General features: G+C 42.9%; 78 protein-coding genes, 1 pseudogene and 1 CRISPR repeat array. Of the genes and pseudogenes, 31 read left to right on the top strand and 48 right to left on the bottom strand.

The features are described from left to right. Positions 1–291: 291 nt before the first annotated feature. The 12 genes from H6F77_RS11865 to H6F77_RS11810 form a co-directional block, all read right to left on the bottom strand. A complete protein-coding gene (locus H6F77_RS11865; RefSeq protein ID WP_190488689.1) occupies positions 292–639 on the bottom strand; it encodes a hypothetical protein in 348 nt (115 codons plus the stop codon). Between the two features lie 12 nt (positions 640–651). After that, positions 652–882, bottom strand: coding sequence for a hypothetical protein (locus H6F77_RS11860; protein WP_190488688.1), 231 nt, complete (start codon positions 880–882; stop codon positions 652–654). A gap of 6 nt (positions 883–888) precedes the next feature. Continuing rightward, entirely contained in the window at positions 889–1,119 is a 231-nt protein-coding gene (locus H6F77_RS11855; RefSeq protein ID WP_190488687.1) for a hypothetical protein, read from the bottom strand. Positions 1,120–1,151: 32 nt separating this feature from the next. Next, entirely contained in the window at positions 1,152–1,739 is a 588-nt protein-coding gene (locus tag H6F77_RS11850) for a hypothetical protein (RefSeq protein WP_190488686.1), read from the bottom strand. An 87-nt stretch (positions 1,740–1,826) separates the two neighbouring features. Next, positions 1,827–3,095: a hypothetical protein gene (locus tag H6F77_RS11845; RefSeq protein ID WP_190488685.1), complete on the bottom strand. Its 1,269-nt coding sequence runs from the start codon at positions 3,093–3,095 to the stop codon at positions 1,827–1,829. Positions 3,096–3,164: 69 nt separating this feature from the next. Next, positions 3,165–3,902 carry a hypothetical protein gene (locus H6F77_RS11840; protein ID WP_190488684.1) on the bottom strand — a complete coding sequence of 246 codons (738 nt, stop codon included), beginning with the start codon at positions 3,900–3,902 and terminating at the stop codon, positions 3,165–3,167. Between the two features lie 10 nt (positions 3,903–3,912). Beyond that, positions 3,913–4,284, bottom strand: coding sequence for a hypothetical protein (locus tag H6F77_RS11835; protein ID WP_190488683.1), 372 nt, complete (start codon positions 4,282–4,284; stop codon positions 3,913–3,915). A 67-nt stretch (positions 4,285–4,351) separates the two neighbouring features. After that, complete coding sequence (locus H6F77_RS11830; RefSeq protein WP_190488681.1) at positions 4,352–4,654, bottom strand: hypothetical protein; 303 nt, start codon at positions 4,652–4,654, stop codon at positions 4,352–4,354. 314 nt (positions 4,655–4,968) lie between these two features. Then, complete coding sequence (locus H6F77_RS11825) at positions 4,969–5,940, bottom strand: hypothetical protein (RefSeq protein WP_190488679.1); 972 nt, start codon at positions 5,938–5,940, stop codon at positions 4,969–4,971. A 10-nt stretch (positions 5,941–5,950) separates the two neighbouring features. After that, the gene (locus H6F77_RS11820; RefSeq protein ID WP_190488677.1) at positions 5,951–6,703 is read right to left on the bottom strand and encodes a hypothetical protein; all 753 of its coding nucleotides are present in this window, start codon (positions 6,701–6,703) and stop codon (positions 5,951–5,953) included. After that, the gene (locus H6F77_RS11815; RefSeq protein ID WP_190488676.1) at positions 6,703–6,987 is read right to left on the bottom strand and encodes a hypothetical protein; all 285 of its coding nucleotides are present in this window, start codon (positions 6,985–6,987) and stop codon (positions 6,703–6,705) included. Before H6F77_RS11815 ends, H6F77_RS11820 begins: the two co-directional genes overlap by 1 nt. A gap of 19 nt (positions 6,988–7,006) precedes the next feature. Continuing rightward, positions 7,007–7,672, bottom strand: a complete 666-nt coding sequence (locus tag H6F77_RS11810; protein ID WP_190488674.1) for a hypothetical protein — start codon at positions 7,670–7,672, stop codon at positions 7,007–7,009. 198 nt (positions 7,673–7,870) lie between these two features. Here H6F77_RS11810 and H6F77_RS11805 point away from each other — a divergent pair, with 198 nt between their 5' ends. The 6 genes from H6F77_RS11805 to H6F77_RS11780 all read left to right on the top strand — a co-directional run bounded on the left by H6F77_RS11805 (position 7,871) and on the right by H6F77_RS11780 (position 14,101). Next, a complete protein-coding gene (locus H6F77_RS11805; RefSeq protein ID WP_190488672.1) occupies positions 7,871–8,368 on the top strand; it encodes a hypothetical protein in 498 nt (165 codons plus the stop codon). Between the two features lie 117 nt (positions 8,369–8,485). Then, positions 8,486–9,709 (top strand): hypothetical protein, encoded by a 1,224-nt coding sequence (locus tag H6F77_RS11800; RefSeq protein WP_190488670.1) that lies wholly within the window; start codon positions 8,486–8,488, stop codon positions 9,707–9,709. Between the two features lie 219 nt (positions 9,710–9,928). Then, positions 9,929–10,078, top strand: a complete 150-nt coding sequence (locus tag H6F77_RS11795; protein WP_190488668.1) for a hypothetical protein — start codon at positions 9,929–9,931, stop codon at positions 10,076–10,078. A gap of 145 nt (positions 10,079–10,223) precedes the next feature. Continuing rightward, entirely contained in the window at positions 10,224–12,479 is a 2,256-nt protein-coding gene (locus tag H6F77_RS11790) for a hypothetical protein (protein ID WP_190488666.1), read from the top strand. Position 12,480: 1 nt separating this feature from the next. Further along, on the top strand, positions 12,481–13,665 hold the full coding sequence (locus H6F77_RS11785; protein ID WP_190488665.1) for a hypothetical protein: 1,185 nt from the start codon (positions 12,481–12,483) through the stop codon (positions 13,663–13,665). A 238-nt stretch (positions 13,666–13,903) separates the two neighbouring features. Continuing rightward, positions 13,904–14,101 (top strand): hypothetical protein, encoded by a 198-nt coding sequence (locus H6F77_RS11780; RefSeq protein WP_190488664.1) that lies wholly within the window; start codon positions 13,904–13,906, stop codon positions 14,099–14,101. Between the two features lie 140 nt (positions 14,102–14,241). Here the strand turns inward: H6F77_RS11780 and H6F77_RS11775 are convergent, their stop codons facing one another. Continuing rightward, positions 14,242–15,726, bottom strand: a complete 1,485-nt coding sequence (locus H6F77_RS11775) for a hypothetical protein (protein WP_190488662.1) — start codon at positions 15,724–15,726, stop codon at positions 14,242–14,244. A 149-nt stretch (positions 15,727–15,875) separates the two neighbouring features. Between H6F77_RS11775 and H6F77_RS11770 the strand changes: the two genes are divergently transcribed. Further along, positions 15,876–17,717 (top strand): ABC transporter ATP-binding protein, encoded by a 1,842-nt coding sequence (locus tag H6F77_RS11770; RefSeq protein WP_190488659.1) that lies wholly within the window; start codon positions 15,876–15,878, stop codon positions 17,715–17,717. An 86-nt stretch (positions 17,718–17,803) separates the two neighbouring features. After that, positions 17,804–18,895: an acyl-CoA dehydrogenase family protein gene (locus tag H6F77_RS11765; protein ID WP_190488657.1), complete on the top strand. Its 1,092-nt coding sequence runs from the start codon at positions 17,804–17,806 to the stop codon at positions 18,893–18,895. A 76-nt stretch (positions 18,896–18,971) separates the two neighbouring features. On the opposite strand, the gene H6F77_RS11760 is transcribed toward H6F77_RS11765, so the two are convergent. Then, positions 18,972–19,868 (bottom strand): Npun_R2479 family HD domain-containing metalloprotein, encoded by an 897-nt coding sequence (locus H6F77_RS11760; protein WP_190488655.1) that lies wholly within the window; start codon positions 19,866–19,868, stop codon positions 18,972–18,974. Between the two features lie 286 nt (positions 19,869–20,154). Here H6F77_RS11760 and H6F77_RS11755 point away from each other — a divergent pair, with 286 nt between their 5' ends. The 7 genes and pseudogenes from H6F77_RS11755 to H6F77_RS11725 all read left to right on the top strand — a co-directional run bounded on the left by H6F77_RS11755 (position 20,155) and on the right by H6F77_RS11725 (position 36,455). Beyond that, the gene (locus tag H6F77_RS11755; RefSeq protein ID WP_190488653.1) at positions 20,155–20,430 is read left to right on the top strand and encodes a hypothetical protein; all 276 of its coding nucleotides are present in this window, start codon (positions 20,155–20,157) and stop codon (positions 20,428–20,430) included. Positions 20,431–20,436: 6 nt separating this feature from the next. Next, positions 20,437–22,266, top strand: coding sequence for an AAA-like domain-containing protein (locus H6F77_RS11750; RefSeq protein ID WP_190488651.1), 1,830 nt, complete (start codon positions 20,437–20,439; stop codon positions 22,264–22,266). 49 nt (positions 22,267–22,315) lie between these two features. Beyond that, positions 22,316–22,465 (top strand): annotated as a pseudogene (locus tag H6F77_RS11745) (DUF4058 family protein); the annotation flags it as partial. A 137-nt stretch (positions 22,466–22,602) separates the two neighbouring features. Next, a complete protein-coding gene (locus H6F77_RS11740) occupies positions 22,603–26,073 on the top strand; it encodes a GAF domain-containing protein (RefSeq protein ID WP_190488646.1) in 3,471 nt (1,156 codons plus the stop codon). Positions 26,074–26,211: 138 nt separating this feature from the next. Then, on the top strand, positions 26,212–28,074 hold the full coding sequence (locus tag H6F77_RS11735) for an aminopeptidase P family protein (protein WP_190488638.1): 1,863 nt from the start codon (positions 26,212–26,214) through the stop codon (positions 28,072–28,074). A 132-nt stretch (positions 28,075–28,206) separates the two neighbouring features. Further along, entirely contained in the window at positions 28,207–34,671 is a 6,465-nt protein-coding gene (locus H6F77_RS11730; RefSeq protein WP_190488636.1) for a sensor histidine kinase, read from the top strand. Between the two features lie 44 nt (positions 34,672–34,715). After that, the gene (locus H6F77_RS11725) at positions 34,716–36,455 is read left to right on the top strand and encodes a putative bifunctional diguanylate cyclase/phosphodiesterase (RefSeq protein ID WP_190488634.1); all 1,740 of its coding nucleotides are present in this window, start codon (positions 34,716–34,718) and stop codon (positions 36,453–36,455) included. 8 nt (positions 36,456–36,463) lie between these two features. Here H6F77_RS11725 and H6F77_RS11720 read toward each other — a convergent pair whose 3' ends face one another. The 6 genes from H6F77_RS11720 to H6F77_RS11695 form a co-directional block, all read right to left on the bottom strand. After that, on the bottom strand, positions 36,464–37,324 hold the full coding sequence (locus tag H6F77_RS11720; RefSeq protein ID WP_190488632.1) for a nucleoside hydrolase: 861 nt from the start codon (positions 37,322–37,324) through the stop codon (positions 36,464–36,466). 90 nt (positions 37,325–37,414) lie between these two features. Then, positions 37,415–40,336: an ATP-dependent DNA ligase gene (locus H6F77_RS11715; protein WP_190488630.1), complete on the bottom strand. Its 2,922-nt coding sequence runs from the start codon at positions 40,334–40,336 to the stop codon at positions 37,415–37,417. Then, entirely contained in the window at positions 40,333–41,376 is a 1,044-nt protein-coding gene (locus H6F77_RS11710; protein ID WP_190488628.1) for an Fpg/Nei family DNA glycosylase, read from the bottom strand. Before H6F77_RS11710 ends, H6F77_RS11715 begins: the two co-directional genes overlap by 4 nt. A gap of 135 nt (positions 41,377–41,511) precedes the next feature. After that, positions 41,512–43,185 carry a CocE/NonD family hydrolase gene (locus H6F77_RS11705; protein WP_242022081.1) on the bottom strand — a complete coding sequence of 558 codons (1,674 nt, stop codon included), beginning with the start codon at positions 43,183–43,185 and terminating at the stop codon, positions 41,512–41,514. 57 nt (positions 43,186–43,242) lie between these two features. Continuing rightward, entirely contained in the window at positions 43,243–43,698 is a 456-nt protein-coding gene (locus tag H6F77_RS11700; protein WP_190488626.1) for a cupin domain-containing protein, read from the bottom strand. A gap of 88 nt (positions 43,699–43,786) precedes the next feature. After that, the gene (locus H6F77_RS11695) at positions 43,787–44,566 is read right to left on the bottom strand and encodes a cysteine hydrolase family protein (RefSeq protein WP_190488624.1); all 780 of its coding nucleotides are present in this window, start codon (positions 44,564–44,566) and stop codon (positions 43,787–43,789) included. Between the two features lie 103 nt (positions 44,567–44,669). On the opposite strand from H6F77_RS11695, the gene H6F77_RS11690 reads away from it, so the two are divergent. After that, complete coding sequence (locus H6F77_RS11690; RefSeq protein WP_190488622.1) at positions 44,670–46,094, top strand: amidohydrolase; 1,425 nt, start codon at positions 44,670–44,672, stop codon at positions 46,092–46,094. Positions 46,095–46,251: 157 nt separating this feature from the next. Then, on the top strand, positions 46,252–46,635 hold the full coding sequence (gene hpxZ, locus H6F77_RS11685) for an oxalurate catabolism protein HpxZ (RefSeq protein WP_190488620.1): 384 nt from the start codon (positions 46,252–46,254) through the stop codon (positions 46,633–46,635). A gap of 224 nt (positions 46,636–46,859) precedes the next feature. On the opposite strand, the gene H6F77_RS11680 is transcribed toward hpxZ, so the two are convergent. The 7 genes from H6F77_RS11680 to H6F77_RS11650 all read right to left on the bottom strand — a co-directional run bounded on the left by H6F77_RS11680 (position 46,860) and on the right by H6F77_RS11650 (position 54,818). Further along, positions 46,860–47,669 carry a creatininase family protein gene (locus H6F77_RS11680; RefSeq protein WP_190488693.1) on the bottom strand — a complete coding sequence of 270 codons (810 nt, stop codon included), beginning with the start codon at positions 47,667–47,669 and terminating at the stop codon, positions 46,860–46,862. Next, positions 47,669–49,018, bottom strand: a complete 1,350-nt coding sequence (locus H6F77_RS11675) for an FAD-binding oxidoreductase (RefSeq protein ID WP_190488618.1) — start codon at positions 49,016–49,018, stop codon at positions 47,669–47,671. The genes H6F77_RS11680 and H6F77_RS11675 overlap by 1 nt, the downstream gene beginning before the upstream one ends. Before the next feature lie 433 nt (positions 49,019–49,451). Continuing rightward, a complete protein-coding gene (locus tag H6F77_RS11670) occupies positions 49,452–50,558 on the bottom strand; it encodes an iron-containing redox enzyme family protein (protein WP_190488616.1) in 1,107 nt (368 codons plus the stop codon). 277 nt (positions 50,559–50,835) lie between these two features. After that, positions 50,836–51,570, bottom strand: a complete 735-nt coding sequence (locus H6F77_RS11665) for a methyltransferase (protein WP_309228837.1) — start codon at positions 51,568–51,570, stop codon at positions 50,836–50,838. A gap of 211 nt (positions 51,571–51,781) precedes the next feature. Further along, entirely contained in the window at positions 51,782–52,630 is an 849-nt protein-coding gene (locus H6F77_RS11660) for an ABC transporter permease (RefSeq protein WP_190488612.1), read from the bottom strand. A gap of 84 nt (positions 52,631–52,714) precedes the next feature. Next, positions 52,715–53,548 carry an ABC transporter ATP-binding protein gene (locus H6F77_RS11655; protein WP_190488610.1) on the bottom strand — a complete coding sequence of 278 codons (834 nt, stop codon included), beginning with the start codon at positions 53,546–53,548 and terminating at the stop codon, positions 52,715–52,717. Between the two features lie 202 nt (positions 53,549–53,750). After that, complete coding sequence (locus tag H6F77_RS11650) at positions 53,751–54,818, bottom strand: ABC transporter substrate-binding protein (protein WP_190488606.1); 1,068 nt, start codon at positions 54,816–54,818, stop codon at positions 53,751–53,753. 306 nt (positions 54,819–55,124) lie between these two features. Between H6F77_RS11650 and H6F77_RS11645 the strand changes: the two genes are divergently transcribed. The 3 genes from H6F77_RS11645 (at position 55,125) to upp (ending at position 58,474) form a co-directional block, all read left to right on the top strand. Further along, positions 55,125–56,387: a GTP cyclohydrolase II gene (locus H6F77_RS11645; protein ID WP_190488604.1), complete on the top strand. Its 1,263-nt coding sequence runs from the start codon at positions 55,125–55,127 to the stop codon at positions 56,385–56,387. A gap of 122 nt (positions 56,388–56,509) precedes the next feature. Further along, a complete protein-coding gene (locus H6F77_RS11640; RefSeq protein WP_190488602.1) occupies positions 56,510–57,760 on the top strand; it encodes a URC4/urg3 family protein in 1,251 nt (416 codons plus the stop codon). A 78-nt stretch (positions 57,761–57,838) separates the two neighbouring features. After that, positions 57,839–58,474: a uracil phosphoribosyltransferase gene (upp, locus tag H6F77_RS11635; protein WP_190488600.1), complete on the top strand. Its 636-nt coding sequence runs from the start codon at positions 57,839–57,841 to the stop codon at positions 58,472–58,474. A gap of 65 nt (positions 58,475–58,539) precedes the next feature. On the opposite strand, the gene H6F77_RS11630 is transcribed toward upp, so the two are convergent. The 4 genes from H6F77_RS11630 to H6F77_RS11615 all read right to left on the bottom strand — a co-directional run bounded on the left by H6F77_RS11630 (position 58,540) and on the right by H6F77_RS11615 (position 62,238). After that, complete coding sequence (locus tag H6F77_RS11630; protein ID WP_190488599.1) at positions 58,540–59,475, bottom strand: ABC transporter permease; 936 nt, start codon at positions 59,473–59,475, stop codon at positions 58,540–58,542. Between the two features lie 72 nt (positions 59,476–59,547). Next, a complete protein-coding gene (locus tag H6F77_RS11625) occupies positions 59,548–60,108 on the bottom strand; it encodes a hypothetical protein (RefSeq protein ID WP_190488597.1) in 561 nt (186 codons plus the stop codon). Between the two features lie 287 nt (positions 60,109–60,395). Continuing rightward, the gene (locus tag H6F77_RS11620) at positions 60,396–61,232 is read right to left on the bottom strand and encodes a sulfite exporter TauE/SafE family protein (protein ID WP_190488595.1); all 837 of its coding nucleotides are present in this window, start codon (positions 61,230–61,232) and stop codon (positions 60,396–60,398) included. A gap of 40 nt (positions 61,233–61,272) precedes the next feature. Then, positions 61,273–62,238, bottom strand: a complete 966-nt coding sequence (locus H6F77_RS11615) for an acetamidase/formamidase family protein (RefSeq protein WP_190488593.1) — start codon at positions 62,236–62,238, stop codon at positions 61,273–61,275. Between the two features lie 165 nt (positions 62,239–62,403). Here H6F77_RS11615 and H6F77_RS11610 point away from each other — a divergent pair, with 165 nt between their 5' ends. The 3 genes from H6F77_RS11610 to H6F77_RS28700 are packed head-to-tail and all read left to right on the top strand — an operon-like array spanning position 62,404 to position 63,172. Continuing rightward, positions 62,404–62,601 (top strand): hypothetical protein, encoded by a 198-nt coding sequence (locus H6F77_RS11610; protein ID WP_190488591.1) that lies wholly within the window; start codon positions 62,404–62,406, stop codon positions 62,599–62,601. 47 nt (positions 62,602–62,648) lie between these two features. Then, positions 62,649–62,963 (top strand): hypothetical protein, encoded by a 315-nt coding sequence (locus H6F77_RS28705; protein WP_309228836.1) that lies wholly within the window; start codon positions 62,649–62,651, stop codon positions 62,961–62,963. Next, entirely contained in the window at positions 62,942–63,172 is a 231-nt protein-coding gene (locus tag H6F77_RS28700; RefSeq protein WP_309228835.1) for a carbohydrate porin, read from the top strand. Before H6F77_RS28705 ends, H6F77_RS28700 begins: the two co-directional genes overlap by 22 nt. 54 nt (positions 63,173–63,226) lie before the next feature. Here H6F77_RS28700 and H6F77_RS11600 read toward each other — a convergent pair whose 3' ends face one another. From H6F77_RS11600 to H6F77_RS11590, 3 genes are all read right to left on the bottom strand, one after another. Next, on the bottom strand, positions 63,227–63,460 hold the full coding sequence (locus tag H6F77_RS11600; protein WP_190488589.1) for a hypothetical protein: 234 nt from the start codon (positions 63,458–63,460) through the stop codon (positions 63,227–63,229). A 156-nt stretch (positions 63,461–63,616) separates the two neighbouring features. Beyond that, positions 63,617–64,783, bottom strand: coding sequence for an NAD(P)/FAD-dependent oxidoreductase (locus tag H6F77_RS11595; RefSeq protein WP_190488587.1), 1,167 nt, complete (start codon positions 64,781–64,783; stop codon positions 63,617–63,619). 163 nt (positions 64,784–64,946) lie between these two features. After that, entirely contained in the window at positions 64,947–65,885 is a 939-nt protein-coding gene (locus tag H6F77_RS11590) for an isopenicillin N synthase family dioxygenase (RefSeq protein ID WP_190488585.1), read from the bottom strand. A gap of 334 nt (positions 65,886–66,219) precedes the next feature. On the opposite strand from H6F77_RS11590, the gene H6F77_RS11585 reads away from it, so the two are divergent. After that, positions 66,220–66,594 (top strand): hypothetical protein, encoded by a 375-nt coding sequence (locus tag H6F77_RS11585; RefSeq protein WP_190488583.1) that lies wholly within the window; start codon positions 66,220–66,222, stop codon positions 66,592–66,594. A 64-nt stretch (positions 66,595–66,658) separates the two neighbouring features. Here H6F77_RS11585 and H6F77_RS11580 read toward each other — a convergent pair whose 3' ends face one another. The 3 genes from H6F77_RS11580 to H6F77_RS11570 all read right to left on the bottom strand — a co-directional run bounded on the left by H6F77_RS11580 (position 66,659) and on the right by H6F77_RS11570 (position 68,692). Beyond that, the gene (locus H6F77_RS11580) at positions 66,659–68,089 is read right to left on the bottom strand and encodes an AtzE family amidohydrolase (protein ID WP_190488581.1); all 1,431 of its coding nucleotides are present in this window, start codon (positions 68,087–68,089) and stop codon (positions 66,659–66,661) included. Between the two features lie 3 nt (positions 68,090–68,092). Further along, positions 68,093–68,275 carry a DUF4089 domain-containing protein gene (locus H6F77_RS11575; RefSeq protein WP_190488579.1) on the bottom strand — a complete coding sequence of 61 codons (183 nt, stop codon included), beginning with the start codon at positions 68,273–68,275 and terminating at the stop codon, positions 68,093–68,095. Between the two features lie 147 nt (positions 68,276–68,422). Further along, positions 68,423–68,692 (bottom strand): DUF1816 domain-containing protein, encoded by a 270-nt coding sequence (locus H6F77_RS11570; RefSeq protein ID WP_242022079.1) that lies wholly within the window; start codon positions 68,690–68,692, stop codon positions 68,423–68,425. 499 nt (positions 68,693–69,191) lie between these two features. Between H6F77_RS11570 and H6F77_RS11565 the strand changes: the two genes are divergently transcribed. Next, a complete protein-coding gene (locus H6F77_RS11565; RefSeq protein ID WP_190488577.1) occupies positions 69,192–70,151 on the top strand; it encodes an orange carotenoid protein N-terminal domain-containing protein in 960 nt (319 codons plus the stop codon). A 171-nt stretch (positions 70,152–70,322) separates the two neighbouring features. Here H6F77_RS11565 and H6F77_RS11560 read toward each other — a convergent pair whose 3' ends face one another. Beyond that, positions 70,323–70,820: an ureidoglycolate lyase gene (locus H6F77_RS11560; RefSeq protein WP_190488575.1), complete on the bottom strand. Its 498-nt coding sequence runs from the start codon at positions 70,818–70,820 to the stop codon at positions 70,323–70,325. 190 nt (positions 70,821–71,010) lie between these two features. Between H6F77_RS11560 and H6F77_RS11555 the strand changes: the two genes are divergently transcribed. The 5 genes from H6F77_RS11555 (at position 71,011) to H6F77_RS11535 (ending at position 77,748) form a co-directional block, all read left to right on the top strand. Further along, a complete protein-coding gene (locus H6F77_RS11555) occupies positions 71,011–72,099 on the top strand; it encodes a BMP family protein (RefSeq protein ID WP_190488573.1) in 1,089 nt (362 codons plus the stop codon). A gap of 122 nt (positions 72,100–72,221) precedes the next feature. Beyond that, entirely contained in the window at positions 72,222–72,569 is a 348-nt protein-coding gene (locus H6F77_RS11550; protein ID WP_190488572.1) for a four helix bundle protein, read from the top strand. A gap of 65 nt (positions 72,570–72,634) precedes the next feature. Next, a complete protein-coding gene (locus H6F77_RS11545; RefSeq protein ID WP_190488570.1) occupies positions 72,635–74,131 on the top strand; it encodes an ABC transporter ATP-binding protein in 1,497 nt (498 codons plus the stop codon). Positions 74,132–74,447: 316 nt separating this feature from the next. Continuing rightward, complete coding sequence (locus tag H6F77_RS11540; RefSeq protein WP_190488568.1) at positions 74,448–76,646, top strand: diguanylate cyclase; 2,199 nt, start codon at positions 74,448–74,450, stop codon at positions 76,644–76,646. Positions 76,647–76,710: 64 nt separating this feature from the next. After that, on the top strand, positions 76,711–77,748 hold the full coding sequence (locus tag H6F77_RS11535) for an ABC transporter permease (RefSeq protein WP_190488560.1): 1,038 nt from the start codon (positions 76,711–76,713) through the stop codon (positions 77,746–77,748). Between the two features lie 21 nt (positions 77,749–77,769). Further along, positions 77,770–82,334: a CRISPR direct-repeat array (repeat unit 37 nt; unit sequence GTTTCAATCCCTGATAGGGATTTTGATGAATTAGCAC). 252 nt (positions 82,335–82,586) lie between these two features. Here the strand turns inward: H6F77_RS11535 and cas2 are convergent. The 9 genes from cas2 to cas3 all read right to left on the bottom strand — a co-directional run bounded on the left by cas2 (position 82,587) and on the right by cas3 (position 94,076). Then, complete coding sequence (cas2, locus tag H6F77_RS11530) at positions 82,587–82,862, bottom strand: CRISPR-associated endonuclease Cas2 (protein ID WP_190488558.1); 276 nt, start codon at positions 82,860–82,862, stop codon at positions 82,587–82,589. A 19-nt stretch (positions 82,863–82,881) separates the two neighbouring features. Beyond that, a complete protein-coding gene (cas1d, locus tag H6F77_RS11525) occupies positions 82,882–83,886 on the bottom strand; it encodes a type I-D CRISPR-associated endonuclease Cas1d (RefSeq protein WP_190488548.1) in 1,005 nt (334 codons plus the stop codon). Positions 83,887–83,987: 101 nt separating this feature from the next. Continuing rightward, complete coding sequence (gene cas4, locus H6F77_RS11520; RefSeq protein WP_190488546.1) at positions 83,988–84,581, bottom strand: CRISPR-associated protein Cas4; 594 nt, start codon at positions 84,579–84,581, stop codon at positions 83,988–83,990. Positions 84,582–84,688: 107 nt separating this feature from the next. Further along, positions 84,689–85,528, bottom strand: a complete 840-nt coding sequence (cas6, locus tag H6F77_RS11515) for a CRISPR-associated endoribonuclease Cas6 (protein WP_190488544.1) — start codon at positions 85,526–85,528, stop codon at positions 84,689–84,691. A 44-nt stretch (positions 85,529–85,572) separates the two neighbouring features. Next, complete coding sequence (gene cas5d / locus H6F77_RS11510) at positions 85,573–86,277, bottom strand: type I-D CRISPR-associated protein Cas5/Csc1 (protein ID WP_190488542.1); 705 nt, start codon at positions 86,275–86,277, stop codon at positions 85,573–85,575. 5 nt (positions 86,278–86,282) lie between these two features. Next, entirely contained in the window at positions 86,283–87,317 is a 1,035-nt protein-coding gene (cas7d, locus tag H6F77_RS11505) for a type I-D CRISPR-associated protein Cas7/Csc2 (protein WP_190488540.1), read from the bottom strand. 157 nt (positions 87,318–87,474) lie between these two features. After that, entirely contained in the window at positions 87,475–90,852 is a 3,378-nt protein-coding gene (cas10d, locus tag H6F77_RS11500; RefSeq protein WP_190488538.1) for a type I-D CRISPR-associated protein Cas10d/Csc3, read from the bottom strand. Between the two features lie 480 nt (positions 90,853–91,332). After that, entirely contained in the window at positions 91,333–91,908 is a 576-nt protein-coding gene (locus H6F77_RS11495) for a hypothetical protein (RefSeq protein ID WP_190488536.1), read from the bottom strand. Further along, a complete protein-coding gene (gene cas3 / locus H6F77_RS11490) occupies positions 91,896–94,076 on the bottom strand; it encodes a type I-D CRISPR-associated helicase Cas3' (protein WP_190488534.1) in 2,181 nt (726 codons plus the stop codon). Before cas3 ends, H6F77_RS11495 begins: the two co-directional genes overlap by 13 nt. Positions 94,077–94,201: 125 nt before the next feature. Here cas3 and H6F77_RS11485 point away from each other — a divergent pair, with 125 nt between their 5' ends. Continuing rightward, positions 94,202–95,071, top strand: a complete 870-nt coding sequence (locus tag H6F77_RS11485) for a helix-turn-helix transcriptional regulator (protein WP_190488531.1) — start codon at positions 94,202–94,204, stop codon at positions 95,069–95,071. Positions 95,072–95,160: 89 nt separating this feature from the next. Here the strand turns inward: H6F77_RS11485 and H6F77_RS11480 are convergent. After that, positions 95,161–98,337: trifunctional serine/threonine-protein kinase/ATP-binding protein/sensor histidine kinase (locus tag H6F77_RS11480; RefSeq protein ID WP_190488529.1), on the bottom strand; the 3,177-nt coding region annotated here is incomplete at its 5' end.

Below are 98,337 nucleotides of genomic sequence, written 5' to 3'. Positions count from 1 at the left end.
TTGCTAGGATATGCTGCGCGTCATTTGCTCACAAGGTGCTGATTCTTCTACAAATTTCAGCTTAAGCCTTGTGAGTTTTCTTACAACAGCCCCCCACTTTTAAAACATCCTCTAAGAGCTAGCGGCTTAGTATTAAACCAAAAATCATTAGTTGGTTCATGAAACCAATAGCGATACTGTATTGATTGATTGAAGTCTATTACACAAAAAAGTAGCCGCATAATTAACCTTCCTAAGTTGTTTGCAGTGTTTGATTAAATCCCTGTTTAGTAACCTTGCAGGGATAAAGGATTAAACTAATTGATCTGCTATCCAAGCAATAACAGGACTCCCAAGGCTCTCGCTATCTAAAGTAAATAAATCACCTGGGCTGATACCAGACCTATTGCCTTTAATAACCATATAACGCGGTTCATTAACGGTATAGTCTCGCAAAGCTATCCAGTCTTGTTGACGATAGATAGAAGCTAAAAAAGCACCCGTCGTAGCTTCTATTTGACCGTCTATAATCACGCCTAAAGTCTTTTTAAGTTTAGGGCGATAGAGAGAAACAATTTCTTCAGGTGATAAGCTAAACTCGCTCTTAATCTCAATAATGGCGAATTGCTCTGTTTGTGTTGTTGTTATTTTGGGTGACATTCTTGCTATTCCTTAATTATTCATGCAATCAACAATTTTCAGCGCCGCCTGTATTTGTGGCAGGGTGTCCTTAGCACAAGTACCAGTAATATGCCTTGTAAACTCTGGCTGGTTTAAAAACCTAAGCTCATAAACCGTGATAGCAATTGAAACATCATCATCATTAGTTGCCTGTAATTCGTAACAGCCTTCTACAGAGAGTTTGAAATCCAAGTTGTAATCAAACCGTTTATTAATAACCAAATTTAACTACTCTTGAGTTAAGTTGTGTTGTTCCCTGTAGATAACAAGCTGTATTTCAGGTTTGCTAACTTCAATCAAAGTCAAGTGAGGATAAGGCTTTGTAGGCGATATACTCGCGTTAACAATCGCTACATAAAACCATTTCTGAAATTCATCTGAAAAGTAAACGCAAGCATTACTACTAAACTCATCGACTGGTAAATTAACCAGAATGTTTTCTTGTCTCAAGCCTTCCATTATCTTTCTCTCCCTATGTTGTTCAGAACTAATTAAAATTCGTAGTCCTCACAAGATGCTAAAGATTCACTCACAGCTTGTGTAATCACCTTTGCAAACTCAGCGTAAGTATCCCGTGTAGCTGGCGCTAGTTTATAAAAGTCTTCATTAGTAATGAAGCTGTTAAAACCAGGTTTTGAAGTAAACTCAAGCATCACCTTATAAAGTACCGCTCCTAACTTTGCAGCGATGGCGTCTGTAACATCCCATGAGCTATGTGAGCGCTCTGAAGCAGTTAGGCAATAGTTTTCTTGTGCTATCGCTCCTAGCAAGTCCTGTGTTAAATCTTTAGACCAAAAGAGTCGTGGTATATGCAAGTCTAAAAGGTGCATTTTTACCAAATTAGCAATCGCCTGCAATACTACTGCATTTAATCTTTGGCGTTGGTCTAGAGGATACTGCAACGCTATTCTTAAGCGTGTGTTTTGAGTTACATCACCATTTGCACGATATGTTTCTAAGATGTGTTGTATTTCATCATGCACGTCCTCTAAGCTTACGCTCAAAGCCCCAACAGTAATTTTTTCTACTTTTGGATAACTCTCTAAAATTGGTGGTAATTCAAAGTTTTGGTCAGGCATAAATCTTTAATTCCTGTTAATTGAATGTTTGCAAAAAAGCTAGTAATAACGCCGGAATTTGTAAGTGGCTCCTAGCTGAAGATAGAATTAACCTTTATCAGGTATCCAAGCACGTAACTCTAGTTTCCAGCCAAGCTCACGCATACAGTTCCGTACATTATCAATGCTTGGGCTAAGGTCTAATTCGCCTCTCTTAAGTCCCTCATCTAAAGTATGTTTAACCTTCTTTGGATTGATACTCAACGGCATCACTTCGTAACCAGCTTGAGAATTCAAAGCGGTGATAGTTTCTATTTCTTGCTGAATTAACTCACGCAATAGTTTAAGGGTTGCACCATACTCATTCTGTTTTGTACCATTTGCCCATTCCCAATATTTACCAAGGAATTGAATAGCGTCTGGTATTGTTGACCAAATCCCCATTGTTAAGCCAGTAGAGAGCATATCTACACTGATTGTCCAATTCTCTCCACTAAGTTTTTCTGGTAGTACAAATGTACGTTTACGAGAATTAAGTTGCTTACGCCACATTACGAATAATGCACAGTTATCAGTGTTTGACCAATAATCTTTCAGAAGATTATCAAATCCACGCCAATTAATCGTGTCAAGATTAAGCCGTTCTAACACATTAAATTTGTACTCTTTCCTACCTAGTACAGCGTCGAATTGTCCACCCTCGTAAAAGTTACCAACATTAAATCGCTCAGCCTCTCCCGGTTCAAAGTCCTCAGCTTTTTTAAACTTAAGTACAAAACAGCGGCGCTGTAATTCTGGGAAGTCGGGGTCTGCGTAAAGTGGGGACACGCTGCTAATAACGCGACCACAGAAACATCTAAACTTCATATTCTGTCCACGCTCACCCGCTATCTGTATCGTGTCTGTAGCGCGGTCGTAGCCAAACTTAAACAAACGATAAACATCTATTTTGTCTTGGAAAAATCGTTTATCAATATCATCCAAGACTAAAATAGTGTTTTGCTCAAAGAATTCACCATCATGTTGGATGAATTTATGTTCTAACAAATGGTTACGAATGCTAGCGAATGTATCTGAGCTTGTACATATCGGAACTCCCCAACAATAAGAAGCAAGCTTTCCAATTGTTGACTTTCCTACACCTGGTTTACGACCATGACAAAATAGAATTGGTAAGATTTTGGACAACGCAGAAGGCGTACAAATGTATGCAATTGCAAGCGGGACTTGTAAACTTGCATGGGGGATAAGTACCGAGTCTTGAAGTAAATTAGCCAAATTCTCCCAAATTTGTAGATTGTTGTCCCAGTGTTCTTGCCAAGGATCGAGACTTTCATCGCTAAAGAGTGCGTAGTCTATTGGTGGAAGGTCGCTCATTGCTCTTATGTGTAGGTAGTGAACGTTTAACGTTTTTGTTGAACGTTTTCGTTAAACGTTCTAGCAGTATTAACTCTCAAAGATAGCGATAACAAGCTGCTCAACTATGTTGCCAACATCGGGCCAATCGTGTTTTATGTCGTACAAGTAGCACGCTAAATCTTTTAAGTTCTTTGGTGGCTCTGTACCGTCTGGATAAGGTGCAAGCTTATCAATGACAAATTTCCATTTACTCTCTAGTCGGACAGTCGCAGACTCAGAGTAACCACCTCCCCAGCTACCTTTCTTCTTAACTTCTGGCAATCCTTTAATTTTGTCCGGTTCACAATGCTCTATATAGATTGCGTTATCCCGTAAAAATTCCAACGTTTGTTCTGGTAAGGGACGCCCGTTGTTATCTATGCCAGTTAGCAAGTGCTTGCCGCCATAGCTGTCGAACTTTAAAAATCCCTTAAGATTTTTTTCTTCACTCAAATAATAAGGTTCATCCGCCGCAAATATTTTGCAAAAGTAAACTTCGTGATACTGAGGAGTTACATTTTCTTTTTTCCAAGTATCACCAAGCTTTGTACTCTTCTCATATTCTTTAGCGTGTATGGGAATCTGTATGAACGCTGGTTCCCATTTCCAAGCCCTATCGCCTTGTTTTTCAACGTCTGTAACTTCTTCAGCCCAACAGTAAAGAATGTAACCATTATCTGATTTTTGAAGCTTTCCTTCAGAAAACGTAACTTTTCCGCTAAAGTCCTCAAACTTTCCAAATAGTTGACCATAGATTTGACCGTCTTTTGGTGGATAATAAAGCATTTAAAAGCCTCTAAGAATGACTGTTGATGTACTTGATTGCGTCTGTAATTGTAACTGTTGTGAATTGATTATCAATCTTTAATGGTCTATCGCCTCCCACAATAATTAAACGGCCATAATCATTTGGATTATGGAATTCTAAAAACTGCAACTTAAGCCTGAATTCCTCTGTTAAAAAGCCCTTTGCTTCTAAATTAAAATAGAAGTAAGGTTCAGCGTAAGACCGAGGATAGATTCTAAAGTCACAACGCCAAGTAAGGGCGGAGTAACGGTTTGTAGCAGGCTTAACTAAAATCTCTACTTGTCTTTTAACATTCGCTAATTTGAATTCTCTAACTAAATCCCTCCAAATAAAAAACTCTAATTTACTAGGGAAAAACAAATCTCTATCGTTAAGCTTCTCTGAGCTTGTACCGTTAGTTAACGGGTCATACCAGATAGGAATAGCGTTACTGTAACTCGCCTTTTTCCTTAAACCGCTTGTAGGCTTCTGAGAGGAGGATTTGTAGTTCTTGATATTTAACACCTCGTAAAGGGATTACAAAATCTCGAAGTAGTTTTTCAACTACATAATCGCGGTTGTAGATTACAAAAACTTGCTCTTTTTCTTGGAATGCAAAAAAAGGGGGAAGCTTTATCTGCCGCAGTACCTTAAAATCTTTATTCAGCATTGCTGGGCAAGAATTAATCAAAAACTTGTTACCAAGCTGTTGTTCCCAGAAAATCTCTTTTATTTGTTTCTGCTCATTCATTTCGTTGAACTGTTGAACTACAAACCAGGATGCATGAGTTGAAAAAAAAACAATAAGTAATTATACTTAATACCCCCCCAAAATGACTTAGTGGAATTTTAATTTTTTTGTAGAATTCCTGACGTAGTTACTTTTTAGCTTTTTTATAAAGTTAAGTAACAAGTTTTTAATACCTAAAAAAACCTCCCTAGCAGTAAGCAAAGGAGGCGTAAGGGAAGGAAACAAGGCTTTATGTATGAGGTTTAGCGTACACCGCTCATTCATTCAACGAATCGTTCAACGATTTGTTGAATGTTTTTATATGTGTGAGTAAACTAGAAGGCGTAGGATATAGCGATAAGGCTTTCTGTGCAGGATTCCATCAAACGCTCTACAAAACCTTCCACAAACTTCTTAGTCTTTTTATCCTTTATCGTGTCTATCTTTTCTTCTACTGCTTTAGCGAAGGTAAAAGGCTTGGATTCCTTCTCCCCCCAAGACTCAATGATTTTATCGGCGTCTGGGATAATGTCGCTTATAAAATCGATAATTGTGTCGTTTGACTTAATCCAGCGACGAACGTTCATATATGTCTGCCTAAACATATTGTCTTGCTGTACCCGTTTCGATGACTGAAACAAAACATTAAAGCCCTGTAAAATCTCAGTTTTTATATCGTCATCGATAATCTGCCAAACAGACGCAACGTTTGCAAGATTCAGTCTTACACCTACGGCTCCCGGCAAAACACCACAAATAGTACTTCCCATCGCAGTGCCCAGAGCATTACCAGCAAGTCCATAAAGTGATTCAATACTTGCATCTATATTCTTTTGTATATCTTCATCAGTTGCATTCCAGTTGTAACTATAAATAAATTGAGCTTTAGTAACAAGCCATCTAATGCACTTACCTACTGGATTCTGAAGCACATTATTAATAGCTACACCAGCGGCTGTTGCTGCAATACCTGCTAACATACCAAGCCCACTTAACCCACCTGCTAAAGCTCCAAGTGCAGCGCCGCCACTAAATACCATTACACCGATAGCAACTACAGCCCCTGCACCAAGTAAAGCGCCTGTTAAATCTGTTGACCAAAAATCAGCAAAAAAATCAAAAGTAATATCTTTAATATTTTTTGGGTCTTTAACTAAGTCTTTAATTGAGTTAATTAAATTCCCTACCACCGCCAAGCCAGAATGAACCCATTTACCAGCAATACTACCAACACCACTAAAGAAATTTATATTAGCGAATCCACCGTATAAAGCACTCGCGAGTGTGTTGTCTTCTATTGCGAACATAAGATTACCTCTAGTAAGGAATTGCTACAGACCAGTATTCGCCACGCCTTCCAGCGGTTTTATTTGCTTTACCTTTCCTTTCTAACTCTAATAACGTATTAGCAATAGCATCATCTGTATACGTTGAACTAAACTGTTGAACGATAACGTTGAAGTGTACGGGGATAAGGGTAAGGAACGAATAGATATCATCCTCTATTGGTGTACTCTCAATGACTGGCAAGGTATCAGACTCAACCCAGTGGTAAACCTCAATAAGTAGCTTGTCATCATCATTCTGACGACTAGACACCGTGCCGATTACTTGACCAAACTGCCAAGGATTCCCAAAGCCTTCTATCTTTCCAAAAAAACGTTTACCTCCTTTACGCGGTAATTTTTTTACACCAATAAAACGCCCGTTTTCTTCGCCGCCAGGTTTCCTGTGATAAGGCAAGTACAGTTCTACGTCTGTAGGTTGGGAATGTTCATCACTGCCAACAGGATTATAAAACTGTGCTTTGCCTACTACTGGAGCGCTACCGCTACTCGGATAGCTATTAAATTCCGCTATTGCATAGTAAACGTTAAACCAATCGCGAGTAACTGTAAGACCGTTATCATAAGTTCTGACTGGTTCATCTAATTGATAACCTCGCATCCTAAAAAGAAAGTAATCTGACGTAGTGCGACCAAGCTGCGATGAACTCGTAATACTACCGCTATATTCCCATTCGTAAAGTTGTTGTTCTAACGGTGCTACAAAAAATGGTTCCCAAGGCATCAACTTACACCATAAATCTGTAATCGATTTTCCATGTTCTCAGACACTTCATCACAGTACTTATCAATGCTAATCACGTAAGGTTCTACAGCTTCTAAATAACTCCAGAAATCAAGCTCACCATCTAACAAGCGGTTAACTTCCTTCTCAACAGCCATAGCATTTTGAAACGCCATGTCTATTGCTTCGTCATGTTGGTCAAGGGGAATGAGCAAATATAACCCACGCCCAATATGTCGCCTGTCAAATGCATCGTCAATTTCTTTTGATTCTTTAGAAGCCATAACCTTATTACTTTTGAGATTAGAATACGCCGCGAGTAAGAACTTTAGTACGACCTCTAAATACTTCAGGGTCGTAACTTACCGAACGTGCCGCGCCAAGCGTACCTTTCTTATCATCTTTAAGGATTGCTTGAACGTGCTTTTTGACATCTTCTTCTTCAGAATTAACAAGAGAAGCTGTCGCACTACCTTTCTTAGCATCTAGTGCTGCAATAGTTCTACCGAATGGCGCTGACATAGACTTACCAGGGACTTTCATGTATTTATCCCCTGTAATATCAGACGTTTTTTCTATAGCCGCAACTGTAGCAGATTCCGCAAAAAATGCTCGTACTAAAGCAGGGTAGTAGTTTTCTTCTAATACCGTTGCATCTTTTGTTTCATCTAAACCAAGGTCAGTTTTAGCAAGCCCACCACTCTTAGCCATAGCTAAAGAACCAGCAGTAATAACACCTATATATCTATCTGCATCGGTCACTGTCTCAGGAACATGACTATTAAAAGGAAGTAAACCAAAAGTTACTCGTACTTTATCGGCTGCGGTTGGCTTTTGAGTAATTTTAATTTTTCGAGTTCCTGCTTTAAAGGCTGCAAAATTCCCAACTCTTGAACCTGCGGCAGCAATACCGCCACTCTGTCTCAACATCCTTTCTAAATCTGCAAATCTATTACGTCTACGCGGCATTATTTTTACTTCGTGAACTACTACTTATATATATATATGAATAAAAAAAAATAAGCAGGATAATATAAACAAATAAGCTTATTTTTCGCTCACTTGTTTTACCCTGTATTTTGACAACTCCTTCAGGAGTTGAAATTTCTGTATTCAGTTGTTAATACGAGTATATACTATATATGAAATCATTATCAATAAAATCACATGGTTGCTATTCCTAATAACGGAAATGACACACTCAAAAGTACAACTATCGAAGGTCAAATATGGGAGTTAACCCACTTACATACTAAATGGCAAAAAGACACAGCCAAAAATCCTAATAATCTTACATATGTTTCTTGGAGTATTACTACATCAGGTGCAAACTTATCAGCACAGTATGAATTCAAAACAACTCAAGGGTTCAGTGATACTGGAGGTATCACTCATACAGTTCAAGAATACCTAGTAAACACTGGTTTTATAAACACTCAAACAAATTTAAAATCTACAACTCCTACTGCTTACTTAGTTGAACTACTTTTCAAGCTACAACAAAAAGAAAGTTTACCAAGTTCTAATACCCAAAATTTAAATAATGTAAGCGCTGGATTCCCAGTGGATACAGACGTATTCAGCGGCTCAGTAACACTTAGTTTAAGTGATAGCGATGATGGTGAAGGGAATCCTACTTTCCCAGTTAAACCTTATTTAACTTAATGTAAAATTTAAATTGTCCCCTGTGGATTCTACGGACTCATACCACAGTAATTAACTTAGTTTATTAGGTTGCTATTATTAGTTACTGTGGATTTTTTACAATTAGGAAAGGAAGCAATGGCAGTAATTCAAGTATTCAACAATGTTAAAAACTTTCAGCAAGAAATTAAACCAAACGACGGCAGCGGAATTATAAAAATTTTTGAATCTAATCCTACACGTTCCCTGCAAAACTTAGGATTAACTGCAAAACATACAAGTATCAATACTTTTTTAAAAAACTTAGTGTGTTATTCAGAAATTAATTCTATACCTGAAAGCGGCTTTCCACGTTTTGAGTTAACCGATAGTGAAACAGAAAAGCTAACAAAAGCGTTAAAAGTCGCCTGGGATACTCCAAGAATAGAGTTACAACTTTGGGACAAACAAGCTAATGGTGCATGGCAACCTATAGCTAGAGTTAGTATTCAAAATCCAGACCAATACCCTTATAAAACATATAATTTACTTGATTTATTAACTGATTCTCTATCGTATGAAATGGGGAACGATTACACGCTAGGCGTACAAGTTGTAGATGTTGGATGGGGATTGATAAAAGCTAATGATAAATTAGTTATTCGTGGTTCTTATACACAAGAAATAATTGTTGTAGACCCTGAAGCAGAAATATTAAAGCAAATTATTGTGAATAAACCAAATAATGTAAACGATGAACATATTGGTACACGGGCTATTAATGATAGCTTTTTTATTGGTAATACTAACACTGGTAATTTAAGTCAAATTATTAATAGTTTGGCTCATCAAATTAAATTAATCACTGGTGAATCAGAATGGTGGAAAATACCGCTAACTTCACTTAAAAAATTAGAAAGCTTTGAAAATCTTACAACACAAGAAATAGAATCAATTATTAATATTGGTTCTTTGGAACAACAAGTAGATTCTAATACTGCTAGTATTCACGACTTAGAAGAGGAGGCAATACTTACTACTACTGCTTATCAACAATTAAGTGACGCTTGGCAGCCATTAGCTTTCACAACTAAATGGAAAAACTGGACAGTTTTAAATACTTTTACGCCAGCTTATAAGTTATATAAAGATGGCAGTTTAGAGATAAGAGGAGGAATACAATCTACCTCTACACCTGGGTACAATGAAACAATTGCCTTGTTACCAATAGGCTGTCGGCCTGAAAAAGTGCATTACATTCAAAGTTATGGAGTAGGAGTAAATCAAATAGAAGTTAATCCCGATGGTTGGTTAAGATATCAATCTGGCGATTCCGCCGGAGGGATATTACTCCAAAATCGTTTTGCAATAAAGGTAGTTTAAAGTGTTTCACAGGATAGGAAAACGTAAAATACTAATTAATGACCCAGCAGATTTTAAAATGCCATATCAAGTCTATGGAAGAGAAGATTTAAATAAGATGTATCAACGCTATCAAGGATTAAGGAAAGTATCCCTACCCTACAAACAAAGACTAGGTTTCTTTAGTAAGGATATAGCAAACGTTTAACGATTTTGTTAAACAAATTAGTTCAACAATTCATGCCTAGAGTAATAGAATCAGCAGAAGATGAAGACCAAGGATGGGGAGTAAGGAAATCGCCTTATGAATATGATGGAAATGTTAGAGATACGGGAAAGCCTAGCGCCGCGAGTGATGTAACCTCAAGCAAGGACGGGCGACAGCCTTGAAAGAGAAAGTAGACCAACTCAAACAAAGCGGTTATCGAGTAGAGATACTGAAGGAATCAGAAACAACCCAAGAACCCAAATCAGAAAAATAAAACGTGGTAGGGAATTTCCAGAAGTACCAAAAATACCAGAAGTATCAGAGGTAATGGATGGCTTAGTTCCACTTGGCGATAGTGGGTTCTACTCTGTCCCTGACGACGCCGCAGCGCCCAATGATTGCGAACGATGGCCGGATAGTCCCGTTTGTAGCAATCAGCCGTTTAGCGCTCTCCCTATCGGCTTTGATGACATAGAAATAATTGCTGATGAATGTAATAAAGGATTTTCTATTACACCAGTAGTAGCAGGAATAAAACTTCCTAAATATCAATTAGTTCACAGAGAAGAAAAATGTAGAGTAACTCCTCCAGATACGAGCGTTAATCGAGAATGGAACATTTACGAATTACCGCCACAATTTAAAGGTATTCCCGCACCACCTCGCCCGCGTAGCTGTATCCCTGATGGTGAAGATTTTTATTGTTATGTAGGTATTCAAACACATCAACGAGGGTTAAGAAGAAGCGTATATCTTAGAAATGAAGGTAATGAATTTTTTCAGGGAACGACAAAAATCACTCCTAAAATATTTGCGCCTATGGAAAATACCCCTATAATTACTTGGGCTAGTCGCAACAATCCTAGTAATATTTATCAAAGACAACCGCTTATAGCTTGTGAATATCAAACTTCATCTGAAAATCAAAATTATTATGCGGCTACCGGAATTTACAAAGCCTTTGTAAATAATCCAAGTGGAGAACAAACTAGCAATAATAGTAATAAAAAATATGGCGTAATTTACGCTGATTCAAGTATTGATATAGCAATAGAAGATAGTGATGGAGAAATTACCGAAGGTGAAGGAAGGATAAGTAGTTACAATTATGAATACAATGTTAGAATCTGGGGTTCCACGGGTGATACAGGTAATAACGTCGCTATTTTATATGGTTTATATAGTGATATTTCTAAATACTTAAAAGAAACTAGCAAACCTCTTATTGATATTTACGAGCAATCATTTTATTCAGGACACTTGGCAAGTGAGAGAATAAGGAATGATTACGGAGTACAAGTAATATGGATTAAAGTAGATGGGGAACCAGTAAGGTTTCCTAAATGTGAAAGTGATAAACCACCAAAAGAAAAGAAAAAAAGGTGTTGTATGGGATGCTGTCCACCGTCTCCAGGCGATGATAGTTTATTAAGAGCAATTCTTAAAAAAGTAAATGAGATTGATGAAGATGTAGAGAAATTAAAAAAACAAATAGGTGAACCAGTTGATTTTAATTATAATGTTGAGAAAAAAACAGAAGTACTTAAAGACTTCGGCTTTGACAAAAAAAAAGAAAAGCCTGCAACACTATTTGAGAGTATTAAATTTAGTGCTTCACAAGTGGATGAATTAATCATTCAAGCAAAGCGACTTAAAGAAGTTAATAGCGTTTTACAACCAAAAGAGTTTTACGACGCTAAATTACCTAAACGCATTTTGTACCCTGGTGTTACTGGCGATGAAAAAATTAAAGGATATGCAGATATACAAAAAGCACAAATCAGGCAGGCCGATAAATCAGCAGGATTATTTCCAATTGAAATAACTTTAAAAGACAGTGACCCAGCTAAGAAGGGCGACCAAAAATTAACAGTTAAAATTCAGTCAATGGCGGATGCACTTCAATTATTAATCTCCCACGCTATTGATACAGCGGGTGATACTGATGTTACTAATAACATGGCAATAAGGTTGTTATATGAAGTTGGTGCGGTTCATAAGATAGTAGCTGCTAATAATCAAATAATGGAGAACATAGAAGAATGGTGTGATTATCCAATAGAGCATAAAAAACTAGATGTACCTTTTGCCTTTAATCCTTTTGCTAGCAGCGAGAAAGGTTTTGAAAAAGGTGGTAAAGGAAACATTGATAAGAACACTGAAGCAAGTACAGAAGAGTTATTACCAGAACTGCTTAAAGAAGTGAATGTCCCGCTTAAAGTACCAATGTTTAAAGGTGGCAAAACTCTTAATGAAACGTTATTAGAATACGGGCATCATTTACTCGCTATAAGCGGTACTACTACGACACCATACAAGGGTGTAGACGCTTTAAAAACGCTTATTGATAGTGCAGTGTTAGCGCAAAAAGTACATGGGTTCTTGACGCGAGAAAACGTCAAAGCCGCATTATCCGGAGGAGAGCCAGAGAAGGTCTTTAGCGAAATTGAGCTTGGTTATGAAAATACAGCGCCTAAAAGAACAGAAAATATTAGCCCTTATAACAGACCAAAGGACAATAGACCGAGGGTAAAGAAAGTCTCAAAACGTAAAGGCGATAAGCCTACAGAGGATAGTAAATAAAATGGCTAAGTGGGATGTCATCCTAAATAAAGCTATTCAAATTAAGGAAAAATATAACGATGTAGCTGATTTAGTTACTGAAAAAGGTGCGCCTGAAAAAACAGAGAACGTACCGCTCAAATTTGATGTCCTAGAAGTATTCCCAGATAGAGATAATAAAAAAGATATTTATCTTTTATCCGGTAGTAGCGAAACACTTCAATTACAAACATCCTTGTTTTTAGCAATAGAGGAATTAGTTAGCGCTAGAACAGGTAATTTTAATCTAAAAGAATGGGCGGAAAATTGGTGTAATGAATTCCCAGACTACGAAGGTAAATATAGACCAAAAGATTTTAAAGAAAAACCTTGGGGACTTGACCCGAAGGAAAAACCAAAATTAGACATTGTTGAATCAACTGGTAAAGTCGCTGCGCCTTACTATGTTTGTCAGTACTTCCCGAACAGAAGTAATGATAATGAATGGTATTGGATGGTCGGTAACGCAGCACAAGTTATAAATCAAATAGTTGAATTTACTAATTTTAATAGAATACTTAACACTAAAGATTTTGGAGAGTTTTACGGTTATCCGGTTGACGAGTATTACCGGATGAAACCAAGTACAAATACATCTATAAAACTATTTTTTACTAATAGAAAAAAACCGCCCTATTATAAAGGGTCAAGTACTACTTTCTTTTATAAAGGGCAAGTAAATATTCCTAATGTAGATGAGAGTAAATTAACTTACGAGAATATTAGAACTGCTTGTAATGCTGACAATGGCTTAGTTTGGGGGCACTGGATAGCTAGAGCATATTTAAGCTCGCATGAAGATTATGCAGGGATTAATCAGATGGTTTGTTGGGGTGACGATGAATCAACTGCTAATGCAAACTTAGATAAGTTTTTAGCTTTTAGTAAAAGTAAAGTTACTTCTAGGACATCCAATCATATACAGAGCGGAACTAAGTTATCTAAAGGCGACCCTTGGTGGGAAGAGAAAACAAAATTTGATATCTACCCTCGCTTTATGACTGTAATTAATCCAGTTAAAAGGGCAGTAGATAAAAATAAACCTGGTAAAGCTACTTCTGGAGGAACATTCCAATATAAGCGAAAACGCTTATTCATCAACCAACAAATTGAGCCTGTAGGTTGGTCAAATACACTGAAGCAGGTTTTAAGCAACAGTGTAAAATAGAGTTAAGAGCCTTACAGAACGTCGAACGAGCTGGGTTAACTACTACTTAGCCTAGCTTTCTTTTTTTCTATCAATATTAAAGAAATGATTAGTTACGAGAAAGTTTTGGAAGTCCTACTGCTATTATTTCAAGCGGTAGCACTTTACTACATTAAATGTGCAAATACTAAAACGGATAAAAACCGCGAACGGATTTTGCAGACACAAGATAAAGTAGATGCACTCACTCAAATAACGTATGAAGCGCCACAATGTAAATTTGAATGCCCTATGGAAGCATCCCTTGTTAGTAAGCTTTATGAGCAAAATGTCTTCAACAGAAGTAACTTACTTAACAAGGATGCTGTTGATAGTAATAGCAATGATTAAAGTATTTGCTGATGTTGATACCGCTACAACGTTCAACGATTCGTTAAATAATTCGTTGAACGATTAAGAGGAGTAAGGGTAAGGATGACTATAAGGAGGGGATAGGATTATTAATGGCCATAAAAAAATCCCTCCTATCGCATAGAATAGAGGGACTTATTAAGATTGCCTGTAAACCGCTAGAACGCCATTACTAGCGGTTCTTTTTTATTCGATATCTTCTACTAAGACTGCAAGCCTTCGCTCTAGTTCTCGGTTGCGTGCTTCTAACAAATTGTTCTGAGTGCGTAGTAATTCATTCTCAAGCCTTAAGGTTTCTATCGTTTCTTTTTCTGTTTCTCGTTGTTCTAACTTTTCAAGTGCTTTTTCAATTATTTTAGCTTTTGTATTTCCTCCCATTTGGCGTTTATAAGTCGTGCTATTCATCATTTCTGAATGACCCATCGAAAGGGCAGCGGTGCTAGTATCAATCCCTCTCTCCCGCGCTCTGTGGTTCCAGCGATGACGTAAGGAATAAGACTTAAAAGTAAAGCCACGTCGCCTTAGAAACTGGCCAAAAGCTTTAGCAACGTGTAATGGGTTCCCACATTCCATTTGCCTTGGCATTGGAGTTTTAAGCTCAAATAAAGCTACCCAATCCTTGCCTTCTGGGCTAAGTGGCATTGCTGTTCGCATCCCAGTTTTACCGTCAGTGACAATAATGTTTGTGTCGTTTGTTGGGTCATTAAGAGCCTTAAAGACTTTACCCTCATATTTGTATGGTTCATACAGATTAAGTATGTTTAATGCTTCATGTGGTCGCAGGCCATAAGTCAACAACATTCCAAACGTCCAACGCCATTCGCAAATTACTTTTGTAAAGCGATTATGAATTCTTTTTGTTGGTGCTAACGACAAAATAAATTGTTCATATTCATCGTCAGAACGTATATCCAATTCTTTGTGTTTATAATCAATACTTTTTTTATAACGCTTTAGCAAGACTCTGTAAGCATCTAATAACTGATGAAAATCAAGGAATTTTTGTATTGCGTAATATGCCCAGTATCTACTGGCAGTATTAGGCTCTGTTGATTCAATAGCTTTAGTAAGTTCTTTTTCAGACAAAAACTCACTAAAGTTAAATGGTTTGTAATAGTGCAAATAAGTATTTTTCCAGTTAGACTCAGGATGCTTGTTTTTTCGCCCTTCTGAGAGATAGTGATTTTTAAATTCCTCAATCAAATCACCAATAGTTTTTGGTTTCTCTATTTGCTTAGGAGTCTCGCTAATGCCTTTAATTTCCTTATCAAACCATTCCCAAGTAAATAAACGTAGACGCATTTGTTGACTTATCTGACGACAATAAAACTCACCTTTACTAAAGCCTTCATCGTCAGCATATAAACCGCAGCCTACATTCCATTGCTTAGTATTTCCACCTTCATGAGTAGGCTTATCAGTAGCGTCTCTTAACGCTGCACTGAACCTTAAGGTTAGGCTCTCCCCCTTTATATCTAGTTTGCAACTAACCTTATCGGCTTTAAGTGTTACGTTGATTGCGTTACAGCGTTCTTTCGCTTCTACGGCGTTTAGCACCTTCCGGCGTGCTGCCTCTGCTTTCTGCCCTTTATACTTATTGAATCCATGTCCACTACCAACACTGCAAATATCTTTAGCTTTTGAGTCTGTAAGCTTTGTTATGTCTGACATTCTAGTTTCTCTACTTTTTCTCTACGTGTTTTTTCGGTGTTTTGACACACTCATTTTTGAGCTTACAAGTCATTTCGTTGAACCGTTGAACTGGTAAGCTTTTCAGAGTATAGCAAAATCCTTGTCTATTTTGACGCTATAAGTAGAACATGAGTCGTCACAAAAAATTTAACGCCCTAAAATTTATTGGGCAACGCATAAGCAAATCCCTTGCGGTCTTCCAGTACAGCGATCGCGCTGTTTCGTTGGTTTGGAATACCAACCGCACCCTGACAATTGTTTTTGCCATCCTCACCTTAGTCGGCGGGTTGCTACCTGCGGCGATCGCATATATCGGCAAATTAATTGTCGATGCAGTTGTTCTCGCTTCTCAATCTGGCTTGCAAAACCACAGATGGGCAGCTTTTGGCTATGTGGGACTAGAAGCGATCGCTGTCATGTTGCTAGCAGGAACTCAACGGGGTCTTGCAGTTTGTCAGTCGTTGCTGCGAGTCGAACTGGGTCAGAAAGTGAATGTTATGATTCTAGAAAAAGCCCTGACACTCGACATCACCCACTTCGAGGATTCAGAGTTCTACGACAAGATGAATCGGGCGCGACACGAAGCATCAATTCGCCCCCTCTCCCTCGTCAGCCGCACTTTTAACCTAATTCAAAACACCCTCTCGCTAGTAACTTATAGCGCTTTGCTGCTAAAACTTTCTGTTTGGGCGGTGGCGGTATTGGCGATCGCGGCTGTCCCTGCTTTCATCGCCGAAACTCGCTTTGCAGGCGAAGCTTTCCGCTTGTTCAAATGGCGATCGCCAGAAACCCGCCAGCAACATTATTTAGAAACTCTCATCGCACGGGAAGACTTCGCTAAAGAGGTAAAACTCTACCAGTTGGGGTCGATCTTCCTCAAGCGTTACCGCGACATCTTTCATCGACTCTACGGCGAAGACCGCAACCTAACTTTGCGGCGGGGATTTTGGGGTTATTTGCTAAGTTTGCTGAGTACAGCAGCATTCTATATTGCCTACGCCTGGATTGTAATAGAAACCATCAACGGTCGCATAACTCTTGGGGATATGACGATGTATTTGATGATATTTAGGCAAGGACAGTCTACTTTCTCGGCGACGCTAAGTTCAATCGGAGGAATGTACGAAGATAACCTCTACCTGTCTAATTTATACGAATTTTTAGAGCAACAAATTCCCAAGTCTGGGGGCAAAGCCACACATGGTTTAATACCTAACGATGGGGTGCGATTTGAGAATGTCTACTTCACCTATCCAGGAAGTTTGCAACCCGCCCTGAAGGGAATATCGCTACAACTGAAACCCGGAAAAAAGCTGGCTATTGTTGGTGAAAATGGTTCTGGTAAAACTACACTGATTAAGCTTTTAACCAGACTTTATACGCCAGATTCAGGGCGAATTTTTCTCGATGGATTAGATCTAGAAGAATGGGACATTAAAGTTTTGCACCAACGCATCGGCGTAATTTTTCAAGACTTCGTGCGCTATCAGTTCACCGTAGGAGAAAATGTCGGTGTTGGTGATGCGGAGCGTTTGGAAGATGAAAAACACTGGGAGATAGCGTCTGAAAAAGGCATGGCGAAACCTTTTATTGACTCTATGCCAGATAAGTTTCAAACACAGCTAGGGCGTTGGTTTAAGGGAGGGACAGAACTTTCTGGAGGACAGTGGCAAAAAGTAGCTTTATCCAGGGCATTTATGCGATCGCAAGCCGATATTTTAGTTTTAGACGAACCAACGGCGGCTATGGATGCTGAGGCGGAAATGCAGATTTTCGAGCGCCTGCGGACTGTTACAAAAAATCAGATGGTTATACTAATATCTCACCGCTTCTCTACTGTGCGTATGGCTGACAGTATTGTAGTTATACAAGGGGGAGTTGTCCTGGAAGAAGGAAGCCACGAGGAATTATTGCAATTGGGTGGGCGCTACGCTAGACTGTTTTCCCTGCAAGCAGCGGGATATCAGTAAACCATGTTAATTGTTCATGGTTCATTGTTGATTGTTGATTGTGCGTTGCAGGCGATCGCCTGTAAAGTAGTATCATTTTGAATTCAATGGATAATCAACAACATCTTTTAGACAAAGTTGAGTTTTATCTACAAAATTCGGTAGCGCCTCATGCTGCCGAAATTGACAATAATCCAGAAGCTTTAGGAACTGCTCTCAAAGGCCTTGGCGAGTTAAATTTACTGGCGTTGCGGGTTCCTAAAGAGTGGGGTGGTGCGGAAGTTAGCGATGAGACTTTTCAAAATTTCCAAGAGCTTGTGGCAAGATATTCTGGAGCCTTAGCTTTCTTGCAAACGCAGCATCAAAGCGCTGCTGGTATGCTCGTACAAAGTGATAATTCTTCTCTTAAACAAGAGTATCTTCCCTATCTGGGTAAGGGTGAGATTTTAGTAGGCGTTGGCTTCTCGCATTTGCGGCGCGAAGGAGAACAACCTATTTTAGCTGTTGCTGTCGATGGGGGATATCAGCTAGATGGACAAGTGCCTTGGGTGACAGGATTTGGCTTGTTTCAAGAATTTATTGTTGCTGCTGAGTTGCCAGATGGTCGAGCGATTTTTGGCCTCTTGCCGTTTGTGGAAATATATCAAGAAGCGGGGGGTGCAATTAGATTTAGCAAGCCAATGGAACTGGCAGCGATCGCATCTACCAATACTGTCACCGCCCAGCTAAGTAATTGGTTATTACCTAGCGATCGCGTAATTTCTATTAAGCCTGCGGGTTGGATTCACGAAAACGACAAAAATAATGTCTTGCGTCCAACTTCTTTAGCATTGGGATGCGCGAGGGCGGGACTTGATATCTTATCAGCAGCTTCATATAAAAAATCGCAACCTTTCCTCATATCTGCTTTTAAATTACTAGACGAGGAAGTTATTAACTGTAGCATTGCTATTAGGAAATCGCAACAACAATCTAGGGCATCTCTAGCAGAACAACTGCAACTAAGAGCCTGGGCGATTGACTTAGCGGTGCGGTGTGCCCATGCAGCAGTGACCGTTTCCAGTGGCGCTGCTAATTATAGCCACCACCCTGCACAACGAGTTTATCGAGAGGCGCTGGTGTTCACCGTTTCCGGTCAAACAGGGGCGCTTATGGAAGCCACCCTCGCCCGGCTGGTTCGCTCAAGTTTCCCCCAATAAAAATAGGACTTACGCCTTTGATGACGGTGACATAAGTCCTAATATTGCTTTAGAGTCCAGTTGGGTGGAGTTTAGCTTAAAAGCGGTGAACTAATTCCCCGGCGGGCATCGCGTTCGTTACCTTATCATTGGCATAAATTCTTGGTTCGTGTTCCACCACAAACACATTCGCATAAAGGTTAGCCAAAAATTGTTTTCCCTCTTGCGTCAATTCCAAGTAACGCAATGCATTTTGAATGTAGGGATAAATCACATTCCAGTAAAACTTCGGATAGTTCTTCCGCAAGTCTCCAGGAGTGCGGTAGCCCAACGCTTGATTAATCCCCGTTTCTTCAAATTCGTAGAACAAAGCACTAATTTTTTGTAAGTAGCGCGGATCGCTGAGTTGACCAATCAAATCGGCGGCGCGAACTAAGCCGGGATAGTTAATAGTGTCTTGGTGATCCTTATCTGCTGGCGCGGGAAAACGAGTTAGTTCAATGTTGCGCTTAATTACTTCGGCATCAATTAATTTGTGACCGCCAAAACGCTCATCGATAAACAGTTTGCCCCGATCGACATGATAAGGAGTTAAGCTGGCATCTGTACAGCCAACAGGCAGTAAAATCATCGCATTGTCTAGACCTTTAGCATACAATCCAATTGATACTTGGTCTTGCTTACAAACGCCTTTTACATACCCGATATCATGGCACAACAAAGAAATCATGCAGTGCAACCAGTCTTCGCAGGAAACACCACCCTCGCGGATGTGTTTGCCCCGTAGAATTTCCTGTCCTACTAAGGTGACAAAAATTGTATGCTCGATGTTGTGATACAAAGCATCGCTGTTGGCGATATTTTCTAGAGCCATGTTTCCTGCCCAGCCGATGATGTCTGCATAGTCTGGTCGGAGTCCGCCATAATTGCGGCGGTAGCCATTTTTTAGGCACTCAACAAAGTTATCGATCAGGACTTCTGTGGGGTTAAACATCTTTGCTCCTCTGACCAAATCTATAGATGTACGACTTGCGCTCAAAGACTGGCAAGTAAACTTGATTTATTAAGACACTAAATTAAAGCGTTGCCCGGAATATACAAATTTGCTATCAATATTTTTTTTAACATAGTTATTTGCATAAAGTCACTCCCCTGAAAATATTAGATGTTAATCAAGCGGTTACAGCTACTAAAACAGCGATCGCTTGAGAGTTATATTAGTAGTATCACTTAGGTTTTAATATATAGGAACCAGGAAAGCTCATGGATTTCACTGATACGTGAATAACTCAGAGCGATCGCGGAATTTAAAAGCTCAGGAAACCCCAGGAAAGCTCAGTAAATTTGCTTTTCAACACTGTCGGCACGTAGCGACAGAGGGTGTATGGGAGGCGGGGAGGGAACTTCCCGGCTTGCCAGTAGGGGCAGTAGCGATCGCCCTAACACTCTGGCTGGTCGCGGTCGTTGCTACTATAATAACAACTACCACGCAGCTTAATACTTCAGTAAATTTACGAATAACTGGAGTATTTAAAGAAAAATTTATCCAAATTTAGTTAGATATGGACGTAAAAGAGGCATTAGAATTGGCAGATAAATTAGCTTCTGCTAAGACAGGTAAGCATCTAAACGATCTGGAAAGAGAAGTATTTATCGGTTCTTGGCAAGGGCAGACTTACGAGGAAATTTACCCTCTTAACCCTCAGTATATAGAGAAAGATGTTGGGTATAAGTTATGGAAGAAGCTGTCAAGCGCATTAGGCGAAAAAGTTACAAAGAAAAATATTAGGGGAGCTATAGAGCGATCGCTCCTTAAGCATCCCAAAGTTTTTATCTCGTACCGCGCCCAAGAGCCAGACAAAACTATCGCCCACAAGTTTTATGAAAGCATAAATGCTTCTGGATACCACGCATTTATGTTTGAGGAAAGTATGAGCATGACAGAAGATTGGCCTGCTCACATAGATTCTCAATTAAAACAATGCGACTACTTTTTGCTATTACTTTCCCCGCAAGCTGCTGTAAGTGAATTAGTCATTGAGGAGCTAAGGCGAGCATTTGAGTTGCGCTCCACGCAGCATAAGCCCTTAGTGCTGCCTATTCGCGTTAATTGTTCCCTAAGTATGCCCCTCAACCACGACCTGCGCGGCTACCTCGATGGAATTGGGCAGCGCGAGTGGAAATCGCCAACTGACACGCCAATTTTAGTACAAGAAATTTTAAATTTGTTGGCTAGTAATGGTGAATGGGGAATTGGAAATTGGGAATTAGGAATTTGGAATATGGATCATCAACATTCCAAAACGGAAAATCCCAAATCTAAAATTCCATCCCCGTTGCCAGTGGCAGAACCAGAGTTGCCAAACGGCCAAGTCCGTCTTGCTTCTGCTTTTTATGTCGAGCGATTGCCTTACGAATCTCAATGTTACAGAGAAATTATGCAGCCTGGGGCGTTGATTCGTATCAAAGCACCCAGACAGATGGGAAAAACTTCCCTCATGGCAAGGATTCTCTATCAAGCAAGAGAACAGGGTTATCGCACCGTACCCCTGAGTTTTCAGCACGCAGATACAGCAGTTTTTACTAATCTGAATCAACTTTTACAGTGGTTTTGTGCAAAGATTAGCCGCAAGCTGCGGGTATGTCATCCAGTAGATGATTATTGGAGCGATACTTTTGGCAGCAAAGATAACTGTACTGCTTACTTTGAAGATTATTTATTATCAGGGGCAGATAGTCCTTTAGTATTGGGATTGGATGAAGTAGATCGGGTTTTCCAATATCCCAAAGTTGCTGATGATTTTTTTGGCTTGCTGCGAGCTTGGTATGAGGAAGCTGGCTATGGAGACGGCAACAGCGACCTGTGGGAAAAATTGCGATTGGTAGTAGTACATTCGACGGAAGTTTATATTCCCTTAAATGTGAATCAATCGCCATTTAATGTGGGATTGCCAATTGAATTGCCGGAGTTTAACGCGGAGCAGGTACAAGATTTAACCCAGCGACACGGACTGAATTGGAACGCATCTCAGGTTAAGCAATTGATGACGTTAGTGGGTGGGCATCCTTATTTAGTGCGGCTGGCTCTTTATCATATCGCTCAACAGGAGATGACGCTCGATCAATTGTTAGAAATTGCCCCTACAGAAGCGGGACTTTATGACGACCATCTACGAAGACACTTATGGAATTTGCAACAGAATCCAGAATTGGCGGTTGCATTTGCTAAGGTAGTTACATCGGACAAACCAGTAGAATTGGAGTCAGTGCCAGCATTTAAGTTACACAGTATGGGGCTGGTACAGATGCAGGGAAATTATGTAACGCCTAGATTTGATTTGTATCGTCAGTATTTCCGCGATCGCGTGGGTTCTCCCAAAAGCATCGCTTAGGTAAAGTTTAGCAAAAAGCCTGTGTAAAAAGTTGCGTTTAGGTGATGAAATGCCTTCTCCATTTCCAGGGTTAGACCCATACTTAGAAAATCCTGAATTGTGGCCAGAGGTGCATCATCGGTTAATTACCGCGATCGCTGATGCCATAGGGCCATCTATTCGTCCTAAATATCGATTGGCGATTGAAAAACGGATTTATTATGCAGGCTAGAGTTTTATAAACAAAAAATAAAACATCAGGCGATCGCTCTCCAATCAAAGTCGGTCAGCATCTACTAACTACTAATTAATATCTACCAATGGAAAGCGGTGTTTTCTACCAATTTAGATTCAATTATGAGTCAAGAGCTAAACCGAGCATATAACTATAAAGTGGGCGGACATTTACCACTTGATGCCCCCACCTATGTAGTCCGTCGTGCCGATAATGACCTTTATGAAGGATTAAAAGCAGGCGAATTTTGTTATGTCCTCAATTCCCGGCAGATGGGCAAAAGCAGCTTGCGGGTGCGAACGATGCACAGGTTGCAAGCTGAAGGATTCGCCTGTGCTGCAATTGATTTAACCAAGATTGGCAGTCAAGATATCACCCCAGATCAGTGGTATGCAGGGGTGATGAGACGGCTAGTAACCACTTTTCAACTGTCAGGTAAGATTAACTTACAAAGTTGGTTGCGCGATCGCGCTTTTCTTCCTCCCGTGCAGCGCTTGAACGAGTTTATCGAACAAGTGCTGCTAGAGTCAGTCAGCCAAAATATTGTGATTTTTGTAGATGAAATTGATAGCGTCCTCAGCTTAAATTTCAGAATAGACGACTTTTTCGCCTTTATCCGCGCCTGCAATGAATACGATAGGTTAACTTTTGCCTTGCTGGGAGTAGCCACACCTTCCGATTTAATTCAAGACAAAAACCGCACCCCTTTTAATATAGGTCGAGCCATAGAATTAAATGGCTTTGAGTTACACGAAGCGCAACCTTTAGCCTCTGGGTTAGCAGGTAAAGTTAGCAATCCCCAGGCTGTTTTAAAAGCAATACTAGATTGGACTGGCGGACAACCATTTCTTACACAAAAGCTTTGTAAAATTGTCCTGGAGAATGCAGATTTAATCCAAAATCCCAACTTTACAATACCCAACCCTGAAGGCTGGGTTGAACTTTTAGTGCGATCGCGCATCATTGACAATTGGGAAGCTACTGATGAACCACCGCATCTAAAGACAATACGCGATCGCATCCTTAGAGTGGGACATCGCAAGGGTTTGCTGCTAGAACTTTATCAGCAAATTTTGCAACGCAACGAAGTAGCAGCCGATGACACCCCCGAACAGATGGAATTGCGGCTGTCAGGCTTGGTAGTTAAACGCGGTGCAAAGTTAAGAATTTGCAACCATATTTACGAATCTGTATTTAACCAATTTTGGCTTAACAAAGCATTAGCAGATTTGCACGCAGATTTTAGGCAAATTGTTGCCGCGCAAGAACAAAAACTGCTGTCTATGTTAAGCGTAATGGAGGGTAAAGGTTTCGACGATATTCTTTATGAAATTCTAGGTTCTATAACCCTAAAAATGGGCGAACTCCTGAGTGTAGATCGTACCACTATTTTATTTATAGATGAAGATAAAAATGAACTATGGTCAATTATAGCCAGAAATGAAGGCGGTAGCAGCCACGCATATCCAGAAATTCAAATCCTGTCCAATCAAGAAACTGAAAGGAGGGTAATGAATTTTAAAAAATTAGTCAATGCTCCTTTTAGTTTCCGCGACGAAAGCCTCATTTTAGAAGAAGATATAGATAATAAAAACGGCTACCGCACCTACAATGAATTAGTTTTGCCCCTCTTGAACGAACAGGGAGAATTAGTAGCTATTGTCCAGCTAATTAACAAGCTAAAGGGATCTAATAATCTTACAAATTATTTTGTAGAAAGAATTGACAAAGAGGGATTCACGGAAGCAGATCAAAGACAGTTTGCTGAATACGCGCCAGTAATTCGACGAATTTTAGAAAAATGCCAGTATTGCTATAAATTAACCCAAAGACTCAAAGCATCGGAAGCGCTAACAGAAGCAACGCGATCGCTATCTCAAAGCAGTCTGGATTCTGAAGAAGTCCTCGGTCGCGTCATGGATGCAGCCAAGAAACTCATGAACGCCGACCGCAGTACCCTATGGATGTTAGACCGCGATCGCAATGACTTATGGACAAGAATCCCCCAAGCAGATGGCTCATTAAAAGAAATGCGCGTTCCTGTAGGGGTCGGCTTTGCAGGAAAAGTAGCAGCATCGCAAGAGGTTTTAAATATTCCATTTGACCTCTACGACCATCCCGATTCTGCTAATTCCAAAAAATTCGATCAAGCTACAGGTTATCGCACTTGTAGTTTACTATGCATGCCAGTTTTCAGCCCAGATGGGGAGTTGCTTGGTGTAACTCAATTAGTCAACAAAAGGAAACAAGGCGAATTTCCAGAATATAACCCCACTAATTGGCCGGAAGCGCCAGAATGTTTCAAAGCTAGCTTTGATGCTCAAAGTCAAAAATATATGCAGATATTTAACGCTCAAGCTGGCGTTGCTCTGCAAAATGCCAAGAAGTTTGCCACAGTTAAACAAGAGGCGGAAACTCAGCAAAAGAATGTTGTTAGCCAAACTCTGGCTATGCTTAATAGCGTCATGGATACTCAGGGTTTTGATGACATTCTCGATGCAACATTGCGCTCTATTACCCTAAAAATGGGTAAGTCCATGAGTGCCGATCGCACGACCATTTTTCTATTAGATGAAGAGAAAAATGAATTTTGGTCGATTATTGCTGAAAATGAAGGCGATGGGTTTCTAGAAATTCGCATCCCTGCAACTAAAGGGATCGTGGGGGAAGTAGCGGCACGCAAGCAAGCTATTAATATTCCTTTCGATTTCTACGACGATCCGCGTTCTGAGACAGCAAAAGAGCAAGACAAAAAAAACGGATACCGCACCTATACAATGTTGGCTTTGCCACTGTTGAACGAACAGGGAAATTTAATTGCTGTAGTCCAGTTGCTTAACAAGTTAAAAAGATTTGGCGATCGCACTGCTTCTTTGGCAGAAAGAATCGACCAACAAGGCTTTAACGAAACAGATCAAGAACGGTTTGCTGAAAATGCGGCTATGATTCAAATGATTTTAGAAAGCTTCCGTTCTTATCATAAAACAGCTAGAGGACAACGAGTTGCAGCCGCACTCATGGCGGCTACACGTTCCGTTAGCCAGAGCAATTTAGATCTCGAAGAAATTCTCAAGCGGGTAATGGAGGCGGCTAAAAAACTAATGAACGCCGATCGCAGTACCTTGTGGCTGTTAGATATTAAATCAGGTGAATTGTGGACGCAAATTCCTTTTGAAGACGGTTCTGTAAAAGAATTGCGCGTAAAAGTAGGGCAAGGTTACGCTGGTAAAGTCGCCGAATCCGCTAAACCTCTGAATATTCCTTTTGACTTGTACGATCACCCTGGTTCGGAAACTGCAAAAAAAACCGATGCAAAGACTGGTTATCGCACTTGTAGCCTATTATGCATGCCAGTTTTTAGCCCCGATGGGGATTTAATTGGCGTTACTCAATTAATTAATAAAAGGAAACCCGGCGAGTTTCCCGAATACAACCCCGATGATGGGGTAGAAGTGCCAGATTACTGGCAAGCTAGCTTTGACGAAAGCGATCAAAAATATATGCAGATATTTAATAATCAAGCTGGCGTTATTCTCCAAAATGCAGAACTTTTAGCAGCACTGAAACGCCAAGAGCGATCGCTGTTGGGATAATTAATAGTAGATACGTTATTTGTAACGAATCGGTTAAACCCGACTAATTTTTACGCTCCCATCTGGAAGCGTTAACCTCCTCGTGGGCTAGAAATTTAAACGCGAGTTACAATAGATCGTCAACCTCACCCCAAATTTATGGCAACCTTAAACATTTCCACTCCCCAAATTAATAAAGAATTAATCTCTGCGAAGTTGAGCAATTTGCGATCGCTCCTCATAAACAATCAGTTTGATGCCTACTTTATCCCTGCTGTAGATGAGCATTTAAACGTATCTATGCCCGCAGCCAAGCAGCGCCGCGCTTGGATAAGTGGCTTCACCGGATCTGCTGGCGATTTGCTAGTAGGTACTCAGCAAAGCTGGTTGTTTGTAGATTCCCGCTACCACGAACAAGCTGACTTACAAATCGATTCCTCACTAATTAATATATCCAAACTTGGTAAAGAAGGTAATCTTACTTTATTAGAAATACTAGAAAATTTAGCTCAAACAGCAGCAACAAATAATACTACTTTTCGTCTAGCATTTGACCCTTTTACCCTTGCATTCGACCAATTCCAGTCATGGGAAAATCGGCTCTCACCCTTGGGAGTTACTTTAGTCCCAGTAGCAGAAAATCTAGTAGATATTATCCGCTCTCAAAGTCCCTGGTCTGAATCAGATCCCATACCAGCTTATGGAGACTCGCCCCTTTTTAGCTTGCAATCTGAGCTAACTGGAGAAACCACACAGCAGAAATTAGCTAGGGTGCGTGAAGCCATGCAACAGGTTGATACCAATATCCTCCCTATCACTAACCTTAATCAAGTAGCTTGGTTGTTTAACCTGCGGGGTGCGGATATCCCCTATATTCCTTTGTTCATTTCCTATGCAGTCATCACTTTGGATCAAGCTTTCTTGTTTACCAATTTATCCCGTATAGACGCAGAGCTTAACCAAACTCTGCAACTAAACGTTACTTTAAAGACTTACGACCAATACGGAGAAGTTTTAAACGATTTGGTTAGCCAATCACCAAATCCAAAGATACTTTTAGACCCAAAACATACAACAATGGGTACTTATGGCTTGATTGTTAGCGCTGCAAAAGAAGAAATCGACCTTATGCTTATCGCCAATCCCATTGAGTTGATGAAGGCGAGAAAAAATGCGGTTGAAATTGAACAAATGAAAGCCGCTAACTTTAAAGCAAGTCGAGCTAAAACTAGAACTCTTAAGTGGTTAGCCGATGAACTTGCTAGCGGTAAAGTCGTCAGCGAATTAGACGTTAAAGAAGCAATCGAGCGGTTTTATGAACAAGAAACAGACTTTCAGAGTTTGACTTTCAGAACCATCGCCGCGACTGGTGCTAACGGTTCTATTGTCCACTACAGCACGCCCAGCCGTAGTGAAATTTTAAAGCAGGGTTCGCTACTGTTACTCGACTCTGGCGCACAGTATAAAGCTGGCACTACAGATGATACTAGAACCATGAGCGTGGGAGAACCAACTCAGAAGCAAATTGAACGTTATACCGCTGTTTTAATAGCGCATATCAATTGTGCAATGCAACAATTTCCCAAAGGAACGACGGGAATGCAAATAGATGCGATCGCTCGTTCCCCTTTATGGCTACTTAAGTTAGACTACGGGCATGGAACCGGGCACGGCGTAGGCGCTTTTTTAAGCGGTCACGAAGGGCCAAACGGCATCAGCAAACTAGCACAGCAACCTCTAGAACCAGGCATGATTACAAGTATTGAACCTGGATACTACGAACCCGGCTGGGGTGGAATTCGCATCGAAAACCTCTATGTTGTCAAAGATAACGGTGCTGCTTGGTATAGTTTTGAACCTCTCACTTATATTCCTTTTGACAAAAAATTAATTGATTTGAATCGCCTTTCGACACAACAGCGAGAGTGGTTACAAAAATATAACCAGGCTGTTGTGCAGAAACTGACTTCTACTTTGGATTCCGCCGAAGCCGAATGGTTAAAAGAAGCTTGCAGTTTTTAACAACCTGCGGCTAAAATCTCTTCAAATTTACTTAAGTAGTTTCAGTACAAAACACAACTAAGTTATATATCGTTTTAGCCTACCTGGTGGAAACGCTGATGTAGTTCAAAGTTGATTGTGAGTTCATTGTAAGTGTCAGCAAGCGGGAGAACGGGCGTGGACTTGAACGACTTGAGCAGGCAGATATGGCAGATGCAACAGCGTCTGGAAGTACTGCAATGCAGCACAAGCGAAACTGCTTCACAGCAACAACAGCCGGAAATCATAACGGCGGCGTTCCATGAAATTAGCAACGCCTTGGAAGAACTGGAAATAGCCAACGAGGAACTGCACCAGCAGAACCAGCAACTGTGTCGGCAGAATGAGGAACTGTCAGTTGCTCGCCTAGCATTGGTAGCAGAACGCCAGCGCTACCAAGAGTTGTTTGAGTTCGCGCCAGATGCTTACTTGCTAACCGATAACGATGGGGTAATTCAGGAAGCCAACTGCGCCGCAGCCACTTTGCTCAACGTCTCGCAGAAGTTTCTAGCGGGCAAACCGCTGCTGGTTTACGTTGTCGAAAAAGAGCATGAAGAATTTTATTCTAAATTAGCCCTAATGCTTCAGGCGCAAGGGGTGGAGGAGTGGGAAGGATGCTTGCAACCTCGGAACAGCGTGCCCATTAACGCTGCTCTCAAGGTGTCTGCTGTCAAAAATCAGGAAGGCAGGGCGATCGCCCTGCGCTGGCTAATCCGCGATATCACTGCTTCCAAGCAAGCACAAGAGTTAATCGATCGCGGCGCTGCCGAAATTAGTCAAATCTTCAATATGCTGCCCAGTTTTGTCTGGAAGTTCTGTCCCTCAACGGCTCAGTTTATCTATGCCAGCGAGATTATGACCGAGCTTAGCGGTATTTCCAGAGAGGAATTTCTTCACAATCATCAAATTTGGGATGAGCGCGTAGATTCCGGGCACGAGTCGCAAGAAAGTCTTAGGTTAGCAGGGGAGGCTATAACTAAAGGCGAACCTTATACAGTTGTTTATCTTTTTCACACGCTGCATAGAGGATCTCGCTGGTTTGAAGTTATAGCTCGACCTGCTATAGAGGACGGCGTACTTTATTATTACGGCTGCACCGCAGATATCACCAGTCGCAAGCAAGCTGAAGAAGAACTAAGCAAGGAGCGATCGCTTCTGCGTACCGTCGTTACCAATGCGCCTATTATTTTGTATGCCCTAGATAGCGAAGGTGTTTTTACCCTTTCAGAGGGTAAAGGACTGGAGCCTATAGGACTTAAGCCGGGTCAAGTTGTAGGGCACTCAGTCTTTGAGCTTTACTACCAAAAACCCGATATTTTAGAAAACATCCGCCGCGTCTTGGCAGGTGCAGAGTATGGATGGATTTCAACACTTGGCGACACGCTGTTTGACAATGCAGCAACGCCACTAAGAGATGAGCAAAGTAAAGTCATCGGGTTGATTGGCGTTTCCACCGACATCACCCAGCGCCAGCAAGCTTTATCAGCACTACAAGCCAGCGAAGCGAAAAATCGCGCACTTTTAGCAGCGATCCCCGATCTGATGTTTCGCCTCAACCGAGAGGGTATTTATTTAGATTACAAAGCGGCAAAAGATGAGGATTTGTTTCTTCCTACGCCTGAAATTATTGGCAGCAAAGTGAGTCAAATTTTGCCTGAAGAAGTAGCAGAGCAAGCTCTACACTACATCGAGCAAGCTCTGCGTACTAACAAAATTCAAATATTTGAGTATCAACTACAACTAAATGGCAGCGATCGCGATTTTGAAGCCCGCATTGTTAAGAGCGCAGAAGCAGAAGTTGTGGTTATAGTGCGGGATATCAGCTCGCGCAAGCAAGCAGAGAAAGAAATTCACTTTCAGGCACACCTGCTTAATTTGGTTCAACAGGCTATTATCACTACGGATATTAACGGCAATATTACTTATTGGAACCGATTTGCCTCAACACTATATGGCTGGAAGAAGGAGGAAGCACTGGGTCGCAATATTGTGGAAATCATGCTCCCAACAGAGACTTCCCGCGAACAAGGTGCTGACAAAATGGCTCGATTACAGCTTGGCCAAAGTACATCAGGCGAATATATTCTTCAGCGGCGAGATGGCACTACCTTCAACGCGATCGCGGCTGCCTCGCCTATTTTTGACGAACGAGGGGTATGGAGAGGCATAGTCGGCGTAAGTGCAGACATTACTCCACTTAAGCAGGCAGAAGCCTTACTACGAGAGGCAAATCAGGAGTTAGAAACTAGAGTTGCCGAACGTACATTTGCTTACCGCCAATTGAACTATCAGCTGGTGTTGGAGATTGCCGAACGTCAGCAGACAGAGGAAGCATTGCGACGCAGCGAAGCTAAATTCCAAAAGCTGACAGCCAACGTGCCGGGAATGATTTATCAGTTCCTGCTGCGTGGCGATCGCTCTTTTGCTTTTCCTTTTGTTAGTGCCAGTTGTCGAGAAATCTATGAATTAGAGCCAGAGGAAATCCAGCAGAATGCTGCTTTGATTATCGATTGCATACATACTTGCGATCGCCAAAGCTTTGAGGAAGCACTTGCTGTCTCCGCCACTACCTTGCAACCCTGGCAATGGGAGGGACGTGTCCTCACACCCTCTGGGAACGTCAAATGGCTTCAAGGCATTTCCCGACCTGAAAAGCAAGAAAACGGAGATATTCTCTGGGATGGCTTGTTGATAGACATCAGCGATCGCAAGCAGGCGGAAGCTGCGCTGCAAAAAAGTGAAGAACGGCTGCGTTTAGCCGTAGAAGCTGGCCCCTTTGGTACTTGGGACTGGCAGCTTCTGACGGGGGAAATTACTTGGTGTCCTACCCAAGAAAAATTCTTTGGCTTGGAAGTGGGCACCTACGACGGCACCTATGAAACGTTATTGGCCATAATTCACCCAGATGACCGCGAATTCGTCACAGAAGCGATATACCGCATCCTCAACCAGTCGGAAAATTGCGATACCGAATACCGTATCATTTGGCCCGACGGTAGCGTTCGCTGGATAGCAAGTAAAGGTCAGGTCTTCTATGACGAAACGGGCAAACCAGTACGCATGCTCGGTATAAACCAGGACATCACCAGTCGCAAGCAAGCCCAAGAGGCGCTGCGTAAAAGCGAAGCAACCAATCGCGTCCTGTTGGAGACTATTCCTGACTTGATAATTAGGATGAGCGGAGATGGCATCTACTTTGATTTTATTCCAGCAATAAATTTTAAGTATGTAAAGACCTGCCGTGATATGCGCGGCCAAAATATATACGATATCCTGCCCCTAGAGGTAGCACAGCAACGAATGCATTACGTGCAGCAAGCACTCTCTACGGGCAAAGTACAAATCTATGAGTTTCAAATTCCACTAGACGGCGAAATCTTGACTCAAGAGGCTCGAATCGCTCTTAGCGGAGAAAATGAAGTCTTAGTGATGGTGCGCGACATCAGCGAGCGCAAGCGAGCAGAAGCGGCACTGCAAGAAAGTAACGAGCGACTGCGCGTAGCTCTAGAAGCTGCTCGCATGGGTAGTTGGGACTGGAACATTCAGACTGGCAAAGAAACTTGGTCGCCTAACCTCGCCGCACTGTTTGGCCTTGAGGTCGGCACGTTCGACGACCTCCATGAAACCTTCCTCGCCAGAGTTCACCCAGATGACCGCGAATTTGTTGTAAAGGCACAAGAGCAAGCGATCGCCCAACGGGAGGGCTACGATATCGAATTCCGCATTGTTTGGCCCGACGGTACCATTCGGTGGCTAGCGAGTAAAGGCCAAGTCTTTTACGACGAAAACGGCCAGCCAGAGCGGATGGCTGGGCTAAACCTGGACATAAGCGCTCGCAAGCAGTCTGAGGAGACACTGCAACGACAGTTAGCTGCTGTAGAAGCTGCACAAGAAGGCATCGCCATTCTCGATCGACATGGCAAATACATTTACCTGAATAGCTCTCACCTCAACTTATATGGATACAACAGCGCCGGGGAACTCCTTGGCCACTTGTGGCAAGAGTTATATTACCCAGAGGAAGTTGCTAGATTTGAGCGAGACATCTTTCCCATCCTCTTCCAAAACGGGTCGTGGCGAGGAGAAGCAACTGGCAAAAAACTCGATGGCACTACATTTCCCCAGGAACTTTCCCTGACGTTGATTGAAGATGGCGGATTGATTTGCGTTTGTCGCGACATCAGCGATCGCCAAGCTAGGGAAGAGGCGCTGCGCCATAGCGAAGAGCGCTTCCGCAATTTAATCGAAACCACTAGCGATTGGGTATGGGAGGTGGATGAAAACGCTGTTTACACCTACGCCAGCTCCAAAGTGCGCGACATCTTGGGTTACGAACCCTCAGAAGTATTGGGCAAGACGCCCTTTGACTTGATGCCTCCAGAAGAAGCCTTTCGTGTTGGCAACATTTTTGGGCCAATTGCTGCCAAGGCATTGCCCTTCTCATGTCTGGAAAACACAAACCTCCACAAAAACGGTTATTGGGTTGTCCTAGAAAGCAGCGGAGTACCAGTTTTCGATAGCGATGGAAAATTTAGCGGCTATCGCGGTATGGATCGAGACATCACCAGTCGCAAGCAAGCTGAGTCGGTGCTGCGCGAGAGTGAAGAGCGATTTCGAGCGATATTTGAAAAAGAAGCGATTGGTGCATCGCTCACAAGTTTGGAGGGGCGGATCTTGGCAACCAACGCCAAGTTTCGGGAGCTGTTGGGTTACTCGGAAGAAGAGCTGCACGGTATGCTTTTCAACCAGTTTACTCATCCAGACGATCTGATGCCAGATTGGGAGCTTTATCAAGATTTGGCTCAAGGAAACCGCGACTCTTACCAGTTGGAAAAGCGCTACATCCGCAAAGATGGCCAAGTAGCTTGGGGATTCTTGACTGTTGCTCTAATTCGCGGTCCAGGCGGCGTCCCTCAATTCAGTACAGCCACAATCCACGACATCACCCAGCGCAAGCAAATCGAAGAAGCGCTGCGGGAGTCGGAAGAGCGGTTCCGTCAACTAGCAGAAAATATTCGTGAAGTCTTCTGGATGATTTCTCCAGATGCCCGCCAACTGCTCTACATCAGTCCCGCCTACGAGGAAGTATGGGGTAGAACCTGCGCGAGCCTTTATCAGCAGCCTAGCTCATGGCTGGAGGCCATACATCCAGACGATCGCGAGTCGAGGACGGCTACCCTTGGCAAGCTCTACAGTGAGGGGGGCGAACAGGAGTACCGGATCGTGTGGCCGGATGGGACAATTCGTTGGATACGCGATCGCGCCTTTCCAGTCCGGAACTCGGCTGGGCATATTTACCGGATCGCAGGAGTTGCCGAAGACATCACCGAGCGCAAGCGTACCGAGGAGGAAGTTCGCTTCTTACAATCTATGACCCAAGCCATTTTTGATTCGTCAGACTTTCACGCAGCGCTGAGAGTGGCATTAGAGAAAGTGTGCGAAGCCACAGGCTGGGATTTTGGAGAAGCTTGGATTCCACGAGAGGATGGAACTGCCCTGAAATGCAGCCCCGCTTGGTATAGCCGCGATAGTAGGTTAGAGCAATTCCGAAACTTGAGTGAGAATTTGACATTTCCACCGGGCCTTGGAATTCCCGGTCGCGTCTGGATATCGAAAGAACCAGAGTGGCGACGAGATGTTTCACTTGAGCCTAATGAAGTTTATTTCAGGGCACAGCACGCGAAGGACTTCGGATTAAAATCCGCTTTAGGAATTCCTATAGTTGCTAACGATAACGTCCTGGCTGTTTTAGTCTTCTTTATGTATGAAGCTCGCGATAAAGACGAACGACTGATGGAACTAATTTCAGCTTCAACTGAATTAGGTTTATTTATGCAACGCAAGCGGGCAGAAGAAGAAGTTCGCAATGCCTTAGCAAAAGAAAAGGAATTAAATGAACTAAAATCCCGTTTTATTTCTATGACTTCTCACGAGTTTAGGACTCCGTTAGCTACTATTTTATTTTCGGCGGGGTTATTAGAAAATTATGGTTATAAATGGGCGGATGAAAAAAAATTAACTCATCTGCAACGCATTCAAAAGGCTGTCCATCGCATGACCACCATGCTAGATGACGTGCTGCTGATTGGCAAAGCCGAAGCTGGCAAGCTGGAATTTCACCCCGCACCTCTAGACCTTGAAAGTTTCTGCCACGAACTTGTCGCAGAAATGCAACTTACAGCTGGCTCTAACTATGCGATCGCTTTTGTTGCTAAGGGGGAATGCCCCCAAGCTTGCATGGATGAAAAACTATTGCACCACATTCTCACCAATTTGCTATCTAATGCTATTAAATATTCACCTAATGGCGGTCGGATTGAATGCGAACTTTCCTGCGAAAAAAATAAAGCTATCTTCCGAATTAAAGACCAAGGAATTGGCATTCCCGCCGAAGACCAACCGCGATTATTTGAAACATTCCATCGGGCTACTAATGTGGGCACAATTCCGGGCACTGGCTTAGGATTAGCCATAATCAAAAACTTTATTGACTTGCATGGAGGAGAAATTATGCTAGAGAGTCGGGTCGGTGTGGGCACAACATTTATTGTTAACTTGCCATTGCACCCGCAAGCATAGTTAATATAAGTAATAGAACAATCAGCAAGTAATAAGTAAAAATAATGACAAAGATTTTAGTTATTGAAGATGAAGAACCCATCCGCGAAAACATTTTAGAATTGCTAGCAGCAGAAGATTTCGAGGCTGCTGGTGCAGAAAATGGTTTAGTGGGCGTATCTATAGCGAGGGAAATATTACCGGATTTAATAATTTGCGACGTGATGATGCCAGATCTCGATGGTTATGGCGTTTTAACAGCATTGCGGCAAGATCCGGTGACAGCGGCAATTCCATTTATTTTCCTGACTGCAAAGGCTGAAAGAGCTGATTTACGCCAAGCAATGGAGTCGGGAGCAGACGACTATGTAACTAAGCCTTGTACGCCAACTGAACTGCTCAAGGCGATCGCAGCGCGACTGAAAAGACAAACCAACATTACTAAACCTTATACACAAGCACTCAGGCAGGCAGAAGAAAGACTAAATCACTTACTCCATTACGACAGCGTTACTAACCTTCCCAATCGCCTGCTATTGCGAGAACGGTTCGCTCAAATAATTAGCGATAGGCAAGAAAATTCCGTCGCTCTTTTATTTCTAGGATTGGATCGGTTCAGCCGCATCACCGACAGTTTGCGAAATCAAGATAGCGATCGCTTAATCAAACAAATCGCCGAACGCATAAGTGAAACTCTCAGCATGCAAGACACTGTGGCTCGGTTGAATGCCGATCAATTTGTCGTAATTCTAGCAACTCTAGGCCAAAGACAAACGGTAGCCAGTGTCGCCCATAGTATTTTGTTATATCTTAATGAACCATTCAACTTAGATTGCGGTCAATTTTTTGTCACGGCTAGTATTGGTATTGCCTTCTATCCCAGCGAAGGAGAGAACATAGAGAATTTGATGAAGAGGGCGGCGGCGGCGATGTTTTCCACTCAAAAGCTGGGGGGGAATAATTATCAATTTTACACCGGAAACATAGATGTAAACTCTGCTGAAGCACTCGTCCTTGAGACAAGTTTGCGGCGTGCAGTAGAACGAAACGAATTTCATGTTTACTATCAACCGCTGGTGGAGCTTTCATCTGGTAATATCGTCGGTGCTGAAGCCTTAGTGCGTTGGCTTTCCCCCACACGAGGAATGGTTTCACCTGCTGAATTTATTCCCTTAGCAGAAGAAACAGGCTTAATTGTTCCGATTGGCGAGTGGGTGTTGCAAACTGCTTGCACCCAAACGAAAATATGGCAAGATGCTGGTTTTTCTTTTTCGCGGATATCCGTTAATTTGTCGGCGCGTCAATTTTCTCAACCGAATCTGAGCCAGAAGATAGTGCAAATATTAGAAAACATAAATCTGCATCCATCGGCTTTAGAATTAGAGCTTACTGAAAGCAGCCTTGTGGAAAATGCTGATGGCGCGATCGCTACCTTAAATGAATTGAAAAAGTTGGGAATTCATATAGCAATCGATGATTTTGGCACTGGTTATGCTTCTTTGAGCTATCTGAAACAATTTCCCTTTGACACTTTAAAAATCGATCGCTCCTTCGTCCACAATGTTACGAGCGATTCGCAAAATACAGCTATTATGAACGCCGTGATTCAATTAGCTCACAACCTGAATCTAAAAGTTACGGCTGAAGGTGTAGAAACAGAAGCTGAACTAAATTTTCTCTGCGAACAGCAATGCGACACGATGCAGGGCTATTTTTTCAGCCGTCCCATACCAGCGGCTGAGTTTGAAAAGCTGCTAATTAGCAATAAGAGGTTGGCGGGGCGATCGCAGTCATTAAGTCCGTAGGTTATTTCTCAATATGCTGTCAAGGTAGAGATAAACTTCTCGCTATCGTAATCGATAATAATCCACGTCCCAGAACCAGGAGATAATCTCGACCCCCACTGACCTTTTTCGCGGTACAACTCTACCTCTGCCCAAGTAGCGATAGATTCATCAATAGCACAGCAAGCTGCTAAAGGATCGTGGAATTTCTTCCCGCTTTGGTGCGATCGCAGGTAAACATCCATCCCCTGCCAAATCCATGCAAGAGACTTACTTTTGGCTTTAACTGCTGCAAAATATTCGTGCATATTTTGGTCGTAATAAACTCCATGACAGACATTTTTAGACACAAATCGTCTAATATTAATGCCGGAATAAGAAAGCGCAGCGAGAGCAGATTTTGAATCGCCGTTGAGGTTGTAAGTAGGGCAAGTCACCATCCCTTTAAACTTATCTAATTGTTTTTCTGATGGAACTACACCCTCGCCTGCAAATCCACCTTGGGCAAACAAACGCCCCACTTTGAAATTTAACTTCATAGCGCTTCCCACATTCTTGAGGGGACATCCTGTAATTAGCGTTGTATTTTCATCGCAATAGCGCAGCAAAATTTCTCCCCCAGGTTCTGCATCGCGGGAGGGGGGAATGTTGCCATAAGTATCGTAGTGCCATTTAGAGACGCATTGCTTGGGATGTTCGATGTTGTAAGCGCCGACAGGGATATCTAAATTAAATTCCGCGATCGCATATCTCACCAGTCCGATTTGATCTGGCGTTCCGGGGGTGATTGTAACAGCTTTGAGGTTAACTTCTGGGTGTCCAATTAACAACAATAGCGTTAAAAAATCATCCGGATCGCCAGTTTCCATGTCCCAAACTACATCAATCATCTTTGGTAATCGTTCATTCGAGTCCGGAGTCCGGAGTCCGGAGTCCGGAGTCTGGGGAGAAGGGTTGGCTAAGAACCCATTCCCTATTTATTAATTTTCGGTGATATTAAACCCCAGTTTGATCAGCAACTCATTCCAGCGATCGCGTGGCAAACTTCCTCCAGATGCGCTATCGTGTCCGTGTCCGTAGCTACCCTCACCTTCTGATAATTCTATACCGCGTAACAAGTCAAGGACATTGACCCCCGATGACGTTCTGGCGCTAAAGTTAATCCGACCGGGAATATATCCCTCATTCGCTACAATAACCACATATTTTGGTAATCGCGTGCGCCAACTTTGTGCGATTAGCGGATGAATTTGACAAGGTGAATTTACACGCACTAAAGCGACATTTCCAGCAAAAATTGGTGCTGCTTTTTTTCCCTCTTGAAGTGCTGTATTAACTTCCGCCTTAGCTAATCGAAGTTGCTCAACTTCGGGGTTGTTTGAATTAACGAGCGATCGCGGATCTTTATGCGTAAGCAACGCCTGCGCTGCTACTTCTGGATTGTAGTGGGAAGCACGCCGCGCTGCATTAATTAAGGCAGAAGCTTCCTTTAAATATTTTGCTGTGTACTTAGTTTTAGCAACTGCCAACATTTCAAAAGGAGCCTTTTCACCTAAATCGCTCATTGTCCCGATAGCTGCAATCCAATCTAAATCTGATACATCTATAATTTCTTGACAGAGTTCCCAAACTATCAGCGAGGTGTTAGGAATTGGCTCCCAAGTGTAAGCGCTAATCAGCGTATCATTAGACGGGACACCTTCAGGACGGTGGTGATCGATAAAGCAAGTAGGAACATTATTAATTACTGGTTCCGATTGGCTACCGAGATCGAGTACAAATAAACGATCGGGTGTAACAGCAGAGACGCGAGCGCGGTTTGCAGGCGTCCACGCATTGCGATCGCGATCGGGTATAACGCGGGTTACTTTCTCAAATCCAGCGCGTTGCAAGGCTAGCTGCAATACAACCCCAGCAGTCACGCCATCGGCGTCTGAGTCGTGCAGTATTGCTATAGATTTAGAGCGATCGCTGCTATCAATAAAAGCTTTAAAAGCCTCGTGCGCTGCTTCAATATTTGGGGTTTGGTTTATATCATTTTCTAACTGAAAAATACCAGATTCACTATTGCCTCCAAGGGGGGGTGGAGGGATATTCAATTTAGCAGCAGCATCAACAAAAGATTCCTGTTTATCAGTTGCAGGTTCAGAAGGTGCAGTTTCCGCCAAACGACGCACAGTTTCAAGCGTATCAATTTCTTCAGCAGGCTTATCATTCCTCACCCGCAAAATGCGCGGAAATCTTAGCGCATAACCGCTTTCATGTCGCGTCGAAGCTTGCACGAGATCGAAAGTCACTTCAAGGACGATGCGCGGTTCCACCAAACACACTTTACCATGCGCTAACTCTTGCAAAGTATGAGCGCGAAACCACTCGGAAAGCTCAGTTATCTCTGCATCTGTTAACCCTGAATAAGCCTTACCAATATTTAAAAGTGTTGGATCTGTTTCGCTCTTTCGCACGGCAAAAGTATAGTCAGACAAAAAGCGATGCCGTTTGCCATTTCCTACCTCGGCTGCTGTCACAACAACATCAAGCGTTGCCAGTGCGCGTTTAATTTTCAGCCAATCTCGTCCTCTCCTACCAGGTTTATAGGTAGAATCCAAATCTTTCACCATCAAGCCTTCATTTCCCCTGGCTCGCGCTGCGGCAAATTCTTCATCTAATTGGGAAATATCTGGGACTTGTTTTGAAGCAGCACAACGTACCCTTAGAGTGTCAAAATGTAGAGATTCTAAAATCTTCCGCCTCTGGGAAAAGGGCTGATTAATTAACACTTGCCCTTGAGCGTACAACACATCGTAGGCAATAAATCCAACAGGGACAGCGGCAAGTAATTCCTCTGAAACTTTCTTGCGTCCAAGTCGCTTTTGCAATTCTTGAAAAGGTAAAATTTCATTATCCCTAACGGGCACAATTTCCCCGTCCAAAATTAAACCACCCTCTTCACCCTTTGCGGCTTCACTTGATATAATTCCAGCAATTGGATCGATTAAATCTGGAAAGCTTTGGGTAATTTCGTCAAGCGTTCTTGAAAAGAGGGCAACGCGCCTACCATTATGGATATTACCGTGAAGAATCGAGTTATCTTCCTCGGCTGGTGCAAGGTGAATTTGAGCGCGAATTCCATCATACTTGTCTTCAACGGCAAATCCTGAAGGCATTTGTTTCGCGACTTCTGTTAAATCTGCGGCGGGACTAGCGAGCATAAATTTAATAGGATGGAATAGCCGCATCCGCGCGTCATCAAGTCTTTGGTGACGCGCTAGTAAAGCAGTTTCGCCAATATCGCCAGTTAGCATATTTGCCCACTGAACTTTAGAAACATTTGTCTTGAAAAGGCGAGCGATCGCATCTTCAACTGCACCTTCTTTAAGCCCAATTCTTAAATCGCCTGCTAATAGCTTAACTATATATTTCGCTTCAACTGGCGTTGCCACCTTAAGCAATTCTGTGACAAGCTCAGTTTTACGTTTGCTTCCTGTTGTCGCTGCTAATTTTTCAAGTTTATTTGATAATTCAGAAAGTGTAAGACTCTGGTTATCGCCATCAATATTTACATTTTTATTAAAAGCTTCTTCTGCTACATCCCCAGGATCGCCAAGCGTTACTAATCTTGTTTGTAATGCCGATTTCTCTTCTCCGCTAACAGCCGTTATTGCTGTTAGCAATGCCGCCCCACCAATATTAATTGTGCGCTGATCTCGCAGGGGAAATATATATCCGGCAAAGTATCGCGCAGCATGAGACAAATCATCATCAGATAGAGAGGTGAAATAGTTTCCCAAAAATGCTGCTTTTTCTGTCCGCTTAGTTGTTGCTGCAACTTGTTCGGCAACGCTGGCAAAACGGCTCAACGCTCCAGTATTTTCCTCTATGTTTAACTTGGCGGAGTTAATCATACATTCACCTGATTAATATTTTCGCTATTATCGACGGGAGGACGCGATCGCTTCCCCGTCTTTTTAATAGAACTTGAGGCAATCTCTGCATCATTTTTATTTCCCTCAGCCGCAACTTTAGAAGACTTGCTTTTTGATTTCTTAAGCTCTACCGTCGTCCCCTGACAACTAGGACAAAAGTAGATAATCCTACTTTTCTCGCCTTCTTCATCCGCTCTTGTCACTTGACGCAATTGGCGAATTGTGTCGTTACATCTCAAACAAGGTAAATTGGTGCGACGAAAAACATAGTGCCGATTCCCATACTCGCGTCCGAGTTGATAAACTAGCGTAGAATCAGTTTTCATGCGCGATCGCTCTTCATCAGAAACAGTAACCCCGCCCTTCTCATCGGCTCGCAGCGCTAGTTTAACAATTGACTCGCACAATCGTTCCAGTTCATTTGTTGTCAACTCGCCAACCAATTTCCAAGGGTCGAGGCGACAATCAAACAAAATTTCCGCTCTCAAATAATTACCAATTCCGGCTAAGATTTGTTGATCGAGTAACGCCGCACCAATAGCGCGATCGCTGTTTTCAGGTGTTAGCAACCGTTCTTTAAACTTTACAGTATCAAATAATCCTTCTTCGGGATAAGGTAAGATATCGGGGCCAAGAGTGCGTAGATTTTCGACAAGTTCAAAAGGATCGCCTGCACCTATTTCAAAAATTGGTGCTGAGTAGAGAATAGCGATCGCATCTGGCACAACAATTCGCGCTCTTTCCCGACGATCTATCTCTAGAGGTACTTCACTTTCCACCGCCCATCTCCCCCACATCATTAGGTGAGAATGGAAATAGTAGCCGCCCTCAATCAAACAATAAAGGTGCTTACCGCGCGATCGCACTCGTTCAATTCGGCGGTTGATTAAAACACCTGGATGCTCTAACAGCCAAGCCTTTGCGCCCCGCGTGCGTGCCATTAATGAAATTATTTCTTTACCTTCAAGCGCTTTGCAAAGCGAATCTGCAAACCGCCTTACTTCTGGTCCTTCCGGCATTAGTTTTCCTACAATCGCTGCCTTTTAAATTAATAAAACTACACAAAAGCCAGCATCCGTCAGAATACAGATTTGATAGGTACTTACGCATAGCCCCCTTTAAAAAGCGGGGTTGGGGGGATCTGTGCGATCGCTCTAAAGTAAGATTCTCGAAGGACAATCGCCTCCAGCTAGCACGGTCAAAGTAATAATTTCAGCCTCAATCAAACGAGTTTCAGCAGGAAGAGATCTCGTTCCCGGATTCACTGGATAAGCAGGAAAACAAGCAGCACTTAAACTCAAACGTAAGGCATTACCAGACGCAATCTTTATACAAGTCGGCTGAAGTTTAATTTGTAGCGGAGTCGTTTCCCCACCGGGATTCACGCGCAAATAACCCTGAGTAAAATTGTAGACGCTGCCATTACTTCGCACCTCAGACAAGACAGCACATAAATCAAAAGTTGGCTTATCAGCCGTGCAATAAACTTCTACAGCTACATCCCCAGCGATATATAAATCCGCCTCTAGCGGTGCAGAAGTATAAGTTAAAACATCCGTGCGACAATCGATGCTAGAACGGTCAAAAGAACCAGCAGGAATTGCAGCGTGTCCCCCCAAAGCTGGAACAGGTCGCCAAGGATCGTGGACAAACACATCCATCGATTTTGGATTTTCACCCCCCCCTTTTTTAAGGGGGGGTAGGGGGGGATCGTATTTTGGATTATTAGATTCTTCCTCTTGCTTAACTAACTTGCCAGCATACTCCCGCATACTGGCTAAACCCGAACTTTCCAGAAAATAGGATTTATTATTATCGCTAGGCCAACTATCAAAAAAACGCCATTCATTACTACCCATTTCAAACAAATAAACGGGCGGTTCATCTAATATTCCCGTATCAATACCTTTGAGAAATTGATTAAACCAACGCACTTGCAGCCAGTCAATTGGGCTAGCCGCCTCTGCACCATAATCAACCGCACCGACTTTGCGACCCCAAGGCAAATGCGCCCAAGGGCCAATTACTAAATGCTGAGGGAAAGCGCTGCTAACTGATATTTTCTTGTATAAATTCAGAGTACCGCGCAGGTAGGTATCGAACCATCCCCCAACGTGCAGCATTGGCAGATCAACTTCCAGCATGAAGCGCGAAGGTGACAGGTTTGCCCAATATTCATCAGTTTCGGGATGGTTTAACCAGTCGTGATAAAAAGAGTCAGGCGCTAAGTTTTTTAATATTTCTGGATTAGCAGGAATTGTGTCATATAAAGGTAAATTGCGAGAAGCATTAAAAAGCGCTTGATACGCCTTCTCATCTCCCCGCAACCTAGCTGTTTCTGTTGCTAATTGAATTGCCCATCCCAAATTAGCTTGCAAACAAAATGCCCCGCCTTCATAAGCCCAATCTGCATACAAATCGTAGCCAATCATAGAGGGGCAAATAGCTTTCAAGGCGGGTGGATGTTCGGCGGCGGCGTAAAGCTGAGTCATCCCCTGGTAAGAAAACCCATACATTCCGACATCGCCCGTACTTCCTGGTAAATTAGCCGCCCAGTTTACGGTATCAAAACCATCTTCAATCTCGTGGGCAAACAGTTTAAATTCACCTTCAGAAGTGCCCCGCCCTCGGACATCTTGAATAACTACAATATAGCCTTGGGCGGCATACCAAGCGGGGTGGGCGTAGACTACAGTAGATGCGATCGCTCTTCCATATGGTTGCCGCATCAGCAATACTGGATAAGTACCGTTATCATCAGGGCGATAAATATCCGCATCTAGCCGCACCCCATCTCTGGCGTGCATTGAAACTGTTTCTTTGTTCATAGTTCATGGTTCATGGTTCATTGCTACAGAGATAAACCGATTCCCCATTTCCAATTTTTAAAGTGTAACCAAAGAATCTGAACGACCGAGGACTTTTAAATCCTCTTCATCCAATTCAACAGGAATGCCACTGCGAATTAGTTCTACAAAATCTTCATTGGGAACCATGATACACAGTGTATACAAGCGACCAGATCCCGTATTTTCAAGTTTATGAATGCCCGTCGGGGGCACTAAAATACTGTCTCCAGGGCGAATTGGTACAGTCTTTCCATCACAAGTGGCTTGCCCTTCTCCTTTAAGGACGAAAAACATCTCTACAGCCATTTGATGTCGATTCGGCGGTGTTTGCCCCCCAACATCGAATATTTCTACACAAAAACTTAATGAGATATTCGCCGTCTTCGGATCGAATACAATTGCTAAACGGTTACTATCATTAGCACTAATCCGATATGCTTGATAGTCTTTAGGAGATTTGAGGACAGGAATAACGCAACGAGCAGCATCCATTTGGGTTTCCTTCAGTTTAGCTGTTAGCCCGACAATTTTGCCCAGGCGGAGAAAGTCCGCCGAGATGATTTTAGATTTACCTTAAAATCTAAAATTCCCCATTGCTAATTGCTTCTACGATAGCTTGAGAATCTGTAACGAAACCAAAACACTGATTGATGTTATAAAGAGTTGCTTGCCAGCAATACTCGGGAGATGTAGTTGCACTACAATCAGTAACCAAAATGCAGTCATAGCCGAGGAAATTGGCATCTTGCAATGTTGCCATCACGCATTGATCGGCGTTGACTCCTGCAAAAAACAAAGTAGTTCTTCCTAGATTCCGCAGGATACTATCCAAGGGAGTATCCCAAAAACCGCTCATCCGGTACTTGTCAACGCGGATATCTTCCGGCTTTTGTTCCAGCTCATCTACCACCGCCGCCGCCCAACTACCAGCCATCAAAACGGGTGCGCCATTGGCTGGCAGAGGGTCGCCCAAACCCACACCATCGCCTGTAGGATTGTAAACGTGACGCGCTCCCGCGCTGATATTCATTAAATCGGGACGGTTGCCCCAGTTTATCCAAATTACAGGCAGGTTTGCACTCCGCAATTTTGGCAGCACATTTTTCAAAGGATTGATGGGCGTGCGTGCGGGTGTCACGTCTACGCCAATATGAGCTAGCCAGCCATCAGGATGACAGAAATCGTTCTGCATATCTATCACCAATATGGCGGCTTTTGCCAAATCCACGCGCAGCGTCTTAGTTGCTGTTGTTAGGGTGACAGGTTCGGGTTTGAGGGGTGGACGGGTGATGTCGGCAATTTTCTCATCAACTGCCCAAGCATTTGGCGCTACACCCAAGGTACGGAGCGATCGATTCATAATTAAAATTGTGAATTAGAGAAATCAACATGATGTCTTGAATACCACTATTTACCACCAAGACTGATAGAGTTCTGTAATTTTTAAGTAAAAGGTCAAATTTGTGAGTTTTACCCTTCAGCAAGTTTTAGTTCCGGTTGATGACGGTTACGGCACTGTCGATGTGCAAATTGCAGACTCGCACATTAGCGCCATTGCACCCAATCTAGATGTCGTCGGTACAGCCGTCGATGGTACGAACAAACTTCTACTCCCCGGTTTCTTCAACGCGCACACCCACTCTTCCGAGATGTGGCAGCGGGGTATTATTCCCCCTGTTCCTCTAGAATTGTGGCTGGCGGAACTTTACGAATTTGCACCCCTCGAACCAGAACAGGTATATATCAGTGCTTTAGGCACGGCAGTAGAAACTTTACTTTCAGGGGGTACAAGCGTTGTCGATCACTTAGTTTTAATTCCGGGTAAAGAACTAGAAACCATTGAAGCTGCTGTTCGCGGCTACAAAGAAATAGGAATCCGCGCTTTTATTGCACCGCTGATTCAAGATGAATCTCTCAATGCTGGCATTCCCTCCGCTGGTACAGAAAGGGAACACAAAGCGTATCTTCGCTCAACTGCTGCATCTTTACAACTGATGCAGGAAGCTATTGACAAATTTCACAACCCAGAAGAGGGGATATATTTCCTAGTTGCACCAACGGGGATTCAACTGTGCAGCGATGCTTTGTTTGAAGGATGCATAGAATTGAGCGATCGCTACAATATTTGTCGCCATTCCCACTTACTAGAAACCAAAGCTCAACAGTTGCTAGCGCAAGAAAAATACGGTTGTAGCGCCGTCGAACACCTAAAGCGCATAAATTATCTCAGTTCCAAAACTTCTTTAGCCCACTGCGTCTGGTTAAACGATGACGATATCGCCATCTTAGCCGAAACTCAATCAACCGTAGTACACAATCCCCTCAGCAACCTGCGCTTAGGAAGCGGCATTGCGCCTATTTTGAAATATCGTCAAGCTGGAGTAAACGTCTCTTTTGGATGCGATGGCGCTTCTAGCAACGACTCGCAAGACTTACTAGAAGCAATTAAAATCGGCTCAATTTTACACAACGTCACAGATTTAGATTACCACCAATGGATTTCGCCCCGCGAATCTGTAGAAATGGCAGCTTTAGGCGGCGCGAAGGGATTAAACCTCGGCGATGAACTTGGTTCGCTGACTGTAGGTAAAAAAGCAGATTTGGTACTTTACGACCTTACTAATTTATCCCTTCTACCCCGAACAGATCCCATTGGTTTGCTAATATGGGGACGCCCCACTCAGGCAGTAGATAGCGCTTGGGTGAATGGGAAACAAATTGTTGCCAATGGTAACGTAACAACCATTAACGTAGATGATTTGAAAAAAGAATTGTTTGAGCGCAGTCAGTGGGTTACAAAGCGGCAATCTAAATCAATTAGCGAAATTGAATCCCACTACCGAAGCGTGATGGGATTGCCAGAACGAGCCGCTAAAGGTTACTCTTAGGTTGGCGCTGGCCACCTTACTACTTTTTGCTCCCCGACTTCCCTCGTTCCCAGGCTTCACCTGAACGAGGGAAGCTAAGAGAAGTTAAATATCTGCATTACTCCGCATTATCTGCGTTTCAAAATCCGAGATTAACCCTAACAATCGGAAGTTTTTAATGGATATCAACATTCCCGAAGTAGTAGCTGAAGTAACAGCAGCCTTTCAGCGTTACGAAAAAGCTTTGATTAGCAACGATGTCGCCGTACTTGACGAACTATTTTGGAACAGCCCGCAGACGGTGCGGTTTGGAGTCACTGAAAATCTGTATGGTTATGATGAAATAGCTGCTTTTCGCAGCCAGCGATCGCCTGTTAATTTAGATAGAATTCTTATTAATACAGTTATCACTACTTACGGCAGAGATTTCGCCACAGCCACGACAGAATTTCAGCGCAAAACCTCTAATAAAACTGGACGACAAAGCCAAACTTGGATGCGAACCGAACAGGGTTGGCGCATCGTTAGCGCCCATGTTTCCTTATTAGCTTCGCCCGACTAATTGGAAGATAATTTATCCTACTTTCTCGTTCTCTTTACATGATCCCTAATCTGCTGGTTGCGTTGCTCTGAATTAGCTGGCGCACTCGGTTGATTGCTAGGTTTAGTTCTGCCGAGATGCTCCATTATTCGCCTTTTGCGGTCATCTGAAATATCCATTTTTTAGAACCTGAATAGGAATTCGACAGCCTTCATAAACTTATACTAACTTAAAAATGATAAGTTTCACGGCTTCCAAGCTTGAGGCTGACGGAATTTGTAGATATCTTTGATGACTTGAACCCAACCATCGGAGACAGATTCTAACAAGCGATCGCCCTTTTCTTTAGTCGCCACCGTTGGATCGCCAATAACGCCACTCTGAGATAAATCTCGCGTCAACCACGCAAACGGTAACTTACCTTCCATACTCAAAAGACTATCTTCCGGCAAACCTTGCGGATATTCCGCAACAGCTTTTTCCATCTTCACTTGTTCCGGCAAAAGCGATAGCATGATACTCGTTTCTGCATCGCCAGCATGGATACCCAATTCCATTTCTTTTGGCGCAATCAATTCCTTGGCAATGTGAGGAACCCGCCAAGTAAACAACGGAAATACCACAAAATCATCATACTTCTGGCGCAAATCCCGCGCGACAATTTCCATTACCTGCGGTTGCCCACCGTGCGAATTCATCAACACGAATTTGCGAAAACCAGCCCGATAAATACTCTCAGCCGTTTCAGTTAAAACTGCCAAAAGCGTCGGCACGCTTAAACTAATTGTACCCGGAAAATGCCAATGCTCGTTAGATTTCCCGTAATACAAAGGCGGCAAGACGTATGCTGGTACATTCGCATCTAGCTTGGCTAAAGCCTTGCCAATAACACCCACACCAATAGCCGAATCTACAATTATAGGCAAATGCGGGCCATGTTGTTCAATTGCACCCACAGGCTGAATAATTACCACATTTTCCTTATCTGGCATCGCTTGGATATCAGTCCAAGTTAGATAAGGAAAAAACCGTTCTGGGGGAATAAAACTGTGCATCATTGTGCCTTACTTTTTACCAAAGTTTTCATCTTACCCGGATTCATCAGCCCATAAGGATCGACCATTTCCTTAAATTGCACTTGCTGCGGGTCCATATGCTTGCGTCCTCCATCTTCAATAATATAAGTGTGAGGATTAGCAATAAACGCGCCTTGGTCTTCGTGATAGCGCATAATCTCGTTAAGACGCTCTTCTGTTGTGTAGCGAACGAGTTGCAATGCTGCTGGAATTGCTGCACCATTCACCCTAATAAATTCCAGGTGCATCATCACTTCATCCCTAAAATGATGATACATATGCTCGACTAGCTTTAAATCCTTATCATTTGGAAACAGAGTTTGCAAATAAGTCAGCGATGGATCTACATTACGAGCGTGTAAAGTCGTATGATTCCAAGTAAATTCCGCTAAAGACGTGCCTTTGCTGGCTTCTTGGGCGGATTTTTGATAACAAATACTGCCGCCGTACTGTGAAATTAATCCCTGTAATGGTTCTAAACAGGATTCCGCTATCATTAATAAAGCACAGGGACGATCTTCAGGAATCTGATTCTTAAAAGCAGCAAAGTAAGAAGGAATTGGAGATGCACAAATGCAGATTAACTTCTTAATTAATCCATCAGCATCCCCCAATGCTTGACCAAACTTAGCCGCTGCCATAAAATCATTAAAGGCAACAATTAATTCTGCCCAAGGATAAGCTGGCCCCAAAGGAATTTCTAATTCCGTGATGATGCCATTTACGCCCCACGCATGATTCACCTTATGGACATCATCGCCGCGCAATTCAATAACACGCGGTTCGTCTTCCATAGTAATAACTCGGAGGGCGTGAAGATTGCCGCGATCGCGCAATTGTCCGTAAGTAATCGAACCAATTCCACCACTCCCTCCACCAATAAATCCCCCAATTGTCGCCGTGCGATAAGTTGAAGGAGCCATCCGCATTTCCCAACCAATCTCCCGCGCTTGTTTATCCAGCGCCGCCAGTTTCACCCCTGCTTGAACGCACGCTAAACCTGGCTTCACCCAGCGAATTGCATTCAATCGCGTGGTATCCAAAATAACCCCACCATGCAAAGGCACGCACTGGCCGTAATTTCCAGTTCCCGCACCACGCACCGTAAGCGGCACTTTATACTTAACGCAGGTTTTTGCAACCTGTATTACTTGCTCCTCAGTAGCAGGACGAGCAACCAAGTCCCCAGTTTTCCCACTCAGGAGGGGAACCAGAACGGGGCTGAAAGTATGATAGTCTTGCGAAAGTTTGGCGACTTGAGTAGCGTCGGTGATGACTTCGACCCCGGCTAAAGCAGTAACAATGGCGTCCCAATCAACTGATTGCATCGTAGCGATCGTCCATTTTCACTCATATTGCACCAAACTATAACATTGTTTAAGACTTACCCACCCTTAACTCAATTTCAGCAATTTTAGCGGCGTAGTTTTTATAAAAGCCCGCTAATAGCATTTTGGATTTTGGATTTTAGATTTTGGAAGCGTCTCTACTTCAACCCCACAATCCTAAACCCAAATAGTATAAGCTCGTTCTTTCTAGATATATGCGTAAGCACAAGCCTTCTTTAGGGGTATAGAGCGATCGCAACTTCTATCCCAAGCAACGCGACCCCCAAAGCCTCAACGGGGGCACAACTTTAATGTGGAGGGGGCTTGGGGGACGCACCCCGTCCCCCAACGGGGGGTTTGGGGGGAGACCCCCCAATTACGGGTTTTTCGGGCTTAAATGTAGAAGGATCTAAACTTAGGGCGAGAGTCTCGCTCAACGTGCCGCGATCGCCTCCAACGCTTCCCGTTCTGCCTCTTTCGCCGACAGCACAATAGCAGCACCAGCGCGATCGCCCATCAACTTCTCTTGGTCATATCCCAGCACCAATTCCCACGCACGATCCGGATACATATCCGCCAGTGGCAAAGCTACATCATCCAACATCCACTGTCCGTGCCGTTCGTCTTCCCTAATATGCAACTCCCAATAACCCATCGCCGCCTGCGATAACCCCAACCGCTGCGCCGCCGCTAGATAATTTCTGTAAGCCGCAGGGCCTGCTATTTCAAAATACGCTAATCCGCCGTTGTAGCGCAAATAATGACGCTTCCACTCCGTCAGCATGAAATTATGATTAGCACAAGCCAGCACTTCCCAAGGCACTATATCAAAGTACGCCTCTGGTTCCGTATTCATCCCAAACTCATCAAGCATTTGAGCAAAATAAGTAGAATGCTTGCGAGTTAAACGACCGTTACCGTACTCTTCAAGCAACACCTTTGTTAGCGTTGCCTGCACCTCATTAGCAGCACCACCCAAAATGCGCGAAAGGCGACTTCCTTCAACTAAACCATCAAAAGAACCAATCGCCAACACTCGGCGGTAGCCAGCTTCAGTCATTTCCTCTTGCAAGTAGCGACTATCAGCAGACAAAGCAGGATCGAGATCTGCGGCAGCGCGTTCTTTTAATGCTTCCTTAACATATAATTTTTGAAGTGCTTCCACGTCAACTTGAGAGAATTCCCACTGTTGCCAAGCTTCCTCAATTTTGACTAAAACGGTTTGCAAATAAAGCGATCGCTCGTTTGTATAATGCCGCAAATCGTCATACCAAAATAGCTTTAGCCGATTAATGCGATAAAGTATCCGCTGTAAAAATCGGTGTGCTTCTGCATCCCCAGCACCTGACTCGTAAGCTTCCTCAATTGCGGCTGCGATCGCGCTTTCAAAATTAGCCGCTATGGTTGGATCTGCCTGAACCTTCTTATCTAGATCCTCCATATCGAGCAGTTGTATAAATTCCTGCTCCGCCTCAGTATAGTTTGGCTTATTTTTTGCCTCAGACGAAATTCTTGGTAAACTAAAAACGTTGCTCTGCATATAATTTTCTTCCTTCTCGTACAATTTTTTAAAATCTTGGAGCATCTACACAGTTCGTGAATGGTTGGCAAACAAAGGTTCGTTGGAATATATGTCTAACCAGTATTTAATGGCAGCTTTACCTCAACCGAATCTACCCTAGTTGCATCGATAGGTAAATACTTGAGCAAAGCGCCATTCGCGGATTCCAAGATAAAATACCCTTCGTTAAAAAGAACAACATCTAACTATCCTGCTTTTTATCCGTTTTGCCTTCAGGATACTTATGTTCCACCTCTCACAACGATGTCATTATTTTAGCTAGATCTTCAGACAAATCTATCATTAAGCTATGCCGCTTCTTAAACACAACCCCTGCTAATAGATAGATGTTTTTAGAATAAAATGCCCTATTTTCTTTTCGCAGTTCTTCGATGCGTTTTTTAACTTTTGGTTCAGAGCTATAATAGCCAAACTCTAGTGGGGAAACTACAAAACTAGGAACGTAGTATCCTTTAGCTTTTGCATAACTAATCATCCCCTTGGGATCGCAATAGCTAGATACCATCAGCATTACATTTTCATAATCTAAGGATAAAAGCTGCTTGGAAATTGCATTGCCATCTACACCGCCATGTAACAGTGGTTGATAAAGATCGTTATCCCATGCTGGAAGATAGGGTGGGTTTGATATCAGATAGTCAGCATCCGGTTTAGAAGCGTCAAAAAAAGATGAATTATGGATTATATATTTACTACTTAATTTAGATTCTTTTATTTTTGAATTAGCAACTTGACAAGCTTCCTTGCTTAAATCAAATCCATGTATTACACCATCAAATTTGGTTCTTGTTAATGAATTAATTACTGGGCTTCCATCTCCTGAACCAAACTCAACTACAACATCCGAACGAGTGCAATTATTTAAAACTAAACTTTCTAGTGAATGTGAATAAAAATTAGATTCTTCTGGGCAACAAAAGATCTCTTTTACTGGTTTCGAGGTAAGAAGCATAAAATTATTAAAAAACAACTTTACATAATTTAACTTCTTCTTACTTGGCCTGCCCTCTACCTATGGTTTGGTGCAACATGAACATTTTTCACCAAGATTATCTATCTTGGATTAACTGGATTAATTGACAAAAATATGTATCAAATTATTTCTGTCAAACGGATGATGTAGATAAATTAAAGGTCTGCTATATTAATGGGTCTACTATATTAAAAATTATATATATAGCTTAATTTTCCCGTTGGACAGCGCTTTCATGCCAGTTGCTTAACAGGAAATCAGACAGAATAGTTAACACAATAAAGATGATAATTCCCAAGCTTGTAGTCATAATTAAAGCTGCAAACATTCGGGGAATTTGCAAATTGTAGCTAGACATCAATATTTGGTAGGCAATTCCCGACTTAGCTCCCCCAGTACCCGCTACAAATTCAGCCACAACCGCACCAATCAACGCCAAGCCGCCGCTAATTCGCAAACCACCCAAGAAATAGGGTAAGGCGCTTGGTAAGCGGAGATAAAGCAAAGTTTGCCAGCGGGATGCTCTGTAGAGTTGAAATACATTAGCTAAGTTGTGGTCAATGCTATTGAGTCCTAACGTCGTATTAGAGACAATGGGAAAAAATGCTACAAGCCAGGCGCAAACGACTAAAGCGGCGAAGGTATTGTTTTTCAGCCAGATGATAATGAGAGGAGCGATCGCTACAATTGGCGTTGTCTGCAATATTACCGCATAAGGAAACAAACTGCGTTCTATCCACTTACTTTGAGTAAACAAGATAGACACCAACAATCCCGAAACAACAGCCGCAACAAAAGCCGCCATTGTAATTTGCAAAGTAATCATCAGTGATGGAAACAGCTCATTCCACTCACTAATTAGCGTTTTTAACACCAGCCAAGGGCCAGGAAGAATATACGGAGGTACACCAGTAACCCGCACAAAAATCGCCCATACTAATAACACCACTATACCAACTATAGCGGGGGCGATGAAATCAATTGATATTAACTTATTGAGTAAATTAACCATCTTTTGCTGGGCTAAAGATCCATTGCGCTCTATAATTTTTGTCATATTTTTAAGTGAGTATCAGTGTTTTTTATAACGGCAAATTATGGCATTCAAATTTATCGTTTCAATGCTCCAGGTTGGGAACACCTATAGAGAGGAAGAGCCTCTCGTTATGGAGGCTGGAGCCTCATGAAGGGCATTTCCAGGCAGAGCCGAGGAACGAGACAAATCAGAGATAGTTTCTGTTAAACGGGCAGAAACTTCTCGACAATATTCATTACACAATTTTGAAGTGCGGAATTCTTCAGTGCGGGGGTAAGCTGCATCAATTTTCACATCAGCCACCACTCGGCCAGGACGCGCCGCCATCACAACTACCCGATTCGACAAATACACAGCTTCATAAATATTGTGAGTGACAAACACAACAGTCCAGCGTTTTTCTTGCCACAATGCGAGTAAATCGCTGTTCAATTTACTGCGCGTCATCTCATCCAAAGCGCCAAAAGGTTCATCCATCAGCAATATTTTTGGCTGAGTTACTAATGCCCTAGCAATAGAAACCCGCATCTTCATCCCGCCAGATAGTTCGCGAGGATATGATTTTTCAAACCCATTCAGCCCCACTAAATAGATGGCCTCTTGCACCGCAGCACGAGACTTTTGCTTAGATACACCAGCCAACTTTAAGGGCAAACGCACGTTATCAAATACATTAGCCCAAGGCATTAGTGCTGCTTCTTGAAAAACGAATGCTAATTCGCGTTGGGGTTCATGTTCGCCCCATTCAATAGTGCCAGAACTCATTTTTCCCAGTCCAGCCATAATCCGCAATGCCGTGCTTTTACCGCACCCAGAAGGACCAACAAGACTAACAAATTGACTTTCGGCGATAGTTAAATTCATGTCTTGCAAGGCTACAGTTCCATTAGAGTAAGCTTTGCTTACATGACTTAGGGTAATTGCAGGGCAGGGATTCATATTAATTTTAGATTTGGGATTATTTGTATCTATCTTAAGGGTACGCTTGCATACTCAACAGCACAAAAAAGCGGCTATTTATTTTAGATCGATGGAACCTGCGAGGCTGAGTGTCTGGCGATCGCTCTACTATAAGGTTGTTGCAAGACGCAATGCGTTGTATCTCTACAAAAGCGCTCAAAATGATATGAATTAATTAGATTTAGCTCTTATAAGCTTGTACCCCCTTATTGACAAACTTTAAAGTGAAAGCATCTTGGTATTTAGTGCCTGGTTTAAAAACTCCAGCTTTTGCCATCCCCTCAAAGAAATATCTCCAGCGATCGTCTGTCATAGCTCCAATTCCTTGCTGTTCGGCATCACCAGAGATGATAATGCCGTACTTTTTGAGGTTTACCAAACTAAAAGCAAGTTGCTCATCGTTCATTTGCGGGTTATCTTTTCTAATTAGTTCATTTCCAGGGGCGGGGTTTTCTAAATAGCTGTACCAACCTTTGATAGATGCATCAACAAAACGCTGCACTAAATCAGGATTTTTCTCAACAAGTTCTCTTTTAGTCTCAATTGTTGTTGAATAGGGAGTATAACCATTGTCAGCTAATAAATGGATTATCGGATTGAACCCCCCCTGCTTTTGAACTGCTAAAGGTTCAGAAGTCACATATCCCTGTTGGGCTGAATTTTTATCGGCAATAAAGGGAGCAGGATTAAAGTTATAAGGGCGCTTTTGGTCGTCTGTAAAACCATATTTTGCCTTGAGGAATGGCCAGAATGTTGTGTTGGCTGCGGCTGAAATTAGAATTGGTTTACCTTTGAGTCTCTCTAGGTTGTCATTCCCCGCTCCAGGATGAGTAATTAGCACTTGCGGGTCTTTTTGGAAGATTGCCGCTACTGTAATTTTAGGAATACCTTCTTCTATTGCTTTGATGGCATCAGCACCGTAACCCATAAAGAAATCAACAGCATTTCCCATCAACAACTGAGTGCCATTGACTTGAGGGCCACCCACTTTTATCGTGACATCTAACCCATATTGTTGATAGATTCCCGTCGCAACTGCTTGATAGAAGCCGCCATGTTCAGCTTGAGCAAACCAGTTAGTCCCATAACTGACTTTATCGAGTTTGCCAGCTTCAGTCGTAGTTGAAGAACTTTGGGATGCAGGTGGCTTTGCGCTATTACTGGTACAAGCGGCGAGTATACCACTGCCAAGGGTCAGCGAACTGTATTGGATGAACTTGCGGCGATTCATGGGATAAATTCCACTCATAAAGCAAGGCTTACTATTACTGGCAAGGCGATGTAAAACTAAGGATATGCAAAGGCTAATGTCAACCCGGAAGGTGGGATAAAGCGGGTTTATTTAAAGTTAAACTTCCTTCAAATCAATTTAAGAATTATATCTTAATTCAATATTGTAGCCGCTGATACTGAATAAAGAGATAGAAACAGAAAATTGATTTTGCTTTTGAGGATATTCCAATACACAAAATTCAGTTGCTATGATCTAAGTTTATTTCCCCCAATCATCTAGACATCCCTCTACGAACCTAAACCCGGTAAAGTGAGAAAATGTATGGAAAAGTCTTCATCAGAATCTAAGCACAAACATATTGTTTTGACATCGCATCCCGGCAGACATGGCAAAAAATCAGTGCCAATAAATTGGGGAGGAAGCGACCCAATTAAACGGGGGCCGATTATTGGAACATTAGCAAACCAGACTCACCGCAATGTAATTGGTACCCACTCTGGCTCTTATGCAGTTTATCGGGCACTGGCGATCGCTAGTGGCGCACTAAAGGCAAATCACCGCGCCGACTTAACAAATACATCGCCTGTTGTTCATATCGGGCCGCACCCCAGTTGGTCAGATCCTAGCAAAATTGTTGCCCTCGATCCATTTGGTGCAATAGTAGGTGAAGTTTATACATCTTTTTTGGAGCAGGGATACGATATTCGCCCCACGATTGCGATTACAAAAGCTCACATAAGTATGCCAGAGCTGCAAGATGGAGTAGCGAAGGGACGCTTACAAATTGATGGAAAGATATTGAAAAGTAATGGCAGTTTAGTAGTAACTAAGGTAGCCATAGATCCAGTCTGGTATCTGCCAGGAATTGCCCAGCGACTTAAGGTTAAAGAAAGCGATTTGCGGCGCATTCTTTTCCAACAAACTGGTGGGATGTTTCCGGAATTGGTGACGCGCCCAGACTTACACGTATTTTTACCGCCGATTGGTGGAATTACAGTTTATCTAATTGGAGATATAGAAGCGATCGCAGACCCTAACAAGCTTCTTGCCGTGCGGGTACACGATGAATGCAACGGATCGGATGTCTTTAGTTCCGATATTTGCACCTGTCGCCCTTATCTAGTGCATGGAATTGAAGTTTGCGTCCAAACTGCACAAGAGGGCGGCGCGGGTGTAATGGTATACTTCCGCAAAGAAGGCCGCGCCTTGGGCGAAGTTACGAAATTTCTAGTTTACAATGCGCGAAAACGACAGGAAGGAGGCGATCGCGCTGATGCCTATTTCGCCCGTACTGAATGTGTGGCGGGAGTTCAAGATATGCGCTTTCAAGAACTAATGCCTGATGTGTTGCATTGGCTAGGAATTACTCGTATTGACAGATTAGTTTCTATGAGCGATATGAAGTACAACGCAATTACAAATTCCGGAATTGAAGTTGTTCAGCGCATCGCAATTCCAGATGATTGGATTCCAGAAGATGCACAGGTAGAAATTGCCGCCAAGCAAGCTGCTGGTTATTACACGCCAGGAGAAGTGCCAGATGCGATCGCGCTTGCTGAAATTAAAGGAAGGAACTTGGACTAATATTATCCTTCCCAGGGTGAGCCTGGGAAGGTCTATAGAGAGGATCTGCCTCCCAAGTACCGAGATAAAGTGAGGCAGAGCCTCTGAATATGCATTCCCTGGCTCTGCCAGGGAGCGAGAATATGAGCAATTTTCAACCAGAAACTATCGCGTATTTGAGAAGTCCGGCGGCGATTAGAGAGAGGTGCGATCGCATCTTTAATTTAGGCTGCGAAGACAAACTCCCTAACTTTCGAGTCGATCTAACCCAGCTAGATAAATGCGCTGATTATGTCATCCAAATAATGCGCGATAACTATCCTACTCTAGAAATTCCCTTCCACAGTCGATGGCAACATTTTGAGGTTGGGAATGTCTCGCGCCTTGCAGAACTAGATGTAATTTTGGCAGAATTTTCACCCCTAGAAAAAGCTAAAGTTAAGTTTGACTTAGCAATTACCAGCGTGCTGCTAGATGCTGGCGCGGGTGCAGATTGGCAATATCACGAACAAGAAACAGGACAGGTATTCCATCGTTCTGAAGGGTTAGCAGTTGCCAGTTTCCGAATGTTTTGTCAGGGCGTTTTTTCTAGTAACCCGAAATCGCAATTACAAGCAGACGCCCTCGGCTTGCAAAACTTAACAGAAAAAGCATTATTACAGGGTTTTCAAGTAAGTGAAACAAATCCCCTCGTTGGTCTGGAAGGGCGTCTTAAGCTGCTACAACGTTTGGGACAAGTGCTAAGTCAACAGGCCACTTTTTTTGGCTCAGAAAAACCGCGTCCTGGTAATCTAGTTAATTACTTGCTTGATAAGGGAAATAATCAACTATCCGCCAGTACGGTATTGAATGCAGTATTAGAGGGATTAGGGGAAATTTGGCCGGGACGATTAGCGATCGCTGGAGTAAACTTAGGGGATGTTTGGATTCATTCAGCTTTAGGGGGAGAAAACGAAAGCGATCGCTATGTGCCGTTTCACAAACTTTCCCAGTGGTTAACTTACTCTCTTTTAGAACCACTCCAAGAACTCGATTTAGAAATTACTGGATTAGACGATCTTACCGGGCTACCAGAGTATCGTAATGGTGGTTTGTGTTTAGATATTGGGCTGCTACAGGTCAAAGAACCCGATATATTGCATAAACTTCACCAAGTTGATTCTGAGGTAATTGTAGAGTGGCGGGCGCTAACTGTCAGCTTATTAGATAAAATTGCCGCAACTATTAGAAAAAAGCTGAGTTTGGTAGATAGGCGATTCATCGCGCCCGCTGAATTACCGCTTGTCAAAGTTTTACAAGGAGGAACTTGGAGTGCTGGGCGAAGAATTGCCGCAGAATTAAGACAAAGCGGAGTTCCCCCGATACAAATTCAGAGTGATGGAACAGTTTTTTAGAGCAAATTAATGTAGCACTGTCCCCACTTAAATCAATTGGTGGACAGTGCCCGTCCTACTAAATTACCAAATCAAAATATGGCTGCTGAAGTTAATGTAATCGACCACCCTTTGATACAGCATAAATTGACACTGATGCGGCAAACACAAACCAGTACGGCGAAATTTCGCAACTTGCTAAAAGAAATTGGAATGCTATTAGCCTATGAGGTGACGCGGGATTTGCCCCTTAAGTATGAAGAAATTAAAACACCGCTCACGACAATGTTAGCTCCTATGATTGCCGCAGAAAAGAAGATGGTAATTATCTCGATTATGCGGGCGGGGCAGGGCATTTTGGATGGAATTTTAGAACTAATTCCTTCAGCAAGAGTGGGGCATATCGGTTTATATCGCGAGCCTACAACCCAGGTGGCAATTGAGTATTATTTCAAGGTTCCCCATGATATTGAACATCGAGATGTTTTGGTTGTCGATCCGATGCTTGCAACTGGAAATTCAGCAGTAGCAGCTATAGACAGACTTAAGGAAGTTAGTCCTTTGTCAATAAAGGTTTTATGCTTGCTAGCAGCACCAGAGGGAATTGCACATTTTCACGAGCAGCACCCGGATGTACCTATTTACACTGCTGCAATTGACAATTGCTTGGACGAACACGGTTATATTTTGCCTGGACTTGGGGATGCAGGCGATCGCTTGTACGGAACCAAGTAGATAACTTTTAGATTTTAGATTAAAGAAAAAATCTAAAATCTAAAAGAGATTGGATAAGATGTTTTTTAATTATCGCGGCTTTCTGGAATATAAGGAATGCCAAGCGCGGCGGGTGGTGTCGATTTACCCGCCAATCCTACTAGCGCCAACAGAGCAATAATATAAGGCAACATCACCAAAAATTGATAGGGAATATTCAGATTAAATGCTTGGATTCTTAGTTGCAAAGCTTCTGTAGCACCGAATAATAAACAAGCTAAAACTGTGCTGACGGGATGCCATCTGCCAAAAATTAATGCAGCAAGCGCAATAAAACCTTTGCCTGCACTCATATCTTCTACAAAGAATTTGACATGAACTAAACTTAGATAAGCTCCTCCTAATGCGGCAAGACAACCACTGAGCGTAACTGCAATATAGCGAACTAAAGCGACAGAAACTCCGGCAGTATCAGCGGCGCGGGGATATTCGCCAACTGCCCTTAGCGACAATCCCAAACTGGTGCGAAATAATAAATATGTACTCAGCGGAACTAATAAGAATAACAAGTATACCAACGGGTCTTGCTTGAAAATGAGAAAACCTATAATTGGTATGTCTTGCAAGAAGGGAATGCCGATAGTATTAATGCTTGGTAAGGTTTGCGCCTGACCGCTGTTAAATAAGATGCGCGACCAGAACGAAGTTAATCCCGCAACTGTTAGATTGATGGCAAGCCCAGATACTAATTGGTCAACTCGCAAAGTTACGCACAGATAAGCATGAAGTATTCCCACTATTCCGCCGACGGCGATCGCTAACAACATTCCCACCCAAACATTGCCACTAAAAAATGCCCCAGCGGCGCTAGCAAACGCCCCGGCTAATAACATTCCCTCTAATCCAATATTCAGCACTCCCGAACGTTCCGACCAAAGTCCGCCAAGGGCTGCAAATGCTAAGGGGACTGAAAGACGCAAGCTGGCTAATAAATAATCTGTAAAAAAGTTGATATTATTCATCCATTAATGTTCGCTAGCGCGTTAGCAATATTTTACAGCACTTAACAGCTACGCAAAATTATAATTAGCTTCTTACTTTTTGGGCAGTTCATCAACCAACCAGTAACCGTTTCCTTTGCTTTCCTCAACAACAACAATTCGTGAACTATATGCACCCTTAAAACACTCTTTAGGGAAAGTTACGCATTCATAGAGTTTTACTTCAAAAGCATATCGCCCATCCTTAAGTCGTTGTCCTCTTCCGACTTCATAAGCTGTATGGGAGGGATTAGAAGTTCCAGAAATATAGTTTAATAGTTCATCAGTCGATCGCTGTTTTTTCAGACGCGATGATAATAAAGGAAGCCCCTTATCTGCATCCCTATCTCGCCATGCAGATAAAAAACGATTGGCCGTAGATAGTGCAAGTGCATAATCTTTATCTGCACGCTGATTATTTTGCTGGACTGAATTTATGGGTTTACCTTTTTGCGCGAAAGCTACGCGATGATTGACAATAGTTGTTTCTTGGATAGCGTTATATTCTTCAACTTTTCTGTGTTGGCGATCGCCTTTAGCTGGGAGTGTATTTATACCAGCCAGTAAAATCAATCCGACTACGATAGGTGTCAGGCTAGGTTGCTCGGATTTCATTGGTTATTACCCTTTGTTTAGGTGCGGTAGAAACCGACAATAAATAATGCGCTAACTTACAAGGTACGGCGACCCAACCTTGCTATCGGGATAAAATTTGCATCCGACTTTTGATAGTTTATATCGATAGACATTTTCTTACTTCTTAATTGAGATGTTAGCGTTCTATTGCCTAGCCTATTGTGGCTCAAGGCGTAGCCGGGGCTTTGTAAGCGGTTCTAAGAGCTTTTTCCGTTAATATAAATCTTGTGTAGCCAACGAGCCATAAACAATAAAAACCAAAGCTTTTACTGGTTAAAATTGAAACTGTTGTAGCTTTGCCATGCTTGCCAGAAAATATAAATTGATAGAACTGCTAATAGGGTGCGAAAGGCTAAACTAATAACTTCATCTGACAATTTTGGCAGAAACCGCGTACTAATCTGCGCTCCCAGCAAGCCACCACCTCCCAAGAGAAGCGCTTCCAATAACAAAACATTGCCTCTTAAAGCGTGCCCCGCCGAAGCAGATATGGCTGTAATAACAATAACGCCTAAACTTGTCTGGATCGCGACTTTGATGGTTTCTCCTAACAATAGTATTTGCAGCGGCACCATAATTACGCCGCCACCAACACCAAATAAGCCTGCCAGTATACCAGCTGCACCCCCTGTGGCAACTCTGGAAATATTTGCTTTTAATCCTGATATTTTTGGCTCCGAAACGCCCTCAATGGGCGTCTCTACAAGATACTCCTCTTGTGCCTTCTTCTTAGCAGTTAGCTGCTTGCGTAGTTCAACCAAATAGACGTTTAAAAGTAGCAGCAACCCAAACGCTCCTAACAGGTAATAGGGGCGAATATTGCTGGCTAAATAAGCACCAAATTGCGCTGTCACTACAGCAGGGAAGCCGATAGCAAGTACTCGTTTGAAGCTGAAAAAACCCATGCGCCAGTTCTGCACGCTGCCAGAAATTGCTGTAATTAAAATTGCTAGGCTGCTTGTGCCAACTGCTTGCACGGGAGTGTATTTCAACGCTACTAATAACGGCACGAGAACAGTTCCACCACCAATGCCTAAAAATCCAGCGAGGATTCCCGAAACTAATCCAGCGGCAGCAAAAATCAATAAACTGGTGGGTGTCATATCAAGTTTGACTTTGAAATTATTAGGTTAATTGTGGTCGTCATAGCGCGATCGCCATAGGCAAGATTGACTTGGGTAGCATACCATGAACGCCTTTTTGAGGACTGTTCACTACTTGAGTAATGCGAAAGTTTACTGCTAAACTACACAAAACATAGGCATCTTCTGCGCTCAATTTGGCAAAATTTTCTAGCCACTCAATCATCTGTTTGAGGGCAAATTCAAATGCCTCATCCAATGTTTTGCCAAATCCCATTGTGATAATATCAGTTGGCGTTTCAGCTATTGGTGCTGTCAGTTTCAAATCCTTACGCAACTTTATTTCAATAGTGCCGTTCATCGAAGTTTCAATGGCGGTGACATTAATTTCCCCATCTCCCTGTGCTGAATGGCCGTCACCAATTGAAAATAAGGCTCCGGGAACAAAAACGGGCAAAAATATCCGCGATCCTGCTTGCAGTTCTCTGTTATCGATATTGCCGCCGTAGCCGCCGGGGGGAATTGAAGAACGGTTTGTTTCAGGCGTGGCAACTCCGAGAATACCAAAAAACGGGCGTAAGGGAATATTAATGCCGCTTCCTGTCGGAAATTCAGCAATTTGTTTATCTAAATCTAATGGAATAAAGCGCAATCTTGGTTCTGCAAACTGTTGCGGTAAAGCGCCCCATCCAGTACGAATGGCATTAAATCCTACTGAGAGACGCGGGGAAATACTCTCAAGTTTTACTTCTAAAACATCTCCTGGTTCTGCATCCCGGATGTAAATTGGCCCTGTTAGCAAATGCGCCCCCGGCCCTACTTTACGCTCTGGTGGTAGATGGTGACAAATATCAAGAAATTCTGGGGTAAGGAATTCTTTGGGCGCTTTGTCATAGATATAGAAACCAGTGTATGTTTCAACATCAATGCGATCGCCTGAGTCAATTATCAATGCTGGTTCTAGCTTATGGGAAAAACCGCCTAGATGCACGGTTTGACAGGAGGCTTTGAGAATCCGATCGGCCATATTGTTTGGGATTGTAGGCGTGGGTTCAACAGACAATTTATAGGCAAAATGTCATCGCTGGATGACAAAACGTTAACCGACAGTCAAGAAATGTTGACATAATTACATCTAGTAAAAGGTGTAGTTGATAACATCCAGGGGCTATAAGTATCGGTATAAGGATTTATGGTTAAGCTTGCAACTACCTCGAAGGCTGTGCGGACAGGTGCGACAACTTTATGGGTGTGTCTGGCAGTTTGGGGTGCTGCAATAGAGTTTGTGCGATCGCCCGCCAATGAAATTCAGCGATCCCCGCAGGACGCGGCTGTTGTCAGCGCATCAGAGGAACCGTTGAGCCTACCAGAGGGGGGAAAAGCACGATGAAACCGAGATTCAAACCACTGTAGCGCAAGATCGCGCCGCTCCTGTGGATGTCTTACCGTTCGACTATTCAACCAATTTTTGGAACGAGTGGCGGTGCTACTGGAGAGCCAATTTATGGAGTAGCTGATGATGGTTTTGGTGGCTCACTAAGGGTTGCCCAGTCTGATACTTTTGTGTTTAATTTTGATTTGCTAATTTCCAGCCGCTTTGGTGTTTTTGGACGCTATACCTACGGCACTACCCATGTCGATCCCAAAACTCTAGGTCGAGCTAGTGGCGATGTTAATGCTCAATCAATACAGTTTGGCTTGGGCTTCCCTGACTTGGGTAAAAAAGAGCGATGGGAACGCTATCATTTTTGATACCGTTTGATGTTTTAAATGGCCGCAAGTTCCTTGTTGCTGGGGGTGGGAATGGCGGCAGTCAATACAAAATTGAAGCAACTTATTTTTATCCGCTGACTAATAACATTGCTATGGTTCCAGAGTTTTATTTTATCTGCTACGCGAACAACTTTAGCAACAATCCCGGTATTTATGTGGGTAACTTGCGAACTCAATTTAGTTTCTAACAGAAGATTCATGGTTCATTGCTCATTGCCATGAACCATGAACAAATTACCAAGCTACATCTTGCCTTTCTGCATTACTTCTTGCAGATGCTGGCGGATTTCTTGTGCGTGCTGCATATCTGCCTGCTTCAACTTCTGGAATAGTTCCACACAGGGTTGAGATCCAGTTTCCTGCGCGTCTTGCATATAAGTTTCGTAAGCTTTAAGCGCTTCAGACTTATTCTGCAATACTGTCAGCAAATCGTACTCCAGATCGCTGAGGACGTTTCCATTTTCGCTAGTAGACATAAATTTTGCCTCTGCAATGATTACACCACAACGTTGCCTCACTCTAAGAAGCTAATTCATCTCTCCAACAGATTAGACCAGAAGGGTTATTTTAAATACAAATGTGTGTTGGAATGTTGTGTTTAGCAATACGCGATCGCTACCAACCTTACATAGCTAACGTTGTGGAGAAAGTTGAGCTATAATCTCGTCTTGTTGCCCTGCTGCCCAACTCGCAAAGCGCTGGGCTATGGATGGAACGAAGACCAACGGATTAGAGAATCCAGAGAATATATATACTCCTTCCATGTTAGCGATCGCTCCAACAAGCGGAAGGCGATCGCTACTAAAAGCAACTAAGCATTCGTGCCAATTTCCTGATAAATTCCCTAGCGCAGGTAAGATTTTTCCTATTGCGGCGCGAAGATTGGCTTCACTTTCACTCGCATCTACTTTAGCATTAGGGTCGGTGAGAACTCGGCTAATTTGACCGATGCGTAAACTGCCGTCTTTAAACTGTATTGCACCAGCATCTAAAATCGGCGGAACTGGCTCATTACCTGGCTCATCCCATAACGCATCAACTTTATCTGTACTTGCCTCGGCTTCTAGTTGAAAGCGTGTCGTATCGGCTGGCATCACTAGCGATCGCAACTTAAGATCTACTGGTGGAGTTTCTATCATTTCAGCATGGGTAAAATACACCCTCATGGGAATGCCAGATGCCTTAAGTAAAGCGCGGCTGAAACCACCAGCACAAACAACAGTATTGGCTGCGCGATATGTTTCCGTCGCTGTTTTTACTCCTTGAATTTTTGTACCTTCACGTAACAATTCAATTACGCGCTCGATTTTAATTTCGCCTCCAGCACGGCGGAACGCTTTAACGTATCCTTCTGCTGTTTTTTCTGGTTGAATATGACCGTGACGATAAACTAAAGCACCCGCGATCGCATCCTTATTCAGCAGCGGTTCTATCTCACAAGCTTCCTCAACGCTGACTAGCCGAGGCTTAATTGCAAAACGAGCGTAACTAGCTGCTACTTCCTCTGGATTATCTTGAGTTGGAATAGTCAATAATAAATCCAATTCCCGGAACTCGGTATCGCTGTCTAATTCCTCAGATAAAATTCGGTGGCGTGCAATTCCCTCATCACAAAGCTGTCGCGTTAAGCCTGTTGTACCTGACCAATAGGCAAGTCCCCCATAACTATAGCGCGTAGCATTTTCCCTTATGTTTTGTTGTTCTAATAATAGAACCGAAAAGTCTTTTTTTGCTAGTTCATAACCCAGCGCCGCGCCCGTAATTCCGCCGCCAATGACAATCCAATCGTAGTTTTTCATAACCAAAGAAAAGTGAATTTTGTATATCTCGTTCCCAGGCTCTGCCTGGGAATGTCCATCGGGAGGCTGCTGCCTCCTTTTATGCATAAAAATGAGGCAGCAGCCCTCTCACTAGGCGTTCCAAGCATGGAGGTTGATAACGAGAAGACGAAAAGATTTTAACTTAATATGTTGCTTGCAATCGACTGAGCAAATAATCACCAGCTGAAATTGGTGGATAAAGTTGAGAAAAATCTGCGTTTTGGCAACTTTCTAAACAGCTAATTTGCGTATCGTTATTAGGATGACAAAAAAAGGCAATAGAATACCGCGATCGCTCTTTTTTTCCATCCCCAGGAACCATTACTCTATGCTTTGTCGAGCAAAATATATGGTTAGTCCACCTCTGCATTAAATCACCCGTATTCACAACAATAGTACCGGGAATGCTGGGTGCAGCAATCCACTCACCCTCTGCGGTACAAACTTCCAAACCTCCTACGTCATCTTGAAACAACAGGGTGATAGTACCATAGTCGGTATGTTCGCCCGCACGCACTTGTCCCGGTAGGGGTATTTGATTGAGTGGGGGATAGTGCAGCAGGCGCAGAGTGTGGTTTTGCTCGGTATGATTTAGAGTAAAAAAAGACTCTGGCAATTGGAGAGCGATCGCAAATGCTTGTAAAATTGTGTCGGCTACTTTACTACAAGCTTGGTAAAACTCCAAAACTGTCTCGCGAAATTTGTCTTGTCCAGCAGGCCAGCGATTTAAAATTATAGAAGAATTATCTCCCGTAAAATTGTCTTCTTTCCCAACATTAAATGCCTCTTTCAGATCGCCTGGTTTATCCGGATCGAGGCGTTCTCGTTCAACACCAACATATCCCCTGTTACTCACTGCATCAGACCACGCAACTTTGTTTTTAACCTCAAAGGGAAGCTTAAAAAACTGCTTCATTTCAATAAAAATTTCTTCTATCAAAGTTGGGGATATACCCGAATTATTCAGGTACATAAACCCAATTTCATGGCAAGCTTGATAAATTTCCTGGGCGACATTTTGGCACAAATACGCATCACCGCTGACGAAACAACCCAAATCGATAACGGGAATATCAACCATTTCCATCCCTTATATAAATTTAACTAATTTGGCTTGCCTGGTAAATTTTATCTTAGTTTATATCACGCTTACATAATAGGCTGAAGACAGTTGCTGGGCAATGCCAGACTACTCATCTGAGTCTATATCGCCAGACTGATGTGCATCAACCCTAAAAGCTGAATAATTGTAACTTGGCTCACAGAATAAAAGTGTGAGAGATGTCAAGGCGATATTGGCTGTAGTTTAGTTTAACAGCACAATCTTTTGCCTAATTTGCCATCAATAATTAAGAGAAAAAGCCTGTATATGGCTAAGTTCTCAAATCATTAACAAACAAAACTGGAGTATTTCTATGAATCGAGTAACTTCTTGGGTGCAAAGTATTCGTCTGCGCCAGCTTTTAACTGCTTTCCTGCTAGGAATTACCTTGCTTTTCAGCAGCGGTTTGGGTAATTTCGGTAATATGAATCAAGCATTGGCTGAAGCAGTTACCCCAGAAGCTAAGTCTTACCAAGTTGACAATACTGATAGTAATGGCAGCGATGCGAAAGATGGGGGTAACAGTTTTATTGATAATATCGTAGAAAAGCTCAACCTTAACGAACCAGTCCCCCCCGCTACAAAAGAGTTTCTCAGCGATGTTCAAGACTCAGCTAGCGATGCAGTTCAGGGTACGCAAGACGCTGTGAAAAATGCTGCCTCTCAGGTTACTGGATCTGCGGATTAATTAGATAAACCAAATTCAAGATAAAACCCCTCTTCGATACGGGGAGGGGAGGAATTTGGAGATATTAACCTATATCAGCAACTGGGGATGTAACTATTCCTTGCGCTTCCAGGAATGCCGCCACTTGTAAAATTAACGCTTCATTATAAGGTGCGGCAATTATTTGCACCCCCAGTGGCAAGGCATTGGGACGCTGAACGGGGACTGAGATGACGGGTAAACCAATGAAGGAAAGGGGTTGCGTGAAGAGTCCCAGGTTTGGACGTACTAGCACCTCTTCGCCAGCTATGACCATCTTCTCTTGTCCAAGCAGGGGCGCAACGCAGGGAGTCGTAGGGGCAAGAATTATATCAACATCGCGGAAAATTTCCCGGACGCGATCGCGATACCACTGCCTAAACCTTTGTGCTTGAATATACCACTCTGCCGGAATTAGCGCACCAGCCAGGAAGCGATCGCGTGTCGCCGGGTCAAAATCTTGGGGGCGCGATCGCAAATTTTTCCTGTGTAAATTAGCACCTTCAGCCGCTGTAATTATATAAGCCGCCGCCCTTGCCCTGTGCGGTTCCGGTATCGTTACAGTCGCGATCCCCCCTAGCCCCCCTTGGTAAGGGGGGTTGGGGGGATCTTTTAAAGCACGAGCAACTTTTGCTACTGCTTCCAAAGCTTCAGGTTCTGCACCCTTAGCAAAATAGCCATCAGCAACAGCAATTCTCAATCCCTCAACATCTTGTAGAGATAGGAGCGATCGCGTCTCTACTGGGTGACGATTGGTACAAACTGGATCTGTAGAATCCGCACCCTGAAGGACATCAAAAACTGTGGCAATATCTCGCACGGAACGAGCAAAAGGCCCGATATGGTCAAAGCTGCTGGAAAATAATACAGCGCCGGATCGTGATAAACGACCATAGGTAGGCTTTAAGCCAAAGATCCCGCACAGCGCGGCGGGTACGCGGATCGAACCGTTAGTGTCGGAACCGAGAGTAATAGGCACTAATCCAGCCGCGATCGCCGCAGCAGAACCCCCAGAGGAACCACCAGCAACCCTCGTTGTGTCGCGGGGGTTGAGTGTAGCACCGTAGTGGCTGTTTTCGGTAACGAAGCCGTAGGCGTACTCGTCCATATTCAGCGCACCGACTAGGATGGCGCCTGCTTGTTTGAGTCTGGCTACAGCAGTTGCATCTTTAGTTGCTGGCGGATTTTCGGCGTTGATTTTTGAACCCGCTAGGGTAGTTAAACCAGCGATATCGAATAAATTTTTAACTGCAAATGGGACGCCAGCCAAGATGCCAGGATCGTTGCCTTGCGCGATCGCGTTATCTATTTTCTCAGCAGATGCGATCGCCGTCTCTGCGGTTACAGCAGTAAAACAATTGAGATGCTTTGCCGCAGCAATTTTTTCTAAAAACTCAGTACAAACAGCTTTGGCGCTAATTTCACCCGCTTTAATCGCAGCAGCAATAGCAACCGCGTCGGCTTGTTGTAAGTCCATTTTTTATGGCTCAAATACAGGTGCAGCTTCAATTTCGTTGGGTATAGAAAATTCTGTTACGACTTGAGCAATTTGGGCAATTCTAACCATATTCGCCACAACACCGGGACGGTATTCTGGATCTAGTGGCAAATCGATTAAGTTTGCCATTAGATCGACATATTCAGCGATTTGGTCATCGGTCATAAGTCAAAAGATTGGAGTTACAACTTTGCCGCTTCCATACTGGCTCGAAGAGCTACCCCGCGTCAACAGGCAGCTTGTGCAACTTTTGCCTAAAAATGAAGAAAACTACTCGTAGCGAATTGAAGCACCGCAGCTACTAGAAAACCCTTAGACTTCTTCCTGACAAATAGTTAGCTCTTTTGGCTTGCAATATTTAATTTCAACGCTAACTATTTTGCTTTTTTCCTCTTCTAAATCCTCAATATAGCCATCTTGAGTAAGCCTAGCTTCTTTGGAACTATCAAAAGGGCCAAAGTAGTAAACACAAGGGGGATTAGCAGTATCAATCTTTACCCACCAAGCAAAAGTTGAGTTTTTAAAAATGCCCTTAAAAAAACTGTTAATTACATTTTTTATTTGCATTGCCACCTCTGCCATAAAGTTAATCCTGAAATTGACTTGTTATAAGTAGGTTGTTTTAGCGCTTCTAAAATTGTTTGCTTGTAACAATATTATTATACTTTCAATTTGTCTTCTCTCTAAAGTAATGTATAAAAATAATAAATAAATGTAACAAGGAATACAAAGTTTGACTAATTTAGCTTTACTGCTGGTAAATTGAGGCGGAAGAAGTAAGAAGAAGCAAGCCTGGTGGAAAACCCCGGCGTTGTCAGGGATTGTGGCTGAAGTTAATCACGCAGGGGAGATACACAAGATCGATGATTAACATTTAAAGCAAAGTACATCCCAGTTGCGACGCCCTGTATGGAAAAAAGCCTATTCGTGGCAGTCCTTGATGGCGCGATCGCTGTATGGCCTAATGTAAAGAAAACTTTACATTTATAAATTTTTGTTATATATTTTAAGACAGGAGACCAAGATTCGTAATCCAGAAGGTTTTGGATTAATAATTTTAACGAATCTAAATAATGCATATATGACTTATACGATTGAGTCCGCACAAGGGATTTTCCCTGGAACTCAGGTTGCTAATGTAGTTCCAGCTACCACGGAAGCTTTCGATAAGCTCAGTGTTGACGATCAACTGGCATTACTCTGGTTTGCCTACACCGAAATGGGTATTTCAATTACTCGCGCCGCCACAGGAGCCGCGCGCATGGTATTAGCGGAAGGTTTACTAGCCCAAATTAAGCAGATGCCTCCTGCCGCCCAAACGAAAGTTATGGAGGATCTTGCTAACCATGCCGACACTCCTATCAGCCGTTCCTATTCCTCTTTCAGTGTCAACACCAAGTTAGGTTTTTGGTATGAGTTAGGAGAATTGATGGCACAGGGAGTCGTCGCTCCCATCCCCCCTGGCTATCAAATGACTCCTGAAGCCGCAGCAGTTCTAGAAACTATCAAGAAACTCGATCCGGGTCAGCAAATCACAGTTTTGCGGAATACCGTCGTCAACATGGGATTCGATCCCGCTCTCAACGATTACGCAAAACCCGAAGATCCTTTGATGACACCAACGGATCTAGCTTCTCGTGCTAAGGTCAGCATTGATGGTATCAGTGCGCCTACGGTGCTGAACTATATTCAAAACATGAATGCATTTGACTTTGAGGCTGCTGTGGATCTCTTTGCTGAAAAGGGAGCATTGCAACCGCCCTTCCAGAAGCCAATTGTCGGTCGTGAAGCTATTTCTGCATATATGCGCGAAGAATGCCAGGGACTCAAGATGATGCCACAGAAGGGTGTATCTGAGAACATAGAAGATGGCTATACGCAGCATAAAGTTACAGGTAAAGTAGAAACACCTTGGTTCGGTGCCAGCGTTGGGATGAACATTGCGTGGCGGTTCTTACTAGATCCCCAAGGCAAAATTTTCTTCGTGGCGGTTGACTTACTGGCATCCCCCAAAGAACTACTAAACCTAACTCGTCAGTAGAAAGTTAAGTACAGTTGCTGAGATAAGGTAAGCCACAAATAATCGGCTTAGCAACAAAAACTCTAGGGTGCTTATCCTAGCACCCTACAATTAACCCGGCTGTGCGATCGCGTCGGGAGAACCGCTATATTTATAGAACAAGCGCTACGACAACCCCACGCGCATTAGAACTTAGCTGAAAATCTCGAACTCTAGCTGATGGCTTTTACGAAAATTGTGCGTGAAATGGTCAACCACATTCGTATCGCTGAGTTCCAGATTGTAGAAATCCACAAAGTCATGCTCGAAATATGGCCCAGCGTGCCAAGTACCAGCCTCTAACTTAATAAAGCAATTCCCCGGAATGCGGAAAGCTGCAATTTCCTCTAACTCCGGTTGGTCACTATCCTTATTAGGAGGTGCAACCGCAATTAACCAGTCTTTGCCTTCCAGAGAACCCAGACATTGAGTGCATTGGATATGGCGCGTTATTGCGTGGAACTTGCGGCCTTTGTGGTGCAACCGCATAATATAGAAACGCGGAATCCCATTATGGAGATTTAACTGGGCATCCTCTGCATCGTAGATCTTGCCGTCAACACTTGCAGAGATTAGCTGACCGTAAGGCCGGAATCTTTCTGGTGTAATCCACTCAGCCTGTAATTGTCTCAATAAGATTGATTGACTCATTTGATCGGATTGAGTAAATATATTTTTTAGCTGTATCTAAGGATACTATTTGCCACGCCAGAAACATTTATTTATGTACATAAATATTGTCCTCTCCTAGTCAAAGAGTGGCAATTCGTGCAAGGCGGCAGAAATCAGTATACGTTGGGTTAACCAGATCGCTGCAACTCAATTAAGGGTTAAAAACTGTATGTCTCGAAACTATCATAGACGTGAATTTCTGCTTTATGGATCGGCTGCCCTCGCTACAAGTTTACTGCTGAAAGCTTGCGGTAGCAGTCCGACTTCCACAACACCCACGACAGGCAACACTGCAACAACAGCGTCGGGAAGTCCTGCGCCCCAAGCTGCCAAAAATTTCAAGGTAGCAATTGTCCTACCGGGGATTATTACCGATAAAGCTTGGAACCAGGTTGGCTATGAAGGGGTGACAACAGCTAAAAGTAAGCTGGGAGTTGAAACTGCTTATGTCGAGAAGGTAGCGCAAGCAGATCAGGCAGAAGCTTTATCAGACTTTGCGCGTAGAGGATATAACTTAATATATGCTCACGGCGGCCAATTTGACGCAGCAATTCAGCAGGTGGCGGCGCAATTTCCCAAGACGTTTTTTGTGGGTGTCAATGGTGCGGTGAAAGGTGCGAATATGGCATCTTTGCGGATAGATCACCTGCAAGCAAGTTATGTCTGCGGCATCATTGGCGCTTCCATGACAAAATCAAATAAATTGGCTTATTTAGCGGCTCAATCTTTTCAAGCAACAGATGAAGAATTACGGGGATTTGAGTTAGGTGCTAAGTCGGTAAAACCTGATATTAAGGTTACGCCTAGTTATACTGGCGACTGGAATGATGCAGCTAAAGCAAAAGAAGCGACGCAAGCCTTGATTTCTTCTGGCGTAGATGTGATTTACCAGTGGCTTGATAATGCTTCTCCTGCTGTGTTGCAAACGGCTGCATCTGAGGGTGTTTTCGCTTTTGGCAACACGGCAGATCAGTTGGATGTTGCACCCAAAGCGGTTTTAACCAGTGCGGTGAAACGGATTGACTTAGCGATCGCATATTTAGTAGATCTAGCTATGCAAGGCAATCTTAAAGGTGATATTTACACGATTGGCTTTGAAAAACCAGAGATCCTTTATCTTGGAAAATTTGGCGCAATGGTTTCCAAAGACGTGCAAGCAAAGGCGCTGCAAACTAAAGATGCAATATTAGCTAAAAAAGTCACGTTTGAAGCTTGCAAAGATGCGGGAAAAGATACAAGGTGCGTGAAGCAAGCCTAAAAAGTTTTGAGTTTTGAATTTTGAGTTTTGAGTTATAGAGACGCGATCGTTCGCGTCTGACTTTTGAGCTTTGAGGGTTTAGTTATGATTGTAGGATAAAGTTTTGAGTAGCAAGTGACTGTATGCCAGAAAGCATTATTCAGAAGAAAAGTTTTGAGTTTGCGTTAGAAATTATTCGACTATATCAAGAACTTCAAGACCGAAGGGAGTATGTACTGTCCAAACAATTGCTGCGTAGCGGGACGAGTATTGGTGCGAATGTCGAGGAAGCAAGCGCAGGTCAAAGTCGAAGGGATTTCCTTGCGAAAATGTCTATCGCTTCCAAGGAAGCTAGGGAAACTAAGTATTTGCTAAAACTGCTGCAAAAGTCCAACCTTTTAGATATTGACTTGACAAATGAACTAAAACAGGTAAATGAACTCATTAATATTTTAACTTCAATCGTCAAGACAACCAGTGAGAACCTATGAGAGTAACAAACTAAAAAACTATCCTCAATTCAAAACTTAAAACTCAAAACTCAAAATTTTTATAAATGACATATTTACGTCTTGAAGGTATTACTAAGCGTTTTGGCAACTTTATTGCCAATGACAATATTAGTATGAGCGTTAGTCGCGGTAGCATCCATGCGATCTTGGGTGAAAATGGCGCGGGTAAAACTACATTAATGAATATTTTATGCGGACTTTATCAGCCAGATGCGGGTCAAATTTATTTAGAAAATAAGCCTGTAAAAATTTCATCTCCAGGTGGGGCGATCGCGCATGGTATTGGCATGATTCATCAGCATTTTATGCTAGTGCCGCAACTGTCGGTGACAGAAAATATTATACTTGGATTGGGTTTAGATTTGCGGCTGAATTTACCAGATAAAAATAGAGCGATCGCATCTATGTCTCGCTCCTACAATCTTGATGTAGATCCTAACGCTAAAGTCGGAGATTTACCCGTAGGAGTTCAGCAAAGAGTAGAGATTCTCAAAGCACTTTACCGCCAAGCACAACTGTTAATATTAGATGAACCTACAGCCGTCCTCACTCCCCCAGAAGCAAAAGTTTTAGCTGCTATATTGCGGCAACTTGCGAAAGATGGACGCACAATTATTTTTATCAGTCACAAGCTAGAAGAGGTAATGAATCTCTGCGATACAGTCACCGTTTTGCGACGCGGTGCAGTAGTGGCGACAACAAAAACAGCCGATACAAATCGTCAAGAATTAGCACGATTGATGGTAGGTAGAGACGTGTTGCTGAAGCTGGATAAATCTCCTCGTGAGTCTGGGGAAGTAGTACTGGAAGTCAACAAATTACGAGTGCTTGATGAAAGAAAACTTCCAGTTGTAAAAGATTTATCTTTTCAACTTCGTTCAGGCGAGATTTTGGGTGTAGCGGGTGTTGATGGTAACGGACAGCGAGAATTAGCAGATGCGATCGCGGGGTTGCGTCCTGTAGCTGCGGGGATAATTCGCAAATCCCCCTTAAAAACAGGGGAGACAAAAACGATAGGTTATATTCCAGAGGATAGGCAAAAAATGGGTTTAGTGATGGGGTTTAGTATTGCTAGGAATCTAATCCTCAAAGCTTTTAAATTTATCCCATTTTGCCGTAACTGGATTTTACAGTATGGGGTAATTAACGAGCGTGCAAAGACAGCGATACAAAACTTTGATATTCGCGCCGAAAATCCATCTATTAAAGTTAGTCAATTGTCGGGTGGAAATCAACAAAAAGTAGTTTTAGCGCGAGAACTTTCTGGCGAACCTACTTTAATTGTAGCGATGCAACCTACACGCGGTTTAGATGTGGGTGCGACAGAATACGTGCAGCAACGCTTGTTAGCTGAACGAGATAGAGGTGCGGCAATTTTGTATATTTCTACTGAATTAGAAGAAGTGATGGCAATGAGCGATCGCATTGCTGTAATGTACGAAGGTCAATTCCTTGATATCCTGGATGCAGCCACCGCCACTGTAGAACAAGTCGGTTACTTGATGACAGGTGGTAAACTCTCAGCAACCACGCCAAATTAAGTTTTATATATATTTTCAGGATAGTTTTCACGAGCGTGAAATTTAACAAATGTTTATAATAATTTGCTTTAGTTCCTCAATCTAACTTACACGGGTTTTAGTTTTTTAGCCCTAAGCGAACCCTATTGGCTGATAAACTACAAGTAAGTCTCCTCTTCTCCAAGTCGTCTGAGAGTGAATTATTACAATTGTGGGGTTATCTACTGCGTTATCGAAGGGGTTTGAGAGAGACAGTTTAACCTAAAGGCGAAGCGCAAGCGCGACGACTTACGTTGTTCGCCTCAAACCACCATACGCATAGGAACAAGAACCGAATATGCCCCACATTGTAGCTGCTGGCTTGCCTCCAGAACTGCCATACTGGTTGCAGCAGCGCTTGGGTGTCGTGTCTGTGCAAGTAAGCCACAGTTGCGAACAAACCCTGGATGAACTAAACGCAGGTAGCTGGGAGTTGCTGCTCCTCGATGGTAGCGTCATCAGTCCGACTGTTGCAAAATTGTTAGAAGACGCTTATTCTCCACTCAGGCAAGGCGAACGATCGGTAGTGTACTGTCTGGAAAAGAATTTAAGTTGTAATTTACCCAGAAAGCTAGTCGGTCAAATTCTTTTCCACCCTTTAGACTGGGAAGAACTAGCTGGCGTTGTAGCAGAAATTCTAAGTTTGTCTTTATCCGCATCACTTGATTTGGGATTGATTTCTAATGGTGAAAACCAAGAAATATCGGTTAATGATGAGCAAACTAATAATTTGCAATCTCCAATCAAATTGTCTGTAGTCGAATCGCTTGATTTAACATTGAGTTCTAAGGAGGAAAACAAAAAAATATGCATTCCTGATGAGCAAACTAATAATCTGCAATCCGAACTCCACAATCCACAATCCACAATCGAAACTTCTCTCCAGGCGGAAATCGCAGGACTTTGGGAAACTTTTAAAGATAAAATACTGCTTCGAGTCGCCGTTTTAGAAAAAGCGGCAAATGCTATAATTGCAGGCGCTCTTAATGATGAATTGCTGAGTCTTGCGGTAGATGAGGCTCATAAATTAGCGGGTTCTTTAGGGACTTTTGGCTTTTTTCAGGGTTGCTGTCTAGCACGGGATATAGAACAATTACTGCGACTTAAAGTTACTCCCGGACAAGCTCAAGGAGGGCGTCTGGCTGAACTTGTGGCGGCTTTATATTTGGAATTAGAGGATACTCCAGCTATAGAAGCGTCTGAAGAAAGTAGCGATCGCTCGCCAACCCGTGTGGGAAATAAGCAGCCCCGATTATTAATAGTAGAAGATGATACAGAACTAGCTCAACGCTTAGTTATGGAGGCGGTTTCTTGGGGAATGCACGCCGACAGCGTTTACAATTTATCAACCGCTAGAGAAATAATTCCCAACGCACAGCCCGATCTAGTGTTGCTTGACTTGATATTGTCCGACGCCACCGAAGAGAGGCTGAAACTACTTAAAGAACTCTCCTGCCAAACTCCGCCCTTACCAGTCATAGTTTTGGCATACCAAGATACTTTAATCAACCAACTAGAAGTCGCCAAACTGGGCGGATGTGCTTTTTTACAGAAGCCAGTGTCTCCAGCTCAAGTAATGGAGGCAGTTACGCAGGTATTAAAGCACGATCCCACAGAGGAGTTCAACCTAGTGGTGGTGGACGACGACCCCCAGATACTCGCCACTATCAAAATTTTATTGCAGCCTTGGGGACTGAACCTGACGACCCTCGACGACCCGCGACGGCTGTGGCATACCTTGGAAGCAGCGACACCAGATCTCCTAGTTTTGGATGTGGATATGCCCCACGCCAACGGTATAGAACTGTGTCAGGTCATCCGCAACGACCCAAAATGGAGCAGTCTGCCCGTGCTTTTTCTTTCCAGTCACACCGACCCAGCAACAGTGCAGCGGGTGTTTCATGTAGGTGCTGATGATTTTGTAAACAAGCCGATTGCAGGGCCAGAATTGGTGACGCGCATTTTCAACCGCTTGGAGCGAATCCGAGTCTTGCGGAGTATTGCAGAAACCGATCTTTTGACTGGAGTATCGAATCGGCGCAAGTCAACTGCCGATTTAGAGCGGTGTTTGAGTATGTCTAAGCGTCACAAGCATCCCTTGTGTTTTGCAATTTTAGATTTAGATCTGTTTAAGCAAATCAACGACCAGTACGGTCATGCTGCTGGGGATAAAGTGTTGCAGCGATTGGGGAAATTGTTGCTAAAAAGTTTCCGCAGCCATGATGTTGTGGCTCGTTGGGGTGGCGAGGAGTTTGTGGTTGGTCTGTATAGCATAACTAAGGCTGCGGCGGTGAAGCGGCTGAGTCAGGTATTAGCAAAGTTACGCGAAGAGGAGTTTGCTTATACAGAGGGCAAAAAGTTTCATGTTACTTTTAGTGCTGGCGTAGTTCAGTATCTTGAAGATGGCGATGATTTGCAATCTCTATATAAAAGAGCAGATCAAGTGCTTTATCAAGCGAAAGCAGCAGGACGGAATCGCGTCTTAGGTGCGGAGTAATACGATTTGGGATTTTGGATTGAGTAGAGGGCGATCGCAGGGGAACTGCTAATCTTCAGTAATTATGCAAGTTAATCGAATTAAACCTGTTTTGTTGCCTGTTATATCGCCCCTAGTAGCGATCGCGCTTGCTCTACTCGTCGGTGCTATCTTAATTTGGCTGGCAAAAGCTAACCCCATTTCTGCTTATAGCATTCTGTTTCAAGAATCTCTCGCCAACTACTACGGCTTTGGAAATACTATCGCCAAAACCGCGCCGTTACTGTTAGCAAGTCTGGGAGTACAGCTAGCTTTGCGTGCGGGTTTGTTCAATATTGGCGGCGAAGGGCAAATTTATATGGGTGGGCTGGGTAGCGCCTTAGTAGGATTGTATTTAAAGGGATTACCCGGATTTATTCATCTGCCACTTGCACTCTTGGGAGGATTTTTTTTAGGCGCAATTTGGGGTGTAATTCCGGGTTATCTTAAAGCCGTGCGCGGTGTAAATGAAGTGATTACTACGCTTTTACTTAATTATGTGGCGCTGAATTTTATAGGATATTTGGTTAGTAATCCTTTGAAGGAACCGGGTGCGCCGAGTGCTTATTCAGGGCTAATAGCACAATCTGCTCAGTTGCCTATTATTATGCCCCAAACTCAAGCGCATGCGGGTATTTTTATCGGGTTAATTGCTGCGGGATTGCTGTGGATATTAGCGCGATCGCCTCTAGGATACCAAATCGAAGCGGTAGGTTTAAATCCAACTGCGGCGCGTTACGCGGGGATGTCGGTTGAACGCACGATTATAATTGTGATGGCGCTAGCTGGAGGTTTAGCGGGGTTAGCTGGTGCGGGTGAAGTGATGGGTTTGAAATATCGATTATTCGATCGCTTTTCACCTGGATATGGATTTGACGCGATCGCGATCGCGCTTCTCAGTCGTGGTAATTTAGCTGGTATCCTGCTTACTTCTCTATTCTTCGGCGTCCTCCGCAGCGGCGCCAATGTCATGCAGCGCAGCGCCAATGTTCCTGTTACTGTCGTTTACGCCATCCAGGGGTTAACTGTTTTATTCATTGCGATAAGTTTTGCAATTGAGCGTCAAATTAAAGTTAAAAATTAAGTTATCAGTTATCGGTTATTAGTTTCAATCCCTGATAGGGATTTTGATGAATTAGCACGCTACGAAACGACGGCCCCAGAGCGGACAGAAAAGTTTCAATCCCTGATAGGGATTTTGATGAATTAGCACTTGTAAATTCAGCGCTGGCGATCGAGTTGTCGATGTTTCAATCCCTGATAGGGATTTTGATGAATTAGCACCAACCAACCCTCGCCCAACCAACTAGCCCTGTTTGTTTCAATCCCTGATAGGGATTTTGATGAATTAGCACGAACTACATAAGCAAGGGAAGCTCACCGACTTAATGTTTCAATCCCTGATAGGGATTTTGATGAATTAGCACGCTTTAGTGCAGAGGAGATTAGCGAAATCTTCCAAGTTTCAATCCCTGATAGGGATTTTGATGAATTAGCACGATCGCACCATCACTCTAGTGCCATCTATAGCTTTGTTTCAATCCCTGATAGGGATTTTGATGAATTAGCACTCGCGTTGGGTTTAGCGGCAGCGGCAGCGAGTGCGTTTCAATCCCTGATAGGGATTTTGATGAATTAGCACTGGAGACAGCATCCAGTCCGAGGCCGAGTATGAGGTTTCAATCCCTGATAGGGATTTTGATGAATTAGCACTTCTGCCTTTTGATGCGAAAGCAGGTCAATATCTTGTTTCAATCCCTGATAGGGATTTTGATGAATTAGCACTTAGTACGTGGAGTGCTTCAGTAATCAATTCCCGGTTTCAATCCCTGATAGGGATTTTGATGAATTAGCACACGGTACCAACGATTAGTAACTGGGAATCTGGAAGTTTCAATCCCTGATAGGGATTTTGATGAATTAGCACGCTAACTACACAGCCCAGATAGAGAAACAATCTCGTTTCAATCCCTGATAGGGATTTTGATGAATTAGCACTTCCGCTCGACGAGCAATCCTTCCAGATGGGCGAGTTTCAATCCCTGATAGGGATTTTGATGAATTAGCACTTGCTGCACTTCGCCCCTGATTCGTTTGCTCTGCGTTTCAATCCCTGATAGGGATTTTGATGAATTAGCACAAGGCAAGATCATTGCTTATTACTTAGATAAAAGTTTCAATCCCTGATAGGGATTTTGATGAATTAGCACGGAAGTTGATGATTTAGTTGAGCTTTACCGAAAAAAGTTTCAATCCCTGATAGGGATTTTGATGAATTAGCACGCGAGCTTATGCCAGTCTCAGAGGCTAGGGCGCCGTTTCAATCCCTGATAGGGATTTTGATGAATTAGCACGGAAGCATAGCTCGCGCTTAGACCTGCTACAGCGCGTTTCAATCCCTGATAGGGATTTTGATGAATTAGCACAGATCTGTTGACGATCTTTTCTTCATCAACTTTGGTTTCAATCCCTGATAGGGATTTTGATGAATTAGCACCAGAGAGCAATTTTATGTACTTTCACGGCAGATTGGTTTCAATCCCTGATAGGGATTTTGATGAATTAGCACTACTCCTCAAGTTGCAAGGAGGGCGTTTAAGGCAGTTTCAATCCCTGATAGGGATTTTGATGAATTAGCACTTCCTAATAAAGACATCAACTTGTGATTCGTTTTGTTTCAATCCCTGATAGGGATTTTGATGAATTAGCACGGTAAATCATTCTGGCATCCAGCAATAGCCTTAGCGTTTCAATCCCTGATAGGGATTTTGATGAATTAGCACAATGGTGGAAGTCTTAACCCAGATTTGTAGATCTAGTTTCAATCCCTGATAGGGATTTTGATGAATTAGCACGGATGTGTTTTTTCGCGCTTTTGATTCTAAATCTAATGTTTCAATCCCTGATAGGGATTTTGATGAATTAGCACTCCTAGAAACTCACACCCTCGCCATCAATGGCGACGTTTCAATCCCTGATAGGGATTTTGATGAATTAGCACAACATACTTTTTAGCCTATGCCGTGAAAAGTAATAGTTTCAATCCCTGATAGGGATTTTGATGAATTAGCACTTGATGTTGTTTATTTAGTAAGAATCATGGATGAGTTTCAATCCCTGATAGGGATTTTGATGAATTACCACATAACGAGTCTGCGGCCTACGACAACTTCTGAACCCGTTTCAATCCCTGATAGGGATTTTGATGAATTAGCACTTTATCACGATATTTGGCAGCGAGATCCCGCCAAGGTTTCAATCCCTGATAGGGATTTTGATGAATTAGCACGATTCAGAGATATTACCCAGCAGAGATCCCGCCAAGGTTTCAATCCCTGATAGGGATTTTGATGAATTAGCACGTGAGTCTGAGTCTGTTTCCGGCTCCCGCGATTGGTTTCAATCCCTGATAGGGATTTTGATGAATTAGCACGTCTGGTGATACACCATCAACTGGCTTGCCCTGCACCGTTTCAATCCCTGATAGGGATTTTGATGAATTAGCACGGAAACATAGACGCTCCTGGCGTCGTAGGTAAAGGTTTCAATCCCTGATAGGGATTTTGATGAATTAGCACGAGCAATCCACTAGAGAGAGGAGGGAGATTAATCCGTTTCAATCCCTGATAGGGATTTTGATGAATTAGCACTTGAGGCAGAGCTAAAAGCAACGCTGCAACTGATGGCGTTTCAATCCCTGATAGGGATTTTGATGAATTAGCACGTTAAAGCGATGCCTGCGATCGCGACTAATCTGCCGTTTCAATCCCTGATAGGGATTTTGATGAATTAGCACCCTGAAATTGATATCCCCTGTCTAACTCTGTATAAGTTTCAATCCCTGATAGGGATTTTGATGAATTAGCACGATACAGATGTAATGGTATCCTTTGGGGTGATTAGTTTCAATCCCTGATAGGGATTTTGATGAATTAGCACGCATTTCCTATACTTGCTTCCCTATTGCCTCGCTGTTTCAATCCCTGATAGGGATTTTGATGAATTAGCACAATAATCTTCCTCCCGGAAGCCGCTACAGATTTAGTTTCAATCCCTGATAGGGATTTTGATGAATTAGCACTCTTTAATGCTTCCCTGCCCTGCTTTCCTCCTAAGTTTCAATCCCTGATAGGGATTTTGATGAATTAGCACTAGAAAAAAGGTTTCTATAGCATCATCAGCATTTAGTTTCAATCCCTGATAGGGATTTTGATGAATTAGCACTAGGTGGGCAACAAGGCAAGCAAGCTTTGAAGCAGTTTCAATCCCTGATAGGGATTTTGATGAATTAGCACTCACAACGCCTTGCGGATAGGCGTTGTAACTGATGTTTCAATCCCTGATAGGGATTTTGATGAATTAGCACACGGAATTATTTGAAAGCATTAAAGCTTTTACGCCTGTTTCAATCCCTGATAGGGATTTTGATGAATTAGCACGGGCTAAATCAACATCATGGCTACGATATGCCTCTGGTTTCAATCCCTGATAGGGATTTTGATGAATTAGCACTACATAGTTACTACCTAGAGCCATGAAACTACAAGTTTCAATCCCTGATAGGGATTTTGATGAATTAGCACAGCTTCTATTACTATTGATCCTAGTAATTTATGGCTAGGTTTCAATCCCTGATAGGGATTTTGATGAATTAGCACAGGTGTTGAGCTTCAGATTCAAATAGCTCTAATTGTTTCAATCCCTGATAGGGATTTTGATGAATTAGCACCTGTAGCATGGGTAGCAATTTGCGATCCGCGAGATGGAACTGTTTCAATCCCTGATAGGGATTTTGATGAATTAGCACATGGAATGATGGCTGCTTATAATTGCTCTTTCACTGGTTTCAATCCCTGATAGGGATTTTGATGAATTAGCACTGGCCTTTTGTCTACCCAAGTTGGAAGCTAAATTACCTCGTTTCAATCCCTGATAGGGATTTTGATGAATTAGCACTCATCAATGCCAGCAAGGGCGGCAACTTTCAGCGTGTAGTTTCAATCCCTGATAGGGATTTTGATGAATTAGCACCTGTTTTCCCGCGCCGCGCCCGTTACAGCTAAACGTTTCAATCCCTGATAGGGATTTTGATGAATTAGCACAGAATTCCACACCGTAACCTTTCGTGGCAGCATTCGTTTCAATCCCTGATAGGGATTTTGATGAATTAGCACGCTAGAGGTGTCAGACTGGATCGAGGCAGCAGTTGTTTCAATCCCTGATAGGGATTTTGATGAATTAGCACTGTTCTTTGATTGGAGTAACCGAGTTCTCTTCAGGTTTCAATCCCTGATAGGGATTTTGATGAATTAGCACTATTCCCGCCCCTTCGGGGGTTTACTCACAAATAGTTTCAATCCCTGATAGGGATTTTGATGAATTAGCACAATCGTGGATGGGAATTGCTAAGCCTGAAGCTGTGTTTCAATCCCTGATAGGGATTTTGATGAATTAGCACAAGTGGTGCAACGTATCGACCAAGCAGTAATGCGTTTCAATCCCTGATAGGGATTTTGATGAATTAGCACGGACGCGATCGCTGTTGCCGCTTGCTGAGTTGGTGGTTTCAATCCCTGATAGGGATTTTGATGAATTAGCACTATTAAGATTGGCTATCCAGTAGAAGAAATTCAGTTTCAATCCCTGATAGGGATTTTGATGAATTAGCACCGCGCGAAACTGAAAAGCCAGTTATATTTAGTTTTCAAGGTACGATTGCGCGAATCAAGAGCGATCATAACACAGAGACTACAGCTCCTAATAGCACCCTTGAGAATTTTTCCGGTAAACCTCAGATTATCAAGCATTACAGTCGTTGCGCGGATCTTCTTAGGGCGTCTATAACACGAAACCCTTAGCAGGCAATTAATTCGCTCGCATTTCTAGAAACCCTTCTCCTCAACACCTACCCACCCGCGCACTTCAACATAAAAACATCGTGTCATCGCGTAGTTGTTCGCCGCCGATGCGTTCCACCTTACCCTGACAACAGCCACAAAGAAAGTAAAAGCGAACGCTATCAGTGTCAGATTTAATTAGTTTAGCTAAACGCGATCGCAACTTGGCATACTGAGTCTCCGTCAATTCCCGACACTCAAATACGCTCAACTGCACCCACTCTCCATAAGACTTGAGTATCGAATGAATCTTAGTACGACGCTTATCCTCTGGAATGTCGTAACTGACAACAACATGCATAATAAATAACAACAACTCCTTATTTCAACACCAACGGTGGATATTTATCTATTTCACCCATCAGATACTTTGCCAGTAACCGGGATTGAATTTCAAAGGCTTCTTGGTAAGTGCATTGACGCCCCATAACTGGATGTTTAAACTTCGATTGTTTCTTCACTTCATAAGCCCTTAAAAATGTATGCAATCCCTCCTTCGCTAAAGAAACAGCACCCGAAATCGGTTCCGTAGTAAAATCATCAGGCGCGAGCGATCGCTTGTTTATTAGCGATAGCACGACCGCATCCACCACTAGGGGGCGAAACTCCTCCATCAAATCCAAAGCTAAAGAAGGTCTGCCATAACGTTCTACGTGCAAATATCCTAAATAAGGATCGAAGCCAACAATATTAACCGCACCCTGAACATCGTGGCGCAGTAACGAATAGCCAAAGCTAAGTAAAGCATTAACCGGATCGGTTGGAGGGCGGCGGCGTCTCGCTTCAAACTGAAATAACGAACCTTTGATCAATTGGTCGAAACAACCAAAATAGGCAGCACTGCCAGCCCCTTCCAAACCTCTGAGAGAATCAATACTAGCAGTGCGGTCGATGGGAGCGATCGCAGCATCTAATCTGGCGATTTCTGCCGATAAATTAATATTAGGAGATTCCCGTTCTTTCCGCAATAAACTATTGCGGTAATTCTTCAATTTCCCCCTCACGAAACCCCGCACCACATGAACTGCTCGTGAAGATTCTCCCGCCGCTTGCCACTGCGCTTTTCGCACAAAAATATTTTTAGTAACTTCCGGTTCCAACCGCCCCAAATAGCGACCGTTCTGAGTCAGAAAACTTAAAGGAATGTGGCGTTCTAAAAGCTCTGTCACTACAGCAGGCGAGACCGTAGCCCGACCTAACACCACAACGCCCTCAACCTTAAGTAGCGGTACATCCAAGAGCGTTTCTTTATTAGCTTTAACACTCAATCGTTCATCTATTTTGCCGATAAAAGCATCAGCTTGCGTAACGTAAACTGTTCCCATGATACATTCTCCTTCACAACTTCTACAAGTTGCCTTTACACTGAAAAAACTAAATTTATCGAACTACCTACAACCAGCAGTTTTCGCAATACAAAATTTTACTAACTCACTTCTTGATAACGCGCAACTTTGTCAACTGCCCCAGGCAAACATTGCGAGTAAAGACTGCATCCTTTACAGCGTTTGTCGTAAACAGGCTTAGGCATTTCTCCTGTTTGCAGCAAAGTTAATACAGCTTGAATTGTAGCGATCGCGCTTTGTCGCAAATCGCTAGAAATTTCTACCCTTTGACGTTGGTGCGATCGCGCATAATAAACATAGCCAGTAGTAATAGTTTGCCCCGTCATCTCTTCAAGACATAACGCTTGGGCGCAAACTTGCAACTCATCGTTATCCCATTCTCCCCGAAAACCGCGCTTGTATTCCACTGGATACAACTGACCTGATTGGCATTCAATCAAATCTGATTTACCAATAAGCTTGTATTTTTCTGATTTAAGCCAAATTGCCCGAACTTGCCAAACTTCCTCGCGATTTCCTTCACCAAAACTGTGTACGCGATCGTGCAAACTTGTGCCTTCTATCGTATATTGGTTTTCGGTAAATTCACCAGCACAGAACATCCGCCAGCAGCGATGCGGACAGTAAGAATATTGGTTCAATGCAGCGATGGGGATATATTCCAAGTCATTCATATATTTTTGCAACTCACTAGATTTAGACAAAGAATGTGATTTTTTGCAAGTAAATATATGCGGTCATCCGCTTGAAATTTATAGTATGTATTGAAAAGAATTAATTACTATCTAGAATAATGCAGCCGTCGTAGCATACCCATGCCCATCGGTGTCTTTCTGCCAACGCCGCTGTAGAGAGCAAAATCAGCCAAAGCATTAATCTGCTTAATTGCAATTGGTTCAACATCTCCCAGCAAACGATAGCTAACTTCTCCTACAATGCCGATAAACTTGCTGCGCGAGTCAGCAGTAATTTCGGTGCGGATATCAACAAAATTAGGAAAAACTGCCTCAATTGGGATATTAGATAATTCAATGCCGCTGTATTTGTGCCATCGATTCAAGAGACTATTAAACACGCATTCTCGCGTAGGGAGAGTAGTATCGTACTGCCCCTGTCGGAAAGCAGTAGGAGTGGCAAAAGAGAAAGGAATAGTGCGATCGCTATCAGACGCCTGCTCGTACAATTGAGCATAAGTAATAGCATTTGCCCAAGGTTGAGTAGATTGGGGTGTTCCCTGAATGCTAGTAATATATAAGTCAGCGGGACCGAGATGCCAAGGGTGACTGGGGTTAAGATTGAGCCACAGATGAGTAAGTTGGCTAAATAAAGTGTCATCTAACAAAGAGATGCGCCACCAGCAAGGAGTGCCACCAGGGATTGCTAGTTGATGTTCCCATTGCAAGTTATGGTTTTTTCCGATAATGCGCTTGGGCTGTTTGCACGCTTGCAAAGGACTGAGGGTGAAAGCTTTATCAGCAGCTGCATCGTGCAAGCGTTCGCCCAACGTTCTGTCCACCGAACTAACGAGAGTTAAGAAAAGGGCGTGTAAATGCCTCCCCGTCAAAAACTGTGGAGGAATTGGCGATTGGGGAAGTAGGTTAAGAACTAGGCTATGAGGCATATTTATATACTCCTATATAGCAGCTCAAAAAGTCAAAGTAATTGTCACCCCTTAAAGCGATAGTGCATTCGTGCGGGAATTTTTAGCTTACCAAATTGATAGAATTCTCCTTGTATTTTTACATTTTGAATTAGGCTAACTGGTGGCATATTTATGACATCGTAGCTAAACACCTGATGCGTAAACATCACATCTAGAGGGTTGAGCGGGTATGGAAAAGTAAACTGTTGCTCGTTATTGGATGGCTTAACTTCCTGCGTTTCAACAATCTCTATATGTGCTTTGCTCATCCATTTACCCAGACGAATCCAGCGGGGCAGTGCAAGAGACTTTTGGGCAATGGCAAAAAACTCAAATTTGCTTTCGGGGGCAATCTCTTTGGCTCTGCCAAAACTGGGGATATTTTTCTGAGTTTTTTCCATCTCAACGTGGTAGTTATTGTTAGCGTATTTCCAAGTATTGAGCGTAGTTGAGTGGGAGAGCGATCGCGCTGGTGTTAAATAAATTCCCTGTTGATTTAGCGGCGTTAAATGCTCCTCATATTTGGGTATTTGTTCGCGACAAAAGTAGCGATAGGAGTGTTCTTCGGTAACATTGGTGGAGTAGACTTCGCTATCCACCAACCCTAGCGCATAACAGAGAGCGTAGTTGTGAATAACTGGCTCAGTTTCGTAGAGTCGCCCGATCTCCCTCGTGGCATAATAGAGGCTATCGTGCAACTCTAACTGGCAGCGATGAATTATTGTCATCAATGTTACCCTGCCTTTGCAGATTTTCCAGCCTTAGCTTTTTCACCTTCAGGCTTCAGTTTGATATGCTTTTTAGCATAGGCTTTAGCTTCGCTATCAGCCTGCTGCAAAATTTGCTTAATACCATCTTCACTTCCTGTCAGAGATTTTACCTCAGTTAACAGAGAAGTAAAGCGATCGCCGACAAAATCTGTATGCACAATAAACTCTTCAGACATTAACATTTCAATGGCACTTTTAGCAGCCGCGATCGCATCATCTTCATTCAGCGGATCGCGGGAGTTTATTTTATTGTCGGCTTGCAGTTTGTCGTATATAGCTTGCGTCCACCGCAGGTTACTGGTAATTTCTCCATCTGCGAATACTACACCTACTAACTCATTCCTGACTCGACCAGTGCGCGTAGTTTGTGCGCCGTAGTGTCGCGTTCTGAGGATGTTGTTTAAAACATACAAAAAGCCAGCCTCTGTTGGGTCTTTTAAGGTGACGATACTAGGAAAAAAAACTTGTGGTTTAATGTGGTCTTGCTGGTTAATTCGGCTGGTAATTTCACCTAGTTTAGAATCTGCCTCACCCTTTGATGCCATTGTGCCGTTTTCATAGGGAGCATTGAGGGTGAAAGTTTCGTGAGATTCATCAAAAGATGTAATTGAAAATGCTGTATCGACTACTACTTTGGATTTTTCCGAACCAGAATCGCTAATAGCAAATCCATAGATAATACAGTCAGGATTATTCATTGCGAACTTGACGTTATATTCGCAATCCTCAGCAGTCATTAGTCCATAGTTTCGCAGCAATTCCCGACCGACTAAACGTTCTGGAGTGGATTGTTTGCGTTTAAACATAGTCAGACGGCTGATAGGTTTTTGGTCTTTTATACCAGATCGCACCCGTGCCTTGTTGAGTTCTCCATCTGTTTGAAATAAGGGATAGGATTCGGTGATCCGCAGTGTGAGGAAGTGAACATACTTACCCATAGGCTTGTAGGGAATTTCGGCGTGAAAGAACTTAGCGTCAACACTTTTCAGAAAACTCATAGTTTTGTCTCCAGATATTTCTTATTTTCTCGTTACCAGGCTGGAGCCTGGGAATGCTTCTTTTGGAGGCAGGAGCCTCCAGCTTAATCAAAAGAGGCAGAGCCTCTACTCTTTCGTTACCAGGCTCCAGCCTGGTAACGAGAAATTAACCGAGAAATTAATCTTCTTCATCCTGTGAATCATCACGAGATATTTCATCTCTAGCCCGACTTTCTTTGTCATCTTCGAGGCGATATAAAAATTCGCAAGTATCTCGAATTAGGTTAATTTGACGCCCTGCTAAACGAGCGCGATCGCCTGCAAAAGACTTTTCAAATACCTCTTCAACAAAGTACCGAGCAAAATCTAAAATTGCTTCTCGTTCTTCCTCTCGCTTTTTGAATATCCAGCGTCCTTCAGCGGTGGAGGAATGCACTCGATCCAACAACTTAGAAACTTCAGCAGCAACAACAGCAACTAAGGCTTCACCCTGAAAACTTGGATCGGCTTCAAGAATTGTTTTAGACGCAATATCAATAGGTTTCAACACAGCATTTGCTTTAGGGTTATATCGCTTATTTGCTCTGTAAAACTTGCGATACAATTCCGTCAGCTTTTTGGGATGATTTAGACTTGATTCTTCTCCCACTATCAATTCCTCCGTTTCTGGATTATATCTTGCATAAGGATCGAAGCAGGGATAGAAATGATAGGCATAGAGTTTTACCTTATCAATTCTAGGTGCATCGATTTTTTGACGGCGAATCCACTTATTTAAGTAAGCGAACACGTATAGCGAATTTGTTTCAAAATCTTTCGCTAGTTCGGTAAATTTTCCCCAGTTGGAGTCATAACCAGTTTTTCCTTGTCGTGCATTAACATCAAGATGAATGGCATAAGCTGCTGTTAATACATTGAGTGGCGCGGGATAAGACTTGCCATTTTCATTCCAGCCTTCTAAGATGTAGTCGAGCCGGAAGCGATCGCGCTTTGTCAAAACTCTAAAAGCTTGCGGCGCACTATCAATAAATACGCTTTCCTCAAACTCTGCCCCATCATTAAATGGTGGTATGGGAGACTCTGAAACCACTGTTTTGACATCCAGAATCATCGGGAAAGCAAAAGCTAACCAGGTAGGCATTACCCAAGATTCCGTATCCGTCCCATCTCGTCCTGGAGGTAATGCCATGAAGTAGAATGTCAAAGGCTGGTCTTCTGGGTAGGAGAGCTTGAAGGTACGATCTTTCCCTGGTTCGATGTTTTCATCAATTAGGAAAGCATCTACACTTTGATAGCGATCGCGCTCAAAGTTCGCTTGCAAATCCTTACTGATAAAGTGGTCGCGGATGCTAGTATCAAAGCGAGTTTGAGCAATACCGCTGTACGCCTTTTGCAGAAAATTGTTAGTTTCTGGCGTGAAGTAATAAGTAGGATAAAAATAGAGATAGCGATATTTGCCATCTTCAAATCTCTTACCTACAGCTTGAGTTTGATTCATCAAGATTTGCCGCAACATTATCTCAATTCCAGCAATACTAGAGATGTTGCGTTTGGCATTAGAACCTCCCAACATCTGTTTATTGGTATAAACTTGAGGCGTGAATAAAACGGCTGACTCCATTTGCTCTGTCACCGTGTAAGCAGAATGGGAAATAGAGCAAATTAGTTGTCTTCCTCGTCCCTGTTTCTTGGCTAGCTGGTAGCGTTCTAACTCGTCTAAGAATACTTCAGAGGGATCTGCTGTCGTAGATGGCGTTTTTCCTGGTAGCATGACAACTCGCGTTACCCAAAGCCGCAAATCATCCCAACCATCGGGCAATTTGTATTGAGCGATAATGGGTTGAATTAGTTGGGAAATGTGAGCGATCGCGCCTTCACAAATCTCGCGTACATCCTCAACTCCTGGATGAAATTCTAGATACTTTGCAGCCAAATAATACCACTCATAGGGAACGCCACCAGTGTTACCTTTAAGCTTGTGTTCCTTGAGACTTTCATTAATTCGCTGAATTTCTTTGATTGCTGGCAGATACTCCGACAAATTCCATAATTTAGCAATTTCTTCGACAATATCGAGATGGGGTAATGCAGGGATTTTTTTATCTTTCTTGCGTTCAATTTCGATTTGATTAACTTGTTCTCCCCAAATCTTGCGACCGATCAGATCGCCGAATTCAGCAATCTGGTCAATCCGCATATCGTCTGTAAAACTAAAATTGTAATCCGCTGATAAAATTTCCTGGCGCTGATATTTTATCAAGTTATCGCTGCGGCTTTTAGCAACAGAAATTTTACCCGGATTTAGAATCCTCAGTGTTGCGCTGAGTGCGACTTGCATCAAACCTGGCGCATCAAAAAACAGCGTGTAATAATCAGCATATTTCATGCCTTTGCCATCTCTACCAAAGCCAGTTTGCCGCGATCGCAACTGACTGGCGCACAGGTTTTTAATCTTGCTAACAACTCGTTCTGGTAAATCTTCAACTGGAACTGATGGAGCATCCCGTCTTGCTAAGTAGATTACTCCTGTTGGTAGATATAGCAGCGGTTCGTAGTAGGTGCAATCGTCGGTATTAAGGCTGATGTGAGCCTCCATACAAGCGTTATTTACTACGTTTGTTAGTACGCCTCGGTTTTCAGAAATTCTGTGGTAAGTGAATTTTAATTGTCCATCACTGAGACTATGGATTAACTCGTTTAGCTTTGTATCTTCTGCATCTTGGGGATGTTTGACAATTGAAGCCAAAGAATCTGCTAGACAAGTTAAGTCAGCAAGACAGCGGAGAGTGCGATCGCGCAATACTGGATTTAACCCAAACTCGGAAAAATTCCAATTAGTATCATAACGCCGCTGGGCATTATAAGCTAAACACAGTAAATCATCTATATACTCCCGATATGCTTCCAAGTTGTCAGGATTGATGAAGCGATCTAAACCCAATTGACGCACTTTTTCATCAATAATTTGACGATGCTTTTCTAGCGGTAATTTGCGACAATCACCTGGCACATCAGGGAATTTTTCAAAGTCATGCAAAATAAACCCAGCAATTACCAGCCTTCGTTCCAGTTCACCCACCACCCGCCGCACGGTAGTGTTGAGTTTTTCCAGCCGTTGCTCTATTAAGTTAGCTGGAAACAGTCCATTGAGTAAATGGGTATTGAGCGATTGATCGCCTGCATTGTCCCGTCGAACTCTATCTTTTCCTTCTGCTTCATTTTTGCGATCGAGTTCATCAAAAAACTTACCACCTTTTGCAGTAACGCCAATTGCCACCCGCAGCAAATTTGGTAAGACATACTCCGCGAAGTCACTCATTACGCGATCGCCTGGATTCTGAGTCTGAATCGCCTCTCGCAATAGTTTGAGTGTTAGTAACTCGCTCTGTTTAGGTTCGATGGTGCGATCGCTGCTTTCAAAGCTGGAACCTAAATCATCATCTTGCAACCAATCTTCTTGTGAATCTGATGATTCACAACAATTAACATAACGTTCTGCATCAAATAGAGATAGCTGTTTTTCTTGTTCATCAGAATGTTTATGTTTATTAGCCATTCTCAGCCTCTAATGAATATAAGTAATCGAGCGCTTGCCTTTAATAAATCGGATAATTTTGCATAATTATCTGACTTGCTGCGTAAACTTGTACTGTGTCTATTTCTTCGTAAAGGTGAACCAGGCGATTTTACAAACTGCCTTGTAATTATTCCCCAACGACTAACCTCTATAAAGGTTTCATAGTTACTTCCTGGGGGAGCTATTTTTATTTTTTTTTAAAACTGCCTTATGACGGATTTATTCATCGTAGAGTGCAGGAAAACACCAGTTACTTTTGGCATTGATATGACCTGTGGCCCGGAAACCGAAGAGAACTACCAGTTTTAGATAAGGAACTTTCTCAGCAAGTTGTGGAGAAAGTGCTTTTAATTCTTATAGTGATAGTGTATTCATTGCGGTTTATGTTCTAATTGCTTAAATCTTGACAAAGAGGGGGCTTTTGAATTGATTAATTTTCAGCCCCCGTTTAGCTAAGAGTTATGCAGCTAATCTCATCAGCTCTCTAGGAGTCTTGTAAGGCTGCTGCGGAAACAAATCGAGTTCTAGCTGTTCACAATCGATACTTTGCTGAATCTCCTCGAACGGCTTTTCCTCACCATCACTTGCAGTAGGCTGCTCAGATGTGTAAGCACGCAGATCGAAGAGTTCCAGCTGCTCATAGTTGCCCATGTAGCGGAACCTCCATTCATTTTTTGTGAATTGTGACTTCTCGCTTAAGAAGGGCATGGAAGCGTCAGAAAAGGGCACAAATGCCGTCCAACGAATTTCCGTCTCTGTACTTAAGGGCTGATGCCACTGCTTAGATGGTAGCACTGCTGTAAATAAATACAGTTTCGGAAGACAGTAATATACTCTAAATTTATTGACTAACTTACGCCAAGTTGGTGTAAGCTCAAAATAAGCGGGCAAATTCAATGTCGCCTTCCGATCTTCGATCCACCGAAAATCCCTATCAGGGATTGAAATTTCCGCCACTGAATTTATGGGCTGATGCCCCCTCGCTGTAAACCAGTAACCAAAATCCCTATCAGGGATTGAAACTAGGCGAACCATGCTTCACCTCCCTTGCTCTTGAGCCAGTATGTGAGCGTATCTACCAGCAAAGCTGATTGACCAAAGGCAATAGAATAAGGTGCAGTTGCATCGTGAAAACTGTAACGATCGCTAATGGGATAAATTGCAAAGTGCATGGGGAGACGCAAGCGCGATCGCACTTCCGCGACGGGACGACGTAGCACATAACTGACTAAACCTTGGTTCTTCAGCTGCTTGTTAATTTCACCAATCCAATAATTCTCAGGTTGCCAAACCTCAATCCCAGCCAAAACCTGAACCTTCCAAGCATCTGCGATCGCATCCAAATTACCTGAATAGGTAAATTTCCAGTTCAAACGCTCCTCGCGATAAGAACGCAACTTCATAAATGCAAGACAGTAATCAAACCTCCCCTTAGCAATAGGATGTTCTGTGCGTTCAGCAGTTTGGAGGAGCGATCGCATAAACCCCTCTTTAGTCATCACCTCGATTTCCAGATTGCTCAAAATTCCCGGTAAATCGTAGGTTTTAAATCTGTCTCCCTCCTTTGCCTCTGTTAGATCGTAAATACCACACTGGAGAGGATTAGAACCTCGGAAACTATAAGCATCTTCCGCAATAAGGTTTCCTTTTTTCCCTGACAGTTGTTGCCACTCATTCCCCCACTTCTTAACTTCACCTGCAACTTTACCCAAGCTAGTTTTAAATACTAGCTGACACCCTGCCCGAAATGCCTCCTGACTGCCTGCATACTGTTGTTTAATCGTAGGATGCCCTAATTTACAGCACAGACTAACTGACTGCACTGCTCCCCAGCGAGAGTAATATCCTCGAAAATCATTAATTTGTCGATATTTCTCACTAATTTGGGCGTGAAAAAAAGGACGATCGTAAATACCCTCTGACTCTAGGGGTGGAGATTCACCGAGAAACAGTCTTTCTACTAAAAAGTTGGGAGTTAATGCGTAAGCTGTAAATTTCTCGAAAGTAACCTTTTTCCCATGACGCTCATAATCATCATGCCGTCCTAATCTTCCTAAACGCTGGATGAAGTTCCCTGCATCTGCTGATTCAAAGATTAAAAAATTTATCTTAAAATCAACCCCCACATCGATTGTGCTGGTTCCGAAAACTAGATCTGCTTGTAGCGATCGCTCTTTCTCTTCTTTCCCAGATAATCCCGTATTCTCCCCAACTACCAAACCATACGGCTGCAACAATTCTCTAAAAAAGGGCGTAAGACGCTTCACCGCTGCAATCGAGTTGAGGATAATTGCTCCTTTGCTACCAGGATATTGTTGAAAATGAGCCAGGATGCGATCGCTGTTTTCTTTCAGCCAAGTTTCAGAAGCCTTAGAAGTTGGTGACAAGGGAACAAACTCAAGAATAATTTCCCGCGATACCTGTCGCCATCCTTGCAATTGCAACTCCTTACATTGCTTTTGAGTATCTGGAAATTGGTATTTATTTTCTTCAATTGGATTAATTTGTCGGCAACGAAACCCCGCTAGTTGCAATCGCTCAATAAGCTGTTCGTTCGGCGTCGCTGACAGAAAAAGAAACTTTTTGCGCCTGTTAGTATGGCGTATTAACAGCATTGTGTTGATGACGCTAGCAATCTGGGGGGCAGCAAAAACGTGAAATTCATCAAAAATGAATAAGTCAAAATCCTTGTCTATTCGCCCCCACAGTTTGTCCGGACTATCTTTGGGGTTTAGATAAACACCTCGATGCAGATAGTGAAAAATATCTGGATTAGTTAGCAAAATTTCAGATTGCCCCGACCGACTAGCGATCGCAGCAGCTTTTTTTAAGCCCTCCTGCGCGGCGTAGATTTCTAAATCTTGCCCGCTAAGTCGCACAACACGCGGCTCATTAGGTGGCTGAAATTGCTTAACGTAGCCCTTAATTTGAGTCTCCTGATCGCGGGCAAGTTCGTTAGTGGGATACAGCGCGATCGCCGAAATATTGCCTTGTAATGTCTCCAGATAAGCTGCCAAACTTTTGCCATCGCCAGTCACGGCTGTATTGGACACCACATCAATTTCTGGAGCGCGCAGTGCTTTCAACGTTGCTACCTGATGCCAGGAAAGTGACCAGCCATCTGGCAGCTTCACGCCCAAAGGCTGTTCATCAGCAGGGTAAGAATAAATCGGTCTAAGAGTTATGGAATATACGGATGTCATCTGTTTGTCCGTATCTAAAATTTATTTGTCCGTGTTTGTTGGACTATTACACTATGGCAGACAAAATAGAAATTAGCAAGGACAAAATCTAAATTTGTCCGTATCAAATTGAGAGAGGAGAGCTAGTGAGCCGAAAAGGTCAGTCGATTACTTTGTCCATCTCCGACCAAGACAAAGCCCAACTAGAAGCGATCGCTCGTGAATTGGGCATGATGCGGGGCGATCGCCCCAATATCTCTGGATTAGTGGAAGCGATCGCTCGTCAGCAATTCTTAGTTGCGCCAAACAACGACTGGTCAGAAACTCGTATTCAAGCACTTGCACAGGCTGTCCACAGCTTGACTGATGCTGGACAAATTGAGGAAGCTACAAAAATTGCGAGTTTGCTACTCGAACGCAGTGAACTATCTATTCCTCTAAGAAAACAAATAGAAGACTTCCTAAAGACCCCGCCCGCAGCTTGGCGATTAGAAATCGAACCCTACATCCGCCGCCAGCAGCCTTTTCAACTTGTCTACCGCGATGCCGCCGACCGCCCCTGGAGTTTCACAATTCGCCACGCCCAGATTACCTTCCACGAAAAACGGGAATATCTAGACTGTTGGTGCGATGAAACAGAAGGAAATCAAGACTTACCAGAACTGCATCACAACTGGTGCCTCCGCTTGGATCGCATTCCGCCAGGGGCTGCGATCGTACCTGTGGAAGGACAGTGGCGTTCTGGTCTAAGTCAGCTCGAAATTGAGATGCATCTTTTTGGTGGCTTAGCCTTCGCCTATAAAGCCAAACCTGCGGATATCAAGAATGACTGGTTGAGAGACCAACCAAAAGTTCGACAGGTAGTTCGGCAGATTTCCAATACCTTCTGGTTTTTCCGAGAAGTGTTGAGGTATGGGAAAGATTGTGTTGTCGTGTCCCCAGAAAGCGTGCGCGATCGCATGAGACAAGAAGTGCGATCGCTCTGTTCTCAGTACGCTCTGGAAGTCCGGGATTAGTAGCGGGGCATCAAGGCGATCGCTAAAATTATTGACAATAGCGATCGCCTTTTATCTCACAAACAAAACAAGCCTACTTGAGCAGATATTTAATGTTGCTGACGTATTGGAATCTCAACAACAAACTCCGTCCCTTCCCCAACTGTTGAGACACACTGCAACTGACCGCCATGTTTTTCCACAACAATCTGGTAGCTAATTGCCAAGCCCAATCCCGTCCCTTTACCAATAGGTTTTGTTGTAAAGAAAGGGTCGAATACCCGTTTCTTCACCTCTTCCGTCATGCCGCAGCCATTATCGGCAATGCCTATTAAAACCCGCCCTCCGTCTGTAACACAAGTGCGAATCCGAATCGTAGGTAATTTGTAATTAATAATTGAGGTTGCCTCGCTACCGTTCGCAACACTCCGCGATTGGCCATTAGAACTTTCTTCACCTCGTTCTGAGAAATTCGGGCAAGATGCTTGCGCTATTGCCTGGTAATTCCCCATTACCCTTCCATCGCTACCTACTTCTTCGAGAGTATCGATTGCATTAGCCAAGAGATTCATCAATACTTGGTTGAGCTGACCAGCATAACACTCGACTGGCGGCAATTGGCCATACTCTTTGATTACCTTAATAGCGGGACTGTCTGTTTTAGCTTTCAAACGACTTTGCAGAATCAGCAACGTGCTATCTATACCCTCGTGAATATCGACGGCTTTCATTTCTGCTTCATCAAGACGCGAGAAGTTTCTCAAGCTAAGAACAATTTGGCGTATTCTGTCAGCCCCCACCTTCATTGATGACAGTATTTTAGGCAAATCTTCAACCAGGAAATCTATTTCAATTTCCTCAGTCTCCTCTTGAATCTCAGAAACCGGATTGGGATAGTGCTGGGCATACAGTTGCACCAGATTTAGCAGGTCTTGAGTATATTCATTAACGTGGACAAGATTGCCGTAAATAAAGTTAACTGGGTTATTAATTTCGTGGGCAACACCAGCCACTAATTGACCCAAGCTAGACATTTTTTCATTCTGGATCAATCGCGTCTGAGTGCGTTGCAGTTCGTTTAGGGTTTGGGATAATTCTTGCGTCCTCTCTTGCACTTTCTGTTCCATAGAAGCATAGAGCAGAGCATTTTCCAGAGAAATAGCTGCCTGAGCAGAAAGTAGTTTTAAGACTTCTAGCCTATCGGGAGTAAACGCGCCAACAGTTAAATTATTTTCCAAGTAAAGGATAGCAACTAATTGACCTTGATTAAGTATGGGGCTGCATAAGACAGACTTCGACTTATTTAAAGCAATGTATGGGTCATTGGCAAATCTGGCCTCGCTACCAGCATCACTGAGAACTACATCCGAGTGAGTTCTCTTTACATAATTAATTACTGTCAGGGGCAAATTTTCGCAACCATGAAGCGGAGTAGATTGCTGGACGACTACCTCTTTTGAATCAACCGATGAAGAAGCTTCTATGAGCAGTTTTCCCTCTCTAGCCAAGATAAGTAAACCTTTTTGTGCCCCGGCATTTTCTATTGATATTTTCATCAAAGAAGCCAGTAACTTATCCAGGACAATTTCACCAGCGATCGCCCCGCTAGCTTTCATTACCGTTGCTAAATCTAACGCATTAGAACTACTGCCAGTAGAAGAACGATGGGTAGTAGTAACTCCGGTGTCTTTAATGCGAAGCGATGTAGATGTTCGGGTAATAAGGTGCGGATATTTTTCTTCTAAATCTTCTACTTTGCGTTTAGCGCCCCACCGTTGGTATGCATAATAAGCTTCTGTCATGTGAGCTTTGGCATACTTCTCTTTTCCTTTACCTAGCCAGAACTTAGCAGCTAGTTCATTTCCTAAAGCTTCATTCTGAACAAAGCCGTTAGATGAGGCTGATTCAATAGCGCGATCGTACAATTCTATTGCTTCTAAATCCTTGCCATTAATGCGGGCAATTTCAGCTTCTACTAAGAGGTATTTATGGAGAAAGTTTTCAGTGCAATTATCCGCCCAAATCTTCATCTGTTGTTGATTAGCTGCCAATGTCTCCAAATATTGTTTTTGTTGTGATTCTGAAGCTGTTGGATATACCGCAGTTAAAATGAGTGAATAGTAAAAATTATGATGAGAGCTAGAAATGTGACCCATAATGTAATTAATTATGTCTAAGGATAAAATAGCCCATTCCAACGCTTCATTAGGTTTTTCATACATATACAAAAGTTGGGCTTTTAAAACATGATATTCGCAGATAGCTGCCATGCTTTTATGCTGATAAAAAGTCTCCACCTGTTGGGCTTCGCTAATTTCATCGTCTTGCCCTATTAGACTCAATACAGCTAGCTTATTCGCCGATATAATATCAGTTGCCCATTGATTTTTAGTTTTTTGGCAAACTAGCATGAAATTTGATATTTCTGATAAAATATCTTCCAGATTTATTCCCTGATAGAATAAAGTCATTGTTTGAAACATACGGTTGTACCCTGTCCATTGTAAATTTCCGGATTGCAACCCTACTTTATAAGCTTCGCTATTAATAGCATTAGTAATTTTTATATGTTTTATCCAACAACTCAAGTAATTGGCAAATATAACATTATCTTGACAATTCTGTGATAAATTATTAGAATTTTCGCTTAGTTGTATAGCTAGCTTACCAAACTCAAAAGCCGATTTATAATCACCCAAAATTGCGCTCAATATAATTCCATAACAAGAGTAGCCATACGACCCTTCTGCTACAAACCCATATTTAAGAGAAAGATTAATTGCTTTAGCTACCGTTAACTTCCATAGTTCTTGAGAGGAAACAAAGGTCAACGGCCCCATATTACCTAACAACTTTAAGGCAAGTTTTTTATCATCATCTTTCATCTTTTCTCCGTTAATCAAAGAAGCAAGTTTTTTGTTTTCTAAATTTGCTTTTGCTTCAGCAAGTTCTACCATAACTGCTGTGGGCAAGTCGTCTTGCGGCAAGTCTATCCCTAGCAAGCTAAGAGCTTTTAGCCCTGCTTGAATAGCCTCTGAATATTTTGCAGTCAGGGTATATTGTACAATCAGCATATTGTAAATTTCAGCTTTCTCAAGGGCGGATTTTGCTTGAGATAAAGTAATTTCAATTAATACTTCTGATCGAGCAAAGTTGCCTTTTAAATATTCAACGTCTGCTAGTTCTTTATGCAGAGTAAAGGCTAGCTCATAGTGTTGTAGCCAAATCTCACCAGGTAAACTATCGAGGCTAGCAATTAAGTATTCCCTAGCGGCGGTATAAGCAGT

This window comes from Microcoleus sp. FACHB-831 (genome assembly GCF_014695585.1).
Lineage (GTDB): Bacteria > Cyanobacteriota > Cyanobacteriia > Cyanobacteriales > FACHB-T130 > FACHB-831.
This window is presented reverse-complemented; position numbering and strand designations above follow the sequence as displayed.

Excerpts from the sequence above, each read along its gene's own strand:
- H6F77_RS11815 (WP_190488676.1), bottom strand. The coding sequence starts at position 6,987 with ATGGCTTCTAAAGAATCAAAAGAAATTGACGATGCATTTGACAGGCGA.
- H6F77_RS11610 (WP_190488591.1), top strand. The coding sequence starts at position 62,404 with ATGGTTAAGCTTGCAACTACCTCGAAGGCTGTGCGGACAGGTGCGACA.
- H6F77_RS11840 (WP_190488684.1), bottom strand. The coding sequence starts at position 3,902 with ATGCTTTATTATCCACCAAAAGACGGTCAAATCTATGGTCAACTATTT.
- H6F77_RS11660 (WP_190488612.1), bottom strand. The coding sequence starts at position 52,630 with ATGACAAAAATTATAGAGCGCAATGGATCTTTAGCCCAGCAAAAGATG.
- H6F77_RS11540 (WP_190488568.1), top strand. The coding sequence starts at position 74,448 with ATGCCCCACATTGTAGCTGCTGGCTTGCCTCCAGAACTGCCATACTGG.
- H6F77_RS11650 (WP_190488606.1), bottom strand. The coding sequence starts at position 54,818 with ATGAGTGGAATTTATCCCATGAATCGCCGCAAGTTCATCCAATACAGT.
- cas1d (WP_190488548.1), bottom strand. The coding sequence starts at position 83,886 with ATGGGAACAGTTTACGTTACGCAAGCTGATGCTTTTATCGGCAAAATA.
- H6F77_RS11825 (WP_190488679.1), bottom strand. The coding sequence starts at position 5,940 with ATGTTCGCAATAGAAGACAACACACTCGCGAGTGCTTTATACGGTGGA.
- H6F77_RS11580 (WP_190488581.1), bottom strand. The coding sequence starts at position 68,089 with ATGGACTTACAACAAGCCGACGCGGTTGCTATTGCTGCTGCGATTAAA.
- H6F77_RS11560 (WP_190488575.1), bottom strand. The coding sequence starts at position 70,820 with ATGAGTCAATCAATCTTATTGAGACAATTACAGGCTGAGTGGATTACA.
- H6F77_RS11625 (WP_190488597.1), bottom strand. The coding sequence starts at position 60,108 with ATGAAATCCGAGCAACCTAGCCTGACACCTATCGTAGTCGGATTGATT.
- H6F77_RS11680 (WP_190488693.1), bottom strand. The coding sequence starts at position 47,669 with ATGCACAGTTTTATTCCCCCAGAACGGTTTTTTCCTTATCTAACTTGG.
- H6F77_RS11805 (WP_190488672.1), top strand. The coding sequence starts at position 7,871 with ATGGTTGCTATTCCTAATAACGGAAATGACACACTCAAAAGTACAACT.
- H6F77_RS11630 (WP_190488599.1), bottom strand. The coding sequence starts at position 59,475 with ATGAATAATATCAACTTTTTTACAGATTATTTATTAGCCAGCTTGCGT.
- H6F77_RS11820 (WP_190488677.1), bottom strand. The coding sequence starts at position 6,703 with ATGCCTTGGGAACCATTTTTTGTAGCACCGTTAGAACAACAACTTTAC.
- H6F77_RS11555 (WP_190488573.1), top strand. The coding sequence starts at position 71,011 with ATGTCTCGAAACTATCATAGACGTGAATTTCTGCTTTATGGATCGGCT.
- cas5d (WP_190488542.1), bottom strand. The coding sequence starts at position 86,277 with ATGACAATAATTCATCGCTGCCAGTTAGAGTTGCACGATAGCCTCTAT.
- cas10d (WP_190488538.1), bottom strand. The coding sequence starts at position 90,852 with ATGGCTAATAAACATAAACATTCTGATGAACAAGAAAAACAGCTATCT.
- H6F77_RS11865 (WP_190488689.1), bottom strand. The coding sequence starts at position 639 with ATGTCACCCAAAATAACAACAACACAAACAGAGCAATTCGCCATTATT.
- hpxZ (WP_190488620.1), top strand. The coding sequence starts at position 46,252 with ATGGATATCAACATTCCCGAAGTAGTAGCTGAAGTAACAGCAGCCTTT.
- H6F77_RS11780 (WP_190488664.1), top strand. The coding sequence starts at position 13,904 with ATGAAGCGCCACAATGTAAATTTGAATGCCCTATGGAAGCATCCCTTG.
- H6F77_RS11640 (WP_190488602.1), top strand. The coding sequence starts at position 56,510 with ATGAGCAATTTTCAACCAGAAACTATCGCGTATTTGAGAAGTCCGGCG.
- H6F77_RS11535 (WP_190488560.1), top strand. The coding sequence starts at position 76,711 with ATGCAAGTTAATCGAATTAAACCTGTTTTGTTGCCTGTTATATCGCCC.
- H6F77_RS11775 (WP_190488662.1), bottom strand. The coding sequence starts at position 15,726 with ATGTCAGACATAACAAAGCTTACAGACTCAAAAGCTAAAGATATTTGC.
- H6F77_RS11585 (WP_190488583.1), top strand. The coding sequence starts at position 66,220 with ATGAATCGAGTAACTTCTTGGGTGCAAAGTATTCGTCTGCGCCAGCTT.
- cas2 (WP_190488558.1), bottom strand. The coding sequence starts at position 82,862 with ATGCATGTTGTTGTCAGTTACGACATTCCAGAGGATAAGCGTCGTACT.
- H6F77_RS11855 (WP_190488687.1), bottom strand. The coding sequence starts at position 1,119 with ATGGAAGGCTTGAGACAAGAAAACATTCTGGTTAATTTACCAGTCGAT.
- H6F77_RS11785 (WP_190488665.1), top strand. The coding sequence starts at position 12,481 with ATGGCTAAGTGGGATGTCATCCTAAATAAAGCTATTCAAATTAAGGAA.
- H6F77_RS11700 (WP_190488626.1), bottom strand. The coding sequence starts at position 43,698 with ATGGATGCTGCTCGTTGCGTTATTCCTGTCCTCAAATCTCCTAAAGAC.
- H6F77_RS11845 (WP_190488685.1), bottom strand. The coding sequence starts at position 3,095 with ATGAGCGACCTTCCACCAATAGACTACGCACTCTTTAGCGATGAAAGT.
- cas6 (WP_190488544.1), bottom strand. The coding sequence starts at position 85,528 with ATGCCTCATAGCCTAGTTCTTAACCTACTTCCCCAATCGCCAATTCCT.
- H6F77_RS11830 (WP_190488681.1), bottom strand. The coding sequence starts at position 4,654 with ATGAATGAGCAGAAACAAATAAAAGAGATTTTCTGGGAACAACAGCTT.
- H6F77_RS11595 (WP_190488587.1), bottom strand. The coding sequence starts at position 64,783 with ATGAAAAACTACGATTGGATTGTCATTGGCGGCGGAATTACGGGCGCG.
- H6F77_RS11795 (WP_190488668.1), top strand. The coding sequence starts at position 9,929 with ATGCCTAGAGTAATAGAATCAGCAGAAGATGAAGACCAAGGATGGGGA.
- H6F77_RS11800 (WP_190488670.1), top strand. The coding sequence starts at position 8,486 with ATGGCAGTAATTCAAGTATTCAACAATGTTAAAAACTTTCAGCAAGAA.
- H6F77_RS11770 (WP_190488659.1), top strand. The coding sequence starts at position 15,876 with ATGAGTCGTCACAAAAAATTTAACGCCCTAAAATTTATTGGGCAACGC.
- H6F77_RS11725 (WP_190488634.1), top strand. The coding sequence starts at position 34,716 with ATGACAAAGATTTTAGTTATTGAAGATGAAGAACCCATCCGCGAAAAC.
- H6F77_RS11760 (WP_190488655.1), bottom strand. The coding sequence starts at position 19,868 with ATGTTTAACCCCACAGAAGTCCTGATCGATAACTTTGTTGAGTGCCTA.
- H6F77_RS11720 (WP_190488632.1), bottom strand. The coding sequence starts at position 37,324 with ATGATTGATGTAGTTTGGGACATGGAAACTGGCGATCCGGATGATTTT.
- H6F77_RS11705 (WP_242022081.1), bottom strand. The coding sequence starts at position 43,185 with ATGAACAAAGAAACAGTTTCAATGCACGCCAGAGATGGGGTGCGGCTA.
- H6F77_RS11695 (WP_190488624.1), bottom strand. The coding sequence starts at position 44,566 with ATGAATCGATCGCTCCGTACCTTGGGTGTAGCGCCAAATGCTTGGGCA.
- H6F77_RS11545 (WP_190488570.1), top strand. The coding sequence starts at position 72,635 with ATGACATATTTACGTCTTGAAGGTATTACTAAGCGTTTTGGCAACTTT.
- H6F77_RS11735 (WP_190488638.1), top strand. The coding sequence starts at position 26,212 with ATGGCAACCTTAAACATTTCCACTCCCCAAATTAATAAAGAATTAATC.
- H6F77_RS28700 (WP_309228835.1), top strand. The coding sequence starts at position 62,942 with ATGGGAACGCTATCATTTTTGATACCGTTTGATGTTTTAAATGGCCGC.
- cas7d (WP_190488540.1), bottom strand. The coding sequence starts at position 87,317 with ATGAGTTTTCTGAAAAGTGTTGACGCTAAGTTCTTTCACGCCGAAATT.
- cas3 (WP_190488534.1), bottom strand. The coding sequence starts at position 94,076 with ATGACATCCGTATATTCCATAACTCTTAGACCGATTTATTCTTACCCT.
- upp (WP_190488600.1), top strand. The coding sequence starts at position 57,839 with ATGGCTGCTGAAGTTAATGTAATCGACCACCCTTTGATACAGCATAAA.
- H6F77_RS11790 (WP_190488666.1), top strand. The coding sequence starts at position 10,224 with ATGGATGGCTTAGTTCCACTTGGCGATAGTGGGTTCTACTCTGTCCCT.
- H6F77_RS11620 (WP_190488595.1), bottom strand. The coding sequence starts at position 61,232 with ATGACACCCACCAGTTTATTGATTTTTGCTGCCGCTGGATTAGTTTCG.
- H6F77_RS11715 (WP_190488630.1), bottom strand. The coding sequence starts at position 40,336 with ATGATTAACTCCGCCAAGTTAAACATAGAGGAAAATACTGGAGCGTTG.
- H6F77_RS11495 (WP_190488536.1), bottom strand. The coding sequence starts at position 91,908 with ATGGTTCGCCTAGTTTCAATCCCTGATAGGGATTTTGGTTACTGGTTT.
- H6F77_RS11615 (WP_190488593.1), bottom strand. The coding sequence starts at position 62,238 with ATGGCCGATCGGATTCTCAAAGCCTCCTGTCAAACCGTGCATCTAGGC.
- H6F77_RS11570 (WP_242022079.1), bottom strand. The coding sequence starts at position 68,692 with ATGGCAGAGGTGGCAATGCAAATAAAAAATGTAATTAACAGTTTTTTT.
- H6F77_RS11850 (WP_190488686.1), bottom strand. The coding sequence starts at position 1,739 with ATGCCTGACCAAAACTTTGAATTACCACCAATTTTAGAGAGTTATCCA.
- H6F77_RS11765 (WP_190488657.1), top strand. The coding sequence starts at position 17,804 with ATGGATAATCAACAACATCTTTTAGACAAAGTTGAGTTTTATCTACAA.
- H6F77_RS11600 (WP_190488589.1), bottom strand. The coding sequence starts at position 63,460 with ATGTCTACTAGCGAAAATGGAAACGTCCTCAGCGATCTGGAGTACGAT.
- H6F77_RS11710 (WP_190488628.1), bottom strand. The coding sequence starts at position 41,376 with ATGCCGGAAGGACCAGAAGTAAGGCGGTTTGCAGATTCGCTTTGCAAA.
- H6F77_RS11565 (WP_190488577.1), top strand. The coding sequence starts at position 69,192 with ATGACTTATACGATTGAGTCCGCACAAGGGATTTTCCCTGGAACTCAG.
- H6F77_RS11670 (WP_190488616.1), bottom strand. The coding sequence starts at position 50,558 with ATGCAGAGCAACGTTTTTAGTTTACCAAGAATTTCGTCTGAGGCAAAA.
- H6F77_RS11590 (WP_190488585.1), bottom strand. The coding sequence starts at position 65,885 with ATGGTTGATATTCCCGTTATCGATTTGGGTTGTTTCGTCAGCGGTGAT.
- H6F77_RS11550 (WP_190488572.1), top strand. The coding sequence starts at position 72,222 with ATGCCAGAAAGCATTATTCAGAAGAAAAGTTTTGAGTTTGCGTTAGAA.
- H6F77_RS11575 (WP_190488579.1), bottom strand. The coding sequence starts at position 68,275 with ATGACCGATGACCAAATCGCTGAATATGTCGATCTAATGGCAAACTTA.
- H6F77_RS28705 (WP_309228836.1), top strand. The coding sequence starts at position 62,649 with ATGTCTTACCGTTCGACTATTCAACCAATTTTTGGAACGAGTGGCGGT.
- cas4 (WP_190488546.1), bottom strand. The coding sequence starts at position 84,581 with ATGAATGACTTGGAATATATCCCCATCGCTGCATTGAACCAATATTCT.
- H6F77_RS11655 (WP_190488610.1), bottom strand. The coding sequence starts at position 53,548 with ATGAATCCCTGCCCTGCAATTACCCTAAGTCATGTAAGCAAAGCTTAC.
- H6F77_RS11740 (WP_190488646.1), top strand. The coding sequence starts at position 22,603 with ATGAGTCAAGAGCTAAACCGAGCATATAACTATAAAGTGGGCGGACAT.
- H6F77_RS11675 (WP_190488618.1), bottom strand. The coding sequence starts at position 49,018 with ATGCAATCAGTTGATTGGGACGCCATTGTTACTGCTTTAGCCGGGGTC.
- H6F77_RS11750 (WP_190488651.1), top strand. The coding sequence starts at position 20,437 with ATGGACGTAAAAGAGGCATTAGAATTGGCAGATAAATTAGCTTCTGCT.
- H6F77_RS11645 (WP_190488604.1), top strand. The coding sequence starts at position 55,125 with ATGGAAAAGTCTTCATCAGAATCTAAGCACAAACATATTGTTTTGACA.
- H6F77_RS11810 (WP_190488674.1), bottom strand. The coding sequence starts at position 7,672 with ATGCCGCGTAGACGTAATAGATTTGCAGATTTAGAAAGGATGTTGAGA.